102 protein-coding genes, 1 pseudogene and 1 riboswitch (1 of these 104 running past the window's edge) are annotated in these 113380 nt (G+C 73.6%); of the genes and pseudogenes, 53 read left to right on the top strand and 50 right to left on the bottom strand.

What is annotated here, in order from left to right; all coding sequences use genetic code 11:
* Window positions 1-145: 145 nt before the first annotated feature.
* The gene (locus ACFXGN_RS17295; protein ID WP_384859458.1) at window positions 146-622 is read left to right on the top strand and encodes a macro domain-containing protein; all 477 of its coding nucleotides are present in this window, start codon (window positions 146-148) and stop codon (window positions 620-622) included.
* A gap of 181 nt (window positions 623-803) precedes the next feature.
* A complete protein-coding gene (locus tag ACFXGN_RS17300) occupies window positions 804-1361 on the top strand; it encodes a carboxymuconolactone decarboxylase family protein (protein WP_384859461.1) in 558 nt (185 codons plus the stop codon).
* Window positions 1362-1507: 146 nt separating this feature from the next.
* Here the strand turns inward: ACFXGN_RS17300 and ACFXGN_RS17305 are convergent, their stop codons facing one another.
* The 4 genes and pseudogenes from ACFXGN_RS17305 to ACFXGN_RS17320 form a co-directional block, all read right to left on the bottom strand.
* Window positions 1508-2110, bottom strand: coding sequence for an isochorismatase family protein (locus ACFXGN_RS17305; RefSeq protein WP_384859463.1), 603 nt, complete (start codon window positions 2108-2110; stop codon window positions 1508-1510).
* A gap of 77 nt (window positions 2111-2187) precedes the next feature.
* Window positions 2188-2577: an STAS domain-containing protein gene (locus tag ACFXGN_RS17310; RefSeq protein WP_384859465.1), complete on the bottom strand. Its 390-nt coding sequence runs from the start codon at window positions 2575-2577 to the stop codon at window positions 2188-2190.
* 990 nt (window positions 2578-3567) lie between these two features.
* A pseudogene (locus ACFXGN_RS17315) lies at window positions 3568-3954 on the bottom strand (nuclear transport factor 2 family protein); the annotation flags it as partial.
* Window positions 3955-4134: 180 nt separating this feature from the next.
* Window positions 4135-5427, bottom strand: coding sequence for a DUF418 domain-containing protein (locus ACFXGN_RS17320; RefSeq protein ID WP_384859468.1), 1293 nt, complete (start codon window positions 5425-5427; stop codon window positions 4135-4137).
* A 92-nt stretch (window positions 5428-5519) separates the two neighbouring features.
* On the opposite strand from ACFXGN_RS17320, the gene ACFXGN_RS17325 reads away from it, so the two are divergent.
* Window positions 5520-6161 (top strand): GNAT family N-acetyltransferase, encoded by a 642-nt coding sequence (locus ACFXGN_RS17325; protein WP_384859470.1) that lies wholly within the window; start codon window positions 5520-5522, stop codon window positions 6159-6161.
* Window positions 6158-7222, top strand: a complete 1065-nt coding sequence (locus ACFXGN_RS17330) for a PaaX family transcriptional regulator C-terminal domain-containing protein (RefSeq protein WP_384859472.1) — start codon at window positions 6158-6160, stop codon at window positions 7220-7222. Before ACFXGN_RS17325 ends, ACFXGN_RS17330 begins: the two co-directional genes overlap by 4 nt.
* A 185-nt stretch (window positions 7223-7407) precedes the next feature.
* Here ACFXGN_RS17330 and ACFXGN_RS17335 read toward each other — a convergent pair whose 3' ends face one another.
* A complete protein-coding gene (locus ACFXGN_RS17335) occupies window positions 7408-8820 on the bottom strand; it encodes an aminopeptidase P family protein (RefSeq protein WP_384859475.1) in 1413 nt (470 codons plus the stop codon).
* Between the two features lie 160 nt (window positions 8821-8980).
* Here ACFXGN_RS17335 and ACFXGN_RS17340 point away from each other — a divergent pair, with 160 nt between their 5' ends.
* Entirely contained in the window at window positions 8981-9964 is a 984-nt protein-coding gene (locus ACFXGN_RS17340) for a LuxR family transcriptional regulator (RefSeq protein WP_384859477.1), read from the top strand.
* On the opposite strand, the gene ACFXGN_RS17345 is transcribed toward ACFXGN_RS17340, so the two are convergent.
* Together ACFXGN_RS17345 and ACFXGN_RS17350 are read right to left on the bottom strand one after the other, a co-directional pair.
* Complete coding sequence (locus ACFXGN_RS17345) at window positions 9912-11981, bottom strand: prolyl oligopeptidase family protein (RefSeq protein ID WP_384859478.1); 2070 nt, start codon at window positions 11979-11981, stop codon at window positions 9912-9914. The two genes, ACFXGN_RS17340 and ACFXGN_RS17345, sit on opposite strands and share 53 nt — an antisense overlap.
* Before the next feature lie 42 nt (window positions 11982-12023).
* Entirely contained in the window at window positions 12024-12569 is a 546-nt protein-coding gene (locus ACFXGN_RS17350; RefSeq protein ID WP_384859479.1) for an FABP family protein, read from the bottom strand.
* Window positions 12570-13483: 914 nt separating this feature from the next.
* Here ACFXGN_RS17350 and ACFXGN_RS17355 point away from each other — a divergent pair.
* The gene (locus tag ACFXGN_RS17355) at window positions 13484-14674 is read left to right on the top strand and encodes an LLM class flavin-dependent oxidoreductase (RefSeq protein ID WP_384859481.1); all 1191 of its coding nucleotides are present in this window, start codon (window positions 13484-13486) and stop codon (window positions 14672-14674) included.
* 145 nt (window positions 14675-14819) lie between these two features.
* Here ACFXGN_RS17355 and ACFXGN_RS17360 read toward each other — a convergent pair whose 3' ends face one another.
* A complete protein-coding gene (locus ACFXGN_RS17360; protein WP_384859484.1) occupies window positions 14820-15062 on the bottom strand; it encodes a hypothetical protein in 243 nt (80 codons plus the stop codon).
* 186 nt (window positions 15063-15248) lie between these two features.
* Between ACFXGN_RS17360 and ACFXGN_RS17365 the strand changes: the two genes are divergently transcribed.
* Complete coding sequence (locus ACFXGN_RS17365; RefSeq protein WP_384859486.1) at window positions 15249-16361, top strand: NAD(P)-binding domain-containing protein; 1113 nt, start codon at window positions 15249-15251, stop codon at window positions 16359-16361.
* Window positions 16362-16431: 70 nt separating this feature from the next.
* Here the strand turns inward: ACFXGN_RS17365 and mltG are convergent, their stop codons facing one another.
* From mltG to ACFXGN_RS17380, 3 genes are all read right to left on the bottom strand, one after another.
* Window positions 16432-17322, bottom strand: coding sequence for an endolytic transglycosylase MltG (gene mltG / locus ACFXGN_RS17370; RefSeq protein WP_384859489.1), 891 nt, complete (start codon window positions 17320-17322; stop codon window positions 16432-16434).
* Between the two features lie 105 nt (window positions 17323-17427).
* Entirely contained in the window at window positions 17428-17559 is a 132-nt protein-coding gene (locus ACFXGN_RS17375) for a hypothetical protein (protein WP_384859491.1), read from the bottom strand.
* 51 nt (window positions 17560-17610) lie between these two features.
* Window positions 17611-19476, bottom strand: coding sequence for an ABC transporter ATP-binding protein (locus tag ACFXGN_RS17380; RefSeq protein WP_384859494.1), 1866 nt, complete (start codon window positions 19474-19476; stop codon window positions 17611-17613).
* A gap of 277 nt (window positions 19477-19753) precedes the next feature.
* On the opposite strand from ACFXGN_RS17380, the gene ACFXGN_RS17385 reads away from it, so the two are divergent.
* From ACFXGN_RS17385 to ACFXGN_RS17395, 3 genes are all read left to right on the top strand, one after another.
* A complete protein-coding gene (locus tag ACFXGN_RS17385; RefSeq protein WP_384859808.1) occupies window positions 19754-20137 on the top strand; it encodes a MarR family winged helix-turn-helix transcriptional regulator in 384 nt (127 codons plus the stop codon).
* Between the two features lie 70 nt (window positions 20138-20207).
* A complete protein-coding gene (locus tag ACFXGN_RS17390) occupies window positions 20208-23132 on the top strand; it encodes an FAD-binding and (Fe-S)-binding domain-containing protein (RefSeq protein ID WP_384859497.1) in 2925 nt (974 codons plus the stop codon).
* Between the two features lie 231 nt (window positions 23133-23363).
* Window positions 23364-24785, top strand: a complete 1422-nt coding sequence (locus tag ACFXGN_RS17395) for a Gfo/Idh/MocA family protein (RefSeq protein ID WP_384859499.1) — start codon at window positions 23364-23366, stop codon at window positions 24783-24785.
* Between the two features lie 54 nt (window positions 24786-24839).
* Here ACFXGN_RS17395 and ACFXGN_RS17400 read toward each other — a convergent pair whose 3' ends face one another.
* Window positions 24840-26456, bottom strand: a complete 1617-nt coding sequence (locus ACFXGN_RS17400) for a peptide-N4-asparagine amidase (protein ID WP_384859502.1) — start codon at window positions 26454-26456, stop codon at window positions 24840-24842.
* A 193-nt stretch (window positions 26457-26649) separates the two neighbouring features.
* Between ACFXGN_RS17400 and ACFXGN_RS17405 the strand changes: the two genes are divergently transcribed.
* Together ACFXGN_RS17405 and ACFXGN_RS17410 are read left to right on the top strand one after the other, a co-directional pair.
* Window positions 26650-28455, top strand: a complete 1806-nt coding sequence (locus ACFXGN_RS17405; protein ID WP_384859503.1) for an ABC transporter transmembrane domain-containing protein — start codon at window positions 26650-26652, stop codon at window positions 28453-28455.
* Window positions 28452-30233, top strand: coding sequence for an ABC transporter ATP-binding protein (locus tag ACFXGN_RS17410; protein WP_384859506.1), 1782 nt, complete (start codon window positions 28452-28454; stop codon window positions 30231-30233). The genes ACFXGN_RS17405 and ACFXGN_RS17410 overlap by 4 nt, the downstream gene beginning before the upstream one ends.
* 189 nt (window positions 30234-30422) lie before the next feature.
* Here the strand turns inward: ACFXGN_RS17410 and ACFXGN_RS17415 are convergent, their stop codons facing one another.
* Window positions 30423-31331: an NAD(P)-dependent oxidoreductase gene (locus ACFXGN_RS17415; RefSeq protein ID WP_384859509.1), complete on the bottom strand. Its 909-nt coding sequence runs from the start codon at window positions 31329-31331 to the stop codon at window positions 30423-30425.
* Window positions 31332-31488: 157 nt separating this feature from the next.
* Here ACFXGN_RS17415 and ACFXGN_RS17420 point away from each other — a divergent pair, with 157 nt between their 5' ends.
* Window positions 31489-31992 (top strand): DUF4232 domain-containing protein, encoded by a 504-nt coding sequence (locus tag ACFXGN_RS17420; RefSeq protein WP_384859511.1) that lies wholly within the window; start codon window positions 31489-31491, stop codon window positions 31990-31992.
* A gap of 90 nt (window positions 31993-32082) precedes the next feature.
* Here ACFXGN_RS17420 and ACFXGN_RS17425 read toward each other — a convergent pair whose 3' ends face one another.
* A complete protein-coding gene (locus ACFXGN_RS17425; protein WP_351783750.1) occupies window positions 32083-32874 on the bottom strand; it encodes a metal-dependent hydrolase in 792 nt (263 codons plus the stop codon).
* Between the two features lie 70 nt (window positions 32875-32944).
* Here ACFXGN_RS17425 and ACFXGN_RS17430 point away from each other — a divergent pair, with 70 nt between their 5' ends.
* Together ACFXGN_RS17430 and ACFXGN_RS17435 are read left to right on the top strand one after the other, a co-directional pair.
* On the top strand, window positions 32945-35518 hold the full coding sequence (locus tag ACFXGN_RS17430) for a DEAD/DEAH box helicase (protein WP_384859514.1): 2574 nt from the start codon (window positions 32945-32947) through the stop codon (window positions 35516-35518).
* 39 nt (window positions 35519-35557) lie between these two features.
* On the top strand, window positions 35558-36421 hold the full coding sequence (locus ACFXGN_RS17435) for an acyl-CoA thioesterase II (RefSeq protein ID WP_366442635.1): 864 nt from the start codon (window positions 35558-35560) through the stop codon (window positions 36419-36421).
* 42 nt (window positions 36422-36463) lie between these two features.
* Here ACFXGN_RS17435 and ACFXGN_RS17440 read toward each other — a convergent pair whose 3' ends face one another.
* Complete coding sequence (locus ACFXGN_RS17440; protein ID WP_384859516.1) at window positions 36464-37534, bottom strand: RNA ligase (ATP); 1071 nt, start codon at window positions 37532-37534, stop codon at window positions 36464-36466.
* Between the two features lie 93 nt (window positions 37535-37627).
* Window positions 37628-37909, bottom strand: coding sequence for a DUF6011 domain-containing protein (locus tag ACFXGN_RS17445; RefSeq protein ID WP_384859518.1), 282 nt, complete (start codon window positions 37907-37909; stop codon window positions 37628-37630).
* Between the two features lie 36 nt (window positions 37910-37945).
* Here ACFXGN_RS17445 and ACFXGN_RS17450 point away from each other — a divergent pair, with 36 nt between their 5' ends.
* Window positions 37946-38431, top strand: coding sequence for a glutathione peroxidase (locus tag ACFXGN_RS17450; protein WP_384859520.1), 486 nt, complete (start codon window positions 37946-37948; stop codon window positions 38429-38431).
* Between the two features lie 197 nt (window positions 38432-38628).
* Window positions 38629-39420, top strand: coding sequence for a putative protein N(5)-glutamine methyltransferase (locus ACFXGN_RS17455; protein ID WP_384859521.1), 792 nt, complete (start codon window positions 38629-38631; stop codon window positions 39418-39420).
* A 176-nt stretch (window positions 39421-39596) separates the two neighbouring features.
* Here ACFXGN_RS17455 and ACFXGN_RS17460 read toward each other — a convergent pair whose 3' ends face one another.
* Window positions 39597-40121 carry a MarR family winged helix-turn-helix transcriptional regulator gene (locus ACFXGN_RS17460; protein WP_384859524.1) on the bottom strand — a complete coding sequence of 175 codons (525 nt, stop codon included), beginning with the start codon at window positions 40119-40121 and terminating at the stop codon, window positions 39597-39599.
* Window positions 40122-40237: 116 nt separating this feature from the next.
* Here ACFXGN_RS17460 and ACFXGN_RS17465 point away from each other — a divergent pair, with 116 nt between their 5' ends.
* Window positions 40238-41725, top strand: a complete 1488-nt coding sequence (locus ACFXGN_RS17465; RefSeq protein ID WP_384859526.1) for an MFS transporter — start codon at window positions 40238-40240, stop codon at window positions 41723-41725.
* A 97-nt stretch (window positions 41726-41822) separates the two neighbouring features.
* Here the strand turns inward: ACFXGN_RS17465 and ACFXGN_RS17470 are convergent, their stop codons facing one another.
* From ACFXGN_RS17470 to ACFXGN_RS17530, 13 genes are read right to left on the bottom strand one after another with little or no spacing between them, the layout of a single operon-like run.
* Window positions 41823-42632, bottom strand: coding sequence for a hypothetical protein (locus tag ACFXGN_RS17470; protein ID WP_384859529.1), 810 nt, complete (start codon window positions 42630-42632; stop codon window positions 41823-41825).
* A gap of 49 nt (window positions 42633-42681) precedes the next feature.
* Window positions 42682-43224, bottom strand: a complete 543-nt coding sequence (locus ACFXGN_RS17475) for a hypothetical protein (protein ID WP_384859531.1) — start codon at window positions 43222-43224, stop codon at window positions 42682-42684.
* Between the two features lie 26 nt (window positions 43225-43250).
* Window positions 43251-43955: a hypothetical protein gene (locus tag ACFXGN_RS17480; RefSeq protein WP_384859533.1), complete on the bottom strand. Its 705-nt coding sequence runs from the start codon at window positions 43953-43955 to the stop codon at window positions 43251-43253.
* The gene (locus ACFXGN_RS17485; RefSeq protein WP_384859535.1) at window positions 43952-44467 is read right to left on the bottom strand and encodes a hypothetical protein; all 516 of its coding nucleotides are present in this window, start codon (window positions 44465-44467) and stop codon (window positions 43952-43954) included. The genes ACFXGN_RS17480 and ACFXGN_RS17485 overlap by 4 nt, the downstream gene beginning before the upstream one ends.
* Entirely contained in the window at window positions 44464-45741 is a 1278-nt protein-coding gene (locus tag ACFXGN_RS17490) for an MCE family protein (RefSeq protein WP_384859538.1), read from the bottom strand. Before ACFXGN_RS17490 ends, ACFXGN_RS17485 begins: the two co-directional genes overlap by 4 nt.
* Window positions 45738-46985, bottom strand: a complete 1248-nt coding sequence (locus ACFXGN_RS17495) for an MCE family protein (RefSeq protein WP_384859541.1) — start codon at window positions 46983-46985, stop codon at window positions 45738-45740. The genes ACFXGN_RS17490 and ACFXGN_RS17495 overlap by 4 nt, the downstream gene beginning before the upstream one ends.
* Window positions 46982-48007, bottom strand: a complete 1026-nt coding sequence (locus ACFXGN_RS17500; protein ID WP_384859543.1) for an MCE family protein — start codon at window positions 48005-48007, stop codon at window positions 46982-46984. Before ACFXGN_RS17500 ends, ACFXGN_RS17495 begins: the two co-directional genes overlap by 4 nt.
* On the bottom strand, window positions 48004-49053 hold the full coding sequence (locus ACFXGN_RS17505) for an MCE family protein (protein WP_384859546.1): 1050 nt from the start codon (window positions 49051-49053) through the stop codon (window positions 48004-48006). The genes ACFXGN_RS17500 and ACFXGN_RS17505 overlap by 4 nt, the downstream gene beginning before the upstream one ends.
* Window positions 49050-50105, bottom strand: coding sequence for an MCE family protein (locus tag ACFXGN_RS17510; RefSeq protein WP_384859549.1), 1056 nt, complete (start codon window positions 50103-50105; stop codon window positions 49050-49052). The genes ACFXGN_RS17505 and ACFXGN_RS17510 overlap by 4 nt, the downstream gene beginning before the upstream one ends.
* Complete coding sequence (locus tag ACFXGN_RS17515; RefSeq protein ID WP_384859551.1) at window positions 50102-51355, bottom strand: MCE family protein; 1254 nt, start codon at window positions 51353-51355, stop codon at window positions 50102-50104. Before ACFXGN_RS17515 ends, ACFXGN_RS17510 begins: the two co-directional genes overlap by 4 nt.
* 1 nt (window position 51356) lies before the next feature.
* Complete coding sequence (locus ACFXGN_RS17520; RefSeq protein ID WP_351783715.1) at window positions 51357-52163, bottom strand: ABC transporter permease; 807 nt, start codon at window positions 52161-52163, stop codon at window positions 51357-51359.
* Window positions 52164-52168: 5 nt separating this feature from the next.
* On the bottom strand, window positions 52169-52933 hold the full coding sequence (locus ACFXGN_RS17525; RefSeq protein WP_351783713.1) for an ABC transporter permease: 765 nt from the start codon (window positions 52931-52933) through the stop codon (window positions 52169-52171).
* Window positions 52930-53940: an ABC transporter ATP-binding protein gene (locus ACFXGN_RS17530; RefSeq protein ID WP_384859555.1), complete on the bottom strand. Its 1011-nt coding sequence runs from the start codon at window positions 53938-53940 to the stop codon at window positions 52930-52932. Before ACFXGN_RS17530 ends, ACFXGN_RS17525 begins: the two co-directional genes overlap by 4 nt.
* Before the next feature lie 730 nt (window positions 53941-54670).
* On the opposite strand from ACFXGN_RS17530, the gene ACFXGN_RS17535 reads away from it, so the two are divergent.
* The 5 genes from ACFXGN_RS17535 (at window position 54671) to ACFXGN_RS17555 (ending at window position 60205) form a co-directional block, all read left to right on the top strand.
* Complete coding sequence (locus ACFXGN_RS17535; RefSeq protein ID WP_384859557.1) at window positions 54671-55300, top strand: hypothetical protein; 630 nt, start codon at window positions 54671-54673, stop codon at window positions 55298-55300.
* A 101-nt stretch (window positions 55301-55401) separates the two neighbouring features.
* Window positions 55402-56031 (top strand): hypothetical protein, encoded by a 630-nt coding sequence (locus ACFXGN_RS17540; RefSeq protein ID WP_384859559.1) that lies wholly within the window; start codon window positions 55402-55404, stop codon window positions 56029-56031.
* 105 nt (window positions 56032-56136) lie between these two features.
* A complete protein-coding gene (locus ACFXGN_RS17545; RefSeq protein ID WP_384859561.1) occupies window positions 56137-57765 on the top strand; it encodes a DUF6801 domain-containing protein in 1629 nt (542 codons plus the stop codon).
* A 70-nt stretch (window positions 57766-57835) separates the two neighbouring features.
* Window positions 57836-58780: a hypothetical protein gene (locus ACFXGN_RS17550; RefSeq protein WP_384859564.1), complete on the top strand. Its 945-nt coding sequence runs from the start codon at window positions 57836-57838 to the stop codon at window positions 58778-58780.
* A gap of 213 nt (window positions 58781-58993) precedes the next feature.
* Window positions 58994-60205, top strand: a complete 1212-nt coding sequence (locus ACFXGN_RS17555) for a helix-turn-helix domain-containing protein (RefSeq protein ID WP_384859566.1) — start codon at window positions 58994-58996, stop codon at window positions 60203-60205.
* A 46-nt stretch (window positions 60206-60251) separates the two neighbouring features.
* On the opposite strand, the gene ACFXGN_RS17560 is transcribed toward ACFXGN_RS17555, so the two are convergent.
* Window positions 60252-61625, bottom strand: coding sequence for a cytochrome P450 (locus tag ACFXGN_RS17560; RefSeq protein WP_384859569.1), 1374 nt, complete (start codon window positions 61623-61625; stop codon window positions 60252-60254).
* A 142-nt stretch (window positions 61626-61767) separates the two neighbouring features.
* On the opposite strand from ACFXGN_RS17560, the gene ACFXGN_RS17565 reads away from it, so the two are divergent.
* Window positions 61768-62253 carry a VOC family protein gene (locus tag ACFXGN_RS17565; protein WP_384859572.1) on the top strand — a complete coding sequence of 162 codons (486 nt, stop codon included), beginning with the start codon at window positions 61768-61770 and terminating at the stop codon, window positions 62251-62253.
* 169 nt (window positions 62254-62422) lie between these two features.
* Here ACFXGN_RS17565 and ACFXGN_RS17570 read toward each other — a convergent pair whose 3' ends face one another.
* A complete protein-coding gene (locus tag ACFXGN_RS17570) occupies window positions 62423-63637 on the bottom strand; it encodes an acyl-CoA dehydrogenase family protein (protein ID WP_384859574.1) in 1215 nt (404 codons plus the stop codon).
* 162 nt (window positions 63638-63799) lie between these two features.
* On the opposite strand from ACFXGN_RS17570, the gene ACFXGN_RS17575 reads away from it, so the two are divergent.
* Complete coding sequence (locus ACFXGN_RS17575; RefSeq protein WP_384859577.1) at window positions 63800-64447, top strand: TetR family transcriptional regulator; 648 nt, start codon at window positions 63800-63802, stop codon at window positions 64445-64447.
* A gap of 246 nt (window positions 64448-64693) precedes the next feature.
* Here the strand turns inward: ACFXGN_RS17575 and def are convergent, their stop codons facing one another.
* Complete coding sequence (def, locus tag ACFXGN_RS17580; protein ID WP_384859580.1) at window positions 64694-65254, bottom strand: peptide deformylase; 561 nt, start codon at window positions 65252-65254, stop codon at window positions 64694-64696.
* A 126-nt stretch (window positions 65255-65380) separates the two neighbouring features.
* Between def and ACFXGN_RS17585 the strand changes: the two genes are divergently transcribed.
* The 6 genes from ACFXGN_RS17585 to ACFXGN_RS17610 all read left to right on the top strand — a co-directional run bounded on the left by ACFXGN_RS17585 (window position 65381) and on the right by ACFXGN_RS17610 (window position 70862).
* Entirely contained in the window at window positions 65381-66628 is a 1248-nt protein-coding gene (locus ACFXGN_RS17585; protein WP_366442660.1) for a MurT ligase domain-containing protein, read from the top strand.
* 20 nt (window positions 66629-66648) lie between these two features.
* Window positions 66649-67377: a type 1 glutamine amidotransferase gene (locus ACFXGN_RS17590; protein ID WP_384859583.1), complete on the top strand. Its 729-nt coding sequence runs from the start codon at window positions 66649-66651 to the stop codon at window positions 67375-67377.
* A 150-nt stretch (window positions 67378-67527) separates the two neighbouring features.
* Window positions 67528-68553, top strand: coding sequence for a 6-phosphofructokinase (locus tag ACFXGN_RS17595; protein ID WP_384859586.1), 1026 nt, complete (start codon window positions 67528-67530; stop codon window positions 68551-68553).
* Window positions 68554-68657: 104 nt separating this feature from the next.
* Window positions 68658-69608: a cytochrome c oxidase assembly protein gene (locus ACFXGN_RS17600; protein WP_384859589.1), complete on the top strand. Its 951-nt coding sequence runs from the start codon at window positions 68658-68660 to the stop codon at window positions 69606-69608.
* A gap of 225 nt (window positions 69609-69833) precedes the next feature.
* Complete coding sequence (locus ACFXGN_RS17605; protein ID WP_384859591.1) at window positions 69834-70052, top strand: hypothetical protein; 219 nt, start codon at window positions 69834-69836, stop codon at window positions 70050-70052.
* 90 nt (window positions 70053-70142) lie between these two features.
* Entirely contained in the window at window positions 70143-70862 is a 720-nt protein-coding gene (locus tag ACFXGN_RS17610; protein WP_384859593.1) for a lysophospholipid acyltransferase family protein, read from the top strand.
* A gap of 99 nt (window positions 70863-70961) precedes the next feature.
* Here ACFXGN_RS17610 and ACFXGN_RS17615 read toward each other — a convergent pair whose 3' ends face one another.
* From ACFXGN_RS17615 to ACFXGN_RS17645, 7 genes are all read right to left on the bottom strand, one after another.
* The gene (locus tag ACFXGN_RS17615; protein ID WP_384859811.1) at window positions 70962-72485 is read right to left on the bottom strand and encodes an alpha/beta hydrolase; all 1524 of its coding nucleotides are present in this window, start codon (window positions 72483-72485) and stop codon (window positions 70962-70964) included.
* A 233-nt stretch (window positions 72486-72718) separates the two neighbouring features.
* The gene (locus tag ACFXGN_RS17620; protein WP_384859814.1) at window positions 72719-73462 is read right to left on the bottom strand and encodes an urease accessory protein UreD; all 744 of its coding nucleotides are present in this window, start codon (window positions 73460-73462) and stop codon (window positions 72719-72721) included.
* On the bottom strand, window positions 73459-74133 hold the full coding sequence (gene ureG / locus ACFXGN_RS17625; protein ID WP_384859595.1) for an urease accessory protein UreG: 675 nt from the start codon (window positions 74131-74133) through the stop codon (window positions 73459-73461). Before ureG ends, ACFXGN_RS17620 begins: the two co-directional genes overlap by 4 nt.
* A 164-nt stretch (window positions 74134-74297) precedes the next feature.
* Window positions 74298-74960: an urease accessory protein UreF gene (locus ACFXGN_RS17630; RefSeq protein WP_384859597.1), complete on the bottom strand. Its 663-nt coding sequence runs from the start codon at window positions 74958-74960 to the stop codon at window positions 74298-74300.
* A 13-nt stretch (window positions 74961-74973) separates the two neighbouring features.
* On the bottom strand, window positions 74974-76695 hold the full coding sequence (locus tag ACFXGN_RS17635) for an urease subunit alpha (RefSeq protein WP_384859600.1): 1722 nt from the start codon (window positions 76693-76695) through the stop codon (window positions 74974-74976).
* The gene (locus tag ACFXGN_RS17640) at window positions 76688-77020 is read right to left on the bottom strand and encodes an urease subunit beta (protein WP_384859603.1); all 333 of its coding nucleotides are present in this window, start codon (window positions 77018-77020) and stop codon (window positions 76688-76690) included. The genes ACFXGN_RS17635 and ACFXGN_RS17640 overlap by 8 nt, the downstream gene beginning before the upstream one ends.
* 14 nt (window positions 77021-77034) lie before the next feature.
* Window positions 77035-77337 (bottom strand): urease subunit gamma, encoded by a 303-nt coding sequence (locus ACFXGN_RS17645; protein WP_351783671.1) that lies wholly within the window; start codon window positions 77335-77337, stop codon window positions 77035-77037.
* Between the two features lie 531 nt (window positions 77338-77868).
* Window positions 77869-78075: riboswitch (cyclic di-AMP (ydaO/yuaA leader) on the top strand.
* A gap of 3 nt (window positions 78076-78078) precedes the next feature.
* On the opposite strand from ACFXGN_RS17645, the gene ACFXGN_RS17650 reads away from it, so the two are divergent.
* Entirely contained in the window at window positions 78079-78555 is a 477-nt protein-coding gene (locus ACFXGN_RS17650) for a C40 family peptidase (RefSeq protein ID WP_351783670.1), read from the top strand.
* Window positions 78556-78802: 247 nt separating this feature from the next.
* On the opposite strand, the gene ACFXGN_RS17655 is transcribed toward ACFXGN_RS17650, so the two are convergent.
* Both ACFXGN_RS17655 and ACFXGN_RS17660 read right to left on the bottom strand, forming a co-directional pair.
* Entirely contained in the window at window positions 78803-79240 is a 438-nt protein-coding gene (locus tag ACFXGN_RS17655; protein ID WP_384859607.1) for an ATP-binding protein, read from the bottom strand.
* 169 nt (window positions 79241-79409) lie between these two features.
* The gene (locus tag ACFXGN_RS17660; protein ID WP_384859610.1) at window positions 79410-80588 is read right to left on the bottom strand and encodes an 8-amino-7-oxononanoate synthase; all 1179 of its coding nucleotides are present in this window, start codon (window positions 80586-80588) and stop codon (window positions 79410-79412) included.
* Between the two features lie 143 nt (window positions 80589-80731).
* Between ACFXGN_RS17660 and bioB the strand changes: the two genes are divergently transcribed.
* The 3 genes from bioB (at window position 80732) to bioD (ending at window position 84008) form a co-directional block, all read left to right on the top strand.
* On the top strand, window positions 80732-81979 hold the full coding sequence (gene bioB, locus ACFXGN_RS17665; protein WP_384859613.1) for a biotin synthase BioB: 1248 nt from the start codon (window positions 80732-80734) through the stop codon (window positions 81977-81979).
* Between the two features lie 68 nt (window positions 81980-82047).
* Complete coding sequence (locus ACFXGN_RS17670) at window positions 82048-83268, top strand: adenosylmethionine--8-amino-7-oxononanoate transaminase (RefSeq protein WP_384859817.1); 1221 nt, start codon at window positions 82048-82050, stop codon at window positions 83266-83268.
* 20 nt (window positions 83269-83288) lie between these two features.
* Window positions 83289-84008 (top strand): dethiobiotin synthase, encoded by a 720-nt coding sequence (gene bioD, locus ACFXGN_RS17675; protein WP_384859616.1) that lies wholly within the window; start codon window positions 83289-83291, stop codon window positions 84006-84008.
* Between the two features lie 160 nt (window positions 84009-84168).
* Here bioD and ACFXGN_RS17680 read toward each other — a convergent pair whose 3' ends face one another.
* From ACFXGN_RS17680 to ACFXGN_RS17695, 4 genes are all read right to left on the bottom strand, one after another.
* Window positions 84169-85038 (bottom strand): hypothetical protein, encoded by an 870-nt coding sequence (locus ACFXGN_RS17680; protein ID WP_384859618.1) that lies wholly within the window; start codon window positions 85036-85038, stop codon window positions 84169-84171.
* A 301-nt stretch (window positions 85039-85339) separates the two neighbouring features.
* Entirely contained in the window at window positions 85340-85711 is a 372-nt protein-coding gene (locus ACFXGN_RS17685; RefSeq protein ID WP_384859621.1) for a hypothetical protein, read from the bottom strand.
* A gap of 1 nt (window position 85712) precedes the next feature.
* Entirely contained in the window at window positions 85713-87152 is a 1440-nt protein-coding gene (locus ACFXGN_RS17690) for an amino acid permease (RefSeq protein WP_384859623.1), read from the bottom strand.
* Between the two features lie 41 nt (window positions 87153-87193).
* Window positions 87194-87379, bottom strand: coding sequence for a hypothetical protein (locus ACFXGN_RS17695; protein WP_384859626.1), 186 nt, complete (start codon window positions 87377-87379; stop codon window positions 87194-87196).
* A 231-nt stretch (window positions 87380-87610) separates the two neighbouring features.
* Here ACFXGN_RS17695 and ACFXGN_RS17700 point away from each other — a divergent pair, with 231 nt between their 5' ends.
* The 5 genes from ACFXGN_RS17700 (at window position 87611) to ACFXGN_RS17720 (ending at window position 92620) form a co-directional block, all read left to right on the top strand.
* Window positions 87611-87955, top strand: a complete 345-nt coding sequence (locus ACFXGN_RS17700) for a VOC family protein (RefSeq protein ID WP_384859629.1) — start codon at window positions 87611-87613, stop codon at window positions 87953-87955.
* Between the two features lie 9 nt (window positions 87956-87964).
* A complete protein-coding gene (locus tag ACFXGN_RS17705; RefSeq protein ID WP_384859632.1) occupies window positions 87965-88630 on the top strand; it encodes a class I SAM-dependent methyltransferase in 666 nt (221 codons plus the stop codon).
* Window positions 88631-88732: 102 nt separating this feature from the next.
* Complete coding sequence (locus tag ACFXGN_RS17710; protein ID WP_384859634.1) at window positions 88733-89158, top strand: GNAT family N-acetyltransferase; 426 nt, start codon at window positions 88733-88735, stop codon at window positions 89156-89158.
* A gap of 1105 nt (window positions 89159-90263) precedes the next feature.
* Window positions 90264-91604: a hemolysin family protein gene (locus tag ACFXGN_RS17715; protein ID WP_384859637.1), complete on the top strand. Its 1341-nt coding sequence runs from the start codon at window positions 90264-90266 to the stop codon at window positions 91602-91604.
* Window positions 91601-92620, top strand: coding sequence for a hemolysin family protein (locus ACFXGN_RS17720; RefSeq protein WP_384859640.1), 1020 nt, complete (start codon window positions 91601-91603; stop codon window positions 92618-92620). The genes ACFXGN_RS17715 and ACFXGN_RS17720 overlap by 4 nt, the downstream gene beginning before the upstream one ends.
* Before the next feature lie 84 nt (window positions 92621-92704).
* Here ACFXGN_RS17720 and ACFXGN_RS17725 read toward each other — a convergent pair whose 3' ends face one another.
* Entirely contained in the window at window positions 92705-93538 is an 834-nt protein-coding gene (locus tag ACFXGN_RS17725) for a maleylpyruvate isomerase N-terminal domain-containing protein (protein ID WP_384859820.1), read from the bottom strand.
* On the opposite strand from ACFXGN_RS17725, the gene ACFXGN_RS17730 reads away from it, so the two are divergent.
* The 5 genes from ACFXGN_RS17730 (at window position 93451) to ACFXGN_RS17750 (ending at window position 98349) form a co-directional block, all read left to right on the top strand.
* The gene (locus ACFXGN_RS17730; RefSeq protein WP_384859825.1) at window positions 93451-93801 is read left to right on the top strand and encodes a hypothetical protein; all 351 of its coding nucleotides are present in this window, start codon (window positions 93451-93453) and stop codon (window positions 93799-93801) included. The genes ACFXGN_RS17725 and ACFXGN_RS17730 overlap by 88 nt on opposite strands.
* 10 nt (window positions 93802-93811) lie before the next feature.
* Window positions 93812-94594: an SGNH/GDSL hydrolase family protein gene (locus ACFXGN_RS17735; RefSeq protein ID WP_384859642.1), complete on the top strand. Its 783-nt coding sequence runs from the start codon at window positions 93812-93814 to the stop codon at window positions 94592-94594.
* 85 nt (window positions 94595-94679) lie between these two features.
* The gene (gene purB, locus ACFXGN_RS17740; protein WP_384859645.1) at window positions 94680-96122 is read left to right on the top strand and encodes an adenylosuccinate lyase; all 1443 of its coding nucleotides are present in this window, start codon (window positions 94680-94682) and stop codon (window positions 96120-96122) included.
* Window positions 96123-96184: 62 nt separating this feature from the next.
* A complete protein-coding gene (gene mug / locus ACFXGN_RS17745; RefSeq protein WP_384859646.1) occupies window positions 96185-96682 on the top strand; it encodes a G/U mismatch-specific DNA glycosylase in 498 nt (165 codons plus the stop codon).
* Window positions 96683-97197: 515 nt separating this feature from the next.
* A complete protein-coding gene (locus ACFXGN_RS17750) occupies window positions 97198-98349 on the top strand; it encodes an ROK family protein (RefSeq protein ID WP_384859649.1) in 1152 nt (383 codons plus the stop codon).
* Between the two features lie 41 nt (window positions 98350-98390).
* Here ACFXGN_RS17750 and ACFXGN_RS17755 read toward each other — a convergent pair whose 3' ends face one another.
* Together ACFXGN_RS17755 and ACFXGN_RS17760 are read right to left on the bottom strand one after the other, a co-directional pair.
* Window positions 98391-99131, bottom strand: coding sequence for a GntR family transcriptional regulator (locus ACFXGN_RS17755; RefSeq protein ID WP_384859652.1), 741 nt, complete (start codon window positions 99129-99131; stop codon window positions 98391-98393).
* A 281-nt stretch (window positions 99132-99412) separates the two neighbouring features.
* On the bottom strand, window positions 99413-100396 hold the full coding sequence (locus tag ACFXGN_RS17760; RefSeq protein WP_384859654.1) for an RNA polymerase sigma-70 factor: 984 nt from the start codon (window positions 100394-100396) through the stop codon (window positions 99413-99415).
* A gap of 111 nt (window positions 100397-100507) precedes the next feature.
* Here ACFXGN_RS17760 and ACFXGN_RS17765 point away from each other — a divergent pair, with 111 nt between their 5' ends.
* A complete protein-coding gene (locus ACFXGN_RS17765) occupies window positions 100508-101338 on the top strand; it encodes an alpha/beta fold hydrolase (protein WP_384859656.1) in 831 nt (276 codons plus the stop codon).
* Between the two features lie 167 nt (window positions 101339-101505).
* Here ACFXGN_RS17765 and ACFXGN_RS17770 read toward each other — a convergent pair whose 3' ends face one another.
* Entirely contained in the window at window positions 101506-102600 is a 1095-nt protein-coding gene (locus tag ACFXGN_RS17770; protein WP_384859659.1) for a DMT family transporter, read from the bottom strand.
* A gap of 377 nt (window positions 102601-102977) precedes the next feature.
* Here ACFXGN_RS17770 and ACFXGN_RS17775 point away from each other — a divergent pair, with 377 nt between their 5' ends.
* From ACFXGN_RS17775 to ACFXGN_RS17805, 7 genes are all read left to right on the top strand, one after another.
* Window positions 102978-104606, top strand: coding sequence for a hypothetical protein (locus tag ACFXGN_RS17775; protein ID WP_384859662.1), 1629 nt, complete (start codon window positions 102978-102980; stop codon window positions 104604-104606).
* A 155-nt stretch (window positions 104607-104761) separates the two neighbouring features.
* Window positions 104762-105100 carry a PadR family transcriptional regulator gene (locus ACFXGN_RS17780; RefSeq protein WP_384859664.1) on the top strand — a complete coding sequence of 113 codons (339 nt, stop codon included), beginning with the start codon at window positions 104762-104764 and terminating at the stop codon, window positions 105098-105100.
* On the top strand, window positions 105097-105972 hold the full coding sequence (locus ACFXGN_RS17785) for a hypothetical protein (protein WP_384859667.1): 876 nt from the start codon (window positions 105097-105099) through the stop codon (window positions 105970-105972). The genes ACFXGN_RS17780 and ACFXGN_RS17785 overlap by 4 nt, the downstream gene beginning before the upstream one ends.
* A 364-nt stretch (window positions 105973-106336) precedes the next feature.
* The gene (locus ACFXGN_RS17790) at window positions 106337-107236 is read left to right on the top strand and encodes a DUF4184 family protein (protein WP_384859670.1); all 900 of its coding nucleotides are present in this window, start codon (window positions 106337-106339) and stop codon (window positions 107234-107236) included.
* A gap of 107 nt (window positions 107237-107343) precedes the next feature.
* Window positions 107344-109044, top strand: coding sequence for a PLP-dependent aminotransferase family protein (locus ACFXGN_RS17795; protein WP_384859673.1), 1701 nt, complete (start codon window positions 107344-107346; stop codon window positions 109042-109044).
* 188 nt (window positions 109045-109232) lie between these two features.
* Complete coding sequence (locus ACFXGN_RS17800; protein WP_384859676.1) at window positions 109233-110651, top strand: SWIM zinc finger family protein; 1419 nt, start codon at window positions 109233-109235, stop codon at window positions 110649-110651.
* Window positions 110652-110781: 130 nt separating this feature from the next.
* Window positions 110782-113380: the 5' portion of a DUF6493 family protein gene (locus ACFXGN_RS17805; protein ID WP_384859679.1), read on the top strand. 161 nt of this gene lie beyond the right edge of the window; 2599 of the gene's 2760 nt are visible here — the first part of the coding sequence; its start codon is at window positions 110782-110784; the stop codon falls past the right edge of the window.

A 113380-nucleotide genomic window follows, 5' to 3' on the forward strand; every position in this document is an offset into this window, starting at 1 on the left:
GTGCGCGGTGCGCGGTGCGCGGTGCGCGGTGCGCGGTGCGCGGTGCGCGGTGCGCGGTGCGCGGTGCGCGGTGCGCGGTGCGCGGTGCGCGGTGCGCGAGAGAAAAGCAGTGGCCTCTGCTCGGGGGCCAGACGATCATGACCTCGTGAAACCGTTGAGGATCGTCGCGGGCGACGCGACCAACCCCCAGGCGAAGGGGCCGAAGATCATCGCCCATGTCTGCAACGACCTCGGCGGATGGGGCAAGGGATTCGTCCTGGCGATCTCCCGTCACTGGCCCGAACCGGAGCGCGAGTACCGCCGCTGGCACCGCGAGCGCGCGGGTAACGACTTCGCCCTCGGAGCGGTGCAGATGGTCCGCGTCCGGTCCGACATCTGGGTCGCGAACATGGTCGCGCAGCGCGGGATGAGGACGGGGAGCAGCGGACCGCCCATCCGGTACGACGCCCTCGAACGCTGCCTCCGAGCCGTCGCTGAGCACGCCCTCGCCGACGAGGCCTCTGTTCACCTGCCCCGCATCGGCTGCGGCCTCGCCGGTGGCAGATGGGAACGCGTCGAGCCGATCATCCGTGCGTCTCTGAGCGCCCGCGACATCGCCGCCACCGTCTACGACCACGCCTGAGACCGCCTCGCTGATCCCATGACCGGTGACCCTCGGGCCCCGGCCTGCCCTTCCCGTCCCTCCCGCCCCCGCCCCGGTTCCTGCCCTGGCCCCGCCCTCGGTACGGCCCTGGTCACGGCCTCCGGGAACATCTCCCGCCCCTCGTTCGTCATACCCCCCGAGGGTATACAGAGGAGAGTTCATGACCACGAGAAGACTGACCGCGCTCACACCCGAGCAGGCGCCGGGCCGGGCCGGGGAGCTGCTGGGCGACATCGTCGGGCGGCACGGCTCCGCCGGGGAGATGGTGTCGACGATGGCGCACTCGCCCGCGCTGCTCGACGGCTATCTGAGTCTGTCGCGGGCGATGAAGCGGGTGAAGATCCCCCGCGCGCTGAGCGAGAAGCTGTCGCTCGCGGTCCAGGAGTGGATCGGCTGCGGCACCTGCCAGGAGGCGCACCGGGCCGCCGGTCTCGCGGCGGGGCTCACCGAGACCGATGTCGAGCTCGCCCGTCAGGGCACGTCGACGGATCCCCGGGAGGCGGCGCTGATCGCCCTCGCCCTCCGCGTCCTCGCCGAGCCGGGCTCCCTCACCGACGAGGACGTCGCCGAGGTGCGGGCGCACGGCTGGAGCGACCGGGTGATCGCGGAAGTGGTCGGAGTGGTGACGCTGAACCTCCTGACCGGGGCGTTCAACCTGCTGGCGGGCATCCAGCCGGACCGGCGGGCCGAAGACGGCGAGGACGGTGAGGACGGCTGACACCCCTGACCGCCGACCCGCCCCGCCCCGGACGGACCGGGCGCGCCGGTCCGTCCGGCCGTCACCGGCAGCCCGGCCCACGGCAGCCCGTCCGTGACCGCCCGGCCCACGGCAACGCGGTCCGTGACCGCCCGGTCCACGGCCGCTCAGTCCACGGCGGGCGGCCCGAAGGTGACGTCGGCGGCGGCGACGGTGACCTCCGCGTCGCTTCCCAGCGCGTACGCCGCCACCCGTGAGGCGACGGCCGCCGGAACGGCTTCACAGACCCCCGGCACCGCCGGGACGTCCTGGGTGGCGTGGGCGTCGAACGGCACGACGACCCGGTAGTCCCGGTCCAGCGCCGTGCGGGCCGTCGCCTGGACGCACATCTCCGACATCACCCCGCAGACGGCGACCGACCGGACCCCGGCCCCGGAGAGGACCGCGCCGAGCGAGGTCTCCCGGAAGCCGTCGTCGAACGGCTTGCGGACGACCACCTCCGTGGGGCCCGGCTCGACGGGGTGGTGCAACTCCCAGCCGGGCGTGTGCGGCTCGTCCTCCGCGCCGGGCGGCCCGTCGTTCTGCAGATGCACGACGAACGCCCCCTCCTTCCGGGCCCGTGCCAGCAGATCGGCCGTGCGGTCGACGAGCCGGGCGGCGTCCGGTACGGCTCCGGGGCCGGTCACGAAGGCGGACTGGACGTCCACGACGAGCAGGGCGTCCACCAGGGACGGGCGGGCGGCGGGCGGCGGTGACGAAGGCGCGGTCATCCCGTCATCATCGGGGCGGCCCTCCCCCGCCGCCACGGGTTTTCGTCCGGCGCGCGACGGGGTCCGGCGGCCCGCCGCTACGGGACGGGGCTCGTCACGCCGGGGGCGGCGGGCAGGGCGTCCGGGAGTTCGTCCGGCAGCTCGGTCTGCGGGGACAGCAGGTCGCCCAGCGCGGCGAGGCGGATCAGCCGCAGGATCGACGGCTGGTCGCACACGAGCCGCCAGTGCGCCCCGCTCCGGCGCACGCACCCGGCGCAGTGGGCCAGGAGGCCCAGCCCGGTGGCGTCGCAGAAGGTGAGGCCGCGAATGTCGAGCGTCAGGGCGTCGGACTCCCTGACGAGGGCGTCCAGCTCGGGACGCAGGTGCCGGACCAGGACGAGGTCCAGCTCGCCCCGGAGGGCGGCGACGGTGGTGCCGTCGGCCGAACGGACGACCAGGTACGGGTCATGACGGGGGATCAGTTGCATCGGGCGCTCCACAGGGTGGCTCCATGTGTCGCTCCGAGCGTGGCCGCCCTCCTTCCGGAAGGGACGTTTCGCCTGGACCGCTATCACCTGAATCGGTGAATGCCCGGACCGTTCCCGCTCGTACGGGCACCCGATGGGCGTATAGGTGCGCGAGGTGCGCGGTTCACGCCTCAGCCTCCACATCCGTCACGGGGATGCGCGACGCACGCGTGCGCGTACCCGGAGCCGGTCGGAGAGACGGAGCCGGACCTCCCCGCGTGATGGAGCTCGCCCTTGACGATCGGGAGGCGGCACGGACCGCGCCCACAGGAACGGCGGGCGGACTCGGGTCGGGCGCCCGCGCCCTCCAGAACGTCCGGGGGCGAGCGGCCCTTCGGACCACGGAAGGCGACACCCCGGACGGTGACGGGTTCCGCCGGATCGACCCCGGCGGGCCGGTGGGGTCGCCGGGGCGCCGTCGGCCTCGAAGCGGATGCGGCGGCCCGGGTACCCGAGGCTCTCAGCGAGCCGCCGGAAGGCGTACGGGCCGAGGGCCTGGGCCCAGGGCCTGGGGACCCGCACCGTCCGTCCGTCGAGGCGTCCGGACGGCTCGCCGACCAGGGCGGCGATGAGGAGTCCGGCGGGTCCCCGGCGGTCCAGGTCCGGGACCGGAGGACGCGTTCGGCCCGGATGCCGGAGCGGGCGGCGGCGAGTCCCTCACGGAACAGCGCCTCGCCCGGAGTCCGGCAGCGTGCGACCCCCGGCGCGCTGAAGGGGCGCGACGGCGAGGGTCCGCGTCACCCGCGCCCGATGACGACGGCGTCGCAGCAGGCGCCACTCACCTCACCGCGCGGGACCGGCACCCGCGCCGGTGGCCGGGACCGCGCCACCGGCCGGGGACGTACCACCGGCCATGGCCGCACCCGCGGCCGGGGACGGACCCGCAGCCGCGCCCGAGCCGGTGACCGCGACCGTCTCCGCCCCGGCCGTCACCGCCCCACCCGTCTCCGCCGCGACCGCTTCCGCGCTGATGCGGTCGAACTGCGCGCCCATCGCCGCCGCGAGCGCCCGGGCGGCGGAGAGCGGCCGGACCATGACCGTGAAGTCGTCGATCCGGCCGTCCTCGTCGAAGTGGAGGAAGTCGCAGCCCTGGATCTCCTTGCCGTCGACCTCGGCGGTGAAGACGAGCGCGTGGTCCCGGCCGTCCGCGCCCGCGATCTCGCGGACGTACCGGAAGTCGGTGAGGACGCGGATCACTCCGCGCAGGATCGCGGCGGTGAGGGCCCTGCCCCGGTACGGGCGGAACGCCACCGGGCTGGTGAAGACGACGTCCTCCGCGAGCATCGCCTCGACGGCGGTGTGGTCGCGCTTCTCGACGGCCTGACGGAACGGGTGCATGACAGAGACCCCTTATAGTCAATTTGTTGAATAGACGCACTCGCAGCTAACCGCATGGCGCCGGGCCACGTCCAGGGCGCGGGCACCCCGGCCCGCGACCCACCCCGCCCAGGAACAGCCCTCCCCGAACCGACCCCGCCCCGCCCCTCCCCGTCCCACCCCGAAACGGCCCGCCCCCGATCAGGCCTCCGGCTCCGCCCGGCGTCGCAGCGGCGGCCGGGACAGCGTGGTCCACGCCCGCAGCAGCCATTCGAGCGGGCCGTACCGGTGACCCCGCAGCCACCACCGGGCGGCGACGGCCTGGACGGCGAAGAGCGCGAGGGCGACCGCGAGGACCTCGGACGGCGACAGCCGGCCCGTCAGCCCGGCCCCGTAGCCCGTGAACAGCAGGGCGCAGACCAGGGACTGGGTGAGATAGCCGGTCAGGGTCATGCTGCCGACCGGCCCGAGGGCGGCCACCACGCCCCGCCCGAACCGCCCCCGGGCGAGCCGGAGCACGGTGACGGCGTACGCGGCGGTGAGCAGCGGCGCGGTCACGACGTCCACGCCGAGCGCGAGGATCTGGTACGCGCCTCCCGGGCGCACCAGGCTCGCGTGCGCGTACACGACGGCGCCGAGGAGCCCGGCCGTGAACCCCGCCCACTGGAGTCGGGCGAGGGTCCGCCGGTGCCGGTCGAGGTCCGCCATCACCCGGCCGCGTCCGGCGGCGAGACCGAGGAGGAAGGCGGCGAGGGCGGCCGGAGCCTGGAAGAAGACCAGCAGGTAGACGACGTCGGGCAGTTGTGACAGATGCTCCCGGACCACCTCGCCGGGGCCGCCGCGCAGCGCCTCCGTCGTCCGCGCGGCCTCGGCGGCGGCGCCCGGGTCGACGCCGCCGGTGCCCGTGAGGTGCACGCCGAGCGCGAGCAGGGCGTAGAGGGCGGCGGTGGTCACCAGGATCACCACGGCGGTGCGGATCGCGGTGCGGGGCGCGATCCCCCGCACCGCGAACAGGACCAGGCCGAGGACGGCGTACGTGGTGAGGATGTCGCCCGGGAACAGCAGGACCGCGTGGAGCGCGCCGAGGACGAACAGTCCGGCCAGGCGCCGCAGGAAGCGCGGCCCGAAGCGGGCCCCGCTCCGGGCGGCGGAGTCCAGTTGGAGCGTGAAGGCGTAGCCGAACAGGAACGAGAACAGCAGGAAGAACTTGGCCTCGAAGAACACCGCCACCAGCCATCCGGCCGCGTCGTCGAGGGGCGTACCGAAGGCGGGGTCCTCGGCTCCCGAGCCGTGGTGGGCGGACGCCAGATAGCCGATGTTGACGATGAGGATGCCGAGCAGGGCGAAGCCGCGCAGGGCGTCGACGTGTGCGAGCCGCCCGCCGGTGGCGGCACCGGCGCCGGTGGCCGGGCCCGTTTCCGTACGGGTGGCGTCCTTGCGGGCGGTGGCGTCCGGGGGCGCCGCTCCCGGGCCGTCGGCCTTCGTGGTCTCCATGACCCCCCACTTCAGAACTATCGAATGAGAAACGCTCGTATCGAGAATGAACGTATTACTATCGATAGCGCAAGTCGACGAGGAGGAGGTCCATGGACACGGAACCGGTGGTGTGCCGCGAAGTCCCCGAGGGGAGCGAGGCGCGGGTCGCCGCGCTGTACTGGGAGGCGTTCGGGCGCAAGCTCGGCGCCGCCCTCGGCCCACCCGACAAGGCCCGCGCCTTCCTCGCCGAGCATCTCCACCGCGACCGGGGCGTCACCGTGCTCGTGGACGGCGAGGTCGCCGGGGTGGCGGGCTACCGGCTCGGCGGGCGCGGCCTGACGGGCGGCGGCGCCTCGGACGTCCTCGCCGCGTACGGGGTTCTGCGCGGACTGCGCGGACTGGCCCTGCTGGCCCTCATGTGGCGCCACCCCGCCGGGCGGGAACTGGTGATGGACGGCATCGCCGTCGCCGCCGGGCACCGGGGCGAGGGCCTCGGCGGCCGACTGCTGCGGGAGGTCGCGGCGGTGGCCGCCGGGGCGGGGTGCCGTCGGATCCGGCTCGACGTCATCGACGTCAACCCCCGGGCGCGCGCCCTGTACGAGCGGCACGGCTTCACCGCCACCCGCACCGAGCACACCCCGTACCTGCGGGATCTGATGGGTTTCGGCGCGGTCACGACCATGCACCGGCCCGTCACGCCGTCCGACGCCCGCCCGGACGGGCGGGCCCCCGACTCCCGGGAGCCCCGATGAGGACCACGACCGCGCCGGACGGCTCGGAGGAGCCGGTGAAGACCACGACCGTCACGGACGACCCCGTGGACCCGGTGAAGACCACGACCGTCACGGACGACCCCGGGAAGCCGGTGAAGACCACGGTCGCGACGGGCCGCTCCGGAAAGCCGGTGCGGCCCGCGTCCGACGTGCCGGAGGGCGGCGGCTCCTCGGACGCCGTCCCGACCCGCACCCTCGTGCACGCCCTCGTCCGTGCGGACGGCACCGTCGACGCCGGGGAGCTGTACGAGGTCGCGGGGCTGCTCTCGATGACCGACCAGCAGGTCAGGCTCTGCGTGAAACGCCTGGTCGCCGAGGGCCTGTTCACCCAGGAGGGGCGTGGTCGCGGGGCCGTCCTGCGTACGGTCGCCGAACCCTCGGGACCGCTCGCCCCCGACGTCTCCCATGTGCGCCTCGCCTACCGCCAGGACCGGGGGCTGGCCCCGTGGGACGGCGTCTGGCACCTCTTCGCGTTCGCCGTGCCCGAGTCCGCGCGGGCGGCCAGGGACGCGCTCCGCGACACCCTGCTCGGTCTCGGCGCCGCGCCCCTCCAGGGCGGGCTGTACGTCACGGCCCACCCGGTCGAACCGCTCGTCGGGCACCGGGCGGAACAGCTCGGCGTGCCCTCCCAGGTCGCCTACCTCACCAGCACCGACCTGCGGATCGGGGCCCCGGCGGAGCCCCGGGAGCTGGCGGCGGCGCTGTGGCCGCTGGACGGGATCGCCGCCCGGTACGAGGAGCTGGCCGCCGCCGCCCGAGGCTGCCTGGACCGGCTCGAAGGACCCGGACCGCCGACCGGACCGGAACGGCTGACGCTGGCCGTCCGGCTCGCCGCCGTCTTCACCCGCGCCATGCGCCCCGATCCGCTGCTGCCCCCGGAGCTGCTGCCCCGGCCCTGGCCCGGCGCACGGGCACGGGAACTCTTCGCCACCGCCTGGTCCGCCCTCACGACGGCGGCGGAACGGGACCCCGGCCCCTCCTCGCCCCGCCTGTTCGCGCTGTACGAGGACCTCACCGGGCGGTCGGCACCGGAAGCCTGACCCGGCGGACGCCGTACCCGGCAGGCACCCGCCGGGGCCACGCGGGCGGCCCCCGGTACCGGAGAAGGGGAAAAGAGGACCGGCCCCGCGCACAGGACCGGACTCGGGGGGCGAGTCCGCGCGTCCGTGGGCGGGGCCGGAGACAGGGGGCGGGAGGTCCGGGGCGCGGGCGCCCCGGGCGTGGATCAGCCCGCGTGCCGGGCCATCCACTCCTCGACCTCGGCCGAGGAGCGCGGCAGACCCGCCGACAGGTTCTCGTTGCCGTCCTCGGTGACCAGCAGGTCGTCCTCGATGCGGACGCCGATGCCGCGCCACTCCTGCGGCACGGTGAGGTCGTCGGGCTGGAAGTAGAGACCCGGCTCGACGGTGAGGAGCATTCCCGGTTCGAGGACGCCGTCGACGTACTCCTCGTTGCGGGCGTGCGCGCAGTCGTGGACGTCGAGACCGAGCATGTGCCCGGTGCCCGCCATCGTGAAGCGGCGCTGGAGACCCAGCTCGTACGCGCGCTCGGCGGGGCCCTCGATGAAGCCCCACTCGACGAGCCGGGCCGCGAGGTGACGCTGCGAGGCCTCGTGGAAGTCGCGGTAGGCGGCACCGGGCTTCACGGCGGCGATGCCCGCCTCCTGGGCCTCGTACACCGCGTCGTACGCCTTGCGCTGCACCTCGGTGAAGGTGCCGCTGATGGGGAGGGTGCGGGTGACGTCGGCGGTGTAGAGCGAGTGGGTCTCCACGCCCGCGTCGAGGAGGAGGAGTTCGCCGGGCCGGACCGGGCCGTCGTTGGAGGTCCAGTGCATGATCGTGGCGTGGTCGCCCGCGGCGCATATCGAGCCGTAGCCGAGGGCGTTGCCCTCCAGGCGGGCGCGGCGGAAGAAGGTGCCCTCGATCCACCGCTCGGAGGTGGCGACGGCGGTGGAGAGGTCGGCGACGCAGTCGGTGAAGCCGCGGACGGTGGAGTCCACCGCCTTGCGCATCTCGCCGATCTCCCAGGCGTCCTTGACGAGCCGCAGGTCGGAGAGCGCCTCCTCCAGGGCGTCGTCGCGGTCCTCGTCGGTGGTGACGGCGGCTTCGAGCCTCGGGTCGTGGCCGCGCACGATACGGGTGGGGACGCCGGGGGCGGCGGCCAGGTCCTCGGCGGCGGCGCGGACGTCCCGGCAGGGCAGGCCCAGGACGACCTCGGCCTCGCGGAGGGTGCGGCGGCGGCCCATCCACAGCTCGGCGGTGGCGCCGAGCCAGAACTCGTCGTTGTCGCGGCTGTCGCGGGGCAGCTGGTAGCAGTAGGCGTCGTGGCCGCCGTCGGCGCGGGGTTCGAGGACGAGGGCGCCGTCGCGGGCCTGGTCGCCGGTGAGATGGACGTAGCCGGTGTACGGGCGGAACGGGTACGTGTCGTCGTTGGAGCGGGTCTTCAGATTGCCGGAGGGGATCACCAGGCGCTCGCCGGGGAAGCGCGCGGAGAGCGCGGCGCGGCGCGCGGCAGCGTACGGGGACTGCTCGGCGGGCTCCAGATCGTGCTGCTCGGTGTCCGCCCACCCCGTCCTCATGAGGCTGGAGAGTTCCTCGGAGACGCCTTCGTAGAGGCCGTTCTTGCGACCCTTCGCCACGTCCTGCACCTTCTTCCGGATGAGTTCCTGGGCCGCCGGACATCGGCGGCACCCCGGAAGGTACTCCGCTCCGGAGCCGCCGGGTGCCCGGGACCGCCAGTGGCACGGATCGGACACGGCGGGGCCGCCCGGGGACGCCGGAGGGCCGCATAATCGGTCCATGGCGAACGAGAAGCTGAGCGAGGCCCTCCGTCTCCTGGGGATCGGTCCCGGGGCGGTGCGGGTCTACCGCAGCCTCCTGGCGGAGGGCCCCGCGCCGCTGAGCGCGGTCGGCGACGCCGCCGGTGTGACGGGCCCGGAGCTGGCGGAGGCGTACCGCGAGCTGGTCGACTCCGGTCTGGCGAGCACCGCCGACGAGGAGCGGGAGGTGGTCGCCCCGGTGCCGCCCGCCGCCGGTCTGGAGATCCTCGGGCGGCGGCGGGCGGCCGAGCTGGACTCCTCCCGGATCACGGTCGGGAGCGCCTTCGACTCGTTCCGGCGGCACCGGCTCGCCGGGTACCACGATCCGCTGGTGGAGGTCGTCACCGGCGAGGCGATCGGGCTGCGGATGCGGCAGGCGTGGGCCAGCGCCCGGGAGCAGATCCGGCAGTTCGACTCGCCGCCGTACTTCCCGCTGGAGGGGGCCACGGACGACGCGCTCGCCACACTCGCGCGGGGGGTGACGCAGCGGGTGGTGTACTCCCGGGCGTCCCTGGAGCACCCGGGGCAGCTGGAGAACGCGATCGAGCCGTGCGTCGAGGCGGGCGAGCAGGCCCGGGTGCTGCCGTCGGTGCCGGTCAAGCTGGTCGTCATCGACGACGCGTACGCGCTGGTCGCCCTGTCGATCAAGGAGACGGACGTCTACAACACCATGCTGGTCGTGCAGCCGTGCGGGCTGCTCTCGGCGCTCGTGGCGCTGTTCGAGACGGCGTGGCAGAGCGCGCTGCCCCTGCACGGGCGGACGGCGCGGCCGGCCGCCCTGCTCCCGGCGGACCGTCGGCTGCTGCGGCTGCTCGCGGCCGGGGCGGACGACGAGGTCATCGCCCGGGAGCTGGGGGTCAGCCGCCGCACGCTGTTCCGCCGGGTGCAGGTCCTGATGGCCAGGCTCGGCGCTACGAGCCGTTTCCAGATGGCGTTGCAGGCACAGCGCTCGGGCTGGCTGTGACGCCGTCCCCGGTGAGCCGCTGCCACAGGTAGGTGTGGACGAGCGCGCTGTTGTGCGCGGCCTGTTCGTTGTCGCCCGCCCCGGCGTGGCCGCCGCCGGTGTTCTCGTGGAACAGGACGGGGTGGCCGAGTTCCCGCAGCCGGGCCGCCGTCTTGCGGGCGTGGCCGGGGTGCACCCGGTCGTCCCGGGTGGAGGTCATCAGGAGGACCGGCGGGTACGGGCGGTCCGCCGCGAGCCCGTGGTACGGCGAGAGGTCCAGGAGGTGCGGGCGGTCGGCCTCGTCGTCCGGGTCCCCGTACTCGGCGATCCAGGACGCGCCCGCGAGGAGCTTGTGGAAACGCGTCATGTCCAGGAGCGGGACCTCGGCGACGATCGCCCCGAAGAGTTCGGGGTGCCGGGTGAGCATGGCGCCCATGAGGAGGCCGCCGTTGCTGCCGCCCTTGGCGCCCAGCATCGCCGGGGTGGTGATCCCGCGCGCCACGAGGTCCTCGGCGACGGCCGCGAAGTCCTCGAAGGCCCGGGGGCGTTCGGCGCGCAGGGCCGCCTGGTGCCAGTCGGGGCCGTACTCTCCGCCGCCCCGGATGTTGGCGATGACATGGGTGCCGCCGCGCTCCAGCCAGGCGCGGCCGGTCACCGCCCCGTAGAAGGGGGTGAGGGAGACCTCGAAGCCGCCGTAGCCGTAGAGCAGGGTGGGGCCGGGTCCTGTGCCGGTGCGGTCGGCGCCGATCACGAAGTACGGGACGCGGGTGCCGTCCCGGGAGGTCGCGAAGTGCTGGGTGACGGAGAGCCCCGAGGTGTCGAAGCGTTCCGGGGCCCGCTTGAGGACCTCGGAACCGGCGCCGATCCGCCCGAGGTGCAGGGTGGACGGCTGGAGGAAGCCGGACACGTCGAGGAAGTACTCGTCGGAGGCGTCCGGGTCGGTGCCGAAGACGCTGACGGCGGACAGCTCGGGCACTCCGGCGAGCGGGCGGCGCTCCCAGGGGCCTTCGGCGGTGGGGGTGAGCACTTCCAGGCGGGTGCTGACGTCCCGCATCGTCTCCAGGACGAGGTGGTCGCGGGTCCACAGGTGCCCGGCGAGGGCGGTGCGCGGGTCCGGGACGAACAGGGCCCGGTGGGTGCGGTCCCCGGCGAGGAAGTCCTCGAAGTCGAAGGCGAGGAGCGAGCCGGTGGGCCGGTCGAGCCACGGGGACTTCAGGGTGACGAGGAGGTGCCGGTGGTGGACGTCGATGTCGGCGTCCTCGGGCACCTCGATCCGGACGAGGGTGCCGTCGGGGCGCAGCAGGTGGACCTCGCTCCGGAAGAAGTCCAGGGAGCGTCCGACGAACTCCCGCTCGTAGCCGGGGGTGGTGTCGTGGCTGCCCCAGGCCGACACGTCGCCCCGCTCGGCCTCGAAGACCGTCTCGGCGTCCGCCAGGGGCGTTCCGCGCCGCCAGCGCCGGACGGTGCGGGGGTAGCCGGAGTCGGTCAGGGAGCCGGGGCCGTGGTCGGTGCCGACGAGTACGGCGTCGGCACCGGCCCAGCCGATCCGGCTCTTCGCCTCGGGCAGCCGGAAGCCGTCCTCGACGAACTCCCGCGTCCCGAGGTCGAATTCGCGGACCACGGCGGCGTCCCCGCCGTCCCGGGAGAGGTGCAGGAGGGCCCGCCCGTGATCGGGCCGCCGGAGCTCGGCCCCGTCCCACACCCACTTCTCGCCCTCCGCCTCGGCGAGCGCGTCGAGATCGAGGAGCGGTTCCCACGCGGGTTCGTCCGCGCGGTACCCCTCCAGGGTGGTGCGCCGCCACACGCCCCGCACGTGCTCGGCGTCCTGCCAGAAGTTGTACAGGTGGTCGCCCCACCGCACGGGGTAGGGAATCCGGTCCGAGGCGTCGAGCACCTCGCGCAGGCGCTTCTTCAGCGTCTCGAAGCCGGTGTCCCCGGCGACGGCGTCGGCCGTCTCGGCGTTCCGTTCGGCCACCCACGCGAGCGCGGCGTCCCCCGAGATGTCTTCGAGCCACAGGTACGGGTCGTCATCGGTCATCTTTGTATTGTGCAGGCCGGGCGCGGTCCGCCGGAGGGCAGGTCAGGGGGCGTCCACGCGCCGCAGCAGGGCCGCGAGGTGGTGCCCGAGGGGTTCGCCGACCGCCGCCAGGTCGTGGGTGAAGTCCAGGGTGGCGCCGTCGAGGACGTAGCGGCGGCGGGTGGCGTCGACGCGCTTGGCGGTGGGGGTGAGGGCGACGCCGTCGGTGACCAGGTCCACCGTGCCGTCCCGCGCCTCGCCGACCATGATCTCCGCGATGCCGGTGGGCTGGGTGATCAGCGCCTCGACGGCTCCTCCGGGGCGCAGCCGCCACCAGCCGCTCTCCCGGGCCGCCGGACGCAGCGGGGCGCCGTCCGGGTCGATCAGCCAGGCGCGGGCCTCGTAGTGGAGGAAGGGCCGCCCGTCGTGGCTGAAGGTCACTTCCTGCGCGTACGTGAAGTCGGCTTCGAGGGTGGGGTATCCGCCCTTGCCCCGCCCGGTCCAGGTACCGAGGAGTCCGCGCACGGGGCCGAGCAGCTCGTGCGGCGCGGGCGTCCCGTCGGCCCGGAAGGCGTCGGGGTAGGGGAACTGCCGGTCACGTGGGGACATGGGTGCGCTCCTGGGTCGGATCCGGTTGCCGCAGGGCAGCTTAGGGGCCGTTCCCCCGGTCGAGGTCCTGGCCGGGCGGTCCCGGACGAGATCCGGTCCGGCGGCGGGGGCGTCCGGCACCGGGGCGGGACGGCCGTGGCCCGGCCGGGCGGGCGGAGGGCGACCGGACTGAGGCCGGGCAGGCGGAGGCCGGGCAGGCGGAGGCCGGCCGGACTGAGACCAGGCGGGCGGAGACCAGGCGGGCGGAGACCAGGCAGGCTGCCCCGCCCGTCCGGCTTCGGGCGGGGGCCGGGGGTACGACCCGGACGGCGGTACGGCCCCGGCGGGGACAGCGGTAGGTCCGGCCGGACCCGCGCCCGAGCCCGGACGCGGCCCCCCGGCCGGGAGGTGCCGCCCGGCCGAGACCTGATCCCCCGACCCTGGGGGGGCGCCCGCGCTCCCCCGCCCCGCCCCCGTTACAGCGGGCCCGGTCAGCCTCCCCGTAAGACCGCCGTACGACCGCCGTACGACCCCCGTAAGACCGCCGTACGACTCCCGCAACGCTCCCGACACGACGGTGTACGCGTCCCGTCACACGGCGGTGTCCTGGCGGGTGCTCCCCGGGCGTCCGGGCCGTGGACCGCTCGTCCGGGCTCCGAGACGGGCGTTGACCCGGTCCGTGCCCGCCGCATACCTTCGCGCCATGCCGCGTACAGCCCTGCTCACCACGCGTGGTCACATCGACCTGCTGCGGGTGGCCTCCGCCGCGTGTCGCCCCGGCCGCTGACGCCCGCCGCCGCCCGTCCTCCCCCACGCACCGGTCCGCCGTGCGCGCGTGTTCCCGCCGCGCCCCGGCCGCCGTCGCGCACCCGTTTCCCGTCCCCAGGACCCGCCGCCCCGGTCGGCCCGGCGCGCGGCCACGGAAAGGCCTCCCGATGAGCGTTCACCTGCACTGGTTCCTGCCCACCGGCGGCGACGGCCGGACCCTCGTCGACCGGCACGCCTACGCGGACGGCGGGATCACCCGCGACCGGGCCGTTCCCGGGGTGCGGGCGCCGGACGTCGAGTATCTGGCCCAGATCGCCAAGGCCGCCGAGCAGTTGGGGTTCGAGGGCGTGCTGACGCCCACCGGCACCTGGTGCGAGGACGCGTGGCTGACGACGGTCGCGCTCGCCCAGCACACCGAACGGCTCAAGTTCCTGGTGGCGTTCCGGCCGGGCGTGCTGTCGCCGGTGCTCGCGGCCCAGATGGCGGCCACGTACCAGCGGATCACCCGGGGCAGGCTGCTGCTCAACGTGGTGACCGGCGGCGACTCGGTCGAGCAGCGCCGGTTCGGTGACCGGCTGGACCACGACCGGCGGTACGCGCGGACGGCGGAGTTCCTGTCGGTGGTCCGGGGCGTGTGGGGCGGGCGGCCGTTCGACTTCGCGGGCGAGCACTTCCAGGTCGAGGGCGGGCTGACCGCGCTACCGCCGGACCCGCTGCCCGAGATCTTCTTCGGGGGTTCCTCGGCGGCTGCCGGTCCGGTCGCGGCGGAACACGCGGACGTCTATCTGACCTGGGGCGAGCCGCCGTGGCAGGTCAGGGAGAAGCTCGACTGGATCAGGGGGCTCGCGGCGCGGCGCGGCCGGACGGTCCGCTTCGGCATCCGGGTGCACACGATCTCCCGCGACTCGGCGCGCGAGGCGTGGACGACGGCCGGCCGGCTGCTGTCGACGCTCGACGAGGAGACGGTCGCCTCGGCGCAGCGGGTGCTCGGCCGCAGCGAGTCGGTCGGCCAGCAGCGGATGGTGGCGCTGCACCGGGGCGGCTCGCTGGACCGCGACCGGCTGGAGATCGCGCCGAACCTGTGGGCGGGGGTGGGGCTGGTACGGGGCGGGGCGGGCACCGCGCTGGTCGGCAGCCACGCGGAGGTCGCGGACCGGATCGAGGAGTACCACGACCTGGGGGTGGAGCACTTCGTGCTGTCCGGCTACCCGCACCTGGAGGAGGCGTACTGGTTCGGCGAGGGCGTGCGGCCGGTGCTGGCGGCGCGCGGACTGCTGCCCCCGCTCCCCGGGGCCCCGGGCGCGCGGTCCTCGGCGCCCGGCGGGGCGGCGCCGCTCGCGCCGGGCGGCCGGACCTGACGGAAAGAGCCCCGGGCCGCAGCGTCTGCGCTGCGGCCCGGGGCTCGGTACGCGTGTGGTTCCCGGTCCCACGGACCGGTGCGACCGGGAACGTGATCCTTCGGGCCGGTGCGATCAGGAACGCGGCCCGTCGGAAGCGGTGTGACTAGGAGAAGAAGCCGAGGGCCGACTCGCGGCTCCACACGGTCTCGGAACCGTCGTTCTGGTAGAAGACCGGACCGACACGGTCGATGACACCGGCGAACGTCGTGGTGTCGGCCCGCTGGCCGCCGTGCTCGCCGTTGTAGGAACCGCCGCCGCCACCACCGTGGGCCAGGGCACCACCGGCACCACCGAGCAGGATGCCGGTGGCGAGGACGGACGCGGCCAGGACAGAGCGCATACGCATGAATACTCCCGTGGTCTCTTGTGCGACGCGGAGGAAGGAGCCGCGTCGGTCGGTCCAACAGCGCGTGCCGATCACGGGACACGGGCCGTCCCTCCGATGGCCCACCGGGGTCACCCACCGGGCTGACCGGGCGGCGGGAAGATCCACGCCCCCGGCCCGGTTGGTAGAACCGTGAACGACATTGGGGTGAGAGACGGGTCGGACGGCGGACGGTCCGGGCGGCCGGTGGACGTCGTCGTGATCGGCGCCGGGCAGGCGGGGCTGTCGGCCGCCTTCCATCTGTCCCGGTCCGGTCTGGAGCCGGACCGGGACCTCGTGGTCCTGGACCACGCCCCGCGCGCGGGCGGGGCGTGGCAGTTCCGCTGGCCCTCGCTCACGTACGGCAAGGTCCACGGGATGCACGCGCTGCCCGGCATGGAGCTGACCGGCGCCGATCCGGACCGGCCGTCGTCGGAGGTGATCGGCGGGTACTTCGAGGCGTACGAGCGGACCTTCGGGCTGCGGGTCCACCGGCCCGTGGACGTCACCGCCGTCCGGGAGGGCTCCGGCGGGCGGCTGCTCGTCGAGACCTCCGAGGGCCCGTACGCCGCCCGCGCCCTGGTCAACGCCACCGGCACCTGGGACCGGCCCTTCTGGCCCCGCTACCCGGGCCAGGAGACCTTCCGGGGGCGTCAGCTGCACACCGCCGGATATCCGGGACCGGCGGAGTTCGCGGGCCTGCGGGTGCTCGTGGTCGGCGGCGGGGCGTCCGGCACCCAGCACCTCATGGAGATCGCGGACGTCGCCGCCGACACCTTCTGGGTGACCCGGCGCGAACCGGTGTTCCGGGAAGGGCCCTTCGGCGAGAGCGAGGGCCGGGCCGCCGTCGCGCTGGTGGAGGAGCGGGTACGGCGGGGGCTGCCGCCACGGAGCGTCGTCTCGGTCACCGGGCTGCCGCTCAGCGACGCGGTGCGGGCGGCCCGCGCGCGGGGCGTCCTGGACCGGCTGCCGATGTTCGACCGGATCACCCCGACCGGGGTGGCCTGGGACGACGGCCGGACGGTCGACGTGGACGTGATCCTGTGGGCCACCGGCTTCCGTGCCGCGATCGGCCATCTGGCCCCGCTGGGCCTGCGCGAGCCGGGCGGCGGCATCCGGGTCGAGGGGACGCGTGCCGTACGGGACGGACGCGTCCATCTCGTCGGCTACGGCCCGTCGGCCTCCACGATCGGCGCCAACAGGGCCGGACGGGCGGCGGCGTCCGACCTCCGCCGTCTGCTGGCCCGGCCCCCGGCCGGAGCCGTCACCGCCGCCCCGTAGGCTCCCGCGCGAAGGGGTCCGCGACGGGTCGCCGGCGTCGGGCGCCGCCCGGGCGCGGGGTCGGGCGCGGTCAGCCTCGTTCCGCGCCCCGGTTGGCGTTGAACTCGGCGACGTTCTCCTGGTGGCGGGCGTAGTCGGCGGTGAAGCGGGTGTCGCCGGGGGCCACCGTGACGAAGTAGAGCCAGTCGCCGTCCGTCGGGCGGATCACCGCGTCGAGCGCCTGGTCGCCCGGGTTGCCGATGGGAGTCGGCGGCAGCCCCTTGCGTTCGTAGGTGTTGTACGGGTTGCGGATGCGGGTGTCCTCGTAGCTGGTGTCCACGGTGCTGCGGCCCAGCGCGTAGTTGAGGGTCGAGTCCATCTGGAGGGCCATGCCCCGGGCGAGCCGGTTGTGGACGACCCGGGCGACCTTCGCCATGTCCTCCGGATTGTCGGCCTCGGCCTGCACGATGCTCGCGGCGATCACGGTCTGGTAGACGCTGAGCCCCTGGGCCTTCGCGCCCGCCACGATCCGGGCGGCGCCGAAGCGCTTGGCTGCGGTGTCCACCATGAACTTCAGCAGCCCCTGCGGGGTGGTGCCGCCGGTCACCGGATAGGTCGCGGGGAACAGATAGCCCTCGGGGTTGCCGCCCGCCGCCCGGGGCAGCGCGAGGGCGGCGGCGGGCGCGGTCGCGGTCTTCCGCGCGGTCCCCTCGGGCAGCCCGAGCGCCCGGTCGACGGCGGTGTAGACCTGACGGGCCCGCCAGCCCTCGGGGACGAGCAGGGTCCGGGCGGGTTCGACGGCGGGTTCGTCGCGGGTCAGGAGCAGCGGGACGCCGACCCCGACGGCCACCGCGAGGACGGCGCCGAGGAGCAGTGCCAGCCTGCCGCGCCGGGTGAGCCGGGGGCGTCGTGGCGGCCGGGGCAGGGACGGACGGCGGGAGCGGCGCGGGGGTGCGTACGGTGAGGACGGCCGGTACGTCATGGCCGCACGCTAACCCGGCCGGAAGCGGAATCCCGGGAACCGCGCACGCGGCGGCGCCGCCGACCCCCGGGGACGGGGGACCGACGGCGCCGGGCACTGCGATCGTCAGACGAGCCATCCCAGGAAGTGGAAGACGCCGGCGAGCAGGTTGGTGATGACGTTCATGGGGTGTTTCTCCTCGTACAGGTACATCGGTGTGGGACTGCGCGGTGACGGTCTGCAGCCCGTCGAACGCACACCGCAATCATCGGACGCCGTACGGGAGCGGGGCAATGGATACCGGAACGATCACACGTTCTGGGGAACAACCGCTCCCACGTTCGTTTGTTCGTCGAACGTGGTGGTGTCCGCACCGCGCGCGTCCCGGCGGACCAGGGCCGCGTACCGCCCGTCCCGTGCGAGGAGTTCCTCGTGGGTGCCGCGCTCGGCGATCCGGCCCGCCTCCAGGACGACGATCTGGTCGGCGTCCCTGACGGTGGAGAGGCGGTGGGCGATGGTGATCGTGGTGCGGCCTTCGGACAGGGAGTCGATGGCCCGCTGCACGGCGTGCTCCGTACGGGTGTCCAGGGCGCTGGTGGCCTCGTCGAGGATCAGCACGGGCGGGTCGCGCAGGATCGTGCGGGCGATGGCCAGGCGCTGCTTCTCGCCGCCCGAGAAGCGGTAGCCGCGCTCGCCGACCAGGGTGTCGTAGCCGTCCGGCAGCGAGGCGATGTGGTCGTGGATCTGGGCGGCGCGGGCCGCCGCCTCGATCTCCGCGCCGGTGGCGTCCGGCTTGGCGAAGCGGAGGTTGTCGGCGACGGAGGCGTGGAAGAGGTACGTCTCCTGCGAGACCACGCCGATCGCACGGGCGAGCGTGTCGAAGTCCAGGTCGCGCACGTCCACCCCGTCGACCGTGACCCGGCCGCCGGTGACGTCGTACAGCCGGGGCACCAGATAGCTGAGGGTCGACTTGCCGGAGCCGGTGGGGCCGACGACGGCGAGGCTGCCTCCGGCGGGGACCGTGAGGTCGATGCCGTCGAGGGTGGGGCGGCCCTCGCCCTCGGGGTCGTAGCGGAAGCCGACCTTCTCGAAGCCGATCTCGCCCCGGACCTCGGGGAGCCGGACCGGCTCGGCGGGTTCGGTGATCTCCACGGGCAGGTCGAGGTACTCGAAGATGCGCTGGAAGAGGGCGAGGGAGGTCTGCATCTGCACACCGGTGGAGAGCAGGCTGACGGCGGGCCGGAAGAGTCCCTGCTGGAGCGAGACGAAGGCGACGAGGGTGCCGAGCGAGAGCGCCGAGCCGCCCGGGGACAGGACGATGCCCGCGGCCCAGTAGATCAGGGCGGGCATGGCGGCCATGACGATGCCGATGGTGGACATCCGCCACCGGCCGGCCATGGAGGAGCGCACTTCGAGGTCGACGAGCCGCTCGGACTCCTCGGCGAAGGACCTGGTCAGCGAGTCGGCGCGGCCCATGGTCCGGCCGAGCAGGATGCCGCTGACCGAGAGGGACTCGGTGACGGTGGCGGCCATGGCGGCCATCTGCTTCTGGCGCTGGGTGGTGATCCGCTTGCGCTCGCGGCCCACCCGGCGGCTGATCCAGACGAAGACCGGGAGCAGCAGCAGGGAGACGGCGGTGAGGCGCCAGTCGAGGGCGAGCATGGCGACGACGGTGGCGACGACGGCGGTGAGGTTGGAGACCAGGGAGGTCGCCGTGGAGGTCACGGTGGCCTGCATCCCGCCGATGTCGTTGGCGATGCGGGACTGCACCTCGCCGGTGCGGGTGCGGGTGAAGAAGGCCAGCGGCATCCGCTGGAGCTGCTCGTACACCCCGGTGCGCAGGTCGTGCATGACCCGCTGGCCGACGGTGGTGGAGATCAGGGTCTGGAGCACGCCGAAGACGCCGGTCAGGACGGCGGTGGCGATCATGCCGAGGGCGAGCAGGCTGAGCAGCCCGGTGCGGCCCTGGGGGATCGCGGTGTCCAGGATCTCCTTGAGCAGGAACGGGGAGGCGACCGTGACGAGCGAGGCGGCGCCGACCAGGAGGCCGACGAGCGCGAGGCGCGCGCGGTAGGGGCGGAAGAGCCGGAGGATGCGCCGTAGCTGCGCGGGCTCCCCCGGCTGGGCGGGATCGCGGGGCGGCGGCGTCCATTCGGACCGGTCGTCGGGGCGCATGGGCTCCTTCGGGGGATCGGCGGTGGTCGGTGAGAGCCTAGCTCATTGTTACCTATGTTCACAATGAACCACCTCCTGATATTGTTCCCGCATGAGCACCTCCGCCGTCCCGACCGGAGCCGTCCCCGCCGAGCCCGCGGCGACCGGAGCCGTCGCGCGCACCGCCGTACCGGCACCGGCGCCTCCCCTCGGCACCCTCCCCGCCCGGACCGGCCGTCCGGGCGGGTCCGACGCCGACGGGCTCCTCGCCGAGCAGCTCCTCCGGCTCACCCGGCGCCTGCACCGCATCCAGAAGCGCCACCTCGAACCGGTCGGCATCACCCCCGCCCAGTCCCGGCTGCTCCGGACCGTCGCGCACTTCGGGGAACCGCCCCGGATGGCCGACCTCGCGGCCCGGCTCGAAGTCGTCCCGCGCGCGGTGACCAGCCTCGTCGACGGCCTGGAGGCGGGCGGCCGGGTGCGCCGGGTGCCCGACCCGGCCAACCGCCGGGTGATACGGATCGAGCTGACCGACGAGGGACGCGCCACGCTGCGGGAGCTGCGCAGCGCGCGCCGGGCCGCCGCGGAGGACATCCTTGCTCCATTGACCGTCGACCAGCGCGAGGTGCTCGGAGGTCTGCTGTCCGCCCTGGTCGATCCGGGCCCGGAGGGCGGCTGCTGACCCCCGGCGGGGTCCTGCCCCGGCGGCAGGGGCCCCCGGGGCCGGGGACGCGCCGGAGAGGAGCCGTGCCATGCCGCTGCTTGAGCCGAACCCGGGGGCCCTCCGCCCCGGCACGGAGCGGAGCCCCGCCCCGGACCGCGTGCCCGAGCTCAAGGCCCGGGGCACGCCGAGGCGGCTGCGCGAGGAACTGACCGGGCTGCTCGGCCCCGGGAAGGTCCTGTCGAAGATCTCCGACCTGGTCCGCTACGCCTCGGACGCCAGCCCCTACCGCTTCGTCCCGCAGGTCGTCGTGGTCGCCGAGGACATCGACGACATCTCCACCGTCCTGTCCTACGCCCACGGCAAGGGCCGCGAGGTCGTCTTCCGGGCCGCCGGGACCAGCCTCAACGGGCAGGCGCAGGGCGAGGACATCCTCGTCGACGTGCGCCGCCACTGGGTGGGCGTCGAGGTCCTGGACGGCGGCGCGCGGGCCCGGATCCGCCCCGGCACCACCGTCGTCCGGGCCAACGCGGCCCTCGCCCCGTACGGCCGGGTCCTCGGCCCCGACCCGGCCAGCGCCATCGCCTGCACCATCGGCGGGGTCGTCGCCAACAACGCCTCCGGCATGACCGCCGGGACCACCCGGAACTCCTACCGGACCGTCTCCTCGCTCACCTTCGTGCTGCCCAGCGGGACCGTGGTGGACACCGGCGCCCCGGACGCCGACGAGGAACTGGCCCGCGCCGAGCCGAGGCTCTGCGCGGAACTGCTCGCCCTGAAGGCCGAGATCGAGGCGGACGCCGAGCTGACCGCCCGCATCCGGGCCAAGTACGCCATCAAGAACACCAACGGCTACCGGCTCGACGCCTTCCTCGACGCCGACACCCCGGCGGGCGTCCTGCGCGGCCTGATGGTCGGCTCCGAAGGCACCTTCGGGTTCATCTCGGAGGTCGTCTTCGACACCCTGCCGCTGGACCGCGAGGTGACCACGGCGCTGCTCTTCTTCCCCTCGCTGCCCGCCGCTGCCGCCGCCGTGCCGCTGTTCAACGAGGCCGGGGCGTCGGCCGTGGAGCTGATGGACGGCAACACCCTGCGGGCCTCGGTGAGCGTGCCGGGCGTCCCGGCGGACTGGGCCGGCCTGCCCCGGGACACCGCCGCGCTCCTGGTGGAGTTCCGGGCGCCGGACGCGGCGGCGCGGGAGGCGTACGAGCGGCGGGCCGAGGAGGTCCTCGCCGGGCTCGACCTGGTGGCCCCGGTGGCGTCCGTGGACAACGCGTTCACCCGCGACCCGGGCAGGATCTCCGGCTACTGGAAGGCCCGCAAGGCCTTCGTGACGGCGGTCGGAGGCTCCCGCCCCTCGGGTACGACCCTGATCACCGAGGACTTCGCGGTGCCCCCGGCACGGCTCGCCGAGGCCTGCGCGACCCTGCTCGACCTCCAGTCCCGGCACGGCTTCGACGCGGCCGTCGCCGGGCACGCGGCCCACGGCAACCTGCACTTCCTCCTCGCCTTCGACGCGGCCGACCCCGCCGACGTCGGGCGGTACGCGGCCTTCATGGACGAGTTCTGCCGGGTGACCGTGGAACGCTTCGACGGCTCCCTCAAGGCGGAGCACGCCACCGGCCGGAACATCGCGCCCTTCCTGGAGCTGGAATGGGGCCCGAAGGCGACCGAGCTGATGTGGCGGACCAAGGCGGCCCTCGACCCCGACGGGGTGCTCGCCCCGAGGATCGTCCTCGACCGCGACCCCCACGCCCATCTGCGCGGCCTCAAGACCATCCCCGCCGTGGAGCCGGTCGCCGACCCCTGCATCGAGTGCGGCTTCTGCGAACCGACCTGCCCCAGCCACGACCTGACGACCACTCCGCGCCAGCGGATCGTGCTGCGCCGGGAGATGATGCGGCAGGGCGACGGCTCCCCCGTCGAGGCCCGGCTCCTGGAGGCGTACGGCTACGACGCCGTCGACACCTGCGCGGGCGACTCCACCTGCAAGCTGGCCTGCCCGGTCGGCATCGACACCGGGGCGCTGATGAAGGAGTTCCGGCACGAGCGGCACTCGCCGCGCGAGGAGCGGATCGCCGCCCTCACCGCCGGGAACTTCCGGGCGGTGGAGACCGCCGCCCGGCTCGCGGTCGCCGCCGCCGACCGGATCGGCGACCGGGTCCTGGAACGGGTGACGGGCCTGGCCCGCAGGGCGGTCCGCCCCGATCTCGTACCGGAGTGGCTGCCGGAGATCCCCGGCGCGGCGCCCCGGCGGCTGCCGCGCACCCACCGCCCGGCGGCCGTCGCCGTCTACTACCCGGCCTGTGTGAACCGCATCTTCGGCAATCCCGGGGGCTCGCGCGGCCCCTCGCTGCCGGAAGCCGTCGTCGCGGTGTCGGCGCGGGCCGGGCGGCCGGTGTGGATCCCGGACGACGTCACCGGCACGTGCTGCGCGACGATCTGGCACTCCAAGGGGTACGCGCGGGGCAACGAGGTGATGGCGAACAGGATCGTCGAGGCGGCCTGGGGCTGGACGGCGGGCGGGAAGCTGCCGCTGGTGGTGGACGCCTCCTCGTGCACGCTCGGCATCGCGCACGAGGTGGTGCCCTATCTGACGGACGACAACCGGGAGCTGCACGCCGAACTGACCGTGCTGGACTCACTGGTGTGGGCGGCGGACGAACTGCTCCCCCGGCTCGACGTGCGCCGGAAGGTCGGCTCCGCCGTGGTCCATCCCACCTGCTCGATGCGGCACCTGGGCGACGAGGACCGGCTGACGGAGCTGGCCGGGGCCTGCGCGGAGGAGGTCGTCGTGCCCCTCGACGCGGGCTGCTGCGCCTTCGCCGGGGACCGGGGGATGCTGCACCCGGAGCTGACGGCCTCGGCGACGGCCCGCGAGGCGGCGGAGGTCACGGCCCGCCCCTTCGACGCGCACCTTTCGGCCAACCGGATGTGCGAGATCGGCATGGACCGGGCGACGGGCCGCAGCTACGGGTCGGTGCTGCTCGCCCTGGAACACGCGACGCGCCCCTGACTCCGCGTCAAAACCCCTGGACAGAGGGCTCCTCACCCCTTGCGGTGAGGAGCCCTTCGTATGTTCGGGTGACGGTCGGTGTTCGCTGCCGCTCGGCACGTGATCCGGAACAGTAGGGTCCAGCTACCCGTCGTGAGTGTCCCGTCGGCGCCCTTGCGGACCGTCGGCTTCCGGGGCCAGGGTCCTGTGCGGGATTCATGAAACAGCCGTGCACACCGTCCGGGAGGTTCCATGAGCGAGCAGACACCCCACGTCCCCAGCCGCCGCAACGTCCTCAGAGGCACCGCCGCCGCCGGGGCGGGCCTCGGCATCGGCGCCCTCGGCGCCCCGACCGCCCACGCCGCCGGTTCCGTACCCGCCGCGCCCCGGGAGGACACCGCCGGGACCGCCGCCGCCCCCGAGCGGCGCGGCGCCACCATGGCCGGAGTGCCGTTCCAGCGCCGGTCGGCCGTCCGGGTCGGCATCGTCGGCTACGGCAACCGGGGCAGCAGCATGATCGGCCACTTCCTGTCGCTGCCCTGGGTCCAGGTGACCGCGGTCTGCGACCCGGTCCGCGACAAGGCCGAACAGGCCGTCAGGGCGGTCACCGCCTCGGGCCGCCCCGCGCCCGCCGTGTACACCAACGGCGAGGAGGACTACGAGCGGCTCTGCGCCCGCTCCGACATCGACCTCGTGTACGTCGCCACCCCGTGGGACAGCCACTTCGCCGTCGCGCGCGCCGCGATGCTGAACGGCAAGCACGTCGGCGTGGAGTGTCCGGTCGCGATGCGGCTCGACGAGCTGTGGGAGCTGGTGGACCTCTCCGAGCAGACCCGCCGCCACTGTATGCAGCTGGAGAACTGCTGCTACGGCCGGAACGAGATGCGGGTCCTGCGGATGGCGCACGCCGGGAAGTTCGGCAAGCTGCTGCACGGGGCGGGGGCGTACAACCACGACCTGCGCGGTCTGATGTTCTCCCCGACGTACTACGAGGGCCCCTGGCGCCGTCTCTGGCACACCCGGCTGCGCGGCGACCTCTACCCCAACCACGGTTTCGGCCCGGTCGCCAACTACATGGACGTCAACCGGGGCGACCGGGTGGTGAGCATCAGCAGCTTCGGCACCCCGGCGCTCGGTCTCGCGGAGTACCGGGCGGAGCACATGCCGTCCGGCGACCCGAGCTGGAAGGAGTCGTACGTCGGGAGCGACCGGACGATCAGCATGGTGCGGACGGCGCTCGGCCGGGTGATCCGCCTCGAACACGACGTCTCCACCCCGCACCCGTACAGCAGGATCAACAGCCTGGGCGGCACCCGGGGCGTCTTCGAGGACTATCCGGCGCGGATCTACCTGGAGCCGGACCACAAGGACGACGAGTGGGGCGACTTCTCGGCGTACGCGGCCGAGTACGACCACTGGCTGTGGAAGGACCACGCCAACCCGCCGGGCGGCCACGGCGGCATGGACTACATCATGGTCTACCGCCTGATGCAGTGCGTACGGCTGGGTCTGGTGCCCGACTTCGACGTGTACGACGCGGCCACCTGGACGGCCCCGGTGCCGCTCAGCGACGCGTCCGTCAGGGCCAAGGGCGCCCCCCAGGACATCCCCGACTTCACCCGTGGCGAGTGGCGCAGGGCCCGCCCGGGAGTGGACTCGGTCAAGCCCGTCTGACCGGGCGCGCGCCGGTGCCCCGGCCCCGTCGGCGGGGCCGGGGCACCGGTGCGTTCAGCAGCGGCGCCGGTCCTCGGTGAGGGTGCCCTGGACGCTCGTCAGGCTCCGGTCCCAGCAGCCCCCGGAGCCGTACAGCCGGTAGCGCTCCCGGGTGGTGCCGACGGCGTGCCGCTGGTCGCGCGGGACACCCGTGGTGTACGTGGCGTCCCCGCTCCAGGTGTCGTCCAGCCGGGACCAGGAGACCCGGCGTCCGTCGCGCAGGACGCGGACGTCGGCCCGGTCCCCCAGCGTGAGGACGGTCCGCAGCCGGTCCCCCGCGCCGGTCGTCGTCTCCCCGTCCATGGTGTACGTCCGGTCGGCGCGGGTGACGGTCCGGCCGGTGGTCACGGTCTCCCGGTCGGTCCACCGCCCGGTGAACGCGTCCGGGTTCTCGCCCGCGCCCCAGCGGTGGACCGAGGTGTGCGCCACGCTCCGGTCGACGGTGGTCGCCACCCGGCCGTGCGAGGTGTTCAGGTGCCCGGCGACGGTGAGCCGGTGCTCCGCCCCGGTGTCGACCCGGTCGGAGGCGCCGCCGCCCGCCGGGGTGTGGACGGAGGAGCCGCGCGGGACGGTCTCCTCGTGCCGGTCGAGGGCGCCGGTGACGACCCGGCTGCCCTCGTCCTGCCAGAGCAGCACGTTGGCGGGGACGGACCAGCCCGTCGTACCCGCCGGGACCCCGGCGACGGTGACCTCCACCCGGTGCGGGCGCCCGTCGTTGAGGACGGCGGCGAACGGCGTCAGGTCGTAGACCAGCGGCTGGACGTCGAAGGCGCGCGGACCGGGGGTGACGTACCAGAGGAAGGGGTTCGACCAGCCGCCGGTCCAGACCGTGGGGAAGGGGGCGGCGATGCCCGCGAGCCGCCCGTCGACCGAGACCCGGACCTCCCGGTGGGGGCCGTCCGCCGCCCGGCAGGAGTAGGGGGCGGGTTCGGGGACGGTGAGGTACCAGTACTCCTCGCAGCCGCCGCCGGAGCCGGTGGCGTACACCTCGGCGAGGACCCGTTCGGTGTTGCGCGGGGTGGTGAGGGTGCCGCCGGTGAGCGGGAGCACCCGGTCGGGGGTGTCCGCGGCGGGCCTCACCCGGCCCTCGGCGGTGTGGAAGGTGAGGGTGGCGCGGACGTCGAGGACGCCGGTGTAGGTCTCGTTCACGACATTGCCGATGAGCATCTCCACGGGTCCCGGGCGGGCGAGGACGTCCCGGTAGCGGGTGACGTCCTTCTCGACGGACCAGGTGATGCCGTCGGGCGAGGGCTGCGGGGTGGAGGTGCGGAGGATCTCCACCCCGGCGACGGAGAGATGGCCGAGGCGGTCGTACTGGCGTCCCTTCACGGCCCCTTCGAGGCGCAGGACGACCTTGTTCCAGCGGGTGCCGCACTTCTCCGGCGGGGTGTAGTCCCCCTGGTAGGGGGTGAAGTCCCGGAACCGGGCGGCGGCGAGGACGACCTCGCAGGTGCGGGTGCCCGGAGTGGTGACCGGCGGGGCCGCGGTGACCGGATCGTGCCAGTCACCGGTGAACTCGGCCGGTGGCGCGGGGCGGTCGGGGCTCTCGGCGGCGGCCGGGGGGACGGTCAGGACGGCTCCGGCCGCCAGCACCAGACCGCTGAGCATTCTCATGATCTTGAGTGATCCCATGGGGCGGAAGTGAAGCGCGGTCATCACCGGCCGGTCCAGAGGACGATGAGCGGACATGGCGCGATCTGTGCCACCGTGGGAAAAATCGATTGCCGCCGGGCGGTGGAGAGGCGAACCTTGCACGGTTTCCCCCCGCCGTCGCACACCCCCGGCGCGCGTTCCCCCGAGACGGACCCGGAGACCCTGCGACGCCATGCAGATTCGAGATCTTCCCCATGCCGACCCAGGGGTCCCGGACGTCCGCTCGGGCACCCTGTTCCTCGTCTGGCTCGGCCGCCGACAACTCGCCGGCCAGGTGAAGGCCACACTGTGGGGGCTGCTCCACCACCTGGGCATCGCCGGACTCCCCTTCGCCATCGGCATCGCCGTGGAGGCCGTGGTGGACCGCGACGGCGGACGCCTCGCGCTGACCGGCGGGCTGCTCCTCGTCCTCGGCGCGGCCATCGCCGTCGGCGACGTGATGCTGCACCGCACCGCCGTCACCAACTGGATCACCGCCTCCGCCCGGGTGCAGCAGCTCCTCTCCCGCAAGACCGCCGCGCTCGGCTCCCTCCTGACCCGCCGGGTCGCCGCCGGGGAGGTCGTCGCCGTCTCCACCGGCGACGTCGAGAAGATCGGCTGGTTCGTCGAGGCCCTCTCCCGGTTCGCCGCGGGCGCCGTCACCCTGGTGCTCGTCTGCGTCGGACTCCTCTTCTACCAGCCCGCGCTGGGCGTCGTGGTGGCCGTCGGCGTCCCCGTGCTGGCCCTCTCCGCGTTCCCGCTGCTCCCCCGCGCGACCCGCCGGGCCGACGTCCAGCGCGAGAAGGCCGGCCGGGCCACCGAGCTGGCCTCCGACACCGTCGCCGGACTCCGGGTGCTGCGGGGCATCGGCGGCGAGGACCTCTTCCTCAGCCGCTACCGGGCCGCCTCCCAGGAGGTCCGCGAGGCGGCCGTGCACAGTGCCCGCATGTGGGCGCTGATCTCCGCGTCCCAGGTCGTGCTGCCCGGACTCCTGCTCATCGGCGTCGTCGCGTACGGCACCCGGCTCGCGCTCGACGGGCGGATCGGCGTCGGCGAACTGGTCACCGTCTACAGCGCCGTGGCCCTCACCTACCACCCGCTGCGCAACTTCGAGGAGATCGCGATGGCCTTCTCCTTCTCCCGGCCGTCCGCGAAGCGGGCCGCCCGGGTCCTCGCCCTCACCCGTACCGACACGGTCACCGCCGGGGGCCGGGACCGCGAGGCCACCGGCGACCTGTACGACCCGGCGACCGGCCTGCGGGCTCCGGCCGGTCTGTTCACCGCCGTCGTCTGCGGCGACCCCGACCTCGCCGGACGGCTCGCCGACCGGCTGGGCGGGCACCCGGCCGAACCGGAGGACGGCCACACCTCGGTCCTCCTCGGCGGGGTCCCGCTGGACGAACTGCCGCTGGAGACCGTCCGCACCGCCGTCCTCGTCCAGGACAAGGAGCCGGTCCTGCTCTCCGGCACCCTGGGCGAACTGCTCGACGTGCCGTCCTCCGGGTCGGTGTCCGCCGAACGGGCACTGGCCGCGGCCCGGTGCGAGGACGTCCTGGACTCCCTCGCCCAGGCCGCCGCGGACAACGGCGGCGACCCGATGCGCACCCATGTCACCGAGCGGGGCCGGTCGCTCTCCGGCGGCCAGCGCCAGCGGCTCGCGCTCGCCCGCTCGCTGGTCGCCGACCCGGAGGTGCTCGTCCTCGACGAACCCACCTCGGCGGTCGACGCCCACACGGAGTCCCGGGTCGCCGCGGGCATCGGCGAGCTGCGCAGGGCCAGGACCACCGTGGTCCTCGCCTCCTCGCCGCTGCTCCTGGACCGCGCCGACCGGGTCGTCCTGGTCCACGAGGGGCAGGCCGTCGCGGTGGGCAGCCACCGCGACCTGCTCGCCCGGGAGCCCCGCTACCGGGCGGTCGTCACCCGCGATCCCGTCGAGGAGCCCGGCCCGACAGCCGGACCCCTCGACGGGATCGAAGCACTGGAAGGGGAATCGGCATGATCGGCCTGGCGCCTCCGGAGTACGACCCGGCGGCCCCGACGACCGCGACGACACTGCCCGTCGCCGTCTCCGCGACCGTCCGCGGCTACGTCCGCGAGCTGCTGCGCCGCCACCGCCGGGCGTTCGCGCTGCTCGTCGGGGTGAACGCGGTCGCCGTGATCGCCTCGATGGTCGGCCCGTACCTGCTGGGCTCGGTGGTCGACGCGCTGGCCTCGGGAGCCCGCGAGGTCCATCTGGAGCGCACGGTCGCGCTGTTCGCGGGCGCCCTGCTCGTCCAGACCTTCTTCGTACGGCTGGTCCGGCTGCGCGGGGCGATGCTCGGCGAGGAGATGCTCGCCGACCTGCGCGAGGACTTCCTGGTCCGGGCGGTCGGTCTGCCGCCGGGCGTCCTCGAACGGGCCGGGACGGGAGATCTGCTCTCCCGGATCACCACCGATGTGGACCGGCTCTCCAACGCGATGCGGGAGGCCGTGCCCCAACTGGCCATCGGCGTCGTCTGGGCGGGACTCCTGCTCGGCGGTCTCGCCGTGACGGCGCCGCCGCTGGCGCTCGCCTCGCTGCTCGCCGTGCCCCTGCTGGTCGTGGGCTGCCGCTGGTACTTCAAGCGGGCGCCCGCCGCGTACCGCTCGGAGTCCGCCGGATACGCGGCGGTCGCCGGGGCGCTGGCGGAGACCGTCGACGCGGGCCGCACGATCGAGGCGCACCGCCTCGGCGCCCGCCGGATCGCCCTGTCGGACCGGCGGATCACGGAGTGGGTCGCGTGGGAGCGGTACACGCTCTTCCTGCGGTCGGTGCTCTTCCCCGTCGTCAACCTCACCCATACGACGGTGCTGTGCGCGGTGCTCCTGCTCGGCGGGGTGTTCGTGCTCCAGGGCTGGATCGACGTGGGCCAGCTGACGACCGGCGCCCTGCTCTCGCAGATGCTGGTGGACCCGATCGGGATCGTGCTCCGCTGGTACGACGAACTCCAGGTCGCGCAGGTGTCGCTGGCCCGGCTCGTGGGCGTCCGGGACATCGAGCCGGAGGCGGGCGACGAGCGGGTGCGGCCGGAGGGCCGCGCGGTCCGCGCGGACGAGGTCGGCTTCGGCTACCGCGAGGGCGTCGACGTGCTCCACCAGGTGTCCCTGAAGGTGGCGCCCGGCACCCGGCTGGCCCTGGTGGGCCCTTCGGGCGCGGGCAAGTCCACCCTCGGGCGGCTGCTCGCCGGGATCTACGCGCCCCGGACGGGTTCGGTGACGCTCGGCGCGGCCGAGCTGGCCCGGATGCCCGCCGAGCGGGTCCGTGAGCACGTGGCCCTGGTCAACCAGGAGCACCACGTCTTCGTGGGCAGCCTCCGCGACAACCTGCTCCTGGCCAGGACGGACGCGACGGACACCGAGCTGTGGGCGGCGCTCGCGGCGGTGGACGCCGAGGGGTGGGCGCGGGCTCTGGAAGGGGGCCTGGACACCGAGGTCGGTTCGGGCGGCCGGACGACGACCCCGGCGCAGGCGCAGCAGATCGCGCTGGCCCGGCTGGTCCTCGCGGACCCGCACACGCTGGTCCTCGACGAGGCGACCTCGCTGCTGGACCCCCGGGCGGCCCGGCATCTGGAGCGCTCCCTCGCCCGGGTCCTGGACGGGCGGACGGTCGTGGCCATCGCGCACCGGCTGCACACCGCGCACGACGCCGATCTGATCGCGGTGGTCGAGAGCGGCCGGATCTCCGAGCTGGGCAGCCACGCGGAGCTGGTCGCGGCGGACGGCGCCTACGCGGCCCTGTGGCGGTCCTGGCACGGCTGACCCGGCCGGGGCGGGGTGTGCGACGGCGTCCGGTGGGCGGCCCCGGTCACGGGGCCGCCCACCGGGCCGTTCCGCTGTCCGTACGCCGGGGGGAGGCGGTCGGGACCGGCTCGGGCCTCGGACCGGGCCGCCGGATCCAGGGGCCGGTCCCGGACCGCCGGATCCAGGGCCGGTCCGGGGTCGCCGGGTTCAGGGCCGGTCCGGGGCCTCGAAGCTGGCGTAGTAGGCGGCGGCCATGTCCTCGGCGCCGTGTCCCGCCGCCGAGGCGCGCTCCATGCGGTCCGCGCCCGCGGCGGCGATGTCGAGGCGGACCCCGTACCGGCGCCCGGCCTCGACGATCAGACGGGCGTCCTTGGCGGCGGTGTCCACGGTGAACTGGGGCGGGGACAGCCGGTCCTCCAGGACCAGCGCGGCCTTGGCCCGCAGATAGGGCAGGTCGAGTCCGCCGCCCTCGACCGCGTCGAAGAAGCCCTGCGGGTCGACGCCGAGGGCCTTGGACAGGGCCAGGACCTCACCGGTCGCGCTGGTGACGGCGAGGACCCAGCTGTTGGCGACGAGCTTGAGCCGGGTGGCGCTGCCCGCCGCCCCGTCCTCGCCGGTCCACACCGTACGGGCGCCGATCGCGTCCAGGACGGGGGCCACGGCCCGGCGGTGCCGCTCCGGACCCGCCGCCAGGACCGTCAGCCGCCCGGCCTCGGCGGGCTCCCGGGTGCCGAGGACGGGGGCGTCGAAGAGGACGAGACCGTGCGCACGGGCGAAGCCGGCCAGCTCGCCGATCGCGTCGACGCCCACGGTGGTCGACTGGACCCAGAGCGTGCCGGGGCGCAGGGCCCCGGCGGCCCGCGTCATCACGTCGAGGACGGCGGGTCCGTCGTAGAGCATGGTCAGGACGGCGTCCGCGTCCCGGACGGCCTCCGCCGGGGTGTCGACGACGTCCACCCCGTCGGCGCCGAGCGGTTCCGCCTTGTCGCGGGTGCGGTTCCAGGCGCGGACGGCGTGTCCGGCCCGGACCAGGCTGCGGGCCATCGCGGCGCCCATGATCCCCGTACCGAGGACGGCGACGGTGGGTCCTGCGGTGCGGGGGTTCCGTTCGGTCATGGCGGTGGGGTCCTCTCGGGGTGCGGGCACGGGTTCGGGCATCCGTGCCGTGACGGTTCTGGGACATTCCCCGGCGGCGGGAGGGGGAACTCCTTGCACTGACCATGGTTCCGGCCCCGAGCGTCCGCCGGACCGTCGAGCGAGGCAAGGAACGCCCATGCGCAACCACCGCAAGACCGCCGCCGTCGCCCTCGCCGCCCTGCTGCTGGCCGCTGCGGCTCCCGCCGTCGCCCTGGCGGCACCGGCGGACTCCGGCACCGCTCCCTCCGCCTGCCGTCCGGCCAACCATCTGGCGAAGATCACTCCGGGGCCCGCGAGCGCCGGTCACCACCACTATCGCGTCACCCTGACGGCCCCGCGCGGTTACGCCTCCTGTGTCCTGGCCGGTTCACCGGCGGACGTGCGGTTCTCCGGGCACGGCGACCCGGCCCGGATCACCCCGGGCGCGTACGGCGACCAGCGCGTCGCGGTGACCTTCGGCCCCGGCCGTCCGGTGCACTTCGACATCCAGGTCCCCTCCGACGCCCGCCAGGTCGCGGCGGACGAGGTGTCCTTCACGCTCCGGGCTCCGGGCGGGCAGATCCCCGGCACCTCGTTCGCCGAGGGCGCGCTGCGCGTCGCCGCCGGAACCCTCGTCGGCCCGGTCCAGCAGGGCTCCTGACCCCTGCGGGGGGGCCGGGAGGCTCGGTCCCGGGGGGGGCGGAAAGGGCGCCGGGAGGGGTCCGGAGGTCTACGGGAGGGGTCCGGAGGTCTAGAAGAAGCCGAGGGCCGAGGCTCCGCCGACGCCGCCGAGGAGCATGAAGGCGGGCATCAGGACCTTCAGCTCGACCCAGCTCCCGGCCCGGAAGCGCATCCCCTTGGGCGGGCCGATCGGGTACCAGCGCTTCCTGCCGACCGGGATCGGCCAGAGGACCGGGCAGCCGGAGACGGTCAGGGAGTCGCCGATGTCGTGGACGAGGGCGCCGAGCACGATCGGCAGGCCCAGCCACAGGTACTCCTGGCCGGGTCCGGTGAAGAACCAGTCGGAGCCGTTGCCGGGCTTGTCGAGGACGCCCGCGAGTATCCAGGCGCTGGTCGCGCCGAGCAGCCAGACCAGGACGTCGCTGGACATCCGGGCGGCCCGCCACAGCAGGCCCTCCACGGCGAGCACCAGATGGACGAAGAGGATGGCCAGGACCGCCCAGCGGCCACCGGTGACGGCCGCGAAGGAGGCGCCGCCGCCGATCAGGACCGCCCAGAGCCAGGTGTGGGTGAGGGTGCGGTGGCCGCCCGACCTGCGCGGGTCGGCGGAGGAGCGGGTCGCCTTGTAGACGGCGTACGACAGCTTGTCGACGATCTCGCACAGGCCCCGGGAGACGGGTCCGAAGGCGCGCGAGATGGTCGCCGACTTGTGGTCGAGGTCCGGGGCGAGGGCGGCGCCCGCGCAGATGAGCGCGCCGACGACGAGAACGGGCCAGGGCATCGGCCGGTCGTAGGCCGCCGCGAGCGCCCCGACCCCCAGCCAGGCCGCCGCTCCGGACAGTGAATGCGCCGGTCCCATCATGGTTGGCCCGCCCCGTCTCTCCCGCGCCGGTGTTCGGTTGACGACCGGTCGACGGAAGATCCTATCGTTCGTGATCTTCGTTCCGGTGGCCGGTTCCCTCATCCGGGCGGAATCCAGGCAAGATGGGGGCGTGACCCTTATCGATCAGCTTCCGCCGACAGCCGACCCCGACGCCCTCTTCGAGGCCTTCTCCTCCTGGGCCGAGGAGCAGGGCATCACGCTCTACCCGGCTCAGGAAGAAGCGCTGATCGAGGTCGTCTCCGGGGCCAACGTCATCCTGTCCACCCCCACCGGATCGGGGAAGTCGCTGGTCGCGGCGGGCGCGCACTTCACGGCGCTGGCGAACGACCAGGTCACCTTCTACACCGCGCCGATCAAGGCCCTGGTGTCGGAGAAGTTCTTCGACCTGTGCAAGCTCTTCGGCACCGAGAACGTCGGGATGCTGACCGGCGACGCCTCCGTGAACGCGGACGCGCCGGTGATCTGCTGCACGGCGGAGGTACTGGCCTCGATCGCGCTGCGGGACGGCAAGTACGCCGACATCGGCCAGGTCGTCATGGACGAGTTCCACTTCTACGCCGAGCAGGACCGCGGCTGGGCGTGGCAGATCCCGCTCCTGGAACTCCCCCAGGCCCAGTTCGTGCTGATGTCGGCGACCCTCGGCGACATGTCGATGTTCGAGAAGGACCTGACCCGGCGCACCGGGCGGCCGACCTCGGTGGTCCGCTCGGCGACCCGGCCGGTGCCGCTGTCGTACGAGTACCGGCTCACCCCGATCACGGACACCCTGACGGAGCTCCTGGAGACCAGGCAGGCGCCCGTCTACATCGTGCACTTCACGCAGGCGCAGGCCGTCGAGCGGGCGCAGTCGCTGATGAGCATCAACATGTGCACGCGCGAGGAGAAGGACAAGATCGCCGAGCTGATCGGCAACTTCCGCTTCACCACCAAGTTCGGCCAGAACCTTTCGCGTTATGTGCGTCACGGCATCGGCGTGCACCACGCGGGGATGCTGCCCAAGTACCGGCGGCTGGTCGAGAAGCTGGCGCAGGCGGGTCTCCTGAAGGTGATCTGCGGGACGGACACCCTGGGCGTCGGGGTGAACGTGCCGATCCGCACGGTGCTCTTCACGGCCCTCACCAAGTACGACGGCAACCGGGTGCGGACGCTGCGCGCCCGGGAGTTCCACCAGATCGCCGGGCGGGCGGGGCGGGCCGGTTTCGACACGGCGGGCTTCGTCGTGGCGCAGGCGCCCGAGCACGTCATCGAGAACGAGAAGGCCCTGGCGAAGGCGGGCGACGACCCGAAGAAGCGCCGCAAGGTGGTCAGGAAGAAGGCGCCGGAGGGTTTCGTCGCCTGGAGCGACACCACCTTCGAGAGGCTGATCGCGGCCGAGCCCGAGCCGCTGACCTCCCGTTTCAAGGTCACCAACATCATGCTGCTGTCGGTGATCGCCCGGCCGGGGAACGCGTTCGAGGCGATGCGCAAGCTCCTGGAGGACAACCACGAGCCGCGCAAGGCGCAGCTGCGGCACATCCGCCGGGCCATCGCGATCTACCGCTCGCTGCTCGACGGCGGCGTGGTGGAGCAGTTGGCGGAGCCGGACGCGGAGGGCCGCACGATCCGGCTCACGGTCGACCTCCAGCAGGACTTCGCGCTCAACCAGCCGCTGTCCACGTTCGCGCTCGCCGCCTTCGACCTGCTGGACCCGGAGTCCCCCTCGTACGCCCTGGACATGGTGTCCGTGGTGGAGTCGACGCTGGACGACCCGCGCCAGATCCTCGCCGCCATGCAGAACAAGGCGCGCGGTGAGGCCGTGGGGCGGATGAAGGCGGACGGCGTCGAGTACGAGGAGCGGATGGAGCGGCTCCAGGAGATCTCGTACCCCAAGCCGCTGGAGGAGCTGCTCTGGCACGCGTACGACGTCTACCGGACGTCGCACCCGTGGGTCGGCGACCATCCCGTGTCGCCGAAGTCGGTCGTCCGTGACATGTACGAACGGGCGCTGACGTTCACCGAGTTCACCTCCTGGTACGAGCTGGCGCGGACCGAGGGCATCGTGCTGCGGTACCTCGCGGGCGCGTTCAAGGCGCTGGACCACACCATCCCGGACGATCTGAAGACCGAGGACCTGGAGGACCTGATCGCCTGGCTGGGCGAGATGGTGCGTCAGGTGGACTCCTCGCTGCTCGACGAGTGGGAGCAGCTGGCCAACCCGGAGGTGCAGACGGCCGAGGAGGCGCAGGAGAAGGCCGACCAGGTCAAGCCGGTCACCGCCAACGCCCGTGCCTTCCGGGTCCTGGTGCGCAACGCGATGTTCCGCCGGGTGGAGCTGGCCGCCCTCGACAACCTGTCGGCGCTCGGCGAGCTGGACGGGGGCTCGGGCTGGGACGCCGACGCGTGGGGCGGGGCGATGGACGCGTACTGGGACGAGTACGACGACCTCGGCACCGGTCCGGACGCGCGCGGGCCGAAGCTGCTGAACATCGAGGAGGACGCGGCGCACGGTCTGTGGCGCGTCCGGCAGACGTTCGCCGATCCGAACGACGACCACGACTGGGGCATCAGCGCCGAGGTGGACCTCGCCGCCTCCGACGAGGAGGGCCGCGCGGTCCTGCGCGTGACGTCCGTCGGACAGCTGTAGGCCCGGGAACACCACCGCCGAGACCCTGAGGAGACGAAGGTGACCAATCCCGCCGAGAGGCTCGTCGACCTGCTCGACCTGGAACGCATCGAGGTCGACATCTTCCGTGGGCGCAGCCCCCAGGAGTCCCTCCAGCGGGTCTTCGGCGGGCAGGTCGCCGGACAGGCGCTGGTGGCGGCGGGCCGGACCGTGGCGGAGGGGCGGCCGGTGCACTCGCTGCACGCGTACTTCCTGCGGCCGGGCCGTCCGGGCGTGCCGATCGTGTACCAGGTGGAGCGGGTCAGGGACGGGCGTTCGTTCACGACCCGCCGGGTCACGGCCGTGCAGGAGGGCCGGACGATCTTCAATCTGACGGCCTCCTTCCACGCGCCGGAGGAGGCGGGCTTCGAGCACCAGCTGCCGCCCCGGCACGTGCCGGACCCGGAGACGCTGCCGACGGTCGCGGACGAGATCCGCGACCACCTCGGGGCGCTCCCCGAGGCCCTGGAGAGGATGGCCCGGCGGCAGCCGTTCGACATCAGGTACGTGGACCGGCTGCGCTGGACGCACGAGGAGGCTGAGGGCGCGGACCCGCGTTCGGCGGTGTGGATGCGGGCCGTGGGGCCGCTGGGCGACGACCCGCTGGTGCACACCTGCGCGCTGACGTACGCCTCGGACATGACGCTCCTGGACGCGGTCCGCATCCCGGTCGAGCCCTTGTGGGGTCCGCGCGGTTTCGACATGGCGTCGCTGGACCACGCGATGTGGTTCCACCGGCCGTTCCGGGCCGACGAGTGGTTCCTGTACGACCAGGAGTCGCCGATCGCCACGGGCGGCCGGGGGCTCGCCCGTGGCCGGATCTACGACCGTGCGGGACGGCTCCTGGTGTCCGTGGTCCAGGAGGGCCTGTTCCGCAAGCTGTGACCCGGGGCGGGGTCCGGCGCCGAGGGTGACCCCGGGCCCGGGTCACTCGTACTCGGTGCCGCCCTTGCGGGTGAGGTAGGCCGGGCTGACCGCCTTGGCGACGGCCCGGCCGCCGACGACCGGGCTGTGGCGCTCGGTGGCGGCGCGGACGACGACGCCCTCCCGCAGGTGGGTCTCCCGTCCCGAGACCGTCTCCCGGCCGCTCGCGTGGGCGAGGACGGTGTCCAGGTCGTACGGTCCCTCGTACAGGCGCGGGACCAGCGGCACCTCGCCCGGCTCCAGGACCTGCGCCGGGTCCAGCCAGCGGACCTCTCCGCCGATCTCGGCCGCCACGTCGAAGAGGGCGTAACCGACGGCGTCCGTACGGGCGTCGGCGCCGTAGGCGAGGTCCTGCACCCCGGCGCCGTACACCTCGCCGAAGAATCCGACGCGGCGGGCGCCGAGCCGGGCCGCGAGGCGCCGTGCGGCGGCGGGCAGGTCATGGGCGAGGACGGCCCGCCAGTACAGGTTGCGCGGGTCCTCCCGGAGGGCGAGGCCCCTGGCCCCGAAGCCCTTGGAGGACACCTGGACGCGCCCGTCCTCCGTGTGGAGGGTCAGCAGGCACGCGGTGCCGTGCAGCTTCTCCGTCAGGACCACCGGTTCGCCGGGCTCGAAGACGTCGGGGTGGCGCTGGAGGTTCTCGATGTCCGGCCAGGGCAGCAGGTCGGGCGCGCTCTCCGCCTCGCCGCTCATCGTCGGCGGCACCGGCGGTGACCACTTGACGATGCCGAGGCGCCCGGCGAAGTCCGTTCCCCCGGCCGCCGCCTCGGCCAGGTCGACGTCCGCGAGGGCGGCGGGCCTGCAGACCAGCCCCTGGGACAGTTCGCCGCGCAGCCGTACCGCCGTGACCCGGTCGGCGCCGCTCCCGGCGAGCCGTCCGGTCAGCCCGAGTTCCTCGATCAGGGCGGCGGGCAGCACCGCCTGCTCGGGGATGTAGACGGCGATGTCGCCGGTCACGTACGCCCCCTTGGCGACGACGGCCCGGTAGAGGCCGACCTGGGCCAGTTCCAGGGCGTCGGCGTCGGGATGGGGGTGGACGGTCAGCACTTCGGCGGTGACGCGCAGCGTCGACATCTCAGGGACTCCGGGGGTTCGGCGGTGGGTCTCGTTCCGGCCCACCCTGTCGGGCCGGAATCGACTGGGCGATCGAATTACCGGGTGGTAGCGTCACCGGCCCTCGCCGGGGCCGTCCTCCGGTGCGGTGCCGGGCAGCGGGTCCTGGGCCACCTCGTGGCGGCGGGTGCGGATGCCGGGGGCCGGGGGATGCAGTTTGGCGTCGCAGGTCGGGCCGAGGCCGGTGCGACGGGAGCCCGCGCCGGTCAGCGGACGGCCGCACAGCTTGCAGGACACCCGGCGCGGGGAGCGCCCGGTGCCGTCGGCGGAGTCGGCGGAGCCGCCCGTACCGGAGTCGGCCGGGTCGAGCGTGATTGCCAGTGGTTCGTCACCCATGCTGAGATCAAACCCCATCCCGACGAGGAGCAGCCCATGAGCCTGTACGACATCGCGCTGAAGACCCTGACCGGCGAACCGGTCTCGCTCGCCGACCACCTCGGCCGCGCGGTGCTGGTCGTGAACGTCGCCTCCCGGTGCGGTCTCACCCCGCAGTACGCCGGTCTCGAACGGCTGCAGAAGGAGTACGGCGGGCGCGGGCTCACCGTGCTCGGGGTGCCCTGCAACCAGTTCGGCGGCCAGGAACCCGGCACCGCCGAGGAGATCGGCACCTTCTGCGCGACGACGTACGGGGTGTCCTTCCCGCTCCTGGAGAAGACCGACGTCAACGGCGCGGACCGGCACCCGCTCTACGCGGAGCTGACCCGGACCGCCGACGCCGACGGCGAGGCGGGTGACGTCCAGTGGAACTTCGAGAAGTTCCTCGTCGGCCGGGACGGCCGGGTCACCCGCTTCCGCCCGCGCACCGAGCCCGACGCCCCCGAGCTGGTGGCGGCCGTCGAGGCGGCGCTCGCGGACTGAGCCCGCCCGCCCCGCGAGCGGCCCGGGATGATCGTTCCCGGGCCGACCGGGGTAGGATGGGCGGGCTCAGCACACACGACCGAGGAGGTGGGACCCATCAGCACCACGCAGGCGGGAAGCTCCCCCACGGCGGCCGTTCCACCGGCCCGGTCGTAGCGGCCTCGGGAGCCTCCCTTCTCGGCTCCCCGGAAGGTCTCATGTCGCTCGACCCCTCGCTGTCCCTCCGTCCCTCCACCGTCTCCCGGCTCCGCGCGGCGGGCTGCGTGTTCGCCGAGGACGAGGCGGACGTCCTCCTCTCCGCGGCGCGGGACGCCGATGAACTCGACGCCCTCGTCGCCCGCCGCACCGCCGGGATCCCGCTCGAACACGTCGTCGGCTGGGCCGACTTCGCCGGGCTGCGGGTGGGCGTGGACCCCGGCGTCTTCGTGCCCCGGCGACGGACCGAGTTCCTCGTCGGACGGGCCGTGGCGCTCGCCGCGCCCGGCGCCCTCTGCGTCGACCTGTGCTGCGGCTCCGGCGCGGCGGGCGCGGTCCTGCTCGCCGCCGTGCCCGGCGCGCGGGTGCACGCCGCCGACATCGATCCCGCCGCGGTGCGCTGCGCCCGCCGGAACATCGAGCCGCGCGGCGGACGGGTCCACGAGGGCGACCTCTTCGCCCCGCTGCCCGCCGCGCTGCGGGGCCGGGTCGAGATCCTCGTCGCCAACGTCCCGTACGTACCGACCGGCGAGGTCGGTCTGCTGCCGCCGGAGGCCCGGGAGCACGAACCGCTGGTCGCGCTGGACGGCGGCCCCGACGGGCTCGACGTGCTGCGCCGGGTCGCCGCCGAGGCACCCCGGTGGCTGGCGCCCGGCGGGCGGCTGCTGGTCGAGACCGGCGAGCGGCAGGCCGTCCGCGCGACGGAGGCGGTGGCCGCGCACGGTCTGGAGCCCCGGATCATCGGCTGCGAGGAGCGGTACGCGACCGTGCTCGTGGCGACCCTGCGGGGATGACGACCAGGTGGGGATGACGACCGGGCGGGGCCGGGGCACGGTGGCCGGGGGGCGGGGCCGGGGTCGGCTCGGGCAGCCCGGGTGCGGCCTTGAGGGGCCGGGGGCGTGCCCCGGCGGCCCGGGTACGGCCTGAGGGCTTTCGTGAGGTCCGGCCCCGGGAAGGGGGTCCGGACCGGTCAGGCGGTCCGGTCGCCAGGGGGGCGGGGGGAGCGCGGTGCCTCCGCCGCCCGCTCCGCGAGATGGGTGTCCATGGTGACGTTCAGGACGGCCAGGAAGGACTCGAACTCCTCCAGGAGCCTCGGCGGGTAGTGCGACATCGCGGTGTCGAGGCGCCCGGCGAGCGGACCGAAGAACTCGTCCGCCCGTTCCTGGATGTGCCCGCCGCAGCGCAGGGTGACGACGCGCCGGTCGGAGTGTTCGCGGGCGCGGGTGATGTGCCCCGCCGCTTCGAGCCGGTTCAGCAGCGCGGTGGTGGCTCCCGTGGACAGGGGGATGCGCTCGCTCAGCCGCGCCGGTGAGAGGGGGGTGCCGCGCTCCTCGGCCGCCGCGATCTCCAGTACCGCCGTGGCGTCGGTGGAGTGCAGGCCCAGCCAGGCGGCGAAGCGGCGGCTGAGCTCGGCGTAGTGGCCGCCGTAGATCCGCAGCGCCTCCATCAGCCGCTCGCGCCGCTCCGTGACGTCGTCGCGCACCGCTTCCTCCATACCGGTCCCTCCGCCTTCCCGTCCGCCACGCCGTCCGCGCCGTCGTTCCGCTTTGACAACCTACCGCCCCCACTTTACCTTCACCATGGAATTACTTCACGATGGAGGTATCTGGCGTGCGTGACCCGTCCCCCACCCCTGACGAGACCAGCGGGCCCTACCGGTGGCGATGGCTGATCCTGGCGGTGATGATCGTCGCCGAGATCATGGACCTCCTGGACGCCTCCATCGTCAACGTCGCCGGGCCGGACCTGGAGAGATCGCTCGGCGCCGGTTCCGTCGGGCTCCAGTGGGTGATCGGCGGCTACGCCCTCACCCTGGGCGCCGGTCTGATCCTCGGCGGCAGGCTCGGGGACCGCTACGGCAGGCGCCGGATGTTCCTGATCGGCCTGGCGGCCTTCACCGCCGCCTCGCTGCTGTGCGCGCTCGCGCCGGACATCGGGTCGCTGATCGCCTTCCGGCTGCTGCAGGGCACCGCCGGGGCGCTGCTGCTGCCCCAGGGCCTCGGGCTGCTGCGGGAGAACTTCTCCGGTCCCGAACTCACCAGGGTCTTCGCGGTCTTCGGCCCCGTCCTCGGTCTGGGCGGCATCATCGGCCCGGTCCTGGGCGGCTTCCTCATCGAGGGGGACTTCTTCGGTCTGGGCTGGCGCTCGGTGTTCCTGATCAACCTGCCCATCGGCCTCGCGGCGCTGGCCGTCGCGGCGAAGTTCGTACCGAGGAAGGCGGGCGACCGCACGGTGCGGGTCGACACCACCGGCGCGGTCCTGGTCATGGCGGCCTGCGCCCTGCTCGTGCTGCCGCTCAACCAGGGGCAGGAGGACGGCTGGCCGCTGTGGACCTGGCTGTGCATGGCCGCCGCCGCGGCCGGTTTCGCCCTGTTCGCCGTCCAGCAGCGCCGGACCGCCGCCGCCGGCCGCGAGCCGCTGGTGACCCCGGGCCTGCTCCGCAAACCGGCCTTCACCGTCGGGCTCGGCGGCATCGCCCTGTTCTTCGGCGGGCTGATCGGCACCCAGCTCGTCCTGACCCTGTTCCTCCAGATCGGCCAGGGCTTCACCGCCGGTGACGCGGGGCTCGGCAACCTTCCGCTCGCGGTGGGAACCGCCGTCGGCGGCGCCGTCAGCGGCGCGTTCCTCGCGGACCGGATCGGCCGCAAGGTGCTCCAGATCGGACCGCTGGTCCAACTGGCCGGTGCGGCCCTGCTCTGGTTCGAGCTGGACTCCCTCGGCACCGCCTCGTTCTCGGTCTGGGACATCGTCCCCGGCACCGCCGTGGCCGGTGCCGGGGCGGGCATGGTGATCGCCGCCCTGTTCAGCTTCATCCTGGCCGCGGTCGACGACGACGAGATCGGTTCCGCCTCCGGCGTCCTCACGGCCGTCCAGGCGGTCGGCGGTTCGGTCGGCGTCGCGGTGTTCGGCTCGGTGTTCTTCGCACGGGCCGAGGACGGGGACTTCACCGGGGGCTTCCACCGCGCGCTGATCGTCCAGGCCTGCCTGCTGGTGACGTTCCTCGCGATCACCTTCCTGCTGCCCAGGAAGGGCCGCCCCGAGGAGGAACAGCACGGCGGCGCCCCCGAGGCCGCCGCCCCGCGACAGCTCACCGGGTGAGGCACGGCCGGAACCGGCCTCCCGGAGCGGTCCCCGGAGGCCGGAAGACGGCACGGGAGGCGCCCGGGGGCCCGGGGCGCCGTCTCCGGGCCCTCGCTCAGCGGCCGAAGGTGTCGATGCCCCCGACCAGCCAGCGGCCGTCGTCGCGCACCATGTCCACGGCGAACATGGCGCCCGCGTACACCCCCTGGTCCCGGGCCTTCGACTCCTTCGAGCCGCCCTTGGCGCCCCGCGTCCCCGCCGTGCTGACGCTGCTCTGGTCTGCGTAGACCAGGACCCGGGCGCGGTCGCCGTCGATCCGCTCGACCGCGCTGTCGGTGACCACCGTGGTGATCACCGACTTCTGCTCGGCCGCCTTCGCGAGGACCGCGTCGAACAGGGCCCGGTGCTGCTCGACGGCCTTCCCGGTGAGGAGGGTCTCGCGGGCCCGCTCGAAGGGGGCCGGGCCCGCGTGGTCGTAGGAGAAGAGCGCGGCGACCGCCGCCGCGGTCTGCCCCTTGATCTCGCTGGTCCGCGCCAGGTCGGAGAGAGCCGTGTTGGCGCGCGCCGGATCGTCGCGCAGCGCGCCCGCCCTGCTGTGCGCCAGGCCCGCGAAACCGCCGAGCAGCAGGGTCAGGACGCACAGGACGACGAGCGGCACGAGGGAGCGGGGCGGCGTCCCGGCGGCCCGGTCGCCGCGCTCCCCCGCGCCGCCCCCGGCCCCGGGCCTCCCGGCCGTCCGCTCCGGCTCCCCGGCCCGTACGGGCGTCGCCGCCGGGCGCGGCCGGGTGCGCGGGGCGGGCTCGGTGAGCAGGTCCGTCGACGTGCGGGACCGGGCTCCGTCCGGAGCGGCGGACGCGGGGGCCGACTGCTCGGCGAGGGCCTGGCGGCGGCGCTGGCGGTTGAGGTGGTGACGGGGCGTCGGCATCGTGCGGTGTCCTTTCGGGTGCGGGTGGCTCCTGGGGGTACGGCCCCGGTCAGCCGGTCGACGTACCGCCCACGGGGGCCTGCCCCAGGCCGCTGAGCTTCCACTGGCCGTCGGCGCGGGTCAGCTCGCCCAACATGCGGCTGTCCTTGTCGGTGCTCTTGGCGTCGGGGGTGGTGACCGTGACCCGCAGGGCGACGAGCACCCGGGCGCGCCCGGCCCGGTCGTCCAGCTCGGTGACCGCGCCGGAGAGCACCCGGGCGGTGGTCACCGTCTTCGCGGTCTTCACCTGGTCGGTGAACTCCGCGCGCCCCTCGACGAGTTGCTTGTGCAGCTCGCCGGTCGTGGAGGACTCCCAGAGGTCGATGCCCCGGTCGACCTCGCGGTGGTCGAGCGTGTTGAGGTTCTGCACGGCCTGCTCGCCCGCCGCGAGGGCACGGTCGCGCTGCTCGGCGTACGCGGCGGACCCGTCGTGGGCGGTCGCGTACCAGTCCCGGCCCGCCCAGGCCGCGAAGGCGCCCGCGACGAGGGTGAGCACGAGGGCCACGGCCAGGGCCGGGCGGATGCCCGCCGGGGTACGGACCGCGCGTGTCATGGGGTGCTCCCGTCTCCCGCTGATGCTCAGCGGGTCTTGATGTCGACGATCTGCCACCGGTCTCCCCCGAACCGGGCGGTGACGGTGAGCTGGGCCGCGGCGGAGGTGGCCGCGCCCTTGTCCCGCCGCGAGGTCTGGTCGAGGAACACGAGGAGACGCGCGCTGTCCCCGTCGAGTTCGATCACCCCGGTGCGGACGGCCTGGGTGCTGAGGGTGATGCGCTGCTCCACCAGGCTCGCCCGGACCTGCGCGAACAGCTCGTCGTACTGGCGGGCCGCGCGTCCGGCCAGCAGGTGGTCGGCGGAGCGTTCGGCGGCGTCGGTGCGGTCGGGGGTGTACGAGAAGACCCGGGCGAGGCCCTCGCCGACGTCGCCGCCGACCCGGGCGGTGGCCCCGGCGTCGGTGAGCGCGAGGTTCCGCGCGGACGGGGTGGACCGGAGCTGGTCGGCGGCGTGGAAGAACCAGCCGCCGCCGAGGAGCAGCGCGGTGACGGCGACGGCGACGAGGGCGCCGAACCGGCCGACGCGGCGGGAGCCTTCGCGGCCGGGGCCCTCTTCGTCCGTGGCCCCGGTCGCGCTCTCGCCCGTGGCCCCGGTCGCGCTCTCGCCCGTGGTCTCACCCTTGGTCTCGCCCGTGGCCTCGTCCGTGGTCTCCGGCGCGGTCTCGGGCGTCGCCTCGGCGGTGGCGCCGGTCGTGGTCCCTGGCTCCGTGTCCTTCAGCAGTCGCGTCACCGCTCCCCGCCCTCCTCGGCACCGGCGACCGGTACCGCGCTCAGTGCCGCGACCTTCCAGGTGTTCTCGCCCGTGCGGGTCAGGACGGCCTCCAGGCGCTTGCGGTCGCTGGTCGGCTTGCTGGTCCCCCGGGGCGTGACCTCCACCTGTACGGTCGCGATGAGCTTCGCAGTACCGGCCCTGGTGTCGAGCGCGGTGAGTGCCGCCTCGGTCACCGTGGCGCGCGCCGAGGCGCCCACCGCCGCTCGCGTGGCGCCCAGTTCGGTGCGGAGCGGTCCGGTGGACGCCTCGCGCCAGGCGCGGATGCCGGCCTCCGCGTGCTCGCGGGTCGAGGCGTCCAGGGTGTTCAGGACGGTGAGGCGGTCGCGGCCCTCGGCGAGGGCGGTGTCCCGTTCGCGGCCGAAGGCGAGTTCCTGGTCGTCCCGGGCCTGGGCGTAGGTCCAGGCGCCGGTTCCGCAGAAGCCCAGGGCGACGACGAGGGCGCAGGTGCCGAGGACGCGGGCCCGCCTCATCGGGTGCTCCCGGCGTCCAGGCCGAGGAGACCGGCCATGCCGGTGGGGGCGGAGGACTGGCCGGGCAGGGCGAGCGCGCCGGGGAGCGCCTCGCCCTGGCCCGCCGTGCCGCCGCGCGCGGTGCCCGAGGGCAGCGAGCCGGGCTTGGCCGGGGTGGGCACGGGGCCGCCCCGGGGCGCCTGGCCCGAGCCCCGTACGTTGACGCCGGACGCCGCCGGGCCCGTGCAGGAGGCCCGGGTGTTGAGGGCGGGCGCGGTGCCGAGGTCGAGTCCGTTGCGGTAGCGCGTACCGCCGTATCCCGAGGTGCAGGGCAGTGGCTTGAAGAAGGTGACGGCCATGCCGACGTTGAGACGTCCGTTGTCGACGGCGGTGGCTCCGGCCGAGACGGCCGCGGGGAACTTCACGAGCAGTTCCTCCATCCCGCGCTGCCGGGTGACGGTCAGCTCCGAGGTGGTGAGGAGGTTGGCGAGGACGACGCTCAGGCTGGGGTCGAGGTCGCGCAGGAGTCCGCTGACCTGGCCCGCGGCGTCGGGGGCGACGGCGAGGAGGCGGCGCAGGTCGGCGTCGGAGCCCTTGAGGGTGACGGCGAGGTCGCGGGCGCCGGTGGCGAAGTCGCGGATGGCGCGGCTCTCCTCCGCCTGGGTGCGCAGGACGACCTCGCCGTCGTTGATGAGCCGGATGCTGGACGGCAGGGACTTGTCGGCGGCCTCCACGAAGCCGCTGCCGTTGTCCAGGAGGACCTGGAGGTCGTCGCCGTGGCCCTCGAAGGCCTTGCCGAACTCGTCGACGACCGTGCGCAGGGAGTCCAGCGGGACGGAGCCCGCGAGGTCGTTCATGCTGGCGAGGACGTCGGTGACGGGCGCCGGTACCTGGGTGTCGGACTGCTCGATGCGGGCGCCGTCGGCGAGGTAGGGGGCGCCGTCGCTCTCGGGCCGCAGGTCGATGTACTGCTCGCCGACGGCGGAGAGTCCGGCGACCACGGCCCGTGCGTCGGAGGGGATGCGGGGGGCGGACTTCTTGATGCGCAGTTCGGCCACGACGCCGTCGGCGGTCAGGTCGATGGCGCCGACGCGGCCCACGGAGACGCCCCGGTAGGTGACGTCGGAGTGGGTGAACAGGCCGCCGGTGCGGGCGAGGTGGACACGGACGGTGTAGTGGTCGGCGACGCCCGCGTACCGGCCGAGGTCGGCGTAGCGGACGCCGACGAAGCCGAGCACGAGGACGGCGATGACCAGGAAGGCGAGGTTCTTCAGGCGTACGGTGCGGGTGATCATCGGCGGTCTCCTCCGTCCTCGGGTGCGCCGGTCCGGCCGGACGGGGCCGTCGTCACCGGCGGCAGCGGCAGGTCCGGGTCGCGGTGACGGGCCGCGCCCTCCGCGCCCGGCTCGGGCTCCGGTTCGGGTTCCGGTTCCGTGGTCGGGGCCGGTGTCGGGGGCTTCGGGGCGTCGTCCCGGGGGATCAGCGGGGGGATGATCTCGGTGCCGGGGGTGGCCGCGAGGTGCAGATAGGTGTTGAGGTAGTCGCCCTTGACGCCCTTCAGCACCTCGTCGGTGAAGGGGTAGGTGAGGAGTGCCTGGAGCGATTCGGGCAGGTCCGCGCCGGCGTCCGCGAGGGCCTTCAGGGTGGGCGCGAGGGCCTTGAGGTCGGCGACCATGTCCTTCTTGCTGGCGTCGATGGTGCTGACGGCGACTCCGGACAGGGTGTCGAGGGCGCGCAGCATGGTCAGCAGGGAGCCCCGCTGGTTCTCCAGGGTCTTCAGGCCGGGCGAGAGGCCGGTGAGGACGGTGTCGACGTCCTTCTTGCGTCCGGCGAGGGTGGCGGAGAGCCGGTTGAGGCCGTCGAGGGCGCGGGTGATGTCGCCCCGGTTGGCGTCCAGGGTGGTGACGAGCGTGTTCACCCGGTTGAGCAGGGAGCGCATCTCGGGCTCGCGTCCGCCGAGCGCCGCGTTGAGTTCGCGGGTGATGGTCTTGAGCTGGTTGACGCCGCCGCCGTTGAGGAGCAGGGACAGCGCGCCGAAGACCTCTTCGACCTCCGTGTTGCGGCTGGTGCGGGCGAGGGGGATGACGCTGCCGTCGCCGAGGCGGCTGCCGTCGTCCTTCGGCGGGGCGACGAGCTGGACGTACTTCTCGCCGAGGAGGCTGGACTGTTCCAGGCGGACGCCCGCGCCCGCGGGCAGCCGGACGTCGCCGTTGATCTTCAGGGTGACGCGGGCGGTCCAGGTGCCGGAGGGGGAGCCGTCGCCCAGTTCGATGGCGGTGACGCGTCCGACGGCGACGTCGTTGACCTTGACCGCGGACTGCGGGACGAGGCTGAGGACGTCGTCGAGTTCGGCGGTGACGGTGTACGGGTGGGAGCCGAGGTCGGCGCCGCCGGGCAGCGGGAGGTCCTCGATGCCGTCGAAGCGGACGGGGTTCGCGGGGACCGCTCCGACGAGGACGGCCAGTCCGAGGCCGAGGACGACGACGGCGACGGCGCCCGCGCCGAGGGCCTTCCCCGAGGGGGTGCTGGGGCCTTTCACCGGTCCCCCCTTCCGCTGCTGTCCGAGGAGGCTCCGGAGACCGGCAGCGGGAGGAGCGGTCCGCCCGAGCTGATCTCGTTGAGGTTGGCGCGGCCGTCCAGGGTGCGGGTGTCCTTGTCGTAGGCGTTGATGAGGTTGCCCGCCGCGAGGGGGGCGACGTCGAGGGCCTCGGCGAGGGAGGCGCGCTGGTCGACGAGGGTCTGGGTGAGGGGCACGAGCCGGTCGACGTTCTTCTTGAGTTCGCCCCGGTTGTCCTTGATGAACTGTTTGACCTGGGCGAGGGCCTTGCCGAGTTCCTTGAGGGCGGCGGCGAGGTCGTCCTTGTTCTCGGCGAAGTAGCCGACGACCTCGTCCAGGCGTTCCTGTGCGGTGCGGACGTCGCCGTCCTTCTCCTTGAGCATGGTGGTGAAGGTCTGGAGCTGGCCGAGGGTGGTGAACAGCTGCTCGCTGCTGCCGTCCAGGGTCTTGGCCGCCTTGCCGAACTCCTCGATGGAGGTGCCGATGGCGGCGCCGTTGCCCTTGAGGTTGCGGGCGCCGGTGTCGAGGAGTCCGGAGAGGGCGCCGGTGGAGTTGGCGCCGTCGGGGCCGAGGGCCTTGCCGAGTTCGGTGATGGAGGCGTACAGCTGGTCGATCTCGACGGGGGTGCGGTTGCGGGAGGCGGGCAGTTCGGCGCCGTCGGCGAGGGCGGGGCCGCTGCTCCAGGCGGGGGTGAGCTGGACGTAGCGGTCGGCGACGATGCTGGGGGCGACGACGAGGGCGCGGGCGTCCGCCGCGACGCGGATGCCCTCGTCGAGGCGGAGTTCGACGCGGACGCGGGTGCCCCGAGGTTCGACGGACTCGACCTCGCCGACCCGTACGCCGAGGACCCGGAGGTCCGATCCGGCGTAGATGCCGACGGCTCGGTCGAACCAGGCGGTGACGCGGGTGCCGTCGGACTCCAGGACGCGGACGGCGACGAGGCCGCAGGCGGCGAGGACGGCGAGGGCGAGACCGGCGACGAGGGGTTTTCTGGCTGTGGTCATCGTGCGGCACTCCCCTGGGCCGTCGTCTTCGGTTTCGGCGGCAGGCATCCGGTCGCGGGCTGCGAGGTCTCGGGCAGGTAGTTGCGGGGCACCACACCGCACAGGTAGCTGTCGAACCAGCGTCCGTTGCCGAGGGTGTTGCCGACGAGCCGGTAGTACGGGCCGATGAGGGCGAGCGTCTTGTCGAGCTGGCCGCTGTTCTTCTCCAGGACGCCGGTGACCCGGCTGAGGGCCTTGAGGGTGGGGCCGAGCTGCCGGTCGTTGTCACTGACGAGTCCGCCGAGTTCGGTGCCCAGCGCCCTGCTGCCCTTGAGGAGGGCGCGGATGGCGTCCCGGCGCTTCTGGAGTTCGCCGAGGAGCGAGCCGCCGTCCTCGATGAGCGTCTCGAAGCTGGACTTCTTGTCCTGGAGGGTCTTGGTGAACCGCTTGCTGTTCTCCAGGAGCCTGGCGAGTTCGGTGTCGCGCTTGGAGACGGACCTGGACAGTTCGGAGAGGCCGGTGGCGGCGTTGCGGACGTGCGGCGGGGAGTTCTTGAAGGTGTCGGAGATGGTCTCGAAGCTCTCGGCGAGCTTCTCGGTGTCGATGGCGTCGACGGTGCCGCTGAGGTCCTGGAACGCCTGCGTCACGTCGTACGGGGAGGTGGTGCGGGACTGCGGGATGCGGGTGCCGGGGTCCTGCCGGGCGGAGCCCAGCGGGTCCACGGCCAGGTACTTCTCGCCGAGGAGGGTCTTGATGGCGATGGCGGCGGTCGACTTGTCGCCGATCCAGGCGTCGCCGACCTCGAAGGTCACCTTGACCTTGGCGCCGTCGAGGGCGATCCCGGTGATCTTGCCGACCTTGACCCCGGCGATGCGGACCTCGTCGCCGGTGTCGAGTCCGGCGGCTTCGGTGAAGTCGGCGCTGTAGGCGGTGTCACCGCCGACGAGGGGCAGTTTCCCGACGTTGTACGCGAGGGCGGCGAGGAGCGCGAGGAGGACGAGCCCGACGACGGCGACGGCGACGGGGCTGCGTTCCTTGGCCGGTTTGAACCGGGGGGCGGGACTCATCGGCCGCACCTCGCCTCGGTGACGGTGATGCCGGTCGGCGGCTTGGAGCCGTCGGAGGTTCCCACGCCGCTCACGCGTGCCTCGCAGAGGTAGAGGTTGAACCACGATCCGTACGAGGACAGGCGGGCGAGGGCCGTCATCTTGGCGGGGGTGTTGGCGAGGAACGCCTCGAGCCTGGCCGAGTGGTCGCCGAGGGTGCCGGAGAGGCGGCCCAGTTCGCGGATGTCCTTCTTCAGGGGGGCGCGGCTCTCCTGAAAGAGTCCGGCGGTCGTGGTGGTGAGGTCGCCGATGGCCTGTACCGCCTGGCCGAGGGGCTTGCGGTCGGTGTTGAAGCCGGTGACGAGCTTCTGGAGGGTGACGACGAGGTCCCCGAAGGCGTCCTCGCGGTTGTTGAAGGTGGTGAGGACGGTGTTGAGGTGGGTGACGACCTCTCCGATGACCTTGTCCTTGGCCGCGACGGTCTTGGAGAGGGAGCCGATGTGCTTCAGGAGGCTGTCGACGGTGCCGCTCTCGCCCTGGAGGACCTGGACGAGGGAGCCGGCGAGGTCGTTGACGTCGGCGGGCGAGAGTCCTTCGAACAGCGGCTTGAAACCGTTGAACAGCAGGGTCAGGTCGAGGGCGGGGGTGGTGCGGTCGAGCGGGATGGTCTCGCCTGCGGCGAGGGTGCCGCCGAGGTCGCCGCTGCCCTGGCCGAGGGACACGTACCGCTGGCCGACCATGTTGAGGTACTTGACGGCGGCGGTGGCCGAGCGGGGCAGGGTGCGGTCCTCGCGGACCGTGAAGGTGACCTGGGCGGTGCGGCGTTCGACGACGCGGACGTCGCTGACCTCGCCGACCTTGACCCCGGCGATGCGCACGGAGTCGCCCTTGACGAGCCCGGTGACGTCGGTGAACAGCGCCTTGTACGAGCGGGTGGCGGAGCCGACCCCGGTGTTGGCGATGCTGAAGCCGAGGACGGTGGTGGCCAGGGCGGTGACCAGGACGAACGCGAGGGACTTGAGGACGGTCCCGGTGAGGCCGCGCCGTCGGGTGTGGGAGGGCGGGGTCGTCATCGCAGGGTCACCTCCGCGCCGCGGAACGCGGGTCCGGCCAGCAGGCTGCTCCAGTCCGGCAGTTCGCCGGGCCGCTTCTTCGCGGCGGGCGCGAGGAGTTCGTTGACGAGGTCGTTCTCCTGCGCGGAGTTGGCGGGCCCCAGGTTCTGGTCGGCCGCCGCGGAGGCCCGTGCGGCGGGGGCGGCGGGGACTCCGAGGTAGGGCACGGGGTAGCAGTTGGGGCCGCCGCCGGAGGTGTAGGACGGCTTGTCGCGGCCGGGGACGTACGCGCCGCGCGAGGGCACGGTGGTGACCTCGACGTGCAGTCCGGGCCGGTCGGTGCCCTTGCCGAGCGCCTTGTCCATGGCGGGGACGAACTGGGCCAGGGTGCGCAGGGTGCAGGGGAACGCCGGGGAGTACTCGGCGAGCAGCTCCAGAGTGGGCCTGCTGGTGGCGCTGAGCCGGATGATGTTGTTCTTGTTCTGCCGGAGGAAGGCCGTCAGGTCCTCGGAGGTCCGGGTCGTGGCGCCGAGGGTGCCCGCGAGGGCGGCCTCCTGTTCGGCGAGGGTGCCGCTGGTGGTGGTGAAGTCGGTGAGCGCCGTGACGATGTCGGGGGCGGCGTCCGCGTAGACGTGGCTGACCTTCACGAGTTCTTTCAGGTCGCGGGTGAGGGCGGGCAGATGGGGGTTGAAGCGGGTCAGGTGGGCGTCGAGCCGGTCGAGGGTCTCGCCGAGCTTGTCGCCGCGTCCTTCGAGGGCCTGGGAGACGGCCGACAGGGTCGCGGAGAGCTTCTGCGGCTGGACGGCGGTCAGCAGGGGCAGGACGTTGTCGAGGACCTGCTGGAGTTCGACGGCGTTGCTGGAGCGGTCCTCGGCGATGACGGCTCCGGGGCCCAGGGTGTCCGCAGAGGCGCCGCCGGGCGGGACGAGGGCGACGAAGCGTTCGCCGAAGAGGGTGGTGGGGAGCATCTGGGCGCGGACGTCGGAGGGGACGTGGCGCAGGGTTCCGGGCTTCATGGCAAGGGTGAGCCGGGCTCCGCCGTCGATGGCGTCGATGGCCCGGACCTCGCCGATGACGACGCCGCGGAGCTTCACCTCGGCGCCGAGGTGCATCTCGTTGCCGATGGTGCCGGTCTCGACGGTGATCGGGTCGGAGTCGGTGAACTCCTTGTCGTAGACGGCGACCGCGAGCCAGGCGAGGAGGGCGGGCACCAGGAGGAAGACGACGCCCGCGGAGCGGCGGCGCAGGGTCTCGGCACGTGAGTCGCTCATGTCACCCCGCCACCTTCACGGTCGTGGTCGCGCCCCAGAGGGCCAGCGACAGGAAGAAGTCGGTGACGCTGATCAGCACGATGGCGTTGCGCACGGAGCGGCCGACGGCGATGCCGACTCCGGCGGGTCCGCCGGAGGCGCGGAAGCCGTAGTAGCAGTGGGCGATGATCACCATCACGCTGAAGATCAGCACTTTGAGCACCGAGAGCAGGACGTCCGTCGGTGACAGGAAGAGGTTGAAGTAGTGGTCGTACGTGCCCTGGGACTGGCCGTTGAAGAGGACGGTGATGTAGCGGGAGGCCAGGTAGGAGGAGAGCAGCCCGATCGCGTAGAGGGGGACGATGGCGACGACGCCCGCGATGATGCGGGTGGTGACCAGGTAGGGCATGGAGCGGATGCCCATGCCTTCCAGGGCGTCGACCTCCTCGTTGATGCGCATGGCGCCGAGCTGGGCGGTGAATCCGGCGCCGACGGTCGCGGACAGGGCGAGTCCGGCGACGAGGGGGGCGATCTCGCGGGTGTTGAAGTAGGCGGAGACGAAGCCGGTGAAGGCGGCGGTGCCGATCTGTTCCAGGGCCGCGTAGCCCTGGAGCCCGACGACGGTTCCGGTGAAGAGCGTCATCGCGATCATGACGCCGATGGTGCCGCCGATGACGCCGAGGCCGCCGGAGCCGAACGCGACCTCGGCGAGCAGCCGTTGCACCTCCTTGAGGTACCGGCGCAGGGTCCTGGGTATCCAGAGCAGGGCCCGGACGTAGAAGAGGAGCTGGTCTCCGGAGCGGTCGAGCCAGACGAAGGGGGAGGCCATCGCGCTCAGCCTCCCTTCGGCGGGACGATCTGCAGGTAGATGCCCGTCAGCACCATGTTCACGAAGAACAGCAGCATGAAGGTGATGACGACGGACTGGTTGACGGCGTCGCCGACGCCCTTGGGGCCGCCCCGGGGGTTGAGGCCCCGGTAGGCGGCGACGATCCCGGCGATGAACCCGAAGATGAGGGCCTTCAGTTCGCTGATGTAGAGGTCGGGGAGCTGGGCGAGGGCGGAGAAGCTGGAGAGGTACGCGCCGGGGGTGCCGCCCTGGAGGATGATGTTGAAGAAGTAGCCGCCGAGGGTGCCGACGACGGAGACCATGCCGTTGAGGAGGACGGCCACCGCCATGGTGGCCAGGACCCGGGGCACGACCAGGCGCTGGACCGGCGAGACGCCCATGACCTCCATCGCGTCCAGCTCTTCGCGGATCTTGCGGGAGCCGAGGTCGGCGCAGATGGCGGAGCCGCCCGCACCGGCGATGAGGAGGGCGACGATGAGGGGGCTGGCCTGCTGGATGACGGCGAGGACGCTGGCGCCGCCGGTGAACGACTGGGCACCCAGCTGCTGGGTGAGCGAACCGACCTGAAGGGCGATCACCGCACCGAACGGGATGGAGACGAGGGCGGCCGGCAGGATGGTGACGCTGGCGACGAACCAGAACTGCTCGATGAACTCACGGAACTGGAAGGGTCGCCGGAAGACGGCCCGGCTCACTTCGAGGGCGAGGGCGAAGAGACGGCCGGTCTGCCGCAGCGCACCGGTGATCACGAGCCGCTCCCCTGGGCCGGGAGCGTGAGCGTGGGGGCCCTGTCGGTCTGGGCGTAGGTGTCGCGGATGGCTGCCTGGGCGGCGGGCGGCAGCCGGTCGAGCATCCCGAGGACGCGTTCCCTGCGGCGGGCGACGGCCGCGCGCGGGGGCAGTCCGGGAGACGGCTCCAGCTGCGGGACGATGCCGGGAGGGGCGCTCGGGCCGGTGGCGGAGTTGACCGCCTCGGCGGCGAGCAGGGCGGCGTCCTTCTCCTCTGACATGCCGATGGGGCCTTCGCGGCGCCCGGCGAGGAACTGGGTGACGACCGGTTCGTCGCTGGTGAGGAGGACCTCGCGGGGGCCGAAGGTGACCAGGTTGCGCCGGAAGAACATCCCCATGTTGTCGGGGACGGTGGCGGCGATGTCGAGGTTGTGGGTCACGATCAGCATCGTCGCGTCGATGCGCGCGTTGAGGTCGATCAGGAGCTGGGACAGATAGGCGGTGCGGACGGGGTCGAGACCGGAGTCCGGTTCGTCGCACAGCACGATCTGCGGGTCGAGGACGAGCGCGCGGGCCAGTCCGGCGCGCTTGCGCATACCGCCGCTGATCTCGCCGGGCAGTTTGCCCTCCGCGCCGAGCAGTCCGACGAGGTCGATCCGCTCCATGACGATGCGCCGGATCTCGGACTCCCGCTTGCGGGTGTGCTCGCGCAGCGGGAAGGCGATGTTGTCGAAGAGGGTCATGGAGCCGAAGAGGGCTCCGTCCTGGAACATGAGCCCGAAGAGCTTGCGGGTCTCGTAGATGTCCCGTTCGGGGCTGCTGACCATGTCGACCCCGTTGATGAGGACACGGCCCTGTTGGGGTTTCAGCAGTCCGATGAGCGATTTCAGGAAGACGGTCTTGCCCGTTCCGGAAGGGCCGAGCATGACGCTCACCTCTCCGGCCGGCAATGTCAGCGTCACGTCCTGCCAGATGTTCTGCTTGCCAAAGGACATGGTCAGACCCTCAACGACTACTTCGATTCCCATCCCACCTCCAGCAAGCGTGCGTGGTGCGTGCGCCGCGGGCGCACGGTAAGTCGGAGCGGATCACCCGGACAATAGGGCTGGCGCAGAAACCTTGATCCGCTTCCGTTTTTGTCACCGGGGAGACAAGGTCGGGAGCGACTTTTGTCTCCGGGGAGACAGGGCGGTGTTCGTCGCCCGGAAGGCCGGGCGGACGGTCCCCGCCCGCGGTGACCTGCCCCCGCGAGAGGGGCCGGGCCGGGTGCGGTCCGCCGCAGGAGCGGTCCGCGGATCCGCGCCGACCTGCGACGGGGCGTCGGCAACGCGAACGCTACGACCCGGTAACCTCTTCCGGCAATACCGGATTCCGAGTTTTAGCGAAACAGGGCCTCAGGGCAGGGCGTTTATCAGCCGGAGGATAATTTCCGGCCGCTTCTTGTCACCACAGAGAGCGGTTTCCGCCCGGAATGCACGACTCCATGGACAACGGGTGGAGACCTGCCGTCCCGGCCCCGCATGATCGATCATAATTGTCGACATTGCGCACCGGGGAACCAAGAGCATTCCCGTCACCGCTCACCCACTTGACAGGCAAAGCCACGTCTTCAAAGAATCATGGACTACAGCATTGTTCAGCTAAGTTTCCCGCAAGTAACGTCTGGTTTCGCGGCCGACGAAATCGAGCCGTCCCGGCCGCTCGTCCGCCATCGCGGCCACCCTCTGCCGGTCAATCCCCAAGGAGAGTCCCAGAGCCATGAAGAAGCCCATCAGAAACCTCGCCGTCGTCGCCGGTGGCGCCTCCGCCGCCTTCGCCCTCGCGATCTCGCCCGCCTCGGCCGTGCCCTCGACGGTCTGGACCGTCAGCCCGTCCCCGGCCAGCATCACCGCGGTCAACAGCGGGAACATCGTGCTCAGCGTCAACGGCGTGGCCATGACGTGTACGAAGTCGAACGGTTCGGGCTCGGGGGCCAGCGCCACCGGCAACCCCGCGACGATCGGCAGCATCAGCGCCATCGCCTTCGGTGCCACCGGCGCGCCCTGCACCAGCGTGCTGGGCAACGTGACGACCGTCCCCGTCACCCCCTGGTCGATCGTGGCGCAGGACTACACCGCCGCGACCGGCGTGACCAAGGGCTACATCGGCAACGTGGACGCCACGGTGACCGTCGGCGCCTGTGTCTTCCGCGTCACGGGCAAGGCGTCCACCACGTACACCAACTCGACGGGCGCGCTCGCCGTCAACAGCACCGCGGGCGAGCTGACCGTCGTCTCCTCGACCGGCTGCGGCGTGGCCGTCCCGGTCGGCGCCAAGCCGACCTTCAAGGGCACGTACCTCTTCAAGTCGGGCAGCGCCATCCCGACGATCGTCGGCTCCAACCCGTAAGGAACCAGCACCCGCGTCCGCCCGGCCGGAGCCACCGGCCGGGCGGACGCGGGCCGTTCGCACCGTCGGCCACCCGCCCGTCCCGAGGAGGCTCCCGCGTCATGAAGAAGCCGGTCGCACCACTCGCCCTCTCCGCCGGGGCGGCCGCCGCCGCACTGCTCCTCACCGCGGCCCCGGCCTCGGCGGTGCCCTCGACGGTCTGGACGGTCACCCCGTCGCCGACCGCCGCCTCCGCGACGAGCGTCGGCAACGTCGGCATGAGCCTCAACGGCATCCCCATGAACTGCCCCAAGTCCACCGCCTCGATGGTCCTGTCGAGCGCCACGGGCAACCCGGCGGTCCTCAGCGGCATCAACGGCCCCACCTTCGGCGCCCCCGGGGCGCCGTGCAGCAGCCAGCTGCCCCTCGTCGTGACACCGACCGGGCCCTGGAAGTTCGTGGCCCAGGACTACAACGCCACGACCGGCGTCACCAGCGGGTACGTCGACGACATCGACATCGGGCTGAACATCGCCTACCTCGTCCTCCGCGTCCGGGGCACGTCGTCCGCCACCTTCTCCAACGCGACGGGCAGGCTGACCCTCAGCAGCGTCACCGGCGAACTCCCCGTCACCCAGACCAACGACGCCGGTGCCGTACCGGTCGGCAGCAGTCTGTTCCTCAAGGCCACCTACCAGATCAGGGTGTCCGGCAGCAGCCTCCTGCTGAAGATCGTCGGCACCAACCCGTAGCGGCATCACCACCCGCGCCTCACCACCCGCGTTCGCGGGCTGTCCGCACCCCCGCCGGCCCCCTTCTCCCCCGCCGGCGCACGAACCACCCGAGCGGAGCACCGGATGAAAGGCCCACGGCCCACCCCTCGATCCTCCCGTGTCCGCGCGCGCGGCGCGACGATCGCCGCCTTCGTGGCGCTCGCCCCGCTGCTTCCGGCGGCGGCCGTCGCCGTCGGGACGCTGAAGGTCGACACCGCGCTGCCCTACGTCTGCGCCCTGCCCTCCGGCGCGCGGACCGCGACGGTGCGGATCACGGCGGCCTTCCCCGAGCGGGCGGTCGTCGGCGAGGAGATCCGGCCCACCGACGTCACCACTACGGTGGAGCTCCCCCCGGAGGCCGTGGCCGACCTGTCCGCGCCGAAGGCCGCCACCGTACGGGCGGAGACCCGGCTCGTGGTCGGTGTGGCCCAGAACGAGCAGCGGGCGGAAGCCACCTGGAGCGGTACGGCCGAGCCCGTCGCCGTCCCCCCGGAAGGGCCCCTGGTCCTCACCACCACCGGCGACGTGCCGTCCCTGACGACGGGCGAGACCGGTGATCTGAAGCTCACCGCCGGGGGGTTCGCGGTGGACCTCGCCCCCGGCACGGCCGACGCCTCCGCCACCACGCCCGCCTCCCTCTCCGTCAGCTGCGTTCCCGACCCGGACGCGCAGGGCCGTACGACACTGGCCACGGTCCCGGTCGGCTCCGTCGTCCCGGTCGAACCGAGCACGCCCCCCACCTCGCCGGGTGCCCCCTCGCCGTCCGCGTCCGCCTCCGGCCCTCCGCTCCCGTCGCGCCCGACCGGCCCGGCGGGAGTCCCGGACCGGAAGGGCGAAACGTCGAAGGAGGTGGAGACCGGGCGGCAGACGCCCAAGGGCCTGACGACGGCGGACGAGGACGCCCCCGGCACTCCGGCGCCCCGCCCGACCGCACCGCCCTGCCTCGTCAAGGACCCGGACCCGATGGCCCTGTCGGCGTACGTCACCGGCTACTCGAACGTACGGAAGCTGAACGGCGCCTCGCTCCTCCCCCTGACCTGCATGATGGTCATCCAGGGCACCCCGGAGTTCCCCGAGGAGCCGGGCCCGCCGGACGAGTTCCGGTTCATCACCCGGTCCACCGGCGACCTCTCCTACCAGGGGCGCAAGCAGACCCCGCCCTTCACCTCCACCCTGCTGGCCTTCGGCTTCCAGCCGGTCACGGCGACCATGACCCTGGAGCAGACGGGGCCCGTCTCGATCTACACCCTGGTCCGCGCCTTCATGACCGGGGACAACTACCAGGAGACCACCGTCCGGCTCCCCCTGGTCCTGCGCGTCCTCGACGTCAAGGTCAACGGCGTCAAGCTGGACGTGGGCCCCTCCTGCCGCACGGAGAAGCCCCTCGCCTCGGTCGACCCCAAGCCCGACAAGTACCCCGGCGACCACCTGGTGCTGGAGGGCAGGGGAAAGATCCCCCTGGGCGAACCGGCCGTGGGCTACGTCCTCACCAGCGGCGGCCCCCTCGTCGGCGAGGTGAGCATTCCCGCCTTCAAGGGCTGCGGCGCCGGTGGCGAGAACCTCGACCGGCTCCTCACCGCCTCCATCTCGGGCCCCGGCAACTACATCAAGCAGATACAGGGGCAGACCTGCAACGTCGGTCTGGAGGAACCCACCATGGAGTACTGCACCGACGACCTCCAGCCCCGCATCGTGCCCCGGCCCGAACGCTGATCCGTCCCGCTCCACCCCTCTCTTCCCCTCCCCTCTCTCCCTCTCCTCCTCTTCACAGGAAGGCTTCGCCATGCCCTTCGTCTCCACCCGCACGAAGCTGGCCACCGTCTCCGCGCTGACCGCCCTGGGCGCCTTCGTCTCCATCGGCACGGCGACGGCGGCCAACCCGCAGCTGAACGGCAGTTGGGCGCCCTTCGACCGCTGCCCGGTCGACGCCCCGGCGATGCTCGCCTCCGACGGTCTCGACACCTCGCCGCAGTGCGTCGTCTCGTACTCCCTCAGCGGGTCCATCAAGATGGGCAACACGACGGTGGCCACCGGGAAGACCAACCTCCAGATCGGCGTCGTCCAGAACGCCGACGGCACCAGCTCGGTCTCCGCGCCCGCCTCCGGCGCGCTCATCACCGACCCCGCCACCGTCCCCGGCGGACTCCTCGGCCTGATGTGTCCCAGCGACATCCCGTTCATCACCGACATCTGCCGCCAGCTGTCGGACGCCAAGCTCAACAAGATCACCGCCACCATGGAGTCGGTCGGCTCCCCCTCGAACTTCGACCAGATCGCGGGCGTCCTCACCGACCAGCCGATCGTGACCATCCCGGTCCGCATCCGCCTGCAGAACCCGTTCCTCGGCGACAACTGCTACATCGGGACCAAGGCCAACCCGATCCTGCTGCGCCCGCGGAACCTCACCTCGCCGGACTTCGGCGTCGAGCGCTTCAACGGCGACGGCTCCGCCAACGAGGAGGGCGACATGAGCCGTCTGAACCTGCTCGGCGCCACCCAGTACGACAGCACCTTCGCCGTCCCCGGCGCCAGCGGCTGCGGCCTCGGGTGGTTCGGCATCATCGACGCGGCGGTCAACCTCAAGACCGGTCTGCCCTCCGCCTCCGGCAAGAACAAGCTCGTGCTCAACAACACCCAGACCTACCTCGGCGGTCTCTTCGCCCCCGGCGTCTCCGCCCCCGACGCCGGCAAGGTGATGTCGCGGAACTGGCACTCCGCCGTCAAGTAACGGCCACTGAGGGTCGATAACCGGCCTACTCAGCGCCACGAAGGTCTCGGGAACGTCAACTCTTGCGCAAGTTGTGTACAGCACACAGCAGTTGTCCTAGCTTCAGCAGTCCCCGTCGGTACGCACCTGACCGTGCACCGCGGCGCCCGTCCCCACCGGGGCGGGCGCCGCTGTCCATCCCCCACCGGTCACGCAGGAAGCAAGGGATCGGTCATGCCCGCCACCGCACCGCCACCGCACATCGGTGAACCGCTCGATCCGCTCCCCCGGGAGTTCGCCAATCTGATGAGGCCGGAGATCCCGGGACTCATCAAGGAGATCGGCGTGGAGGTCCAGCGCACCTACCCCGTGTACGCCCACCTCTTCAACGGGCCCCACTCGGACGCCATCCGGCAGGGCGTCGAACAGGCTCTGGCGGCCTTCGTGGAACGCGTCGCCGACCCCGGCGCCAACTCTGCCCTCCGGGACGAGCTGCTCCGCAAGTTCGGCCGGGTGGAGGCGTACGAGGGCCGTGACCTGGAGACCCTCCAGGGGGCCTACCGGCTCGGCGCCCGGATCGCGCTGCGCCGGGCGAAGAGCATCGGACGCACGTACAACCTCTCCCCCACCCTGATCCTCGCCTTCGCGGACGCCCTCTTCGCCTACGTCGACGAGCTGGAGTCCCTCTCCCGCGAGGGGTACGTGATGGTCCAGGCGCGGGCGGTGTCCGACGTGGCCGCGCTGCGGAGACAACTGCTCTACCTGGTCGTCGCGGGGCCGCCGCTGCCCCGGGCCACCATCGCCGAACTGTGCCGGGAGGCCTCCTGGCAACTGCCCGAGGAATGCACCATGGTCGCCCTGCGGCCCCCGGTCGCCGAACTCGTGCAGGCGGGGCTCGACCGGGACGTCCTCGCGGACCTCACCCTCCCGCAGCCGCACCTGCTGATCCCCGGTCCGCTCACCCCCGAACGCCTGGAGATGCTCGACGCCGCACTGGCCGGAACCCCGGCCTGTATCGGTCCGACCGTCCCTCCCGCGCAGGCCGCCCACTCCGTCCGCTGGGCCCGGCGGGTCCTCCAGCTCGTCGACGACGGCATCGTGCCGGACGCCCCCCTCGTGCACTGCGAGGACCACCTGACAACGTTGTGGCTCCTGTCGGACCCGGCGCTGGTGGCCCATCTCACCCGGCGCGAACTGGCCCCGCTCGACGGCCTGTCGGGCTCCCGGCGCGACCGGCTGATCGAGACCCTGCGGGTCCACATCTCCACCCGGGCCCCCGCCGAACAGGTCGGCGAGATGCTCGGCGTACACGCCCAGACCGTCCGCTACCGGCTGCGGAACCTGGACGGCCACTTCGGCGACCGGCTCGTCGACCCCGACCACCGGTTCGCCCTGGAGGCGGCCCTGCGCTCGCTCCACCTCCAGGCGGGCAAGCACACCGACTGAGCCGTACGGCGGCGGGCCCGGCCGGAGCCGGGTCCCGCCCCCGCCGTCAGACCGTCCGCGCCCGCAGCACGCAGCGGGCCGGGCCCTCCACCTGGAGGGTGATCGCGGAACCGACCGGCACCTGGGTGTCGACGGCCTCGAAGTCGTACCGCTGGAGGATCATCGCCAGCGCCACCCCCGACTCCAGCATCGAGAAGTGCTGCCCGATGCAGGCGCGCGGACCGCCGCCGAAGGGGAACCACGCGTACCGGGGGCGGGCCGCCTCCGCCTCGGGCGTGAAGCGGTCCGGGTCGAAGCGCTCCGGGTCCTCCCAGTAGTCCGGGTGCCGGTGGGTCACCCACGGGGCCACGATGACGTCCGCGCCGGCCGGGATGGTGACGCCGTCGATCCGGGTCTCGGCGACGGCGCGGCGCCCGATGACCGGAGCCGCCGGGAAGAGCCGCATCGCCTCCTTGAGGACACGGGTGACATAGGGCAGGGCGTCGAGGTCGGCGGCGCCGGGGTCCCGGCCGCCCAGCACCCGGTCGACCTCCTCGTGGGCCCGCTTCCGCGCCTCCGGGTGGAGGGCCAGGAGGTGCAGGGCGAAACCGAGCGAGGTCGCGGTGGTCTCATGGCCCGCGAGGAGGAAGACGAGGACCTGCTCGCGCAGTTCGTCCGCGTCGAAGCTGCCGTCCTCGGCGCTCTCCGCCGCGACGAGGAGGGTCAGGAGGTCGTCGCCCTCGGCGGGGTCCCGCCCGGAGTCGCGGCGCCCGGCGATGATCCGGTCGCACACCTCGTACAGCGCCCGGTGGACGCTGGCCGCGCGGCGGTTGGCCGGAGTGGGCCAACTCCGGGGGACGTTGAGCGGGGAGTAGCCCCGGCGGAGCACATAGGCGCCCAGCTCGGGGAAGCTGCTCTCGACGATCTCGACGGCCTCGTCGACGTCCGTGCCGAAGAGGATGCGGGCGACGGCGCGCAGCGCGAGCCGGGTCATCTCCTGGAGGACGTCGACGGATTCGGCGCCGCTGTCCCGCCACTCCCCGACGAGGGTGGTGACCTCGGTGGCGATGGCCGAGGCGTAGCCGTCGACCCGGCGGCGGGTGAAGAGGGGCTGGACGAGCCGCCGCTGCCGCAGGTAGTGCTCGTCCTGGCTGGTGAGCAGACCGTTGCCGAAGGACTCGCGGATCTCCTGGTAGAAGTTGTTGTCCTTGCGGAAGTTGGCCGATTCCCCGGCCAGGACCTGCTGGGCGCCTTCGGCGGAGAAGACCCCGTAGACGGTGGAGCGGATGCCGGGCGGCCCGGCGGTGATCCGTACGACGTCGCCGTACTCGCGCCGGGCGCGCAGGAAGGTGCCGAGCGAGTCGCTCTTGAGGTCGGACAGGGAGCCGAGCAGCGGATGTCCCGCGACTTCGGGTGCTTCGGTGCCGGTGGTGACGGCCATGGAGGTTTCCCCTCGATCGTCGATGTGCGCAGCGATTGTCCCCCAGGGGGCGGCTCGTGGGGAGAGTCGTCCGAACGCCGGGCCGGTTCCGGTCGGTTGCCGGGAGAGAGCGGTTGTCAGTGGTGTCTGAGAGGCTCGTGTCATGGAGCGACCCGTGCCGCCCGAGCGGCCAGAGATGACCCTTCAGCTCACGATCGACTGCGTCGACCCCCGGCGCCTGGTGCCCTTCTGGCTGGAGGCCCTGCGGTACGTGCCGGAGCCGCCGCCCGCCGGGCACGGGACCTGGCGGGCGTACTGGGAGGCGATCGGCGTCCCGGCGGAGGAGCTTCCGGAGGGCTCGGGCGAGCTGCCGGAGTCCCTCGTGGACCCGAAGGGCGTGGGCCCGCGCGTCTGGTTCCAGGCGGTCCCGGAGCCGAAGACCGTGAAGAACCGGGTCCATCTGGACCTCAAGGTCGGCGGTGGCCGGGAGGTCCCGCTGGCGCTGCGCCGGGAGCGGGTGGACGGGGAGGTGGCCCGTCTGACGGCCCTCGGCGCCCGGGTGCTGTACACGATGGACGAGCCGGACGGCATGGACTACTACGCGGTGGTCCTCCAGGACCCGGAGGGCAACGAGTTCTGCCTGGTGTGACCGGACGGGGACCGGACGGGGACCGGACGGGGACCGGACGGGGACCGGACGGGAGCCGGACGGCGGCCCGCCCGGACGACCGGACCGAGGGGGTGCCTGCCGGTCGGCCCGGCGGCCGGTCGGCCCGGCGGCTCGCGCTCCGGGCGCGGGCCGCCGGGCTCCGGGCGGTCTACTTGGCGAGGGCGCGGCTGATCACCATGCGCTGGATCTCGCTGGTGCCCTCGAAGATGGTGTAGATGGCCGCGTCGCGGTGCATCCGCTCCACCGGGTACTCACGGGTGTAGCCGTTGCCGCCGAGGATCTGGATCGCCTGGGCGGTGACCGTCTTGGCGACCTCGCTGGCGTACAGCTTGGACATCGAGCCCTCGGCGTGGGTGAAGGGCTTGCCCGCCGTCGCCATCCAGGAGGCGCGCCAGACGAGGAGGCGGGCGGCGTCGATCTGGGTGGCCATGTCGGCCAGTTGGAAGGCGACGCCCTGGTTCTCGATGATGGGGCGGCCGAACTGGACGCGGGTCTTCGCGTAGTCGAGGGCCACCTCGTAGGCGGCGCGGGCGGTGCCGACGGCCATCGCGCCGACCGCCGGACGGGAGGCCTCGAAGGTGGCCATGGCGGCGTTCTTGACGCGCTCCCCGCCCGCCTTCGCCTTCTCGCGGGCGCGGGCGAGGCGCTCGTCGAGCTTCTCCTTGCCGCCGAGGAGGCAGCCGCCCGGGACGCGGACGTCCTCCAGGACGACCTCGGCGGTGTGGGAGGCGCGGATGCCGTGCTTCTGGAACTTCTGGCCCTGGGAGAGGCCGGGGGTGCCCGGCGGGACGATGAAGGAGGCGTGTCCCTTGGAGCCGAGTGCGGGGTCGACGACGGCGACGACGACATGGACGTTGGCGATGCCCCCGTTGGTCGCCCAGGTCTTGGTGCCGTTGAGCACCCAGGTGTCCGTGGCCCCGTCGTACACGGCGCGGGTGCGCATGGCGGCGACGTCGGACCCGGCGTCGGGCTCGGAGGAGCAGAAGGCGGCGACCTTGACGTCGGAGGCGTCGCCGTACATCTGCGGGATCCAGGTGCCGATCTGCTCCTCGGTGCCGTTGGCGAGGACGCCGACGGCGGCGAGACCGGTGCCGACGATGGAGAGGGCGATGCCCGCGTCGCCCCAGAACAGTTCCTCCATCGCCACCGGGATGCCGAGGCCGGTCGGGTCGAAGAACTGCTGGGCGTAGAAGTCGAGGGAGTAGATGCCGATCTTGGCCGCTTCCTGGATGATCGGCCAGGGAGTCTCCTCGCGCTCGTCCCATTCGGCGGCGGCCGGCCGTATGACATCGGCGGCGAAGCCGTGCAGCCAGTCGCGGACCTGTCTCTGGTCCTCGTTGAGTTCGAGCGTGAAGTCGCCCATACGTCCCTCCAAGGAGTACGTTACTTCCGGTAACAGCAGTCTGTTACCGGTGGGTAAGCGCTGTCAACCTGCGGCGGAGCGATTCGGCCCGACCGGCAGCAGAGAGCGGGCGGGTGTTACGTTGCGAAGCCTCAGGCAGACGCGGCGCGGGGAGACACGCTCATGGACATCGCACACCGGACCACCGACCGGCAGACGCCCGCCGACCAGCGGCGGCGCGAACTGCTGGAGGCGGCGGACCGGGTGGTGCTCAGGGACGGCCCCAAGGCCTCCATGAACGCGATCGCGGCCGAGGCGGGCATCACCAAGCCGATCCTCTACCGCCACTTCGGCGACAAGGGCGGCCTCTACCGCGCCCTCGCCATCCGGCACACCGACGCGCTCCTCGACGCGCTCAGGGCCGCGCTCGACGCGCCCTCCGACCGGCGCCGCCGGGTCGAGGCCACCCTCGACACCTATCTCGCCTCGATCGAGGCGATGCCCCAGGTCTACCGCTTCCTCATGCACCCGGCGGAGGAGTCCCAGCAGACCGAGCGGGGCTTCGACGTCGGCCGCCACTCCGCCCCGCTGCTGCGCCGCATGGGCGAGGAGCTCGGCCGGGTCATCGCCGAACGCATCGACCTCGGGCCCGGCGCCGAGGTCCAGGCCCGGATCTGGGGCCACGGGATCGTCGGGATGATGCACGCCGCCGGGGACTGGTGGCTCGGCGAGCGCCCCTGCTCCCGCGAGGAACTCGTCCGGAGCATGGCGGACCTCCTCTGGGGACGGCTCGCCCAGGCTCCGGACCTGCCCGACGGTCCGGGCTTCTGACCGGCCCGCGCACGCGCTCACGATCCGGCTCCCACCCGCGATCCGGTTCTCGCCCGCGATCCGGTTCCCGTTTCCGACCCGGTTCTCGTCTGTGATCCGGCTCTCTTTTCCGACCCGGCCCGGCCCGGCCCGACCCGCGCCTTCCGGCGCCCCGGGCTTCCGGCACCCGCCGGTCCCAGGAGCCCCGCCCTGCCCGGCGCCTCCCCGGACCCCGGTCCTCGGCCCCTGACCCCCGGACCCCGGGCCTCAGTCCTCCAGTACCGAGGACTTCGCGCCCCACGGCTGCTTGCGGATCGCGCGCAGCAACCGTGACTTGCGCCACCCCGTGACGTGGTCCGCGTAGACCCCGCCGTCCAGGTGGTCGGTCTCGTGCTGGAGGCAACGGGCGAAGAAACCCGTCCCCTCGATCCGTATCGGCGAGCCGTCCGTCCGTACGCCCTCGACCACCGCGCGGTCGTACCGGGGCGTCGGCGCCTCCAGGCCCGGCAGCGAGAGACAGCCCTCCGGGCCCCGGAACACCTCACCGTCGGCGGCCACCAGGCGGGGGTTCACCACATGGCCCAGATGGCGGGTCTCCTCGTCGTCGGGGCAGTCGTACACGAAGACCCGCAGGCCCACGCCGACCTGGTTCGCCGCCAGGCCCACGCCGTGCGCCGCGTACATCGTGGCGAACATGTCCTCGACGAGACGGGCCAGTTCGGGGCCGAAATCGGTGACGGGCTCGCAGGGGGCGTGCAGCACGGGAGCACCGAGGAGGGTCATCTCTCGGACGTGGCCGGAACTGCCGGGGATGGGCCGGTTTCGCATGGCCGTAAGGGTACGGTCCGCCATGACCTCACCGTTTCGCGCATCCGCTCGGCGGTGCCGCTGTTCGGGCTGCTGACCGGATCTCGATAGGCTGAGCACGGACCGACGCGAGGAGGAACAAGAACGATGTCAGGACACCCCGGGAATCCAGAGCCGCTGTCGCCGCGCGCCAAGCTGGCCGTGACGGCGGGCAAGGCCGCGGCCGCGGTGTCGCGGGCGGCGGGGCGCGGCAGCGGATCGGTGATCGGCGGTCGGGTCGCGCTGAAGCTCGACCCCGACCTCCTCGGTCGGCTCGCCCAGCACCTGGACGTCGTCCTGGTGTCCGCGACCAACGGCAAGACCACGACGACCCGGCTGATCGCGGAGGCCCTGCGCGCCGCGGGACCCGTCGTCTCCAACGCCCTCGGCGCCAACATGCCCGCAGGCATCACCTCCGCGCTGGCCGGCGGCTCGGACTCCAGGTACGGCGTGATCGAGGTCGACGAGAAGTACCTCGCCGGGGTCGCCCGTGACACCACGCCCAAGGTGATCGCGCTGCTCAACCTCTCCCGCGACCAGCTCGACCGCGCGGCCGAGACCCGGATGCTCGCCGAGAAGTGGCGCGAGGGCCTCAACGGCACCAAGGCCGTGGTCGTCGCCAACGCCGACGACCCGCTCATCGTCTGGGCCGCCTCCTCCTCCGCCAACGTGGTGTGGGTCGCGGCGGGCCAGGAGTGGAAGGACGACGCCTGGTCCTGCCCCGCCTGCGGCGGTGTGATGCAGCGTCCCGGCGACGACTGGTTCTGCGGCGAGTGCGGCTTCCGCCGCCCCGCGCCGAGCTGGGCGCTCAACGGCGACCACGTCCTCGACCCGCACGGTTCGGCCTGGCCGATCCGGCTCCAGCTGCCCGGCCGCGCCAACAAGGCGAACGCGGCCACCTCGGCCGCCGTCGCCGCCGTCTTCGGGGTGCCGCCGCAGGTGGCCCTGGAGCGGATGTACCAGGTGCAGGCCGTCGCCGGACGCTACGACGTGGTCTCCTTCCAGGGCCGTGAGCTGCGGCTGCTGCTCGCGAAGAACCCGGCGGGCTGGCTGGAGACGTTCTCCCTGATCGACGGGCCGCCCGCGCCGGTGATCCTCTCGGTCAACGCGCGCGGCGCCGACGGCACGGACACCTCCTGGCTGTGGGACGTCGACTACGGCCGTCTCGCCGGACACCCGATCATGGTGATCGGCGACCGCAGGCTCGACCTCGCGGTCCGCCTGGAGGTCGCCGGGGTGGACTTCCGCGTCTGCGAGACGCTGGACGAGGCCGTGTCCATGGCCCCGCCCGGACAGATCGAGCTGATCGCCAACTACACCGCGTTCCAGGACGTCCGCCGCCGCGTCGGCAACTGACCCGCAAAGGACTTTGCAGCATGAGTGAGAGCAGCCTGCGGCTGGTCTGGGTCTACCCGGACCTGCTCAGCACCTACGGCGACCAGGGCAATGTGCTCGTGGTCGAGCGCCGCGCCCAGCAGCGGCGTCTCAACGTCGAGCGCGTCGACGTCCGCAGCGACCAGCCGATCCCGACCTCCGGCGACATCTATCTGGTCGGCGGCGGCGAGGACCGTCCGCAGCGGCTCGCGGCCGAGCGGCTGCGGCGGGACGGCGGTCTCAGCCGGGCCGCGTCCAACGGCGCCATCATCTTCTCGGTCTGCGCCGGGTACCAGATCCTGGGCCACGAGTTCATCAACGACCTCGGCGAGCGCGAGGCCGGTCTCGGCCTCATCGACGTGATCTCGACCCGGGGCGAGGGCCAGCGGTGCGTCGGCGACGTCCTCGCGGACATCGACCCGCGTCTGGGCCTCCCGCAGCTCACGGGCTTCGAGAACCACCAGGGCATCACGCACCTCGGCCCGACGGCCCGGCCGTTCGCCCGTACCGTCTTCGGCAACGGCAACGGCACCGGCGACGGCACCGAGGGCGCGTACAACGAGACCGTCTTCGGTACGTACATGCACGGCCCGGTCATGGCCCGCAACCCGCAGATCGCGGACCTGCTCCTGAAGCTGGCCCTCGACGTGAACGCGCTGCCGCCGACCGACGAACGCTGGTACGAGGCGCTGCGCGCCGAGCGCATCGCGGCGGCCACCCAGCCCGCCTGACGCGAGCCGCGCGGGGCACCCGTACACGCGTACGTTGTCCACTGTGCGGACATCCGGTTCGGCCCCGCCATCCTGCACCGATAGGGTGGCGGGGATCCAGCCGGACGACGGGGTCCGGGAGTCGGCCCACGTTGCAAAGGTTTTCGGGCTATGCGCATTGGCGTGCTCACCTCCGGCGGAGACTGCCCCGGTCTGAACGCTGTCATCCGTTCCGTCGTGCACCGCGCCGTCGTCGACCACGGCGACGAGGTGATCGGTTTCCACGACGGGTGGCGGGGGCTCCTCGAGTGCGACTACCGCAAGCTCGACCTCGACGCGGTCGGCGGCATCCTCGCGCGGGGCGGCACCATCCTCGGCTCCTCGCGCGTCCAGCCCGCGCATCTGGTGGACGGCGTCGAGCGCGCCAAGGGGCACGTGGCCGACCTGGGCCTCGACGCGATCATCCCGATCGGCGGCGAGGGCACCCTCAAGGCGGCGAACCTGCTGTCCGAGGCGGGGCTGCCGATCGTCGGCGTCCCGAAGACCATCGACAACGACATCGCCTCCACCGACGTCACCTTCGGTTTCGACACCGCCGTGACCGTCGCCACCGAGGCCCTCGACCGGCTGAAGACCACCGCCGAGTCCCACCAGCGCGTCCTGGTCGTCGAGGTCATGGGCCGTCACACCGGCTGGATAGCGCTGCACTCCGGCATGGCTGCGGGCGCGCACGCGGTCGTCGTGCCCGAGCGTCCCTTCGACATGGACGAGCTGGCCGCCCGGGTCGGCGAGCGCTTCGAGGCGGGCAAGCGGTTCGCGATCGTGGTCGTCGCCGAGGGCGCCAAGCCCCGCGAGGGCTCGATGGTGTTCCACTCCGGCGGCAAGGACGAGTACGGCCACGAGCGGTTCACCGGCGTCGCCAACCAGCTCTCGGTGGAACTGGAGCGCAGGCTCGGCAAGGAGGCCCGCCCGGTCATCCTCGGCCACGTCCAGCGCGGCGGCACCCCCACCGCGTACGACCGCGTCCTCGCGACCCGCTTCGGCTGGCACGCGGTCGAGGCGGCGCACCGGGGCGAGTTCGGCATGATGACGGCGCTGCGCGGCACCGACATCGAGCTGGTCCCGCTGGGCAAGGCCGTGGAGACCCTCAAGACGGTCCCCTCGGACCGCTACGCCGAGGCCGAGTGCGTGCTCTGAGCGGGTCCGGCGCCTGACATCCGCCCCCGGTCGCGGTCGCGACCGGGGGCGGTTCTAGTCTGGTGCGGACAACAAGCGCGAATCGGGCTCCAGGAGTACACACGATGGATCACAGCGGGCACGGCATGACCACGGATCTGCCGCCGTTCACGCTGGGGCGGGCCCTGGAGTTCTCCCCCGACCTCTTCTTCCTGATCGGCTGCCTCACGGCGCTCGGTCTGTACGGGTGGGGCGTGACGCGGCTGCGGCGGCGCGGGGACGCGTGGCCGGTGAGCCGGACGGTGTTCTTCACGGTCGGCGTGCTGTCCGTGGCCCTGGTGATGTGCACCAAGCTCAACGACTACGGCATGGTCATGTTCAGCGTGCACATGGTGCAGCACATGGTGATCTCCATGCTGTCGCCGATCCTGCTGCTCCTGGGCGCGCCGGTGACGCTGGCGCTGCGTGCGCTGCCGGTGGCCGGGCGCGGTTCGACCGGTCCGCGCGAGCTGCTCCTGAAGCTGCTGCACAGCCGGTACCTGCGGGTGATCACCCACCCGGTGTTCACGATCTTCCTGTTCATCGCGAGCCTCTACGGTCTGTACTTCACTCCGCTCTTCGACACCCTGATGGCCTCGAAGCCGGGGCACATCGGGATGATGGTGCACTTCCTCATGGTGGGCCTGGTGTTCTTCTGGCCGATCATGGGTGTGGACCCGGGGCCGCACCGGCCGGGGTACGTGATGCGGATGCTGGAGCTGTTCGCGGGGATGCCGTTCCACGCGTTCTTCGGCATCGCGATGATGATGGCGACGGAGCCGCTGGTGGAGGCGTACAAGAACCCGCCCGCCTCGCTGGGGATCGACGCGCTCACCGACCAGAACGCGGCGGGCGGCATCGCCTGGGCGTTCAGCGAGATCCCGTCCGTCCTGGTGCTGATCGCGCTGGTCTACCAGTGGTACCACTCCGAGCAGCGGCAGGCGGTCCGCATGGACCGGGCGGCCGACCGGAACGGGGACAAGGAGCTGGAGGCGTACAACGCGTATCTGGCCTCGCTCCAGGCGCGCGGGCGGTGACCCGCCCGCGCGGATGACGCTTCGCCTCCGGGCCCGGCGCGGAGACCTCACGGGGTCCCGTCCGGGCCCGGAGGCGTTGTCGGGGCAGGTCAGGGGCGGGTCCGGGCGGGTTCAGGGCCGGGTTCGGCGCACGCCGGGGCGTCTGGGGAGTAGCGCGCGCCCCCCTCGTGGGGTCACGATGGGCTGGACGGCTTCCGCGACCCCGGTCGGGAGAAGGGCGGACCGATGTCCGGTCCCACGAAGGCGATGGCGGCGCTGACCTGCGCCGCACTGGTGCTCACGACGGCGTACACGGTGGCGCTCGGCAGCAGCGGCTGGCTCTGGCTCGGCTGGGTGGTGCTCGCCGTGGCCACGATCGGGATGGCCGCGGCGGACAGCCAGAGCCCGGCGGCCCCGCGCCCGCGCCCCCCTGCGGGCCGCGGCCCCGGCACCGTACGGCCCTGAGTCCTCCCCTACGGGCCCGGCGCCCGCCCGCTGGACCGTGGGGCCCCGCGCGGTTACAACGGGTGGACGGACGACGAACGGGGATCTCGCGTGTTCTACCAGCTGATGAAGCACGTCCTGCTCGGGCCCCTGCTGAAACTGCTCTTCCGGCCCCGGATCGAGGGCCTGGAGAACGTCCCCGAGGAGGGCGCGGCGATCGTCGCGGGAAATCACCTCTCCTTCTCGGACCACTTCCTGATGCCGGTGGTGCTCGACCGGCGGATCACGTTCCTGGCCAAACAGGAGTACTTCACCGGACCGGGACTCAGGGGGCGGCTGACGGCGGCGTTCTTCCGGGCGGCCGGCCAGATCCCGGTGGACCGGTCGGGGAAGGAGGCCGGGAAGGCGGCGATCCGCGAGGGGCTCGGGGTGCTGGCCCGGGGCGAGCTGCTCGGGATCTACCCGGAGGGGACGCGCTCGCACGACGGGCGGCTCTACAAGGGCAAGGTGGGGGTGGCGGTGATGGCGCTGACGGCGGGGGTGCCGGTGGTGCCCTGCGCGATGGTGGGGACCTTCGAGATCCAGCCGCCGGGGAAGGTCGTGCCGAGGATCCGGCGGGTCACGATCCGGTTCGGGAAGCCGCTGGACTTCTCGCGGTTCGCGGGGGCCGCGGACCAGCGGGCGGTGGTCCGCGCGGTGACCGACGAGATCATGTACGAGATCCTGCGGCTGTCCGAGCAGGAGTACGTGGACGAGTACGCGGCGGTGGTGAAGGCCGGGGAGCGGGGCGACGGGACCCCGGTGGAGAAGTCCCCCCGGCCGGAACGCTGAGGTCCGGTCCGCGCGCGGCACGGGTCCCCGGCCGGGGGCCGGAGGAGGGACGGGAGGAGGGGCGGCCGTCGGGCGGGCGCCCCTCCTCCCGTCACCGGGTCACGGCCGGGGGGTGGCGTGCGGGGCGCAGGTCTGGTCCCTGGAGTCCAGCGCGCCGGTCAGCAGATAGGCCTCGACCTTGGTGTTGAGGCAGGGGTTGACCAGGTTGGTGATGCCGTGCGAACCGGCGTCCCGCTCCGTGATCAGACGCGAGTTCTTGAACCGCTTGTGCAGCTCGACGGCGCCCTCGTACGGGGTGGCGGCGTCGCGCTCGGACTGCGCGATGAGCACCGGCGGCAGGCCCTTGCCGGTCTTCACCTCGACCGGGCGCTGGCGCGGGGCCGACCAGGTGGCGCAGGGGAGGTTCATCCAGGCGTTGGACCAGGTCATGAAGGGGTACTTCTGGTGGAGGCGGGTGTTGTCCCGGTTCCACTTCTTCCAGCTGGTCGGCCAGGGGGCGTCGGCGCACTCGACGGCGGTGTAGACGGCGTTGCCGTTCTCCGAGGCGGCGTTGCCCGCCGTGTCGGAGAGGTCGGCGGCGGCGGCGTCGATCAGCGGCTGCGGGTCACCGGCGGCGTAGGCGCTCCACGCCTCGGCCACGGGGGCCCACATGGAGTCGTAGTAGGGGGCGTTCTGGAAGAAGGCGATGAGTTCGGCCGGGCCGACCTTGCCGCCCAGCGGGTTCTTCTTGGCGGTGGCGCGCAGGGTGGTCCACTGCTGCCTGACCTCCGCCAGGGTGTCGCCGAGGTGGTAGGCGGCGTCGTTCTGGGCGACCCAGGTCATCCAGTCCTTGAGGCGGCCCTCGAAGGCGATGTCCTGGTCGAGGTTGACCTCGTACCAGATCTTGTCCTTCGACGGGTTGACGACGCTGTCGAGGACCATCCGGCGGACGTGGTCCGGGAAGAGGGTGCCGTAGACCGCGCCGAGGTAGGTGCCGTAGGAGACGCCGACGTAGTTGAGCTTGCGCTCGCCGAGGGCGGCGCGGACGACGTCGAGGTCGCGGGCGGTGTTGAGCGTGTTGATGAAGGGGAGGACGTCGCCGCTCTTCTCGGCGCAGCCCTTGGCGTACGCGGCGGCGAGCTTGCGCTGCGCGGTCTTGTCTGCCTCCGTGTCGGGGACCGGGTCGGCCTTGGGGCCCTTGACGAAGTCGGTCGGGTCGACACAGGAGATGGGGGCCGACTTGCCGACGCCGCGCGGATCGAAGCCCACGAAGTCGTAGGCCTTGGCGGCGCTCGCCCAGATGGCGTTGTTGGTGGTGACCCGGCGCGGGAAGCGCAGGCCGGAGCCGCCGGGGCCGCCCGGGTTGTAGAGGAGCGCGCCCTGGCGCTCGGCCGGGGTGCCGGTGGACTTGACGCGGTCGACGGCGATCTTGATCTTCTTGCCGTCGGGCCTGGCGTAGTCGACGGGGACGGTGACCCAGCCGCACTGGATCGGCTTCTCCAGGCCCCAGTCGGCCGGGCAGTCCTTCCAGTCGATGCCCGTGTGGGCGGCGCGCGCCGCGGCGACGGCGACGCCGATCGACTCGGCGTCCCGCAGGTGCCGGTCGCTGTCGGCGCTCGCCGCCGGGGCGGCGAGGCCGCCCATGACGAGCGTGCCGGCTATCAGGGTGCCGGCCGAGCCGAGCACTGCCGTGCGTCTCACGTGTCCTCCCCCAGTGGGGCGCCGCCCCCGTGGCAGCGCCGCTTTTGGTTGTCGGGGGATCCTTTCGCCTGGGAGGCTCACGATGAAAGGGCGTACACCTGTTTCTTTGCCGAACCAATAACCGGTGCCTCGTGTACCGCTGAGCGGTGACGCCCCTCGGGGGTGTCCGGGAACGGTCAGAACGGGGCGAGTGCCGCCACGGCCTCGTCGAGGAGGCGGCGCAGGACCAGCGCGTCCGGGGCGACCGCGGTGACGAGTGCGGCGGGCCCCGCGAGGGGGGTCACCGCCGCGTGCTCCCCCAGCAGCCGGGGCTCCACCGGCTTCTCCTCGAACGCCGGGTCCACGACGAGGAGTTGACCGACGGCCCGGTGCCCGCCCAGGACGGCGCCGCCGTCCCAGCCGTCGGGGGCTCCGGGGCCGAAGGCGAGTTCCTGGTCGAGCAGGGGCCGTCCGGCCCGGCGGACGGTGAGCCGGGTGGTGAGGGTGCCCGGCGGTTCGCCGTACCGCCCGAGGACCTGCTCCTCGCGCAGCACGAGCCGGGCCGTGGCGGCGAGTTCGACGACGGTCCGCATCCGCAGCTCCGAGCCCTGCACCGAGACCAGTTGTTCGGGCAGCCAGCGGAGCACCGCCCCTTCGCCGACGCGGAGCCGTACGTCGTAGGCGGCGGGCCCGGTGTCCCGGCCCGGCAGGGCCAGGGTGGCGGCGGCCGAGTCGACGAGGAGCCGGGCCCCTTCCCGTACCTCGGCCTCGACGGCGAGCCGGTCACCGCCGAGCGGGGCGCTCATCGCCCCGACGACGGTGACCCGGGTGTACGGCCCCGGTGTCCTGGTGCGCCGCAGGGCGAGGGGGCCGTCGCTCACCAGGAGCGGCAGCCCGCCGTCGGCGTCGGCGGCGATCCGGGCGGTGGCGCGCAGGCTCACGCGGTCCATGCCCCGATCCGCTCCCGGACCCAGTCGACGACGGGGGCGACGCCGTTCTCGGCGCGCAGCGAGGTGAAGGCGACGGGCAGGTCGCCGCGCTGCTCCTTCGCGTCGTGGGCCATCCGCTCCAGGTCGGAGCCGACGTACGGGGCGAGGTCGGTCTTGTTGACGACGAGGAGGTCGGCGGTGGTGACGCCGGGGCCGCCCTTGCGCGGGATGTCGTCGCCGCCCGCGACGTCGATGACGAAGATCTGGGCGTCGACGAGGCCCCTGGAGAAGGTGGCGGTGAGGTTGTCGCCGCCGGACTCCACGAGGATGAGGTCGAGCGGTCCCACCGCGTCCTCCAGTTCCTCGACGGCTTCGAGGTTGGCGGAGATGTCGTCGCGGATGGCGGTGTGGGGGCAGGCGCCGGTCTCGACGGCGCGGATGCGCTCGGGCGGCAGGACGGCGTTGCGGAGCAGGAACTCGGCGTCCTCCCGGGTGTAGATGTCGTTGGTGACGACGGCGAGGGAGAGGGTGTCGCGCAGGGCCCGGCAGAGGGCGGCGACGGTGGCGGTCTTGCCGGAGCCGACGGGACCGCCGAGTCCGATGCGCAGGGCGCGGCGGGTGCCGTCGGGGCGGTGGGCGTCGGCGGAGACGGCGCCGTGGTGGTGTCCGTGGTCGAGGTGCATGGGGCGGCTCCTTGGTGTGCGGGCGGGCCGTGGACGTGGGGGCGTAGGGGTGGGGCCAGGGCCCGGGGCCGGGCGACCGGCCCCGGGGTCATGAGGCCGTCAGAAGGCGGTCGGGCGACGGCCTTGGAGTGTCGGGGGGCCGTCGTCGGAGGTCTCGGAGGCCGTCATGAGGCGAAGAGGCGCACCGGCCAGGCGGCGTGCTGTTCGGCGGTGAGGTCGAGCAGGGGCGCGGAGGCCGCGGGCAGGGCGTCGACGCCCTGCCGGGCCGCCGCCACGGCCTGTGCGGCGACCTCGTCCATCTCGGGGGCGAGGCGGGCGAGGACGGCGGTGGCCCGGTAGGGGTCGAGGCCGAGGAGGCGGACGACGGCGGTGGCCGGTCCGCCGACGGTCTCGTACACGACGCAGTGGGCGGCGTCCTCGGGACCGAGCCCGGCGGCGCGGGCGGCGGTGCCGAGGACGACGGGCTGATGGGCGCCGCGCGGGAACAGCGCGGCCAGCGCGTCGAGTTCGGGGCCGGGCCAGGCGGCGCGGGCGGCCCGCATCATCTGACGGCCGAGCCTGCGCGCGGCGGCGCGCAGGGCGGGCGAGGGGGTGCGGGCGTCGGCCGCCGTGTCGAGTTCGGCCGGGTCGAGTCCGTGCGCGGCCCCGGCCGCCAGCGCGGCGGAGGTGAGGCCGGTGGTGCGCAGTCGGCCGCGGCAGAAGGACTCCAGTCCTGCGGCGTCCCGGACGCGACCGGCGCGGACGGCGGCCTCGGCGCCGCCGGAGTGGGCGTGCCCGCCGGCGGGAAACCGTCCGTCGGCGAGCACGAGCAGTGCGGAGCGTGTCATGGAGGGGGCGCCGTCAGAAGAGGAAGTAACGCTGGGCCATGGGCAGTTCGGCGGCGGGTGCGGGTTCCACCACTTCGCCGTCGATGCTCACCGAGAAGGTGTCGGCGTCGACCTCGACCCGGGGCACGGCGTCGTTCTCGACCATGTCCGCCTTGGTGACCCGTCGGGTGGAGCCGATGGCGGCGAACTCCTTGTGCAGTCCGAGCCTCTGCGGGAGGTCGTCCTCGATGGCCGCCTGGGCGACGAAGTTGATCGAGCCCGCCGCAGCCGCCCGGCCGAGCGCGCCGAACATGGGGCGCGGCAGCACCGGCTGCGGGGTGGGGATGGAGGCGTTGGCGTCGCCGAGCTGCGCGTACGCGATCTGTCCGCCCTTGATGACGACGAGCGGCTTCACGCCGAAGAAGGCGGGTTCCCACAGGACCAGGTCGGCGAGCTTGCCGGGTTCGACCGAGCCGATGACATGGCCCATGCCCTGGGCGACGGCCGGGTTGATCGTGTACTTGGCGACGTAGCGGCGGGCCCGGTGGTTGTCGGCGCGGCCGTCGCCGGGGAGGGGTCCGCGCCGCTTCTTCATGACGTGGGCGGTCTGCCAGGTGCGCATGATCACTTCGCCGATGCGGCCCATGGCCTGGGAGTCGGAGGAGATGATCGAGATCGCGCCCAGGTCGTGCAGGACGTCCTCGGCGGCGATGGTGGAGGGCCGGATGCGGGACTCCGCGAAGGCGAGGTCCTCGGGGACGGCCGGGTTGAGGTGGTGGCAGACCATCAGCATGTCGAGGTGTTCCTCGATGGTGTTGACGGTGTGCGGCCGGGTCGGATTGGTGGAGCTCGGCAGGATGTTCGGCTCCGAGACCACGGTGATGATGTCGGGGGCGTGCCCGCCGCCCGCGCCCTCGGTGTGGTACGCGTGGATGGTGCGCCCGGCGACGGCGGCGAGGGTGTCGCCGACGAAGCCCGCCTCGTTGAGGGTGTCGGTGTGGATGGCGAGCTGGGCGCCCGTCTCCTCGCAGACGTCGAGGCAGGCGTCGATGACGGCGGGGGTGGCACCCCAGTCCTCGTGGATCTTGAACCCGAGGGCTCCGCCGCGCAGTTGGGAGTGCATGGCCTCCCGGGACATGGTGTTGCCCTTGCCGAGCAGACCGATGTTGACGGGGAAGGTGTCCAGGGCCTCGAACATCCGGGCCATGTGCCAGGGGCCGGGGGTGATGGTGGTGGCCTTGGTGCCCTCGGCGGGGCCGGTGCCGCCGCCGACGAGCGTGGTGACGCCGGTGGCGAGGGCCTGCTCGACCACGGTCGGGGAGATGAAGTGGACATGGGTGTCGACGGCGCCCGCGGTGACGATGCGGCCGTTGCCGACGATGACCTCGGTCTCGGGGCCGATCACCAGACCGGGGTGGACGCCGTCCATGGTGTCGGGGTTGCCTGCCTTGCCGAGGGCGACGATCCGGCCGTCCCTGATGCCGATGTCGGCCTTGACGATCCCCCAGTGGTCGATGACCACGGCGCCGGTGATGACGGTGTCGGGGGCGCCCTCGGCACGGGTGGTGCGGGCCTGGCCCATCGACTCGCGGATGACCTTGCCGCCGCCGAAGACGGCTTCGTCCCCGGCGCGTCCGGGGCCGCCGCTGCGGTCCTCCTCGATCTCCACGAAGAGGTCGGTGTCGGCGAGCCGGAGGCGGTCGCCGGTGGTGGGGCCGAACAGGTCGGCGTAGACGGCGCGGTGCAGATCAGGCACGGGAGTCCTCTTCGTTCGCGTCCAGGGGACCCGCGGTCTCGCCGCGCAGCCCGGGAACGATCCGGCGGCCGGTGAGGGGGACGAGTTCGACCTCGACGGGGATGCCGGGTTCGAAGCGGACGGCGGTTCCGGCGGCGATGTGCAGCCGCTGCCCGCGCGCGGCGGCGCGGTCGAACTCGAGTCCGGGGTTGACCTCGGCGAAGTGGTAGTGGGAGCCGACCTGGACGGGCCGGTCGGCGGCGTTGAGCACGGTCAGGCGCGTGACGGGGCGCCCCTCGTTGAGGGGGACGGGGCCGTCCGCGTACAGGATCTCTCCGGGGATCATCGGCGGCGGTCCGTTCAGACGATGGGGTCGTGGACGGTGACGAGCTTGGTGCCGTCCGGGAAGGTGGCCTCGACCTGGACGTCGTGGATCATCTCGGGGACGCCCTCCATGACCTCGTCGCGGGTGAGCACCTCGCGCCCCGAGGCCATCAGCTCGGCGACCGTGCGGCCGTCCCTGGCGCCTTCGAGGACATGGGCGGTGATCAGTGCGACGACCTCGGGGTGGTTGAGCCGTACCCCGCGCGCCCTGCGCTTCTCGGCCACGTCCGCGGCCACATGGATGAGCAGGCGTTCCTGCTCGTGCGGGCTCAGTTGCACACTTCCACCTCACAGTCGTCCGCCGGGACGGGACCCGGACAGCTGCGGACCCTACCGACCTTCAACACCTTGTTGAAATGCCGGAACGCGGCACACCGGCAGACATTGCACGTTAGGGCGGAAGTTTTTCCGGCTGGTTAACTACGCCTTTGCGATCGCATGATCATCAGGTCGGTGACGGCACATGCGGAGCCGAGCCCTCCCCCTGACGGATCGACATCCGGCCGTGTCGTGTCGAGAGCCGGACGGCCGACGCGCATCGCAGAATCCCTCCCTCGTTCGGAGTAGTCGACGAGTCGATATTCAGACCGGTCAACTTGCGCCACCGATGTACGCATCTGGCGGAATCGAACGTTCCATCGCTGGTGCGGGGCTCGCCAGGGGGAACTCCGATGATCACGAAACCCTCCTGTCCACCCGAATGGATCAGTCGTGAGGAGCCTCACATATCGCCGTTTCCACTCGGATTTCACCCCCGGTGTGGGTCAAGATCCCTGTCGACGACAAGCCCCCGCCGCCGCGGCGGGGCGGTCCGGGCGGACGCCGAGTCCTGCCGCTGCCCCGGACGTCTGGTCGACAGGATTGGACCGGCAGGAGTGGAGGACCCGATTTTTACGGGGCGTACGCGCTGTTCCCACAGCGGGGCCGCCCCTTGGGGTGAAGCCGCACCCGCGGCCGGGCATCTTCGCCTGCCCGAACCCGACAGGTCATCCTTCACAGGCGGCTGACGAAGGGTTGCGCATGACTGCGCAGATGCACGTCCCGTCCCTGCTGTCCCGGGTCGGAGCCGTCTCGGCTCTCACTCTCGCCGCCGTCGGCGGCACGCTGCTCGCACCCGGTGCGGCGCCGGAGGCCCAGGCAGCGACGAACTACGCGAACAAGGCACTGAGCGTCGCCGCGTCCAAGAAGGGAGCACCGTACCGGTACGGGAGCGCCGGACCCTCCAGGTTCGACTGCTCCGGTCTGACGCTCTACGCGTACCAGAAGGCGGGCAAGTCGCTGCCCCGCACCGCGCAGCAGCAGTACAACAGGACCACCCGCGTCTCCGCCGCCTCACGGCAGAAGGGGGACCTGGTCTTCTTCCACTCCGGCGGAAGGGTGTACCACGTGGGCATCTACGCCGGGAGCGGCAAGATCTGGCACTCGCCCAAGACGGGGTCCTGGGTGAAGCTCGACAAGATCTGGTCGTCGAAGATCTACTACGGCCGCGTCCGCTGATCCGGCGGCCCGTCCGTCCGCTGATCCGGCGGAACCGACGGCCGGTCCGTGAGCCGATCCGGCGGAACTGACGGCGCCGGTCCGTGCGGGGTGCGGTGGCACCGCCGCGTCCCGTACGGACCCGGGCCGCCCTCCGGCGACCGCGCGTCCCCCGCGGAAGCCGCCCCGGGCCGCCCGGCACCCTCCCGGGGCCCCCGACGACCGCATCGGCTCAGGGGTCGTGCCCACCCCGGCGGGCACGGGCCCGTCAGCGACCGGCCAGCGGGGCGGGGATCCACGGGAGGGAGATCCGGACCGTCTTGCCGCCCTCCTCGATCGGGGTCACGGAGAGACGTCCGCCCGACTCCGCCGCGAGGACCCTGACGATGACCATGCCCCTGCCGTTGTCCTGCTGGACCGCGGCGGGCAGACGGCGCGGCAGCCTCGGATGACTGTCGGTGACACCGATGTGCAGGTGCTCCTCCCAGTCGAGCCGGAGGTCCACCGTGAACGTGGGCGACTGGCCGAGGGTGTGCAGCACGGCGTTGGTGGCCAGCTCGGAGACGATGATCCGGATCGCGTCCGCGGTCTCCGTGGCGTCGTCCAGGCCCCAGCCGTCGAGAACCTCCGCCACGAACCGCCGGGCCGTGGACACCGAGGCGGGTTCGCTCGGCAGAGTGACGGATGCTTCCTGCTGGTCTGCCATGGCGACGCCGTCCCTTTCCCGCCGGGGCCGCTGCCCCGGATCGCACTGCGCGTCAGACTGCCACCGATCGGGCCGCGCCGGGAGGCGTTCTCCCAAGATATGTCCCCATCTGTCGCCCGAAGCGGTGAACGCGAAGGCCCTGGACCGGACCGGGCCGCCGACCGCCGGGTCAGCCGGCCGGTGCCGTCCGCAGGATCGTTTCCACCGCGTACGCGATCCGCTCGTCCGTCAGGTCCGCGCGTGCCGTGAGCCGTAGCCGCGAGACGCCGTCGGGCACGGAAGGCGGCCGGAAGCAGCCGACCGCGAGCCCCCGCTCCCGGCAGTCCGCCGCCCAGCGCAGCGCCGCCTCCGGGGAGGGGGCGCGCACCGAGACCACGGCCGCGTCGGGCCGGGCGGCCGTCAGGCCCGCCCCGGTGAGGAGCCGGTGCAGGGTGGTCGCGACCGTACGGGCCCGCTCCGCGAGCCCCGGCTCGGCCGTCAGCAGGCGCAGGGCCGCCAGCGCGCCCCCGGCGGCGGCCGGGGCGAGACCGGTGTCGAAGATGAAGGTGCGGGCCGCGTTGACCAGGTGCTCGACCACCCGGGCCGGGCCGAGGACCGCGCCGCCCTGACTGCCGAGGGACTTCGACAGGGTGACGGTGGCCACCACGTCCTCGTCGCCCGCGAGCCCGGCCTCGTGGAGGGCCCCCCGGCCGCCGTCGCCGAGGACGCCGAGGCCGTGGGCGTCGTCCACGACCAGACCGGCGCCGTGCGCGCGGCAGGCGGCGGCGAGCGCGGACAGCGGCGCCCGGTCGCCGTCGACGGAGAACACGGAGTCGCTGACGACCAGGGCCCGCCACCCCGGATGCGCGTCGAGGGTCTTGCGCACGGCCTCCGGATCGGAGTGCGGGACGACGGCGGTCTCGGCGCGCGCCAGCCGGCAGCCGTCCACGATCGAGGCGTGGTTGGAGGCGTCGGAGACGATCAGGGCGTCCCGGCCGCCCAGCGCGGTGAGCGCGGCCAGGTTGGCGGTGTAGCCGGAGGAGAAGACGAGGGCGGCCTCGAAGCCGCAGAAATCGGCGAGTTCGCGTTCCAGCCGGGTGTGCAGCCGGGTGGTTCCGGTGACGAGCCGGGAACCGGTGGAGCCCGCGCCCCAGCGGTTCGCCGCCTCGGCCGCCGCCCCGGTCACCTCGGGCCTCCGGGTCAGGCCGAGGTAGTCGTTGCCCGCCAGGTCCAGCAGGTCGGACTCGGCGGCGCGGGGCCGCAGCACCCGGACGAGACCGGCGTCGGCACGGCGGCGCGCCTCGGCCTCGGTCCAGTCGAACGCGGTGCGGCGCGGGCCCACGGCCCGGGTCCCGTCGGCCTGTGACATGCGGGGTTCCTTTTGTAGGCAGCGCACAGACCCTAGCCAACGGAAGCCGGGGTGGGGATGTGGTCATCCACACACCTCCTTCGGGGCCGTTTGTTCGGTTCCTCCTTGGCCCGGGGGCGGGCGGTAGGACAGGATCAACGGTTATGGACCTGCTGAACACGCTGGTGGAGAAGGGGCTGCGGCGCGAGTCGCCGACCCGTGGAGAAGCGCTCGCCGTCCTGGCGACCTCGGACGACGAACTGCTCGATGTGGTGGCCGCCGCGGGCAAGGTGCGCCGCCAGTGGTTCGGGCGCCGGGTGAAGCTCAACTACCTGGTGAACCTGAAGTCCGGACTGTGCCCCGAGGACTGCTCGTACTGCTCTCAGCGGCTCGGCTCCGAGGCCGGGATCCTCAAGTACACCTGGCTGAAGCCGGACGAGGCCTCCCGGGCCGCCGCCGCGGGGGTCGCGGGCGGCGCCAAGCGGGTGTGTCTGGTGGCGAGCGGCCGGGGTCCGACCGACCGGGACGTCGAGCGGGTCGGCAGGACCATCGAGGCCATCAAGGAGGGCAACGAGGGCGTCGAGGTGTGCGCCTGCCTCGGACTGCTCTCGGACGGGCAGGCGGAGCGGCTGCGGGAGGCGGGCGCCGACGCGTACAACCACAACCTCAACACCTCCGAGGGGACGTACGGGCAGATCACCTCCACCCACACCTACGCGGACCGGGTGGACACCGTCCGCAAGGCGCACTCCGCCGGGCTCTCCGCCTGCTCGGGGCTGATCGCGGGCATGGGCGAGAGCGACGAGGACCTGGTCGACGTCGTGTACGCGCTCCGCGAGCTGGACTCGGACTCCGTGCCGGTCAACTTCCTCATCCCCTTCGAGGGCACCCCCCTCGCCAAGGAGTGGAACCTCACCCCGCAGCGCTGTCTGCGCATCCTGGCGATGGTCCGCTTCGTCTGCCCCGACGTCGAGGTGCGGATCGCGGGCGGCCGTGAGGTGCACCTGCGTTCGATGCAGCCGCTGGCCCTGCACATCGCCAACTCGATCTTCCTCGGCGACTATCTGACCAGCGAGGGCCAGGCCGGGCAGACCGACCTGGACATGATCGCGGACGCGGGCTTCGAGGTGGAGGGCGCGGGCACGACCACGCTGCCGAAGCACCGCGCGGACGCGCTCGCGGCGGCCGGGGGCGGCTGCGGGACCGCCGCGTCCGGCTGCGGCCCGGCGGACGGCGCGACGGCGGACGACGCGGCGACGGGCGGCTGCGGCGGGCACGCGGGGGCGGGCGGCGGCTGCGGGCCCTGCGGCGGACACACCCCGCCGGAGGCGCCCGCGCCGAACGAGGCCAGGACCGACCTGGTCGCGGTGCGCCGCCGGGGCGCGGGCACCGACCTCGCCCCCAACGCCTAGGAACCATCGTGCGCGACGACGAACTCCTCGCCCTGGACCGGGCCCACGTCTGGCACCCGTACGGCCCCATGCCGGGCCGTACGGACCCGCTGGTCGTGGCGTCCGCGTCCGGGGTGCGCCTGCGGCTCTCCGAACCCGCCGAGGGGCACGAGGAGCTGATCGACGGCATGGCCTCCTGGTGGTCGGCCGTCCACGGCTACAACCACCCGGTGCTCAACGCGGCGGCCCACGAGCAGCTCGGCCGGATGAGCCACGTCATGTTCGGCGGGCTCACCCACGAGCCCGCCGTCCGGCTCGCCGCCCGGCTCGTCGAGATCACCCCCGAGCCGCTGCGGCACGTCTTCCTCAGCGACTCGGGCTCCGTCTCGGTCGAGGTCGCCGTCAAGATGTGCCTCCAGTACTGGCGTTCGCTCGGGCGGCCCGAGAAGCACCGGCTGCTCACCTGGCGCGGCGGCTACCACGGCGACACCTGGCAGCCCATGTCGGTGTGCGACCCGGAGGGCGGGATGCACGAGCTGTGGACCGGCGTGCTCCAGCCGCAGGTGTTCATGGACGCCCCGCCCGCCGCGTACGAGGAGGAGTACGCCCGGCGGTTGCGGGAGGGCGTAGCGCGGCACGCGGGGGAACTCGCCGCCGTGATCGTGGAGCCGGTGGTGCAGGGCGCGGGCGGGATGCGCTTCCACCACCCCGGCTACCTGCGGGTGCTGCGCGAGGCCTGCGACGCGCACGACGTGCTCCTCGTCCTCGACGAGATCGCCACCGGGTTCGGCCGCACCGGCACGCTCTTCGCCGCCGGTCAGGCCGGGATCTCCCCCGACGTGATGTGCCTGGGCAAGGCGCTGACCGGCGGATACCTGTCGATGGCGGCGACGCTCTGCACCGGCCGGGTCGCCGACGGGATCTCCCGGGGCGAGGTGCCCGTGCTGGCCCACGGGCCGACCTTCATGGGCAACCCGCTGGCGTCCGCCGTGGCCCTCGCCTCGATCGACCTGCTGCTCTCCCAGGACTGGGCGGGCGAGGTCCGGCGGATCGAGGCCGGACTGCGGGAGGGCCTGGCGCCCGCCGCCTCGCTCCCCGGAGTGCGGGAGGTACGGGTGCTGGGCGCGATCGGCGTCGTCCAGCTCGACCGTCCGGTCGACATGGCGGCGGCGACCCGCGCCGCCGTCCGGGAGGGCGTCTGGCTGCGCCCCTTCCGGGACCTGATCTACACGATGCCGCCGTACGTGACGGGGGACGAGGACCTGGCCCGGATCTGCGCCGCCGTCCTCGCCGCCGCGGCGGCGGGCTGAACGGAAGGACCGGTACGTCCATGGGAATCGTCGTCGTCAGCGGTACGGGCACGGAGATCGGCAAGACGGTGGTGACCGCGGCGGTGGCCGCCGTCGCCGTCGCCGCCGGACGCTCGGTCGCCGTCCTCAAGCCCGCGCAGACCGGCCTCGGACCGGACGAGCGGGGGGACGCCGACGAGGCCGTCCGGCTCTCGGGCGCCGCCGTCTCCGTCGAACTGGGCCGGTTCCCCGAGCCGTTGGCCCCCGGCACGGCGGCCCGGCGGGCCGGGCTCGCGCCGGTGGGCCCCGGGGAGGTCGCGGCGGCGGCCCGGAAGCTGGCCGCCGAGCACGACCTGGTGCTCGTGGAGGGGGCGGGCGGGCTGCTCGTCCGCTTCGACGAGGAGGGCGGCACCCTCGCGGACGTGGCCGCGCTGCTCGGCGCCCCGGTCCTCGTGGTGGCCCCGGCCGGACTCGGCACCCTCAACTCCACGGCCCTGACGGCCGAGGCGCTCGCGGCACGCGGGATCGAGCGGTCGGGCGTGGTCATCGGCAGCTGGCCGTCCGCGCCGGACCTGGCCGCCCGCTGCAACCTGGCGGACCTGCCCGAGGCGGCGGGCGCGCCCCTGCTCGGCGCCGTACCGGAGGGTTCGGGGGCGCTGGACCCCGTGGAGTTCCGGGCGGCGGCGGCCGACTGGCTGGCCCCGGCACTCGGCGGCACCTGGGACGCGGCGGAGACGACGGAGCGGTTCGCCACCGGGTGACGGGGGCGGGCCCGCTCCCCGGGGTGGGCCCGCCGGTGCGGCGGGACGGGCGGGGGCCGGTCCGGTCCGTCAGGACCCCGGCGCCCGCCGTCCCTTCGGACGCCGGGGCGTGGCCGGACGCGGCCGGGCGCGGCCCGTGAGCCGCCCGGCCGCCGCGCGGTCAGTGGTGCGCGTGGGCGTCGTGGTGGCCGCCGTGTTCGGGCGCGGCCCGGTGGCCCGCGTCCGGGGCGGGGGCGGTGGCGGTGGCGGTGGCGGTGGCCCGTACCGTGAACTCGGCGGTGCGGACGAATCCGCCGTGCTTGAAGTCCAGGTACAGACGGTAGGTGCCGGCCGAGGGCGCCGCCGCGTGGAAGGAGATCCCGGGGCCGGGCGCGGTGACGCCGTCGCCGGGTGCGCCCTCCGGGTGGACGTGGAGGTAACCGAGGTCGCCGACCCGCAGGGCCACGAGGTGTCCGTACGCGGCCAGGTAGGGCTGGAGGTCGGTGACGGGGTGGCCGTCCCGGCTGACGGTGAGGGTCAGTTCCCGCGCCTCCCCGACGAGGAGTTCGCCGTCGAGGGTGACGGCGTAGTCGTCGACGAGGGCGGTCCCGGTGGCCTCGGGCAGCGGCTTCGGGGCGTACGGTCCGGCGACGGCGGCGTCGATCCCCAGCGTCATGGTGCCGTCGTGGCCGACCGGGTGGATGTCGGTGAAGAACCGCCAGTCCCCCGGCTCCAGGGTCAGTTCGACGCTCCAGGTGCCTTCCTCGTCCCGCACCGGGTGCACGTGCTGGAAACCGGCCGTGTCACGCCGGACGGCGATGAAGTGCAGTTCCTTCTCGTGCTCGGCGAGGAAGCGGGTGACGACCCCTCCGTCGGGGCCGATGATCCGGAAGCCGATCGACTGGACACCGGCGGTGAGGACGGTCGCGTCGAGTTCGAGGGAGTACCCGTTCTCGGAGACCGACAGCCCGCCGGGCCGGGCCCCGCCGTGGGCCGCGTGGGCGCCGTGACCGCCGTGGTCGGACTGGTCGTGGCCGGTGTGGTTCCTCATGACGTCTCCCTGTGGTCTGCGCGCCCGCCGCTGTCGTCCGTGCGGTACATCCACCAGAACCATATACCCCCAGGGGGTATTCCGCGAGCAGGGGGGAACGTTCCGGCGACTTCCGGCCGAGGGGCGCGCCCCGCCACCGTCCGAGGCGGACGGGGGCCGCGGGGAGCGGCTCCCCGGGATGCCGCCGCACGGGTCGGTCGGCGGCGACACCGGACCCGTACGGACGTCACGGCGTCCACCGCCGTACGACCCGGGAGACACCCGCCCCGCCCGGCAGGCGGGTGGCGGGGCACCCCGGGCCTCAGCGGTTGACGCGGCCCGCGAGTTCGGCGAAGTCGCCGAGCCGGTCCGGGCAGTAGACATCGACCACGAGACGGTCGTAGGCGATGAGGTCGTCGGCGTGCTCCTCCGGCGTGGCGGTGAGGGTGGCGCGCCCCCAGCCCAGCAGCAGGCCGGCCGGATCGCCGTCGAGCGCGGCGCAGAGGGCGCCCCCGTCGTCGCCGTAGAGCGAGGCGGCGACGGCGGGAGTCATACCGGGGGCGACACCGGCCGCACGCGCCTTCTCCGTGAACAGCGCCGCCTTGGCCTCCTTCGCCCGGGAGTCCGACGCGCATCCGGTGAGCAGGACGAGGACGGCGAGCGGCATGGCCGTGACGGCCGCGATGCGACGCATGTCAGCCCTCCGTCGAGGTGGTCGGGGTGGGGGCGGCGGCGTCCGCGGGCCGCACCCGGTTCCAGCCGGGTCTGCGGAAGCGGTAGAAGAGCAGCGGCGGGGTCCCGAGCGCGGCGATCACGACGAGCATCATGACCGGGTAGAGGTGCGGCGGGATTCCGGACAGCCCCTGGGGAGGGACGAAGCCGAGCGCGAAGGCGGCGGCCGAGGCGGCGAAGCCGATGCCCGCCACCAGCCCGATCGCCGGTACCCGGTAGGCGCGCACGACGTCGGGGCGCAGTCGCCGCAGCCTCAGCGCGGAGACGAACATCAACATGTACATGATCAAGTACAGGGCCGCGGCCATGTCCACGAGGGTGAAGAAGGCCGTCGAGACGTTGGGGATGGCGATGAACAGGGCCGCCAGGGCCGTCACGATCAGGCCCTGGACCAGGAGGATGCTCTGCTGGACACCGGCCTTGTTGCGCTTCTGCGCCCACGGGGGCATGAGTCCCGTCTCGGCGGCGGCCAGCACGCCCTTGCTCGGGCCCGCGATCCAGGTGACCACGGAGGCGAGGGCGCCGACGGCGATGGCGGCGGAGACCAGCGCCGTGGCCCACGGGACGCCCCAGTGGTCGAAGAAGACCTTGAAGGCGAGGTTGATGCCCGTGGTCAGGCCCAGTTCGCCCTTGGGGACCGCGAGCGCGACGGCCAGGGTGGGCAGGATGAACACCCCCAGGATTCCGGCGACGGCGATGAACACCGCCTTCGGATATCCCTTGCCGGGGGCGCGCATGTCGGTGGCGTGGACGGCGTTGACCTCCATGCCCGCGTACGCCAGGAAGTTGCTGACGATCAGCACCAGGCTGGCGAAGCCGGTGAACGGCGGCACCACGTCCCCCCAGTGGAGGGGCACCTGGCTCTTCTGGCCGGTGCCCAGCCAGCAGGCGCCGAGCACGATGAGCAGGACGCCGGGGGCGATCGTGCCGATCAGACCGCCCCACGATCCGACCTTGGCGAAGAGGTTCCCGCCCCGCAGGGTCAGCGCGGTGGACACCCAGTACAGGACGACGATCACGACCGCGGTGTAGAGACCGGAGCCGGACAGGTCCTGGTCGGCGAGGACGAAGGTGAAGCTGGCGGCGATGAAGGCGAGCTGGACGGGGAACCAGACGACGTTCTGGATCCACTGGAGCCAGATCGCGACGAAGCCCCAGCGCGCGCCCATCGCCTCCCGGACCCAGACGAACACTCCGCCGTTCCATCCGGTCGCCAGTTCGGCCGCCACCAGGGCCACCGGGACCAGGAAGAACAGCGCCGGGACGAGGTAGAGCGTGATGCTGCCGAGGCCGTAGGTCGACATCGTCGGCAGACTGCGCAGGCTCGCCACCGCCACCACCGTGAGGACGGCCAGGTTGAACACCGACAGGTACGCCCGCCCGCGCGGAGGTGCGGCCGCCACGGCGGACCCCTGTTCCGCCGGAGGCGGAGTGACGGCGGCCATCAGTGGTGGAACCCGGAGACGGGGCCCTCGGAGGGCATCGGCCCGCCGAGCCCGTCGAGGAACCGGACGGCGTGGCGGATGTCGTCGAGCATGGACCCGTCCGGGATCCGGAACCTGTCCGCCACCGCCCTCTCTCCCGGGCGGGTGAACAGCGGGTTCACCTCCACGATGCCGTCATCGGCCATGACACACCTTCCTCGCGCACGGTTTCGCCCGCATCCTCCCTTTCATCCCACTGCTCACCGCGGAGATCCGCTTCGGCCGGAGGGACGGAGCACCGTCTTTCACCGGGATGGCGGTCGGCGCCGGGGCGACGGCCCCCACGGCTCCGGGCCTGGCCCTGGGGCCTGTCGTCACGTTCCCGTCGTCGCCCGAAGGACAGGCGGGAGTCTGACGACAGGTCCTAGGCTGGGGACATGCGCGCTCATGTCCAGGAGATCGTGTTCGACTGCGCCGGTCCGGCCGCGCTCGTCCGTTTCTGGGCCGGGCTCCTCGGCGGGGTACCGGTCGACCGCGGTGACGCCTGGTCGTACGTGGATCCGCCGGACTTCGTCCGGCTCGCCTTCCAGCGGGTGCCGGAGGGCAGGACCGTGAAGAACCGGGTCCATCTCGATCTGGCGGTCGAGGACCCCGGCCGGGCCGCCGAGGAGGCGTCCCGCGCGGGCGCGGTGCGCGTGGGCGGGCCCGTGACCGACCCCCAGGGCACCTTCCAGGTCATGCGGGACCCGGAGGGCAACGAGTTCTGCTTCGTGACCGGCTGAGGAGGCCCGATGTCCCCGCGCTCCCCCGCACCGGCGTCGCCGCACGTCCACCATCCGCTGTTCGCCCGTTTCTACGCCCGGCTCAGCGTCACCGCCGACACCAGGGGCGGGCTCGGCGAACTCCGGGCCGAACTCCTCTCCGGGCTCTCCGGCCGGGTCGTCGAGATCGGCGCCGGGAACGGGCTCAACTTCGCCCACTACCCGGCGGGCGTGACCGAGGTGGTGGCCGTGGAGCCGGAGGCCCGGCTGCGCCGCCTCGCGGAGGAGGCCGCCGCGCGGGCGCCCGTCCCCGTCACCGTCCTGCCGGACACGGCCGAGGCCCTGCCGCTGCCCGACGCCTCCTTCGACGCGGCGGTGGCCTCCCTCGTCCTCTGCACCGTGCGGGACCTCCCCCGGGCCCTCGCCGAGCTGCACCGGGTGCTGCGCCCCGGCGGCGAGCTGCGCTTCCTCGAACACGGGCTGGCGGACACGCCCGGTCTCGCCCGGGTGCAGCGGGCCCTGGACCGGACGGTCTGGCCGCTGCTCTTCGGCGGCTGCCACACGGCCCGCGCCCCGCTCGACGCCATCGGGGCCGCCGGGTTCACGTCGGGGCCGTACCGCTCCTTCGACATCCCGGAGAAGGGCCCCCGGCTGCCCTCGTCCCCCTGCGTCCTCGGGGTGGCACGGCGGCCGTAGACGAGGCCGGGCGCCGGAGCGCGGCCCGGCGACCGGGCCCCCGCGCGTCCCGGCGGCCGGAAACCGTGGCACCGGCGCGGCCCTCCGTGATGGGATCCGGCCATGATCGATCTTCTGATACGCAGTGCCACCCCCGACGACGTCGATGCCGTGCTCGCCTTCTGGCGGGAGTCCGCCGAGGGGACGTCCGTCTCGGACGACGCGGGCGGGGTGACCGCGCTGGTCGAGCGCGACCCCGAGGCCCTGCTCCTGGCCGTGGCCGACGGCCGGATCGTGGGGTCCGTCATCGCGGGCTGGGACGGCTGGCGCGCCACGCTCTACCGGCTGGCCGTGCTGCCCTCGTACCGCCGCCGCGGCATCTCCACGGCGCTCCTGAAGGCGTCCGAGGAACGGTTCCTCGCGCTCGGCGGGCGCCGGGCGGACGCCATGGTCCTGGAGTCGAACGAGACCGGGCAGCGGCTGTGGGCGGCGGCGGGATACGAGCGGGAGGTCCGCTGGCGCCGATGGGTCAAGCCGCTGGTGCGGTGACGCGCCGCCCGGCCCGGGCGGCCCGGGGGCCCGGGGGTTGGGGGCCCGGGGGTTGGGGGCCGGGGGGGAACGACCGGCCCCCGGCCGGGATCACCTGATCGGCATCGGGGGCCGTGCCGCCCGGACACCTCCCGGACCAGGGCGCCCGCCGGTCCGGGAGAGCGCCGAACGGACAGCCAGGACACAGGACAGGGGGTGCCGCTCCGGGGCTCGCGCCGACCGGGCGCCCCGGAGCGGAACGTCCTGTCGGCCGCTGACCGTACCGGCAAGACCCCCCGGGGCGAGGGGCCTGCCCGCCCGAGAGGGCGCACCGACCGGACGCACCGGGCCGGGGCTGTATCGACCGGACGTCCCAGGGCCGGAGCAGATCGGCCCGGTGGCGCCGACCCGACATCCCCGACCTGGCGCCCCGGACCGGGGGCCGTATCGGCCGGACGTCCCAGGGCCGGAGCAGGTCGGCCCAGTGACGCCGACCCGACATCCCTGACCGGGAGGCCCCTGTCGGGCGGGGGCCGTGCCGACGCGAGCACCGCCGACCGGGGAGAACCCGTCGGCCGGAGGCCACGCCGACAGGACCCCACGGGCCGGGGCGCCTGCCAGTACGGGGGCGCACCACCCGGGCGCCACGGACCGGGACAGAGTGCCGACCTGACACCCGGGGCCGGAAAGAGGTGTCGACCCGACGCCACGGGGCCGGAGAAGGGTGCCGACCTGACACCCCTGGACCCGGAGAGGGTGCCGACCCCGCCCCGGACCCGGGGGCGCTCGCGGCGGCGGAGGCGTACCGGCCGGACGTGCCGGGGCGGCGGGGCGCTGACGGCGGGGCCCGGCACCGGCGCGGGAGGCCCGGTCTTCCCCGCCGGTGCCCGCCGACGCCCGCCGGTGCCGGGCCCCGTGGCCCGGAGCGGGTGCGTCAGGGCTGATCACCACGGCCTTTTGCGGGTCCTTTACCATGGTTGCTCATCCCGCCACCCACGACCGAAAGGTGTGAGCGTCCGCCCATGGGCGAGCCTCCCAGTAGTACTGTCCCCGAACGCACCGGAACCGGCGGCCGACACCGCGCGGTCCTCCGCCCCCTGACTGATCATGGGACGGAGGTGAACCGATGACCGAAGTGCTTCTGCTCCTCCTGGCGCTACTGCTCGCCATGGCGTGCGGCGCCTTCGTCGCGGCCGAGTTCTCGCTGACCACCGTGGAGCGCTCCGACCTGGAAGCGGCCGTCGAGCGCGGCGAGCGCGGCGCCGCCAGTGCCCTGAAGGCCGTCCGGTCGCTCACCTTCCAGCTCTCCGGCGCCCAGCTCGGCATCACGGTCACCAATCTGGTGGTCGGTATGCTTTCCGAGCCCTCGATCAGCAAGCTGATCCGCGGTCCGGTCGAAGCCGTCGGCCTCTCCCCCTCCGTCGCCTCCTCGGTGGCGCTGGTCCTGGGCACCGCCCTGTCGACCGTCGTCCTGATGGTGGTCGGCGAGCTGGTCCCGAAGAACTGGGCGATCTCCTCGCCCCTCGCGGTCGCGAAGGTGGTCGCCACCCCGCAGCGCGTGTTCACCGCCGCGTTCAAGCCGCTGATCAGCCATCTCAACAACACCGCCAACCGGATCCTGCACCGGCTCGGCATGGAGCCGACCGAGGAGCTGGCGTCCGCCCGTTCCCCGCAGGAGCTGGTGGCGCTCGCCCGGCACTCCGCCAAGGAGGGCGCCCTGGAGGCGGACACGGCCGAGCTGTTCGTCCGTACCCTCAATCTGGCCGGGCTGACCGCGGAGAACGTGATGACGCCCCGCGTGCAGGTCACCGCCCTGGAGGTGCAGGCCACCGCCGAGGACGTCGCCAACGCGACCCGGGCGACCGGTCTGTCCCGCTTCCCCGTCTACCGGGGCAGCCTCGACGCGGTGGTCGGCATCGCGCACATCAAGGACGTCCTGGCGATACCCGCAGGGGAACGGCCCCAGCGCCGGATCGGGGAGCTGCTGCGCGAGCCGCTGCTCGTCCCCGAGACCCTCACGGTCGACCGGCTCCTGGACCGGCTGTCCGGGAAGCAGACCATGGCCGTCGTCATCGACGAGTACGGCGGTACGGCCGGGGTCGTCACCCTGGAGGACATCGTCGAGGAGGTCGTCGGCGAGGTCCGCGACGAGCACGACCCGCACGAGACGCCGGACCTGGCGCGGACCGGCGAGGACGCGGACGGGCGCGAGCTCTGGTCCGCCGACGGCGCCGCCCGCACCGACCAGGTCGGGGCGATCGGGCTGCGCGTGCCGGACGGCCCGTACGAGACGCTGGCCGGGGTCCTCGCCCATGAGCTGGGACGCATCCCGGTCGTCGGCGACAGCGTGGAGCTGGCCGGATGGCGGCTCGACGTGGTGGACGCCTCGGGCCGTCGCGCGGCCCGCGTCCTGCTGCACGAGCCGCTGCCCGGCGCAGGGGACGAGACCGGGGAGGCCGGCCGATGATCTTCGTCCAGTTGCTGATCGGCCTGCTGACCCTGGTCGTCAACGCCTTCTTCGTCGGCGCCGAGTTCGCCCTGATCTCGGTCCGGCGCAGTCAGATCGAGCCCTTGGCCGAGGCCGGGGACCGGCGGGCGCGCAGCGTCATCTGGGGTCTCGAACACGTCTCGGCGCTGCTCGCGGCGGCCCAGCTCGGCATCACGCTCTGCACCCTGGTGCTCGGCATCGTGGCCGAACCCGCCATCGCCCATCTGCTCGAACCCGTATTCGATGCGGTGGGTGTGCCGGAGGGCCTGGTCCATCCGATCTCCTTCGTGATCGCGCTGAGCGTGGCCACGTATCTACACATGCTGCTCGGCGAGATGGTGCCGAAGAACATCGCCCTGGCCGAGCCGACGCGCACCGCGCTGCTCCTCGGCCCGCCGCTGGTCACCCTGGCGCGGACCCTGCGGCCGGTGATCTTCACGATCAACACCTTCGCGAACACGCTCCTGAGGCTGTTGCGGGTGGAGGTCAAGGACGAGGTCGCGGCGACGTTCTCGGACGACGAGCTGGCCCGGATGGTCACCGACGCCGGTGACGCCGGTCTGCTCGACGACCGGGCCACCGAGCGGCTGCACGACGCCCTCGAACTGGGCCGCCGTCCGGTGCGGGACGTCGTGATGCCCTCGGAGCGGGTGGTGTACGCGCAGGTGGGCACCACTCCGGAGGAGCTGGAGGCGCTGTCGGCGCGGACGGGCTTCTCCCGTTTCCCGATGGTGGACTCCGAGCGCCGCATCCTGGGCTATCTGCACGTCAAGGACGCCCTGGACGTGACGCCCCGGGACCTGCCGTTCCCTGTGTCGGCGCTGCGCCCGATCGCCCGGGTGCGGGCGGTCACCCCGCTCGACGACGTCCTGACGGCGATGCGCCGCAGCCGGACGCATCTGGCGGCGGTGCTCGACGAGAACGACAGGCCCGCCGGGCTCGTCACGATGGAGGACGTGCTGCGCGAACTGGTGGGGCGCCCCGCGGCGCCCTGATCCGGCCGCGCGACGAGCGGACGCCGAGGGGCCCCGGGAGCGATCCCGGGGCCCCTCGGCGTTCCGGCCGCCTCCCCAGCCGGGTCAGAGCGCGGTGGCGGCCAGCCAGGCGTCGAGCGGCTCCGGGTCGCCCGTGCGCCGGAAGCGGGGGTCGTCGGCGGCGAACCGGCCGTGCAGGAGGAGCAGCAGCTCCCCCGCCGCCGCGTCGACGCGCACGGAGGGGACAGCCGGGACGGCGGGGACGGCGGGGTCCTCGCCGGTCCCCCGCGTCCAGGTGAACCCGCCGCCGCCGAGGAGGAGGGTCCAGACGGTGCCGGTGTCGCGGGCCGCGAGCCGGATCACCGCGCCGTCGCGGTCGAGCCGGGCGAGGGCCTCGGCGGCCCGGGGGACGTACGGCAGATCGGCGAGGAGGTCGTCGACGGCGTCGGCGGCGGTACGGGGGTCGACCGGGCCCGGTTCCCCGTGGAGCGCGATCCCGGCGTCCGCCAGGTGGACGAGCGTCTCGCGGAGCAGCCGGGGCGGGTAGGAGCGCACGTGCGGGTCGCCGCCGGGGGACCAGACGGGCGCGTCCGGGTCGGCCGCCCCCAGGGCGCGGACGGTGGCGTCGGCGGTGGTGGCGAGCCAGTCGGCCCGGGCGGCGGGCTCGGCGGGCAGGCCGAGCGGGAGGTCGCCGGGGAGGACACGGGCCCCGGCGAGGGTCCCCACCAGGTGTCCGGCCCAGTGGTGGAGGGCGCCGAGGTCCCGGGTGAGGTCCGCGAGGGTCCGGCCGGGGCGGGTGGGCAGGGGGTGGCGGGGTCGGCGTCCCGGACGGCCGCGACGAAGCGGCGGGTGTGCGCGGCGACGGCCTCGCAGGCCTCGGCGTGGGTGTCCCCGGTGAGCCCGAAGCCCTCGGAGATCTGGAGCAGCTCGTCGCGCCAGGGGCCCTCCGGCTCGCGCAGGGCGACCGCGCGGAACAGTCCGTCGAGGGTGCGCCGGTCGGCGGGCGGGAGCGCGCCGAGGGTGTGTCCCGTCCGTTCCAGCCACGCGACGGCGGTGTCGGGGTCGAGGACCTCGTCGTCGCAGGCCGCCACCGCCGTCACCAGCTCGGCCAGGGCCTCGGCCAGTGCGCCCGTCAGCGCGTCGCCCATCGGGTCTCCCCTCCCGGAATCCTCCACGGCACCCGCGCATACCGCGCGGTATGATCGCTCCGCCATGGAGATCAATGCCACGTACAACAGTCTCGTCGCCCTCGGCGACAGCTTCACCGAGGGTATGTCGGACCTGAGGCCCGACGGCTCCTACCGCGGCTGGGCGGACGTCCTCGCGGGCCGTCTCGCGGGCCGCTCCCCCGGCTTCCGGTACGCGAACCTCGCGGTGCGCGGCAAGCTCATCGGGCAGATCGTCGAGGAGCAAGTCGGCCCGGCCGCAGGCATGGAGGCCGATGTGGTGACCCTGGTCGGGGGGCTCAACGACACCCTGCGGCCGAAGGTGGACATGGTCCGGGTGCGGGACCTCCTCACCGAGGCAGTGGAACGCCTCACACCCACCTGCGGGCAGCTCGTGCTGATGCGCAGCCCGGGACGCGACGGCCCGGTCATGAAGCGTTTCCGGCCCCGGATGGAGGAGCTGTTCGGCCATGTCGAGGCGCTGGCCGCCCGGCACGGGGCGCTCGTCGTCGATCTGTACGGGGCGCCCGCGCTCGGCGACCCCCGGCTGTGGGACGTGGACCGGCTCCATCTGACCGCCGAGGGACACCGGCGGGTCGCCGAGGCGGTCTGGCAGGCGCTCGGCCTCCCGCCCGAGGAGGACTGGCGGGCCCCGCTGCCCCCGACCGCGCCCCCGGGCTGGGCGGCCCGGCGGGTCACCGACGCCCGGTTCGCCCGGGAGCACCTGGGTCCCTGGATCGGCCGACGGCTCACGGGCCGCTCGTCCGGCGACGGGCGGGCGCCCAAGCTGCCCGAGCTGCTGCCGTACGAGCCCCCGGCCGTCCCGTGACGGCCCGGGTGAGCTGCGTCTCGTAGCAAGCTCCAGTCCGGCCCGTGGCGCTGGCCTGCAGGAATCACCAGTAGAATGCGTCCACGTGACTGCTGTGACTGCGAAGCCCCGCATCCCCAACGTTCTGGCCGGCCGCTACGCCTCCGCGGAGCTCGCCGTCCTCTGGTCCCCCGAGCAGAAGGTGAAGCTGGAGCGTCAGCTGTGGCTCGCCGTGCTCCGTGCGCAGAAGGACCTCGGGATCGAGGTGCCGGACGCCGCCCTCGCCGACTACGAGCGGGTGCTCGACCAGGTCGACCTGGCCTCGATCGCCGAGCGCGAGAAGGTCACCCGGCACGACGTGAAGGCCCGGATCGAGGAGTTCAACGCCCTCGCCGGTCATGAGCACGTCCACAAGGGCATGACCTCGCGCGACCTCACCGAGAACGTCGAGCAGCTCCAGATCCGGCTCTCCCTGGAACTGGTCCGGGACCGTACGGTCGCCGTCCTCGGCCGCCTCGGCAAGCTGTCCGCCGAGTACGCGGAGCTGGTCATGGCGGGCCGCTCGCACAACGTGGCCGCGCAGGCGACCACCCTCGGCAAGCGTTTCGCGACCGGCGCGGACGAGCTGCTCGTGGCGTACGCCCGGCTGGAGGAGCTGCTCGGCCGCTACCCGCTGCGCGGCATCAAGGGCCCGGTCGGCACCGCGCAGGACATGCTGGACCTGCTCGGCGGCGACGCGGGCAAGCTCGCGGACCTGGAGCAGCGGATCGCCGGTCACCTCGGCTTCGCGCACGCCTTCACCTCGGTCGGCCAGGTCTACCCGCGCTCGCTCGACTACGACGTGGTGACCTCGCTGGTGCAGCTGGCCGCCGCCCCGTCGTCGATCGCCAAGACGATCCGGCTGATGGCGGGCCACGAGCTGGTCACCGAGGGCTTCAAGCCCGGCCAGGTCGGCTCCTCCGCGATGCCGCACAAGATGAACACCCGCTCCTGCGAGCGCGTCAACGGCCTGATGGTCATCCTGCGCGGTTACGCGTCGATGACCGGCGAGCTGGCCGGTGACCAGTGGAACGAGGGCGACGTGTCCTGCTCCGTGGTCCGCCGGGTCGCGCTGCCCGACGCGTTCTTCGCGCTGGACGGCCTCCTGGAGACCTTCCTGACCGTTCTCGACGAGTTCGGCGCGTTCCCCGCCGTCGTCGCCCGCGAGCTGGACCGCTACCTGCCGTTCCTGGCGACCACCAAGGTCCTCATGGGCGCGGTGCGCGCCGGAGTGGGCCGCGAGGTCGCCCACGAGGCGATCAAGGAGAACGCCGTCGCCTCCGCGCTGGCCATGCGCGAGCAGGGCGCCGAGCGCAACGAGCTGCTCGACAAGCTGGCCGCCGACGCGCGCATCCCGCTGGACCGGGCGCAGCTCGACGAGCTGATGGCCGACAAGCTGTCCTTCACCGGCGCCGCCGCCGAGCAGGTCGCGACCGTGGTCGCCCGCGTCGAGGAGATCCTCGAGCGCCACCCGGAGGCCGCCGCCTACGCCCCCGGGGCGATCCTCTGACCGGAGCCCCCCGGTTCACCCAGGAACAGCTGGAGGCCGCCCGCGACCGCGTCGTCCCCGACGTGGCCGCGGGCGGCCTCTCCGTACTGTTCTGCGGGATCAACCCGGGTCTCATGACGGCGGCGACGGGCCACCACTTCGCCCGTCCCGGCAACCGCTTCTGGCCGGTGCTCCACCTGTCCGGGTTCACCCCGAGACGGCTGCGCCCGGACGAGCAGGAGGAACTGCTCTCGTACGGGCTCGGGATCACCAACGTGGCGGCGCGGGCGACTGCCCGGGCGGACGAGCTGAGCCCCGAGGAGTTCCGGGAGGGCGGCCGGATCCTGGCGGAGAAGGTCGAGCGGCTCGCGCCGCGCTGGCTCGCGGTCGCCGGAGTCACCGCGTACCGCACGGCCTTCGGCGAGCCGAAGGCCCGGATCGGGCCGCAGACCCGCGTGATCGGAACCACCCGGGTCTGGGCGCTTCCCAATCCGAGCGGCCTCAACGCGCACTGGACGGCGGAGACGATGGCCGGGGAGTACGCCCGGCTCCGGGAGGCCGCGGGACTGCCCGAGGCGTAGCGGTGGAGGGGGCGGGCGTGGAGGGGGCGGGCGTGGAGCGGGGCGACCACCGCCCGTTCCGGCCCCTGGAGGGCGGCCCGACGGGTGAGGCGCCCCTGTCGGTGGCGCGCCGGTACGACCACCGAAGGCTCACGGTCCCGGCCGCGTCGGCGGGGGCGGACGGCCCCGGACCCTCCACCGGTCCCTGGCGGAGGCCCGGGACGTCTCCCACCAGCCACCCGGCGGTCAGGGGCTCCGCCCGGCTCCGCGACGAGCGGTACGCCGTCGGTCCGTTCCTCTTCCCCGCCGGGACGGGAGGGAGTCCGCTCGGCGGGGACGACGTCCGGGGAAGCCTCCGCCGCTTCGCCGACCCGGCGGTCGGATGCGCCCGGGGGCGCCGCCGCGTCCTCGGGCGAGCGCCGGAACGCACCGGTCCGTCCCTTGCGTCCCCGACGGGGTGAGGGGTGGCACTCGCCCGGACCCGTCCCATTGAGTACCATCCGCCCAGAGAGGTGCGCGAGCTGGGAGGACACACTGTGGGGCGGCTGACCGGCGGGGATCCCTCTCTGCTTCGGCGGATCAACTCCGCGGTGGTGCTCCACGCCCTCCGGGGCGCGTACGCGCCCACACTCACCGACCTGACCCGGATCACCGGTCTGTCGCGGCCCACGGTCGAGGGCGTCGTCGAGGGGCTCATGGAGGGCGGTCTCGTCGTCGAGGCGGCGCCCGAGGAGGGCGAGGCCCGGCGCCAGGGCCGTCCGGCGCGGAGGTTCCGCTTCCGCGCGGAGGCCGGTCATCTGCTCGGCATCGAGATCGGCCCGCACCGGGTGGCGGCACTCCTCTCCGGTCTGGACGGCCGGATCATCGGCGCCGGTTCGCGCGAGGTGTCGGAGACGGCCCCGGCGGACGAGCGGCTGGACCGGGTCCGCGCGGTCGTGGCCGACGTCCTGCGCAGGGCCGGGGTCGCCCGGTCCAATCTGCGGGCCGTCGGGGTCGGCAGCCCCGGCATCGTGGAGGCCGACGGCACGGTCCGCCTCGGCACCGCCCTGCCGGGCTGGACGGGCCTCGCGCTGGGCGAGCGGCTGCGGCGTTCGTTCCGGTGCCCGGTGATCGTGGAGAACGACGCGAACGCGGCGGCCGTCGCCGAGCACTGGAAGGGCGCGGCGACCGACTCCGACGACATCGTGTTCGTGCTCGCGGGGCTGAGCCCGGGGGCCGGTTCGCTGATCGGCGGACGGCTGCACCGGGGGTTCGGCGGGGCGGCCGGGGAGATCGGCGCACTGCACCTGCTCGGCCGGGGCGTCACGCCCGAGCACCTGCTGTCCACCACCGACGAGCCGCTGCACCCACTGGACGAGCAGGCGGTCGCCGAGGTGTTCGCGCTGGCCCGCAAGGGGGACGCGCGCGCGGAGGCGGCGGTGGAACGATTCATCCAGCGTCTCGTCCACGACGTGGCGGCGCTGGTCCTCGCGATAGATCCGGAGCTGGTGGTCGTCGGCGGCTGGGCGGCCGGTCTGGACGGCGTGCTGCCGCCGCTCCGGGAGGAACTGGCACGGTTCTGTCTGCGACCGCCCCGGGTGGTGCTGTCCATGCTCGGCGAGGCGGCGGTGGGCACGGGCGCCCTGCGCCTCGCCCTCGACCACGTCGAGGAACAGCTCTTCGCGGTCGACGGAACGGCCCGCCGCTAGGTTCAGCGACGGGCCGTGGTCCGGGAAAACCGGGCCGGGTGCTACGAGGCCATCAGCAGGTCGACGGAGTCGCCGAAGGTCAGACGGCAGGTGTCGGCGCGGTAGGTGGCGACGGAGACGGCGGCCGTACGCCCTCCGGAGAGGTAGCGGGTCGTCACGACGAGGACCGGCGCGCCCGGCAGGCGGTCGAGTTCCTTCGCGTCGTCCGCGCGGGCGGAGCCCAGCTCCACGGAGCGGTCCTGGCCGTCGAGGGCGAGGTGCTGGAGTTCGCGCAGCACCGCACGGGCGCGGGCGGCTCCGGGGGGCGCGTCTATGGCGCTGAGACCGGGGACGGAGTCCGCGGGCACGTAGAGCAGTTCGGCGGCGACGGGCCTGCCCTGGCTGAAGCGGAGGCGGCGGACGACGTGCACCCGCTCCTCGGCTCCGCTGTCCAGGACCCGCGCGACGGCGGCCGGGGCCACGTCGGCCGCGGAGTCCTGCGGCAGCCATGCCTCGTCGCCGACGCCCGGCCAGGCGTGCTGCGTGGTGGAGACGTCGACGCCGACGCGCGGCGGGGCGACGGTGGTTCCGACGCCTCGGCGCCGCTGGAGACGGCCTTCCAGCTCCAGTTGCTCCAGTGCCTGCCGGAGCGTGGCACGGGCGACGCCGAAGCGTGCCGCGAGCTCGCGCTCGTTCGGCAGGATCTCCCCGACGGCGAACTCCGAGTCGAGTGCTTCACCGATCACTGTCTTGAGGTGCTGGTACTTCGGTTCCGGTACCGATGCCAGCTGCGTGGTCCCCACCCTGATCCTCCGCATTTCGCCGTGTCCCGCGGCGTTTCCGCGCCCTTGTTTATTAAAGGTTCCTGCACTAACTCTGCGACCATAAGGCGAGCACACCCCTTGGTCAAGACCAATCCTCCGCCCTCCGCGCCCAAATGTGGACCTCTGACCTAGATCGTTCACAGGACGTTCGCGGTCCCGTGAGCCCCGCGCAGCAAAAAGCCCCGTCTCCTGGTCGGGAGACGGGGCGAGTTCCGGCCGATCGGCGCGATCGCGGTACGAGAAGGGGCCGGGAGGGGGCCTCAGGGGGTCCCGGGGCCCCCGAGCCCTCCGGGACCGGTGATCCCCTCGGGGGCGGCGATCCCCTCGGGGTCAGCGAGTGCCTCGGGGGCGGTCTCGCCGGTGAGGCTGGTGAGACCGGTGAGCTTGTCGGGGTTCCGGATGATGTAGACGCACTGCACGCGTCCGTCGCGCACCTCGATCTGCACCAGGCTGTCGGGCCGCCCGTCGAGCAGACCGACGACCGCCGGAGCGCCGTTGACCTCGACGAGACGCAGATCGTAGAGGGTGTCCGCGCCCCGCGAGGTGGCGGCGAGGAAACGGCCGACCTTGTCGGCGCCCTCGATGATCCGCAGCGGCGCCTTCGCCTTGCCTCCGCTGTCGCCGACGAGGCGCGCGTCCGGGGCGAGCAGGGCGAGCAGCCCGCCGAGGTCGCCGCCCGCCGCCGCGGTGAGGAACCGCTCCGTGAGGTCGCGGCGCTCGGCCGGATCGACGTCGTACCGGGGCCTGCCCTCCTCGACGTGCCGCCGGGCCCGCCCCGCGAGCTGCCGCACGGCCGCCTCCGTACGGTCGAGGGCGGTGGCGATCTCGCCGTACGGGAAGCCGAACGCCTCGCGCAGCACGAAGACGGCCCGCTCCAGGGGCGAGAGCGATTCGAGGACGACGAGGACGGCCAGCGAGACGGAGTCGGCGAGCAGGGCCCGCTCGGCGGTGTCGGGCGCGGCCGGGCCGAAGCCGGTGACGACGGGCTCGGGCAGCCAGGGGCCGACATAGGACTCGCGGCGCGCCTGGGCCTGCCGGAGCCGGTCGAGGGCGAGCCGGGTGGTGATCCGCACCAGGAAGGCGCGGGGTTCGCGGACCGCGGCCCGGTCCCCGCCCGTCCAGCGCAGCCACGCCTCCTGGACGACGTCCTCGGCGTCGGCGGTACGGCCGAGCATCCGGTAGGCGACGCCGAGGAGCATCGGGCGGTGCTCCTCGAAGACTTCGGTCGGGATGTCGGTGGGCACCCGTCCATCCCAGCCCACCCGGGGCGCGCTGTCCAGTTCCGGCCGCCCTCTTGAACTCGTGGCTACCGATCGGTAATTCTCGCGTCGAGACCACCAGGAGAGGGAGTCCGCATGTCCGCACGGATCACGCTCACGACCGGGACCCCGGCGGGACCCCGCCCGTTGGCCCTCACATACGAACGCCGGGGCGCGGGCGAGCCGTTGCTGCTCCTGCACGGCATCGGGCACCACTGGCAGGCGTGGGAGCCGGTGCTCGACGTGCTGGCCGCCGAGCGTGATGTGATCGCCGTCGATCTGCCCGGCTTCGGGGCGTCGGACGCGCTGCCCGAGGGCTGCGCCTACGACCTCGGCACGGTGGGCCGGGTGCTCGACGCGTTCGCCGGTGCCCTCGGCGTCGAACGGCCGCACGTGGCGGGCAACTCGCTGGGCGGGCTGCTCGCCCTCCACCTCGGGCGGGAGGGCCGGGCCCGCTCGGTCACCGCCCTCTCGCCCGCCGGTTTCTGGTCGGAGGGCGAGCGGCACTACGCCTTCGCGGCGCTGCGGGCCATGCGGGGCGCGGCCCGGTCGTTGCCGGTGCCGCTGATCGACCGGCTGTCCCGGACGCCCGCCGGGCGCACCGTGCTCACCAGCAGCGTCTACGCGCGCCCGGGGCGCCGTTCGGCCGGGGCCGTCCGCGCGGAGACACTGGCGCTGCGCGGGGCCCCCGGCTTCGCCCGGACCCTGGCCGCCGGCCGGGACGTGGTGTTCGGCGACGACATGCCGGGGGTTCCCGTCACCGTGGCCTGGGGCACCCGCGACCGGCTGCTGCCGCCCCGGCAGGGGGTCCGTGCCAAGCGGACGCTCCCCCGCGCGCGGCTCGTGCGGCTGCCCGGCTGCGGTCATGTGCCCATGAACGACGACCCGGCCCTGGTCGCCCGCGTCCTGCTCGACGGGAGCCGCTGATCGGGCGGAGGGGGTGACGGCTCGGCCGTGGGGATCCGGTCGTGGGGGGCTTGCTGGTCCCGGCCGTGGGGGGAGGTCGGCCGTGGAGCCCTCTGTCGTGGGGATCGCGGTCGTGGGGATCGCGGCTTTGAGGGACCCGACCTCGGGGACCCAGGGGATTCAGGGGATCAGGTGGCCTCGGCGGTCGCGGTCTCTGTCTCGGGCCTCGCCGCCTCGGGCCTCGCCGTCCCGGTCGTCTCCGTCTCGGGCGTCGCCGTGCCGGTGGTCCTGTCCGGGCGGCCAAGGGGGTCGGTTCCCGGGCGGTCCGGCTCGTTCCGGTGGCCGACCGGGCCCGCCCCGGACCCGGCGGGCCCGTCACGGTGGCCGGGCGAGGCGGGCCCGGTCCTGTTCCGGCGGCCGATGAGTCCGGTGCCGACGGCGGCACCCGCTCCCACCAGAAGGCTGCCCGCCGCCTGCGGGAGGCCGAAGGAGCCGCCGCCGACCAGGGCGGCGCTGAGGGCGGCGGCGATCGGGATCGCCCCCGTGAAGAGGGTGGCCCGCTCCATGCCGACGCGCTGGACCCCCATGTAGAAGAGGACGAAACCGACCACGGTGGCCAGGACCGCCTGCCACAGCAGGGCTCCGGTCTCCACCCCCGTCGGCACCCGGACGAACCCGGAGCCGTCGACGACCAGTCCGACGAGTGCCGCCTCGACGGCGCCCACCCCGCAGACGGCGGCGGTGAGCAGCTTGGGGCCGAGCAGCCTGAGCACCGGGACGGCCAGCACGGTGAACCCGACCTCGCCGACGAGCGCCGCGACCGACCAGCCGATCCCGGCCAGGTCGGTGCGCCCCCAGCCCTGCACGGTGAAGGCTCCCGCGGCGACGAGCAGCGCTCCGTACAGGACGACGGGGGCGGGCCTGCGGCCTTCGGCGAGCGGGACGAGGACGGCGACGACGACCGGGGCGCAGCCGACGAGGACACCGGGCACGGCGGGTTCGGCGGTCCGTTCGGCGGCGAGGACCGCCAGGTTGAAGCCGATCATGCCGACGGCGGCGAGGGCGGCGAGGCGGCCCCAGTGACGGGCGGTCAGGGTGCGCAGCGGGGCGAGCCCGCCCCGGCCGAGCAGCGGGAGCAGGAGCAGACAGGCGGCGCCGTAGCGCAGTGCCTGGCCACCGGCGTACGGGTAGGCGCCGAGAAGGCTGTTGGCGGTGAAGGAGGCGCCGACGAGGGCATAGGCGAGGGTCACCAGGAGGACCCCGCGCAGGGCGTTCGCGTTCATGCCTCCGACGCTAGGAAGCGGAGTGGTCCGGTTGAAGGTCCACTTCCGTCGCGCCATCGGGGACCACTTCGCGGGGGCATGAGCCCGAGGGGGCGCGGGTCCCGGGGGCACGCCTCCAAGGGCGCGAGTTCCCTTGGGCACGGGTCCCTTGGGCACGGGTCCCTTGGGCACGGGTCTCCGGGGTCGGGTCCGTGCCGGGTCCGTCGGCACCGCCGGTCCCGCCCTCCGGCGCCTTGCCCCGTTTCGGCCAGTGCGCGGCGGTTTCGCGCCGGTCAGGTCGAATGGGGCTTCTCGGGGTGTTCGCCGAGTGCTGTCCTGAAGGGGCCGCGTCCCGTCGGGGCGCGCATCCGCACGCCAGAAACAGGGGGTCTTCAGCGGTGGCTTCTCTGAACTACGAAATCCTCACCGACCCGGTTCCGCTCCAGGTGCCGGAGGCGGGCGAGGAGGTCCGGGGGACGGTCCACATTGTCGTCTCCAACCCGACCTTCAACGACGTGATCTGGCACTCCGTCAAGATACGGGTGCCCGTCGGGCAGGGGGCCGGCGATCTGACGGCCGATCCGAAGGCGATCAAGGTTCGGGTCGGGCAGAACACCGCGACGAGGCCGGGCGAGGACCCGGCCGTCGACTGGGACCTCGACGCCGGGGTCCTCACCGTGACCGCCAAGGCCAACACGTACTTCCAGGAGGCCGGGGCCCTGGCCCTGGTGCTCGACGGGTTCCCGGTCTCCGACAAGCCGGGGCTCGTCCTGCTGCACGTGACCGAGCGGGCCGCGAGCGGCGTCTACGTGCAGAAGTACCCCGTCACGCTGAGCCTGCTCAAGCAGGAGGCGAGGGTGCCGCGCAACTTCCGCCCGAAGCAGTCCCTGGTGGCCTCGGGCCAGGACGTCGTCCTGCGGTGGGACGGACCGGACACCTTCACGTACGCGGTCCAGGGTCCGGACGGTTCCCTGGAGACCGTCACGTCGGCGAAGGGACCGGACGGCTGGGAGTGGTCGCCGAAGCCCGGCCAGGAACCCCGGCGGGACGCCACGTACACCCTGCTGGCCAGGGCGCCCGGCTCGCAGCGGCCGGGGTACTACCTGACCACCGGTGTCCATCTGCGCAGTCCCGAGTTCGAGACCGTGACCGCGAGGGACGGGTTGCGCGCCCCGTGGGTCGAGGGCACCTCGGACAAGGGCCGGGTCGTGTTCACCTCCGGGGGCGTCCGGGTCCTCGACGACGCCCAGGCGCTCGGCACGGTCTCCGCCGCGACCGTGGACGCCGAGACCGTGGCCGCGACGTCGGTGCGCGGGCGGGACAGCGGTGCCGGGTGGATCAGGTTCCCGTCCGACGGGATCACGGTCGGCCACGGCGGCGGGGGCGACCTGGGGACCGTCACGGCGGACAAGGTCCGGGTGAACGGTGTCAACACGACATGGGTGGGGGACGTCGACGGCGGCAAGGGGTGGATCGAGTTCCCGCAGTCCGGGGTCAGCGTCCGCAAGGACGGGCGGAAGGAGTGGGGCCTGGTCTCCGCCGACAAGGCGGATCTGAACGGCGTCAACACCAAGTGGGTGCAGGGGCCCACGGCCGCCGACGGATGGATCGAGTTCCCCGCCGCCGGGCTCAACGTGTTCCAGGGCGCCGGAAGCCGTCAGTGGGGAACCGTCGCGGCCGACACGGCGGATCTCAACGACCTGGTCACCCATCGGGCCCGCGTCAAGGAACGGCTCACCCTCCAGGGCGGGCTGACCGTCGACGGCGTACTGGAGACACAGGACGGTCCCCCGAGGCTGATCGTGCACGGGCGCCTGGACGCGGAGGGGGCCGTGCACGCCGCCCAGCGGATCGACGCCGCCTCCGACCTCGTCGTCCGGGGGAACGCGCGCGTCGACGGGAAGACCGACGCCAACGGACACCTGTCCGTCCGCAACGGCACGTCCTGGATCCTGCACACCAACGACGAGCTGATCGCGGTCCAGGCGAATCTCCGCGTCCACGGCGCCTTCCGCGCCGACAGCTGACCGCGCGCCGACGCTCCGGTCGTTCCGCCGCGCCCCCGGGCCGGGCGGAACGACCCCGGCGGGGGGCCAGCCGGGGGCGGTCGGCCGGGGGCGGTCGGCCGGGGGCGGTCGGCCGGGGCCGGGGAGTGGTCCGCCGGGCGGAATACTCTGTTGTCATGAGTGAGAGAGGGATGCAGGAGCTGGCACTGCTGTTGCTGACCGCGCTGGCGAACGCGCCCCGGCACGGTTACGCCATCGCCCAGGAGGTCAGGGCGATCACCGACGGCCGGGTGGTGCCCCGTACGGGGGCGCTCTACGGGGCGCTCGACAGGCTCCTCGACGAGGGGCTGATCACGGTGGAGCGGGAGGAAGTGGTGAGCGGCCGGGCGCGCCGCACCTTCGCGCTGACCGCCGTCGGCCGGGAGCGGCTGGCGGCCGAGGCGGACCGGCTGGCCGCGACGGCGCGGGAGGTCCGGCGGCGGCTCGCGGCGGGCGGTGCGGCGGCCCCGGCGTGACCGGCCGGATCCTCCGCCTCTATCCGGCCGGTTACCGGTCCGCGTACGGCGAGGAGATCGCCGAGGTGCACCGGGAGATGACCACGGGTCTGCCCCGCGCGGCCCGGCTGCGCGCCGACGCCGATCTGGCCGGACACGCCCTGCGGGTGCGGCTGCGGCTCGACTCGGCGTCCCCCGGCGGGCGCTTCTTCGCGCTGGCCGCCCCGTTCGCGCTCGCGGTCGCCGCGGTGTCCGACGGTCTGGCCCTCACCCGCTGGTACGCGGGGCTCGTCCGCTCCCCGGCGCCCGCGTGGCTCCAGCTGGTCCACACCGACGCCCTCTGGGGGCTGCACCAGTTGTTCGCGGCCCTGGTGTGCCTCGGCGCGGTCGTCGCCCTGTCCGGCCGGTGGGTGCCGGGGGTGACCGTGGCCGCGTGCGGGCTGCTGGGGGAAGCGGTGCAGGGGACCCTCGCCCCGGAGGTGACCGACGGGTCGCCGTTCGCTCCCGCCATGGCGCTGCTGACCCTCGCCTCGGTACTGGCCTGCCCGGCGGACCGGCGGCCCGGCGGGGAGCTGTCGGCGGTCGCCGGGACGGTCGCGGCGGTGGGGTGGTTCCCCGTCGTCGCCCTGGAGACCGGGGCGTTCGGCGTGACCACGGACTACGGCGCCTGGCCGGTGCTGGTGCTGGCCGCCGCCGCGGCCACGGTCGCCCTGCGCCGACGGTCCTCGGGGGTACGGGAGACCGGGGCGGCGGCCGTGGCCGCGCTGCCCCTGGTCACCGGCGCCTCCGTCTGGGCCCCCGACGACCCGTGGCCGTTCGTCGGCCTGCTCCTGGTCCTGCCGCTGGCGGGTGCGCTGACGGCGGGGGTGCGGGCGGCACGGCGACGACGGTGAGCCCGCCCCTCCCCCGTTCGTCCGTTCGTCCGTTCGTCCGTTTCGTTCCGGCCAACCGGGATCGAGCCGCCTTCCCTTCCACGGGGAGGCGGTTCCGTCGTTCGGGGGGGGGCGCTGGGCAGGCGCCGGGGCGGGGTGGGGGAGACCGGGGCGCCGAGAGGACGGGACTCCCCGAGGCCGGGGTCCGGCGCCCGCCGGACCTCATTGCCATAGTCCGTTGAACTGAATAGTCTACTCAACGTACCGTCGCCGCGCGCCGTACGCGTCCGGGCCGTGCCCACCTCCGGCGCGCCCGCGGCCGACCCGGGCCGGGCCCTCCGGCCCGTATCCGTGGCTCCGAACTCCGCACAGAGAGACCGTCGTCGTGCCGTTCACGCTCTCCCACCCCGCCGCCGTCCTGCCCCTGCTGCGGCATCCGTTCGTCGCCCCGGCCCTGGTCGCCGGAGCCATGGCCCCCGACGTCCCGTACTTCCTGCGGGCCGTCGGCATCTACTCGGACAGCGCGCAGGACGCCTACGAGCCGCTCCTCAACGCCACCAACACCCACTCCCCCGGCTGGGGACTGGCCGTCGACCTGCTCTTCGCCCTCTGCCTGATGGCCGCCCACCGGCTGCTCCGCAGACCCGTCGCGGCCCTGCTCCCCTTCGGCATCGGCCCGGCCGGGCCCGTACCGGAGTCCCGCCCGCGCACTCCCGTCCGGTACGGCCTCTGGCTGCTCCTGTCCGCCTTCCTCGGCATCGCCTCCCACCTGCTGTGGGACTCCTTCACCCACGCCGACGGATTCCTCGTCACCCATGTGGAGGCGCTGCGCCACCCGGCCGTCGGAGGCCTGACGGTCGCCCGGCTGCTCCAGTACGTGAGCACCGCCGGGGGCCTGCTGGCCATCGGCGCGCACCTGTGGCGCCGCCGGGAGCCGCGCCCCGGGAAGGGCACCGCGCCCCGGCCACGCCCCGGTGCGCGGTGGGGCGTGGCCGCCGTCCTCGCCGGGACGGCGCTGCTGGGCGGAGCCGTACAGGCCCGCGCCGACTTCCCCCTGTACCGCTACGAGACCGTGGCGGACCTCGACCGCCCGGTCGTCCGCGTCTTCGACGACGGCTCGACCGACACCAGTTACCCCACCCGGACGGTGGAGGCTCCCTGGGGCAGGGTCGCCGAGGGGGTGCTGACCGGCGCGGCCAAGACGGCGGGCGCCGCGTTCGCCGTCGCCCTGCTGGTCTACTCCGCCGGATGGCACGCCCGGCGCTCCCTCCGGCGGAACGGCTGACACCGGACCGGCATCATGGAGCCCGGCGTCGGAGGACGGCGACCGGGACGGGGCGACGGCCCCCGGGGCGAAAGGGTTCCGGGGGAACGGCGGGAGGGCCGGAGGAGATGACGAGCCAGGGGAAGGCCGCCTGGGAACTGCTGCTGCCCGCCGTCGAGGCACCGGCCCGGCGGCGCGGCAGGGCCCTCCAGGAGGCGCTGCGCGAAGCCGTCCGCTCCGGACGGCTCACGGCCGGGACCCGGCTGCCGTCGACCCGCGCGCTCGCCGCCGACCTCGGCGTCTCCCGGGGCCTCGTCACCGAGGCGTACGAACAGCTCACCGCCGAGGGGTACTTGCGCAGCGGCCGGGGCGCGGGCACCTGGGTGGGCGAGGCGGCGAGGAGCCCCGCCCTGCGGTCCGGCGGACCCGGTACGTCCCCGGCCCCAGACGCGCGTCATGACCGGGGCACGCCCACGGGAGGGTCCGCGCCGGGGCGCGGTCCCGGCGGGTCCGGGGCCGGGGCCGGGCACGCCGGGACCCAGGCCGGACACGCCGTGCCCGGAGCGGATCCGGGGGCCGGGTCCGCCGGGGCCGGGTCCGCCGGGGCCGGGTCCGCCGGGGCCGGGTCCGGGGTGCGGGTGGGACCGGGAGCCGGGGCGCGAGTCGGGCCGGAGGCCGGGGTGCGGGTAGGACCGGGGGTAGGGGTACAGGTCGGGCCGGGAGCCGGAGTGCGGGTGGACTTCCGGCCCGGTACCCCCGACCTCTCGCTCTTCCCCCGCGCCGCCTGGTCGGCGGCGCACCGGGCCGTCCTGTCCCGGCTGCCCCACCCGGCACTCGGCTACCCGGACCCGCGCGGGCTGCCCGAACTGCGGGAGGTCCTGGCCGGGATGCTGACCAGACGGCGGGGCGTCGTCGCCGATCCGGAGCGGCTCGTGGTCTGTTCGGGCGTGGCGCAGGCGTCGACGCTGCTCGGGTTCGTCCTGCGGGCCCGGGGCCTGGACGCGGTCGGCATCGAGGACCCGGGCAGTCCCGAGCACGGCCGTCTGTTCGCCTCGACGGGCCTGGACACGGTGTGGCTTCCGCTGGACGAGGAGGGGCTGCGGCCCGGGGCGCTCTCCGCGTCCGGCGTACGGGCGGTGGTCGTGACGCCTTCCCACCAGTTCCCGTCCGGGATCAGCTGGTCGGCGGAGCGCCGGGCGGAACTGCTCGACTGGGCGCGGGCCGTGGACGGATACGTCATGGAGGACGACTACGACGGCGACTTCCGGTACGACCGGGCCCCGGTCGGCGCGCTCCAGGGGCTCGATCCGGAGCGGGTGGTGTACGCGGGATCGGTCAGCAAGTCGCTCGCGCCCGGTCTGCGGCTGGGCTGGACGCTGGTGCCGGAGGCGCTGCTCGACGAGGTCGTCGAACGCAAGCGGACGATGGACCTCGGCAATCCGGTGCTCGACCAGGCGGTGCTCGCGGAGTTCGTGGCGCGCGGCGGGTACGACCGGCAGCTTCGCCGCTGCCAACGGGCCTACCGGGAGCGGCGGGACGCGCTGCTCGCCGCCCTCGCGGAGCATCTGCCGGGGACCCGGGTGAGCGGGATCGCGGCCGGGCTGCACGTCATCGCGCGCGTACCGGGGCGGTTCGGCCCGCCGGAACGGTTCCTGGCACGGGCGTCGGCGGCCGGGGTGGCGCTGCGGGCCCTGGAGGAACACGGCACCGCCCGCCCCCTGGACGGGGACGTGCGCCTGGTCGTCGGGTACGCCCATCTGACGCCGTCGGCGCTGACGGCGGGCGTCCGTCTGCTGGCGGAGGCGGTCGGGGCGGCTCGGGAGGGATGAACCAGGGCCGGGCAGGTCAGAGGCGGGACCGGTCCAGGACGGGAGCGGTCCAGGACGGTCCCGAGGGCGGGGCCGTCCTGTTCGCGAAGGTGCTCCAGCCGGGGCGCGTCGGCCGGTAACTCCTGGTCGGGGGCGGTGCGGTGGCAGGAGCGGGGCCGTTGTCAGTGCCTCGCCCTACCGTCGTAGACATGACGCGATCCGTACAGGCACTCGCCTACGTCCGCCCGTCCGCGCTGGAGTCCACGGGCTCCGGCCGGCTGCTCGGTCTGGAGACGGCGGGGGGCCTCACGCCCCGGGGTGCCGAGGCCCATCCCCGCTTCTTCTCCGGCTTCCTGGCCGCGCCGCAGGTCGCCGCCCGTGGTCTGCTCGCCGTCGCCGACGTGGCGGCGGCCCGCTACCACCAGCGGATACGGCCCGGGTCGCTGGACCCGGTGGTGACGGGGAACGGGGACCGGCTGCGGTTCGAGTCCTTCTCCGGCTGCGGCGGGGTGTACGCGCGCCTGGACATCCTCGAAGAGGGCCTCGGGGGTACGGAGACGGGGCACGGCACGACGAACGTCGACGTGAACGACCCGCTGCGGGAGGCGCTGTCCCGGATGACCGGGGACGATCCGATGCATCTGCGGGTCGGCCCCGAGGAACTGGCGGTGACCACGCTGACGGGGGCGGTCGTGGAGAAGAAGGTCCCGCTGCCGGACCGCTGGCTGCGGGGCTTCGCCGAGGCACAGGTCGCCTCGGCCCGGTTCGACCTGCGGGCCGGACTCTCCGGCGCGGAGGCGGTGCGGTTCCTCCGGTCGCTGCCGCGCGGCCAGGCCCGGGGGCGGGGTCCGCTGTGGGTGACCCGGTCCGGCCGGACCCTGCGTCCGACGACCCGGCCGGGGGCGGACGCGGTGTGCCTGCCGGGGCCGGACCGGCTGGTCGCCCTGGAGCGGGTGCTGCGGCACGCGACGGGCCTGCGGGTGTACGGGCCGGTGCCGGACGGCACCCTGGCGACGTCCAGCGCCTGGGAGGTGACCCTGCCGGGGATGCGGCTGACGCTGACGCTCTCGCCCGACCCGGCACGGGGGTTCTCCGGCGAGGGAGGGGTCCTGGAGGCCCTCGCCACCGAGGAGGCGGCGCGGGACGCCGAGCTGGTCTCGGTCCTCCTCGCCTGGGAGCCCAGGATCGACCCGGCCGAACTGGCGGCGCGGGCCGGACTCGACATCGGCCGGGTGCGCGCCGCCCTGGTCCGGCTCGGCACGGCCGGGCGGGTCGGGTACGACGTGGCGGACGCGGCCTACTTCCACCGGGAGCTGCCGTACGACGCGGACCGCGCCGAGCGGCACAATCCGCGTCTGGTGGGCGCCCGGAGGCTGGTCGCCGAGGGCGCGGTGGAGCTGGACGGCCCGCTGGCCACGGTGGTCTCGGGCGAGCGGCGCTACCGGGTGCGGGAGTCCGGCGGGGTGCTCAGCTGCACCTGCCCGTGGTGGGCGGACCACCAGGGCAGACGGGGTCCGTGCAAGCACGCGCTCGCGGTACGGATGGTCCGCCGGGGCGCGACGGCCGCCGCCACCGGACCCGTGGCGGCACCGGTCGGCGGCCGGGGCGACGGTGACCGTGATGACTGATCCGGCCGGGGCGACTGGGGCGGCTGGGTCCACTTCGGTGAAAGGGACGGCTGGGGCGATGGGGACCTCTGGGGCGATGGGGACCTCTGGTGCAATCAGGACGGCTGGGGCGATCGGGGTGGGGAACGACATGACGGGTGACGGGGCGGACAGGGTGGACGGGGTGGACAGGACGGTGACCGTGGACGGCGACATCGTGGCGGACGCGGAGGGCACGGGCGGAACGGCGGCGGCCGGGACGGCGGCGGTCGGGACGGCGGCGGTCGGGGCGCTGATCGAGGCGGTGCGCGCGGGCCGGGCCAAGGAGGTTCCGGCGCTCCTCGCACCGCTGGACGCGGCGGCGCGCAGGGCCGCGCTGACCCGGCTGAAGGCGCTGCGCTCCGAGGTCCGTTCCTGGGAGTGGCGGCGGTGGAACGAGGCCTCCCGCATCCGGCGGGCCCTCCATGTCGCCGGGGCGGGCTGCCACCCGGGGGCGGCAGCCGCCGCGACCTGGCTCGGCGCGCGCGATCTGCTGAACTGGCGTCAGGAAGACGGCTTCCTGGTCATGAAGGTGATGGAGGGGCGGGACGCGGAGTGGCTGGCGGACGTGGCGGGACGGCTCGCCGCGCGTCCGGCCGTCGCCGAGAGCTGCTACGGCCTGATCCACGCCCTGGTGGAGCGTTCCGGGTGCGCGGTGCCCGCGACCGACGGCTATGTCCTCGGCTGGGCGCGGGACATCACCGGCCCGCGGCTCCTGGAGCGGCTCCGGGCGGACCCGCACACACCGGTCCTCGTGGCGCACGCGCTGGCGATGGCGGAGACCCCCGAGCCGCTGGCCTGGTCGGGCGGGCCGGACGATCCGGCGCACTGGCCGACCGCGCTCTCCGTGCTCGTCGCGGAGGGCGTGCTCGACCGGGCCCGGGTCGTGGACCTTTCGGTGTCCCGGCTGCTGCGCGGCGGGCGCCCCCGGAACCTGCGGTGCGCGACGGAGGTGCTGCGGGTCGTGGCGCCGGACGCGGCCGAGCGGCGGGAGCGGGTCGCGGACTGGGTCGCCATGGCCTCCGACGGCCCCGGGCCGGTCGCGGGGTACGCGCAGGAGGTGCTGGCCGGGCTCGCCGCCGAGGGGGCGCTGTCGGCCGGGGTGCTGGCCGAGATGACGGCCGGGGTGCTGTTCCGCACCGAGAAGAAGCTCGTCCGGTTCCAGCTGACCTTGGTGGGGAAGGCGCTGGCACGGGAGCCGGACGCGGCGGGCGAGCTGCTTCCGGCGCTCGCGGAGGCGTTCGGGCACGAGGACACCGTGATCCAGGAGCGGGCACTGAAGCTGACGGCCCGCCATCTGAGCGCGGTGGACCCGTCCGTGCGGTCCGAGCTGGCCGAGCGGGCGGGGCTGCTGAGCCCGGTGCACCGGGAGACGGCCGTCGCCCTGTTCGGGGAGGTCTCCGACGAGGGGGCGGGGGGTCCGTACGAGGAGATCCTGCCGCCGGTTCCGGCGCCCGAGCCGGTGGCCGCGCCGCCCTCGACGGTCGAGGAGCTGGTGGAGGAACTGCTCGTGAAGGAGCTCGGCCGGGACGCGGAGCGGTTCGAGCGGGCGCTGGACGGTCTGGTGCGGCTCGCGCACCGGGACAGGGCGGCGGTCGGGGAAGCGGTGCGGGAGGCGTTCCCGACGGGGCCGTGGGAGTACGAGCACTACTTCGCCCACGCGACGCATGACGTGCGGGTGGTGCTGGCGGGGCTGCTCGGCATGGTGCCGGAGTCCCTGATCGCCAAGGGCCGGGCGGCGCGGCGGCAGAAGTCGGACTGCTTCCACCAAGCGTTGACCGGGGTGACGGAGGCGCGGCTCTGGGAGGCGGCCGAGCTGGTCGGCACGGACGCGCTGCCGTTCCTCCTCGCCTCGCCGACGCTCGCTTCCGGGCAGGTCGATCCCCTGGTGCTGGTGGAGCGGCTGCGGGAGTACCGGGACGCGGGTGTGGAGCCCGCCCCGGCGGACTTCGCGCAGGCGCTGCTGCGGGTCGGGCGGACCGGCGCTCCGGCCGCGCGGGCGGCCGAGGAGGCGGCGGCGCTCCGTACGGCGGCGGGGGCGCGGCTCGCCACCTGGCTGGGGACGGCGGAGCCGGTGGGCGCGCGGGTGCGGTTCTTCCGCCGGGACGGCGACCGGAGCTCGAACAAGTACTGGCTGATCGACCGGCTCGTGGTGGAGGTTCCCGAGCGCCCGGTCGTCCGGGAGGAGTTCCCTCCGGCGTTCCGGTGGCTGGGCGGTGAGCTGCACGCGACCCCGCGCCGCTGCCACCACTGGATCGCGGACCGTACGCACTGGACCGGGGTGTTGCCGGTGGACCGTGAGACCCTCGCCGCCGCCGTGCTGCCGAGTCTGGCCGTCGGCATGGAGTCGGACCAGACGGGGGCCACGGAGCCGCTGACGGCGCTGGCGGAGGCGGACGGGCCGGTGGGCCGGGCGGCCTCGCTCGCCCTGGCGCTGGGTCTCGGCTGTCTGGACGCGGACGACCGGCTGAGGGCGGTGGACGCGCTCCTCGTCCTGGCGGCGCGGGGCGATCTGGACGCGGGGGCGCTGGGGACGGAGTTGTCGTGGCTGGTCACGGAGGGTTCGGTGAAGCCGAACCGGCTGGCGGACGCGCTGCGGACGGCGGCGGCGACGGGAGCGTACGGGACGGTGTGGGCGGTGCTCTCCACGGTCCTGCCGGAGTTGCTGGGCGCGGTGCGACCGGTGCGGGGGCTCGGTGAGGTGCTCGCGG

It is taken from the genome of Streptomyces sp. NPDC059247 (genome assembly GCF_042754005.1).
Lineage (GTDB): Bacteria > Actinomycetota > Actinomycetes > Streptomycetales > Streptomycetaceae > Streptomyces.

Bases quoted from the DNA above. Each gene is read 5' to 3' on its own strand.
- ACFXGN_RS17800 (WP_384859676.1), top strand. From the start codon at position 109,233: ATGACGCGATCCGTACAGGCACTCGCCTACGTCCGCCCGTCCGCGCTG.
- ACFXGN_RS17710 (WP_384859634.1), top strand. From the start codon at position 88,733: ATGATCGATCTTCTGATACGCAGTGCCACCCCCGACGACGTCGATGCC.
- ACFXGN_RS17590 (WP_384859583.1), top strand. From the start codon at position 66,649: ATGAGTGAGAGCAGCCTGCGGCTGGTCTGGGTCTACCCGGACCTGCTC.
- ACFXGN_RS17640 (WP_384859603.1), bottom strand. From the start codon at position 77,020: ATGATCCCCGGAGAGATCCTGTACGCGGACGGCCCCGTCCCCCTCAAC.
- ACFXGN_RS17380 (WP_384859494.1), bottom strand. From the start codon at position 19,476: ATGCGCCCCGACGACCGGTCCGAATGGACGCCGCCGCCCCGCGATCCC.
- ACFXGN_RS17555 (WP_384859566.1), top strand. From the start codon at position 58,994: ATGCCCGCCACCGCACCGCCACCGCACATCGGTGAACCGCTCGATCCG.
- ACFXGN_RS17670 (WP_384859817.1), top strand. From the start codon at position 82,048: ATGCCGGGCCGTACGGACCCGCTGGTCGTGGCGTCCGCGTCCGGGGTG.
- ACFXGN_RS17655 (WP_384859607.1), bottom strand. From the start codon at position 79,240: ATGGCAGACCAGCAGGAAGCATCCGTCACTCTGCCGAGCGAACCCGCC.
- ACFXGN_RS17770 (WP_384859659.1), bottom strand. From the start codon at position 102,600: ATGAACGCGAACGCCCTGCGCGGGGTCCTCCTGGTGACCCTCGCCTAT.
- ACFXGN_RS17415 (WP_384859509.1), bottom strand. From the start codon at position 31,331: ATGACCGAACGGAACCCCCGCACCGCAGGACCCACCGTCGCCGTCCTC.
- ACFXGN_RS17565 (WP_384859572.1), top strand. From the start codon at position 61,768: ATGGAGCGACCCGTGCCGCCCGAGCGGCCAGAGATGACCCTTCAGCTC.
- ACFXGN_RS17450 (WP_384859520.1), top strand. From the start codon at position 37,946: ATGAGCCTGTACGACATCGCGCTGAAGACCCTGACCGGCGAACCGGTC.
- ACFXGN_RS17345 (WP_384859478.1), bottom strand. From the start codon at position 11,981: ATGACCGATGACGACCCGTACCTGTGGCTCGAAGACATCTCGGGGGAC.
- ACFXGN_RS17310 (WP_384859465.1), bottom strand. From the start codon at position 2,577: ATGCAACTGATCCCCCGTCATGACCCGTACCTGGTCGTCCGTTCGGCC.
- ACFXGN_RS17560 (WP_384859569.1), bottom strand. From the start codon at position 61,625: ATGGCCGTCACCACCGGCACCGAAGCACCCGAAGTCGCGGGACATCCG.
- ACFXGN_RS17395 (WP_384859499.1), top strand. From the start codon at position 23,364: ATGAGCGAGCAGACACCCCACGTCCCCAGCCGCCGCAACGTCCTCAGA.
- ACFXGN_RS17410 (WP_384859506.1), top strand. From the start codon at position 28,452: ATGATCGGCCTGGCGCCTCCGGAGTACGACCCGGCGGCCCCGACGACC.
- ACFXGN_RS17705 (WP_384859632.1), top strand. From the start codon at position 87,965: ATGTCCCCGCGCTCCCCCGCACCGGCGTCGCCGCACGTCCACCATCCG.
- ACFXGN_RS17615 (WP_384859811.1), bottom strand. From the start codon at position 72,485: ATGGGCGGCCTCGCCGCCCCGGCGGCGAGCGCCGACAGCGACCGGCAC.
- ACFXGN_RS17605 (WP_384859591.1), top strand. From the start codon at position 69,834: ATGTCCGGTCCCACGAAGGCGATGGCGGCGCTGACCTGCGCCGCACTG.
- ACFXGN_RS17680 (WP_384859618.1), bottom strand. From the start codon at position 85,038: ATGAGGAACCACACCGGCCACGACCAGTCCGACCACGGCGGTCACGGC.
- ACFXGN_RS17460 (WP_384859524.1), bottom strand. From the start codon at position 40,121: ATGGAGGAAGCGGTGCGCGACGACGTCACGGAGCGGCGCGAGCGGCTG.
- ACFXGN_RS17300 (WP_384859461.1), top strand. From the start codon at position 804: ATGACCACGAGAAGACTGACCGCGCTCACACCCGAGCAGGCGCCGGGC.
- ACFXGN_RS17550 (WP_384859564.1), top strand. From the start codon at position 57,836: ATGCCCTTCGTCTCCACCCGCACGAAGCTGGCCACCGTCTCCGCGCTG.
- ACFXGN_RS17695 (WP_384859626.1), bottom strand. From the start codon at position 87,379: ATGGCCGATGACGGCATCGTGGAGGTGAACCCGCTGTTCACCCGCCCG.
- ACFXGN_RS17330 (WP_384859472.1), top strand. From the start codon at position 6,158: ATGAGGACCACGACCGCGCCGGACGGCTCGGAGGAGCCGGTGAAGACC.
- ACFXGN_RS17390 (WP_384859497.1), top strand. From the start codon at position 20,208: ATGCCGCTGCTTGAGCCGAACCCGGGGGCCCTCCGCCCCGGCACGGAG.
- ACFXGN_RS17545 (WP_384859561.1), top strand. From the start codon at position 56,137: ATGAAAGGCCCACGGCCCACCCCTCGATCCTCCCGTGTCCGCGCGCGC.
- ureG (WP_384859595.1), bottom strand. From the start codon at position 74,133: ATGCACCTCGACCACGGACACCACCACGGCGCCGTCTCCGCCGACGCC.
- ACFXGN_RS17700 (WP_384859629.1), top strand. From the start codon at position 87,611: ATGCGCGCTCATGTCCAGGAGATCGTGTTCGACTGCGCCGGTCCGGCC.
- ACFXGN_RS17320 (WP_384859468.1), bottom strand. From the start codon at position 5,427: ATGGAGACCACGAAGGCCGACGGCCCGGGAGCGGCGCCCCCGGACGCC.
- ACFXGN_RS17540 (WP_384859559.1), top strand. From the start codon at position 55,402: ATGAAGAAGCCGGTCGCACCACTCGCCCTCTCCGCCGGGGCGGCCGCC.
- ACFXGN_RS17765 (WP_384859656.1), top strand. From the start codon at position 100,508: ATGTCCGCACGGATCACGCTCACGACCGGGACCCCGGCGGGACCCCGC.
- ACFXGN_RS17515 (WP_384859551.1), bottom strand. From the start codon at position 51,355: ATGAGCGACTCACGTGCCGAGACCCTGCGCCGCCGCTCCGCGGGCGTC.
- ACFXGN_RS17440 (WP_384859516.1), bottom strand. From the start codon at position 37,534: ATGTCGACGCTGCGCGTCACCGCCGAAGTGCTGACCGTCCACCCCCAT.
- ACFXGN_RS17685 (WP_384859621.1), bottom strand. From the start codon at position 85,711: ATGCGTCGCATCGCGGCCGTCACGGCCATGCCGCTCGCCGTCCTCGTC.
- ACFXGN_RS17595 (WP_384859586.1), top strand. From the start codon at position 67,528: ATGCGCATTGGCGTGCTCACCTCCGGCGGAGACTGCCCCGGTCTGAAC.
- ACFXGN_RS17405 (WP_384859503.1), top strand. From the start codon at position 26,650: ATGCAGATTCGAGATCTTCCCCATGCCGACCCAGGGGTCCCGGACGTC.
- ACFXGN_RS17305 (WP_384859463.1), bottom strand. From the start codon at position 2,110: ATGACCGCGCCTTCGTCACCGCCGCCCGCCGCCCGCCCGTCCCTGGTG.
- bioB (WP_384859613.1), top strand. From the start codon at position 80,732: ATGGACCTGCTGAACACGCTGGTGGAGAAGGGGCTGCGGCGCGAGTCG.
- ACFXGN_RS17720 (WP_384859640.1), top strand. From the start codon at position 91,601: ATGATCTTCGTCCAGTTGCTGATCGGCCTGCTGACCCTGGTCGTCAAC.
- ACFXGN_RS17735 (WP_384859642.1), top strand. From the start codon at position 93,812: ATGGAGATCAATGCCACGTACAACAGTCTCGTCGCCCTCGGCGACAGC.
- ACFXGN_RS17650 (WP_351783670.1), top strand. From the start codon at position 78,079: ATGACTGCGCAGATGCACGTCCCGTCCCTGCTGTCCCGGGTCGGAGCC.
- ACFXGN_RS17535 (WP_384859557.1), top strand. From the start codon at position 54,671: ATGAAGAAGCCCATCAGAAACCTCGCCGTCGTCGCCGGTGGCGCCTCC.
- def (WP_384859580.1), bottom strand. From the start codon at position 65,254: ATGCGAAACCGGCCCATCCCCGGCAGTTCCGGCCACGTCCGAGAGATG.
- ACFXGN_RS17660 (WP_384859610.1), bottom strand. From the start codon at position 80,588: ATGTCACAGGCCGACGGGACCCGGGCCGTGGGCCCGCGCCGCACCGCG.
- ACFXGN_RS17600 (WP_384859589.1), top strand. From the start codon at position 68,658: ATGGATCACAGCGGGCACGGCATGACCACGGATCTGCCGCCGTTCACG.
- ACFXGN_RS17630 (WP_384859597.1), bottom strand. From the start codon at position 74,960: ATGACACGCTCCGCACTGCTCGTGCTCGCCGACGGACGGTTTCCCGCC.
- ACFXGN_RS17715 (WP_384859637.1), top strand. From the start codon at position 90,264: ATGACCGAAGTGCTTCTGCTCCTCCTGGCGCTACTGCTCGCCATGGCG.
- ACFXGN_RS17325 (WP_384859470.1), top strand. From the start codon at position 5,520: ATGGACACGGAACCGGTGGTGTGCCGCGAAGTCCCCGAGGGGAGCGAG.
- ACFXGN_RS17475 (WP_384859531.1), bottom strand. From the start codon at position 43,224: ATGACACGCGCGGTCCGTACCCCGGCGGGCATCCGCCCGGCCCTGGCC.
- ACFXGN_RS17455 (WP_384859521.1), top strand. From the start codon at position 38,629: ATGTCGCTCGACCCCTCGCTGTCCCTCCGTCCCTCCACCGTCTCCCGG.
- ACFXGN_RS17500 (WP_384859543.1), bottom strand. From the start codon at position 48,007: ATGACCACAGCCAGAAAACCCCTCGTCGCCGGTCTCGCCCTCGCCGTC.
- ACFXGN_RS17470 (WP_384859529.1), bottom strand. From the start codon at position 42,632: ATGCCGACGCCCCGTCACCACCTCAACCGCCAGCGCCGCCGCCAGGCC.
- ACFXGN_RS17575 (WP_384859577.1), top strand. From the start codon at position 63,800: ATGGACATCGCACACCGGACCACCGACCGGCAGACGCCCGCCGACCAG.
- ACFXGN_RS17445 (WP_384859518.1), bottom strand. From the start codon at position 37,909: ATGGGTGACGAACCACTGGCAATCACGCTCGACCCGGCCGACTCCGGT.
- ACFXGN_RS17350 (WP_384859479.1), bottom strand. From the start codon at position 12,569: ATGTCCCCACGTGACCGGCAGTTCCCCTACCCCGACGCCTTCCGGGCC.
- ACFXGN_RS17420 (WP_384859511.1), top strand. From the start codon at position 31,489: ATGCGCAACCACCGCAAGACCGCCGCCGTCGCCCTCGCCGCCCTGCTG.
- ACFXGN_RS17520 (WP_351783715.1), bottom strand. From the start codon at position 52,163: ATGGCCTCCCCCTTCGTCTGGCTCGACCGCTCCGGAGACCAGCTCCTC.
- bioD (WP_384859616.1), top strand. From the start codon at position 83,289: ATGGGAATCGTCGTCGTCAGCGGTACGGGCACGGAGATCGGCAAGACG.
- ACFXGN_RS17530 (WP_384859555.1), bottom strand. From the start codon at position 53,940: ATGGGAATCGAAGTAGTCGTTGAGGGTCTGACCATGTCCTTTGGCAAG.
- ACFXGN_RS17340 (WP_384859477.1), top strand. From the start codon at position 8,981: ATGGCGAACGAGAAGCTGAGCGAGGCCCTCCGTCTCCTGGGGATCGGT.
- ACFXGN_RS17505 (WP_384859546.1), bottom strand. From the start codon at position 49,053: ATGAGTCCCGCCCCCCGGTTCAAACCGGCCAAGGAACGCAGCCCCGTC.
- ACFXGN_RS17510 (WP_384859549.1), bottom strand. From the start codon at position 50,105: ATGACGACCCCGCCCTCCCACACCCGACGGCGCGGCCTCACCGGGACC.
- ACFXGN_RS17780 (WP_384859664.1), top strand. From the start codon at position 104,762: ATGAGTGAGAGAGGGATGCAGGAGCTGGCACTGCTGTTGCTGACCGCG.
- ACFXGN_RS17355 (WP_384859481.1), top strand. From the start codon at position 13,484: ATGAGCGTTCACCTGCACTGGTTCCTGCCCACCGGCGGCGACGGCCGG.
- ACFXGN_RS17485 (WP_384859535.1), bottom strand. From the start codon at position 44,467: ATGAGGCGGGCCCGCGTCCTCGGCACCTGCGCCCTCGTCGTCGCCCTG.
- ACFXGN_RS17795 (WP_384859673.1), top strand. From the start codon at position 107,344: ATGACGAGCCAGGGGAAGGCCGCCTGGGAACTGCTGCTGCCCGCCGTC.
- ACFXGN_RS17360 (WP_384859484.1), bottom strand. From the start codon at position 15,062: ATGCGTATGCGCTCTGTCCTGGCCGCGTCCGTCCTCGCCACCGGCATC.
- ACFXGN_RS17585 (WP_366442660.1), top strand. From the start codon at position 65,381: ATGTCAGGACACCCCGGGAATCCAGAGCCGCTGTCGCCGCGCGCCAAG.
- ACFXGN_RS17570 (WP_384859574.1), bottom strand. From the start codon at position 63,637: ATGGGCGACTTCACGCTCGAACTCAACGAGGACCAGAGACAGGTCCGC.
- ACFXGN_RS17490 (WP_384859538.1), bottom strand. From the start codon at position 45,741: ATGATCACCCGCACCGTACGCCTGAAGAACCTCGCCTTCCTGGTCATC.
- ACFXGN_RS17400 (WP_384859502.1), bottom strand. From the start codon at position 26,456: ATGGGATCACTCAAGATCATGAGAATGCTCAGCGGTCTGGTGCTGGCG.
- mltG (WP_384859489.1), bottom strand. From the start codon at position 17,322: ATGACGTACCGGCCGTCCTCACCGTACGCACCCCCGCGCCGCTCCCGC.
- ACFXGN_RS17425 (WP_351783750.1), bottom strand. From the start codon at position 32,874: ATGATGGGACCGGCGCATTCACTGTCCGGAGCGGCGGCCTGGCTGGGG.